Origin of the sequence: Hymenobacter ruricola (genome assembly GCF_015694525.1) — a bacterium.
Taxonomy (GTDB): Bacteria; Bacteroidota; Bacteroidia; order Cytophagales; family Hymenobacteraceae; genus Hymenobacter; species Hymenobacter ruricola.
The window spans coordinates 1-115343 of sequence record NZ_JADQDM010000011.1; the positions used below are offsets into that span (position 1 = coordinate 1).

Here is a 115343-nt window from a genome sequence, read left to right on the forward strand (position 1 = left end):
AAATATACTACTTACTGTTAACACCTCCTAGTAAGCGTGGCACGCGAGATGTCTCGACCAGCTCGACATGACGTTCTTGGTTGTTCCCTGCGTTTCCCTGCGTTGCTTCCGGTCTCTGCGTTGCTTTCGGTCGCCTCAGCCGCCTTCCAGAATATGCCCGTCGCGCATCACAATTTTGCGGTCGGCCATGTCGGCCAGCTGCTCGTTGTGCGTCACGATGACGAAGGTCTGGCCCAACTCTTTGCGCAGCAGAAAGAAAATCTGGTGCAGCTCTTGGGCATTTTTAGTGTCGAGGTTGCCGCTGGGCTCGTCGGCGAAGATGATTTCGGGCGAGTTGATGAGGGCACGGGCCACCGACACGCGCTGCTGCTCGCCGCCGCTCATCTCGCTGGGCTTGTGCTCGGCGCGGCCTTCCAGGTTGAGCATGCCGAGGAGCTCGCGGGCCCGCACGCGCACTTCTTTTTCGGAGCGGCCGGCCAGGTAGGCGGGCAGGCACACGTTTTCGAGGGCCGTGAACTCGGGCAGCAGGTTGTGAAACTGGAAAATGAACCCGATGTGCCGGTTGCGAAACCGGGCCAAATCGTTGCGCCCCAAGGAGCTAACCGATTCACCGTCGAAGAGGACTTCGCCCGAGTCGGGGCTGTCCAGCGTGCCCAGAATGTGGAGCAGCGTGCTCTTGCCCGCGCCCGAGGAACCCACGATGCTGACGATTTCCGACTTTTCAATCGTTAAATCGATGCCTTTGAGGACGTTCAGAGCGTTGTAGCTCTTGTGAATGTTGATAGCTTGCAGCAACGGAGCCGGCGATAGACGTGAACGGAATGCGGTAGTGGCAAAGCTACGCACAATCCGGGCGCAGCCGAGCCGGGCCTTATACGCCGCCAACGGTTTGGCGTAGCTATCTTTTCGTGGATGACCGAATTTTCGTTGCGAATGCCTTCTCTTTTTCTAACGCGCCGCTGGCTACTGGTTACCGGGCTGTTGCTGGGAATAAGCGGGGCCGCCTGGTGGGTGAAAAACACTGTTTTTCAACGAAGAAACGCGGCCGCCAGTCAAGCCAGCGAAGATTTTAACCGCTCGCTCATCCTGGCGCCCGCAATGCCCGCCGCGGCCTTCGACAGCGCCCGGCTGCGCGGCGTGAGCTGGGTGGGCGGCGACTCCATCACCGACGCCGAGCTGGCGCCGCTGCTGCGCGACCACGTGACCTGGATAGCCCAGATGCCCTTCGGCTGGCAGGCCGATGCCGCCGCGCCCACCATTCGCCTGAACACGGCCCGGCCCACGGGGCGCCGCGGCCTGTGGGGCGAAAGCGACGCCGGGCTGACCTACACGGCCCGGCTGGCCCGGCAGCACGGCATTCGCACGCTGCTCAAGCCGCACTTGTGGGTGCGGGGCCACGGCGCCTGGCCCGGCGACGTGAACATGGCCAGCCCCGCCGATTGGGACGCGTGGTTTGCCAGTTACTCGGCCTTTCTGTTGCACTACGCGCAGTTAGCCGAAACCGCGCATTTCGACGCGCTTTGCATTGGTACCGAGCTGCTGCATGCCACCGAGCCGGCCCACGACAAGGCCTGGCGCGGGCTCATCCGGCAGGTGCGGCGGGTGTACCACGGCCCGCTGACCTACGCGGCCAACTGGAGGGGCGAGTACCGCCAAATCCGGTTCTGGGACGCGCTGGACTACGTGGGCATTCAGGCTTATTTCCCGCTGAGCCCAGCCGCCGGCCCGTCCTTGGAAACCCTGGTGGCCGGCTGGCAACCTCATCTGCAGGAGCTAAGTGCCTGGCAGAAAAAAATCAAAAAGCCCATCGTTTTCACCGAAGTGGGCTACAAAACCACGCCCGACGCCGCCGCCCGCCCCTGGGAATGGCCCGAGCACCTGGCCACCACCCCGCCCGACGAGGCCACCCAGGCCCGCTGCTACGAGGCCCTGTTTCGGACCTGCTGGGCCCAGCCGTGGCTGAAAGGCCTGTTTATCTGGAAATGGTACCCGGGGCTGACGGCCGACGGCCCGGCCCGCCGCCACGCCGATTTTACGCCCCAGCACAAGCCCGCCGAAACGGTATTGGCGCGCTGGTACGGGCCGTAAGGATGTAGCGTGGACTCTGCGAGTCCGCGCAGGAAAGAATCAAGTTTAAACCAATCCAAGCGCGGACTCGCAGAGTCCATGCTACAATGCTTGCCGTCTGGTTGCGACAATCAATTCCGGCGGGCGTACTTTCGCGTCCGCAACCGCAGGGCTGCAAGGCACAACCCACCCCTTACCCGTTTTTATGAACATTCACGAATATCAGGGCAAAGAAATCCTGAAAAAGTACGGCGTCCGCGTGCAGGAAGGCATCACCGCCGACACCCCCGACGAGGCCGTAGCCGCCGCCGAGAAGCTGACCGCCGAAACCGGCACCAGCTGGTACGTCATCAAGGCGCAAATCCACGCCGGGGGCCGCGGCAAAGGGGGCGGGGTGAAGCTCGCCAAGGGCATCGACAAGGTGAAGGACATCGCCAGCGAAATCATCGGCATGCAGCTCGTGACCAAGCAAACCGGCGCCGAAGGCCGCAAGGTGCACAAGGTGCTGGTGGCCCAGGACGTGTACTACCCCGGCCCGAGCGAAACCAAGGAATACTACATGAGCGTGCTGCTGGACCGCACGCTGGGCAAAAACGTCATCATCTACACCACCGAGGGCGGCATGGACATCGAGGAAGTGGCCGAGGCGCACCCCGAGAAAATCCACCGCGAGCACGTGGACCCCGCCGTGGGCCTGCAAGGCTTCCAGGCCCGCAAAATTGCGTTCAACCTGGGCCTGGAAGGCGACGCGCAGAAGGAAATGGTGAAGTTCGTGTCGGCTTTATACAAGGCCTACGACGAAACCGATTCCAGCATGTTCGAAATCAACCCGGTGCTGAAAACGTCGGACAACAAGATTTTGGCCGTTGACGCCAAGGTAACACTGGACGAAAACGCCCTCTACCGCCACAAGGATTTCGTGGCCTTGCGCGACCTCAACGAGGAAGACCCGCTGGAAGTGGAGGCCTCCAACAACAACCTGAACTACGTGAAGCTCGACGGCAACGTGGGCTGCATGGTGAACGGCGCCGGCCTGGCCATGGCCACCATGGACATCATCAAGCTGAGCGGCGGCGAGCCCGCCAACTTCCTCGACGTGGGCGGCGGAGCCAACGCCCAGACCGTGGAAGCGGGCTTCCGCATCATCCTGAAGGACCCAAACGTGAAAGCCATCCTGATTAACATCTTCGGCGGCATCGTGCGCTGCGACCGGGTGGCCAACGGCGTGGTGGAAGCCTACAAAGCCATCGGCGACATCCGCGTGCCCATCATCGTGCGCCTGCAGGGCACCAACGCCGAAGAAGGCGCCCGCATCATCGACGAAAGCGGCCTGAAAGTGTCGTCGGCCGTGCTGCTGAAAGACGCCGCCGCCCGCGTGAAAGAAGTGCTGGCTACGGCGTAGAGCCCGGCCGCTGCTAGTCTGGTTGCAATTAAAAAAGCTCGTCTGGTAACCCAGGCGGGCTTTTTTGGTTACTAACGCTCATCTTTCTCCTTTCCCCGCTATGGAATTCACTCGTTTAGGCAACACCGGGTTGCAAGTTTCCCGAATCTGCCTCGGCACCATGACCTACGGCACGCCCACCGAACGCTGGCCCTGGGCCCTCGATGAAGAAGCCAGCCGTCCCTTCATTCAGCAAGCCCTGGAACTGGGCATCAACTTTTTCGACACCGCCGACGTGTATAGCAACGGGGCCAGCGAAGAAGTGGTGGGCCGCGCCCTGCGCGACTTTGCCAAGCGCGACGAGGTGGTGCTGGCCACCAAAGTATTCAACCCGATGGGGCCCGGCCCTAACGACAAAGGTCTGTCGCGCAAGCACATCTTGAGTGCCATCGACGCCAGCCTGCGGCGCCTGGGCACCGACTACGTGGACCTGTACCAGATTCACCGCTGGGACTACCACACGCCCATTGAAGAAACGCTGGAAGCCCTGCACGACGTGGTGAAGGCCGGCAAGGCCCGCTACATCGGGGCGTCGTCAATGTTTGCCTGGCAGTTTGCCCAAGCCTTGTACCTGGCCGAAAAGCACAACTGGACGCGCTTTGTGAGCATGCAGCCGCACTACAACTTGGTGTACCGCGAGGAGGAGCGCGAAATGCTGCCGCTGTGCCGGGACCAGAAAATCGGCGTCATTCCGTGGTCGCCGCTGGCGCGGGGCCTGCTCACGGGCGGGCGCGGCAAGGAGCGCAACGAAACCGAGCGCGCCAAAACCGATGCCTTCGGCAAAAGCCTCTACGGCCGCGACGACGATTTTGCCGTGGCCGACCGCGTGGCCGACATTGCCCGGGAGCGCGGCCTGCCCAGTGCCCAGATTGCCCTGGCTTGGCAGTTGGCCCAGCCCGTCGTTACGGCGCCCATCGTGGGCGCGAGCAAGCCCGGCCACCTGCAGGACGCCGTGGCGGCCGTGGACGTGAAGCTGTCGGCCGACGAGATTAAACGCCTGGAAGAACTGTACCAGCCGCACCCGGTGCTGGGCTTTAGCTAAATCCAGCCACGCCGCGAAAGCAAAAAAGGCCCGCCTGATTCGTCAGGCGGGCCTTTTTTAACTCTTAACATCTAACTCTTAACTTTTTTCAGCCACGCCGGCATTTTCTTCGGCTTGCACGGGAATGGTTTTGCCCTGCACGCGGAGCTCCACTTCCATGTTGCCGCGGGTGCCCACCGAGTAGGGGCAGATTTTGTGGGCCTGGCGCACCATCTCAATGGTTTTGGCTTCGTCAAACTTTTTCAGGTCGACGTCGAGGATGGCGCTCAGGCCGTAGCCTTCGCCTTCCTGAAACAGCGTGACGGAGCATTGCACCGAGCTTTCCTTGTCGAGGGTATCGCCGGCGCGCTGGGCCGTGACGAGCAGGGCCTGCTGGAAGCACGAGGCGTAGCCGGCGGCGAACAGCTCTTCGGGGTTGGTAGCGCCTTTTTTGCCACCCAGGCCCTCGGGTACCGACATTTCCATGTCGATGACGCCGGTGGCGGAGCGGACGTGGCCGCTGCGGCCACCTACGGCCGACGCGTCGGCCGTGTACAGATTCTTCTTCATAAAAAGAGAGTGGGGTGATGAATAGACAATGGGCTGGTGCTTGGCTTAACTGGATTTTGGCCCCCGGGGTTTTGCCGCAAGGCGGCCCGCCAGCAGGAATTTGCCCGCATATTTGGTGGCCTTGGCATTTGCGGCTACTTTTGCAGTCCTATTCCAGACCCGGCCGCGTCGTACAACGGATAGTATGAGAGTTTCCGAAGCTCTTGATTTAGGTTCGATTCCTAACGCGGCCACGAAAAAGCCTTCAGCATTGCGCTGAAGGCTTTTTTTATTTTCGGCTTGCGCAGAACCAGTGCACGGTGGCCCGCTCCGGCCCCAAGCCGCAAGTGCCCGCGGCCCGGCGCCCGCCCCGGTAAGCTCGGCACTGCAAACCCTGGACGGCAAAAGGCGGTAACAGATGCACCACCCCGGCGGCCGGCCCGGAATCCGGCCTGCTCCGAAACGGGGGTGACGCTTCGGGCAAGCGCCTTTTATCAGGAAATCAACCCATCACCCTTTCAAATAAACCTAGCGGACATTATGAATCAGGAAAAACAACTCAGCCGACGCGAAGTCCTTGGCGGCCTCGGAGCCAGCCTGGCGGTGGCGGCAGTGGCGCCGGTGCTGTCGGCCGACGCGGCCGAAAATCCCGCCGAGGCGGCCCCCGTGGCCCTCGAAAACCCCAACGAGAAATACCCCAAGCCGCCGTTCAAAAGCCAGTCGCAGCCCTGGCCCGGCCTGGCCAGCCAGATGGAGCCCAAGCCCGACCACGGCGAAAAAAGCTACAAGGGCTCCGGCCGCTTGAAGGGCCGCAAGGCCCTGATTACGGGCGGCGACTCGGGCATGGGCCGCGCCGCCGCCATTGCCTACGCCCGCGAAGGCGCCGACGTGGCCATCAACTACCTGCCCGCTGAGGAAGCGGACGCCAAGGAAGTCATTGCCTTGATAAAAGCCGAGGGCCGCAAGGCCGTGGCTATTCCCGGCGACCTGCGCGACGAAGCCTTTTGCCAGCGCCTGGTGGCCGAGGCCGTGCGTCAGCTCGGCGGGCTCGACATTCTGGTGAGCAACGCGGCCCGGCAGCAAACCCGCAAGTCCATTCTCGACGTGACGAGCGAGGATTTTGACGCCACGATGAAAACCAACATCTACGCGCCGTTCTGGATTATCAAAGCGGCTTTGCCGCACATGCCGCCCGGCTCGGCCATCATTGGTACCACTTCCGAGCAGGCCATGGACCCCTCGGCCGACTTGTACGACTACGCCCAGACCAAGGCCGCGACCACCAACTACGTGCGCTCCTTAGCCAAGCAACTAGCCCCGAAGGGCATTCGGGTGAACGGCGTGGCGCCCGGCCCCATCTGGACGCCGCTGCAGGTGAGCGGCGGCGCCACCCAGGAAAAGCTGGTGAAATTCGGCGGCGACACGCCCATGAAGCGGCCCGGGCAACCGGTGGAGCTGGCGTCCATCTACGTGCAGCTGGCCGACCCGCAGGCCAGCTACGCCACCGGCCAGGTGTACGGCGCCATGGGCGGCAACGGCCAGCCGTAAGGCTGATTACGAACCAATGAACCACATGACAACGGCCGGCAAAGGCACGCTGAAAAGCGCCTTTGCCGGCCGTTGTCATGTGGCGCGAGCCGGGCGGCGCTACAGCACCTCGCGCAGGTGCTTGTAGTTGCTTTTAATGGTGTCGAGCACCTCGTCCATGCGGCCGCTGAGCATGAGCTTGCTCATGGAAAGCGCAAAGCCGGCCACCTGCTCCATTTCTATCTTGGGTGGCATGGCCAGGGCGTTGGGGTCGGTGAGCACGTTCACGAGCACCGGGCCGGGGTGGACGAAGGCGTCTTGCAGGGCCTGCTCCACCTGGCCGGGTTCGTGCACCGTGACGCCCCGGATGCCCACGGCCTGGGCAATGGCGGCGAAGTCGGTATTCGGCATATCGGTTTGCCAGTCGGGCAGGCCGGCCACTTCCATTTCCAGCTTCACCATGCCCAGGGCGCGGTTGTTGAAGACGATGATTTTAATGGGCAGCTCGTACTGCACAATGGTCGACAAATCACCGAGCAGCATGGTCAGGCCGCCGTCGCCGCACAGGGCGATGACCTGCTGCCCCGGCCGGGCCAGCGCCGCCCCAATGGCCTGCGGCATGGCGTTGGCCATCGAGCCGTGGTTCCAGGAGCCCATCATCACGCGCCGGCCGGTGGCCCGGATGTAGCGGGCGCCCCACACGCAGCTCATGCCCGTGTCGACGGTGAAAATGGCGTCGTCGGCCGCCAGCTTGTCAACCAGCACGCTCACGTACTCGGGGTGAATGGCGTCGTGCTGGCCCGCGTCCTCCACGTAGGCCCGCATGTGCTCCTGCACGTGCCGGTAAAAATCCAGCTGCGCCCGCAGGAAGCTGTCGTCGGTTTTCTGCCGAACCTGGGGCATGAGGGCCTGCAGCGTGTCGCGGATGTTGCCGCAGAGGCCCAGGCTCACCTTGGCGCGGCGGCCCAGGCGCTCGGGCCGCACGTCGATTTGCACAATGGTGGGCTTCACGGGCATGAAAGCGGTGTAGGGAAAATCGGTGCCCAGCAGCACCAGCAGGTCCGACTCGTGCATGCTGTGGTAGGCCGAGGGCATGCCCAACAGGCCCGTCATGCCCACCTCATACGGGTTTTCGTACTGAATTTCGAGCTTGCCCCGAAACGTGTAGCCGATGGGCGAGTGCAGCCGCCCGGCCAGCTCCAGCAACTCGGCGTGGGCTTCGGCCGCCCCAATGCCGCAGTAGAGCGTGATTTTCTGGTGCGCGTTCAGCAAATCGGCCAGTTGCAGCAGCTCGTGGTCGGAGGGGCGGATGATGGGGTGCGTGGGGTAAACCTGGCTGGCCGTCATGCTTTCCTCGGCGGGGGCGGCGGCCACGTCGCCGGGCAGGCCCACCACGGCCACGCCCTTGCGGCTGATGGCGTGCTGAATGCCGGCCTGAAACATGCGCGCAAACTGCTGGGGCGTGCTCGCAATCTGGTTGTAGCAACTGCAATCGTCGAACAGCTTGATGGTGTTCGTCTCCTGAAAATGCTCGGTGCCAAATTCAAAGCTGGCCTCGGTGGAAGCAATGGCGATGACCGGGGCGCCGGAGCGGTGCGCGTCGTACAGCCCGTTGATGAGGTGCACGTGGCCCGGGCCGCTGCTGCCTGCGCAGCAAGCCAGCCCGTTAAGCTGGGCCTCGGCGCCGGCCGCGAAAGCGCCCGCTTCTTCGTGCCGCACGTGTATCCACTGCAGCTTGCCGTCGCTGCGCCGCACGGCGTCGTTCACTTCGTTGAGACTGTCGCCGGTCACGGCGTAGATGCGCTTGACGCCGGCGGCGGCCAGCATGTCGACGAGTTGTTCTGCTACTTTTTGGGCCATCTGGGAAAGGGGAGGAGGGGGTTGGGGGCGGTCCTCTCGGGGCTATACGCCGGGGCGGGAAAGTGGGTAGGGGAAAGATAGATTTCGCCCGCGCCGGGGGCGCCGAGCGGCTTGCCCTGGCCTATCGTTGAGAAACGGTTGTTGAAAATAACCGGATGAAAGGCCCGCAGGCAATGCCGTACTTCGATTCAACCCACGGCGTCCAAACCGCGGGTTGGCATCTTTGGCGTCAAAAGTCGCCATCCAAACCGCGGGATGGCGTCTTTCGCGCCAAAACCTGCCATCCAAACCGCGGGTCGGCATCTTTAGCGCCAAATCCGGCCATCCAAACGCCGGGAAGGCAATGTTTGGCGCCAAAGATGCCGACCCGCGGTTTGGAAGTCGTGCTTCAGACTTAAAACAGGCGTTACCAGCGTAGGTAAGGCAAGGTTTAGGGCCAAAGATGCCGTTACGCCAGTTGGCAACGGCCTCTTTCAGCAGGCAGCTTCCCTTCCGCACAGAGGGCTACCGCGCCACGGTTTCAAAAGGAAGACTCGTTCTGGATGAGCGGCATACCAGGCGTTGCCGGTTCGGGCGGGTATCCAAAGGGTTGGGTAGTGCGTATAGACGAGCCACACCATCTCTCACCCCACTCTCAAAACCCATGAACACCAAGCTTCTCTTCGCTGCCCTCACGCTAAGCGCCGCCCTCGCGGCCCCCGCCTTTGCCCAGAACGGCAAAACCAAAAGCGACAGCGAAAAAACCAAAACCACCGCCGACGGCATGACCACCAAAACCAAAATGGCGGACGACGGCAAAATGAAAGTCAAAGGCAAGTCGGACGCCGGCGACAAAATGAAGGCCAAGACCATGCCCCGCAAAGGCGACGCCGGCGCTTCCACGGCCGGCGTGCTGGTGGGCGGAGCCATGATGACGCCCGACAAGGACATCGTGGACAACGCCGTGGGCAGCGCCGACCACACCACGCTGGTGTCCGCCGTGAAAGCCGCCGGCCTGGTTGAAACCCTGAAAAGCGCCGGCCCCTTCACCGTGTTTGCGCCGGCCAACTCGGCTTTCGACAAGCTGCCGGCCGGCACCGTGACCACGCTGGTGGCGCCCGAAAACAAAGCCACCCTCACCAAAATCCTGACCTACCACGTGGTGCCCGGCCGCCTCACCGCCGACCAGCTCACCAACGGCCAGGTGCTGACCACCGTGGAAGGCGAACAACTGACCGTGATGAAAAGCGGCAGCAGCGTGATGCTGAAAGACGCCAAAGGCGGCATGGCCACCGTCACCATCCCGAACGTGATTTCCAGCAACGGCGTCACCCACGTCATCGACACGGTGCTGATGCCCGCGAAATAGCCGGGCGCTAGCTTCCGCAAAAAAGCCCCGTCGTGTTTGCACAACGGGGCTTTTTTGTGTGGGTTAACCAAGCTTAAGCCACCTAATACTATTTGGCTATTCCAGCAGGAGGCGGCGGCCCACCGTGCGGCCATCGGCCAGGGTGAGACGCACCGTATACACGCCCGGCGGCAGCGTGGGCAACGGCAGCGTGGGCTGTCCGGCCTGGGCGGCGGGCTGCTCCCACACGGTACGGCCCAGGGCGTCGAGCACCGCGGCGCGGGCGAAGCCGGGCCCGTCGATGCGCACCGTGCCGCGGGCGGGGTTGGGGTAGAGGCTGTAGGCCGCCGTTTCGCGGGCCGACGCCGAGGCCGTGGTCACGTTGTTCGTCATCACGGGCCGCATCATGAAGGCGCCGCGCCGCTGATACAGCTGGACCGAGTCCCAAACCCCCACGTTGCTGCGGTACCAGTAATGGCCCGCCGGGATGGAGCTGTTGATATCGAAGCCGTATTTCAGGTCGCGGTTGTTGGAAGGCTGCGAAAAACCTACGAAGAATACGCCCGAAACCGGCACCGGCTGGTCAAACAGGATGTCGACGAACGCCCCGCCCGCGCCCGGACCAACGCCCGGCAAAGTGACCGATTTGGCGGCCAGGGGCGTGGCGGCCGGCTTGCCGTTGTCGTTGGGCCACACGCTGATGGTGACGGGCCGGGGGTTAATGTCGCCGGGGGTATACACGGGAAACAGGCGCAGGCCGCCCACGTGGTCGGGCTGGTTGAGGTCGATGCGGTAGGCATACGCCCCCTGCTGGCCGCTGGGAAAAGACGGGATGCCGTAGTACCGCTCGGCGGTGCCGTCGTCGTAGGCGTAGTAGTTGCTCAGTTCCAGGTCGCGCGAAATCGTGTCGTTGGGCAGCGCCCGCGGAATGTCGCGCGGGTTCGGGCCATTGAGGAGCGCGAGGGTGTAACGCAGGCGTTTCGGCGTCGTGGTGCTGGTCGGAATCGTCACGTTGCCAGCCGGCTGAGCCACCGGAAACTGGCGCGTGTAGAAGTCGATGGGCGTCTGGACTTGCAGCCACGTGCCCAGCGGGGCGTTGGTGCTCAGGTCCGTCACGGTGCCGCGCACGTCAATGGGGCGCGGCAGGTTGTTTTCGAGGTTGGTGAAGTTCACCCCCAGTTGCGGGTTCAACTCGTCGCTCTGCGTGGTGGCCGCGTTGAACTGCCACACCGGCATGGACGTGAACCGCCGCAGCGGGCTGCGCAGGCCCCCCGAGGGGTTGCCGCCCACCAGCCCGGCGCCGGCGGCCACGTCCACAAACGTGGTATCAACCTGGAGGTTGCCCGTGCGCCCGCGGTCCAGCAGCACGTAGTCGATGCTCCAGGCGTCTCGGTTTTCCGACGTGCTGCCGGTGGCCACGAACATGAACTGAAAGGTGCCGTGCAGGTACTGGGCCTGGTTGATGGCGATGAGCTGCTGGCGGAAGCCGGTGCGCACGTTCTGGCTGTTGTAGCTCCAGGCCCGCACCCAGCTGTTGCTCGCGGTTTTCAGAAACAAGTCCAGGTGCACGGGCGTGGCACTGCCGTTCCGCGCGGGCGCCAGGTCGACGACGCCGGCCTGCCAGGCAAAGCTCAGGTACACGCCGCTGTTCGCGCTGAGGCTGCTCAGGTCGATGGGCTGGGATTTCAGCGAGTCGATGGTGCCGTAGCTCACGGTCGTGCCGCCGCTGTAGCTCTGGCCGTTGGCCTTGAGGCCGTCCAGCGTGGCCGCGCCGCGGGTGGGGGGCGCCACGGCCAGGCGGTTGCTCACGTAGGCGCCGCCCCGGGCTTCCCAGTGCGATTCCCGGGGCCGGCCTTCGAGAGGCGAAGTGAAATCATCGAAAAAAGGCAGGGCCAGGGGTGCCGTGCGCTGGAGTGCCGCCGGGTTAGTCTTGGGGATAAACGCCGCCCGGCCTGGGTCGCTCGACAGCGGCCCGGGCGACATCGGCACCTGGCCGTGGGCCGCCCCGGCTGCCAACAAAAACGCCGGCAAAAGCAGGCGGCAATACATGCGGAAGCGTGTCGTCATATCAAGAACAAAAAGTGAGTTTTAAGCCCAACGCCCGGGTGCCCGGAAAAAGTGCGTGGCCGCCGGTTATTTCGCCACCCAGATGTCCACAATCTGGCCCGTGCGAATGGTGGCGTCGGGGCCGGGCACGGGGCGCTGGCGCACCACGGTGCCGGCCGTCTGGCCTTCTTCGGCGGGCTGCTCAAACACTTCGCCTTTCTGCAGGCCCTGGCCGTTGAGCAGCGTGAGGGCTTCGTCGACGGGCATGTTGATGAGGTTGGGCACGGCGAAGGTCTGGTTGCCCTGGCCGTCGCCCACCACCAGGTCCACCTGCGTGCCTTTGGCCACGGGGGCGCCCGGCTTGATTTCCTTGCCGTTCACCAGCTGCTTCAGCACCTGGCCCGGGGCCAGGTCGGGCACCAGCTGAATCTGGCCGGCCACCAGGTCGTAGCTTTTCAGGATGAGCATGGCCGTTTTCGAGGAGATGCCGACGAGGGTGGGCATCTTAATCACCGGCGGGTTTTTCATGCTCACCTGCAGGTAGATTTTGCGGCCTTCCTTCACTTTTTCGCCCGGCAGCGGGTCCTGCACCAGCACGGTGAAGGGGCGCACGTTGGCGTTGTAGCTGGAATCATCCACAAAATAGGCCAGGTTGCGCTCGTCGAGGTACTTCTCCAGGTCGGCCACGTTCATGCCCGTCACCTTGGGCACCGTGATGGTTTCGCCGTGGTGCGTGCTCATGGGCAGGTACACGTAGAAAAAGCCCAGCACGAGCAGGATGCCCACCACGGCAATCAGCACCAAGTGCTTCACGACGTCGAGCGGGGAGTCAGCAGAAAAAAAAGACATGGGAAACGGGTAAAACGGTATTTAAAACCAAAGAACGTCATGCTGAGCTTGTCGAGGCATCTCGCGTGCAAGAGTATTCCTTTTTGATTGGATTACTTCAGCACGCGAGATGCTTCGACAAGCTCAGCATGACGTTCTTTTCTAACTGGCGGCAGAAACGGCCTTTTCAGCCCGCGCCTTGCCAAATTCCAGAATGCGGTCGATGAACTCGTAGGGCGTGTAGCCAGCCAGCGCCGTTTGGTGGAAGATGCAGGTGGCGGGCGTCATGCCGGGCAGGGAGTTGACTTCGATGATGAGCACCTCCACTTCGCCGGCTGGGCGCACCCGCACGAAGGCGTCGATGCGCGCATAGCCCTGAATGTCCAGCACTTCGGCCACGCGGCGCAGCACGGCCTTCACCTCGTTGGAGATGCGCTGGCGCTCGGCGGGGTCGGCGTCGTAGCGGGCCGGGGTGATGTTCTGGCCTTCGCCGGCCAGGAATTTCTCCTCCAGGCTCAGCACCTCGCCGGTGGCCAGGGCCTCGCTGGCCTCGAATACTTCGATGTCGAGCTGCCCGTCTTCGTCATAGGAAGTGAGCAGGCCGCCGGTGATTTCCAGGAAGTGCGCGGCCCCGTCGCGGCCGATGAGGGTTTCGACCAGGAAGGCATCTTTGCGCGGAAATTCTTCCTTGAAGCCCAGGCTTAGCACCCCGGCCGGGCCGGGCAGCAGGTCTTCTTCAGTGCGGAAAATGAGCTGGCAGAAGGCTTCCAGCTCCGCGCGGTTCTTGATTTTCTTCACCGCCGAGGAGCAGCCGTCGTCGGCCGGTTTGGCAATGAAGGGGTAGGGAAACTGCGTTTCGAGGCCGCGGTAGAAGCTTTCGGCGTCGGCCTGCCATTCCAGCTTGTGGGCCATGCGGTGCTCGGCCACCCGCAGGCCGGCTTCGCGCAGGCGCTGGTTGGTTTCAAACTTGTTGATGGTGACGCTGCTGCTGGCCACGCCCGAGCCGTTGTAGGGCAGCCCGAATTTTTCCAGCTCCTGCTGCAGGGCGCCGTCCTCGCCGGGCCGGCCGTGCAGGGCAATGAATACCTCGTCGGCCAGCTGGGCCAGCTCCTCGAACGAGATGCGGCGCGGCTGGGCCAGCGCCTGCCCGGCGTAGGTGCTGGTGATGGCGCCCGCCTCGCGCCGGATGCGCTCCAGGATGGGGTGCGGCGTTTCGCCGGCCTCGGCGTGCTCGATTTTCTCGCGGATGTCGTCGGCGTTGTCCTTTAGCATCACGTTCACGGGCAGCACGTAGAGCTTGTGCTCATCAGCAGAGCCGGTGAGGAATACCGGCACCGGCGCGTACTTGGCCGAGGAGCTGAGCTTCTCGTAAATGTTGCGCCCACTTTCCACCGAAATGTGCCGCTCCGAGGAATAGCCGCCCATGATGACGGCCACGCGGATGCGCTCGGTGTCGGCTGTGTGGCGGCCGGTCACGGCGGTATCGAGCCGGGCCAGCAACTGCGCCAGCTTCACCGGGCGCAGGCCGGCGCGGCGCCGGGCCGCCAGCGAAGTGCGGATGAGGTAGGTGAGGAACTGCGATGGGTTGAGCCCGATTTCGGCCGCCTGGTGGAAGAAAAACGAGGCCGGCAGCATGCCCGACGTGGTGTTCGGGTCGTTGAGAAACAGGCGGCCGTCGTGCGCCACGAAGCCATCTAAGCGCGCGTACACCTGAAAGCCAAACGTGCGGAACATCTCCTCGCAGGCCTCGCGAATTTCCTGGATTTTCTCCTCCGGCAAGTCGATGGGCGTGATTTTGCGGGCCAGACCGGGCAGGTACTTCGAGCGGTAGTCGAACAGCTCTTCGCCCTTCACAATCTCGGTGGGCGGCAAAGCCAGCGGCTGGCCGTTCGGGTCTTCCACCACAATGCAGCTGAACTCGCGGCCGGCCACGAAGCTTTCCACCAGCACCTGGGTTTCGCCGTCGAGGTTGGTCAGGCGCACGCTTTCGGCCGTTTCCAAGCGCTCGGTTAGCGTGTGCAACAGTGCTTCGGGGTGGTAAACGGGCACGGTTTCGTCGTCGAGCACCACGGGCAGGCCGATGCCTTCGCGGATGTCCGTCAGGTGCTGCACCCAGGCCAGCCGGCCCTGCTCGCCCAGGCGCTGCCAGTCGGCGCGGGTCAGGGTTTTGCGGAACAGGCTCTTGTCGATGGCCGCCTCAAATTTGGCCAGGTCGTCGGTTTTCAGAATGCTCACGCCGATGCTGGAGCCCTGGCGCGGCGCCTTCAGCACCAGCGGCAGGCCCAGCTCGCGCACTAAGTAGGCGAGGGTGGCGGCGTGGTCGGTGCGGTCCCACTCCTCAGCGGTGATGACGCGGAAGTTCGGCGTGGGCCGGCCCAGGGCGTGCAGCAGGTTTTTCTGCGCAATTTTATCGATGCCAAACGCCGACGGCAAGATGCCCGAGCCCGAGTAGGGAATGCCCAGCCACTCCAGCAGGCCCTGAATGGCGCCGTCCTCGCCGCCCGGGCCGTGCAGGGCCAGGAAGGCAAAATCCATTAGCTGGGGCAGTTCCTGGGCTTTCACTTCCCGGCCCACTTTGGCAATGGCGTGAAACCGCGCCTCGTGGTCGAGCTCGCCCAGGCTTTCGATGTAGACCTGCAAGTGGTGCAGCGACGGCGGCTGCGAGCTCACCGGCGGGTAAAAGTCCCGAATGGTGCCTTTGTAGATGTACTGCCAATCGAGCAGAATGAACTGCCCGAGGCTGTCCACAAAAATGGGCACGGGCTGAAACAGCGCCTTGTCCAGGTTATCAAATACGGTGCGGCCGCCGGCGAAAGAAATTTCCCGCTCGCGCGAAGTGCCCCCGAAAAAAATGCCGATTTTCATAAGTACTGCAAAGGTAAGAACCCCGTAGCGCGAACTTTGTAGTTCGCGTGCCAGAACGACTCGTTGCAATGGCGCGCAGGGGAACGTTCGGCTACGCGAACTACAAAGTTCGCGCTACTGTAGCCGCGCGGCCAGCTCCGCCACCAAAGCCGCATCCGTCTCAAAACGTTCGGTCTGAAACAGCCCCGCTGCCGGGTCGGCCGGCACCAGCCGCTTGGCACTGGCGTGGAATTCCTGGGCCCCGGTGTGGGCTGCCAGGGCCTGCACGTTGGCGGCCGAAATGCCCGAACCGGGCATGATGGAAATGCGGCCCGCCGCCTGTTTTACCAAGGCCGCCAGCTGCTGCTGCCCGGCCTCGGCCGTGGGCTGGCCACCGGAGGTGAGCGCGCGCTGGCATCCCAGCGCGATGACGTCTTCCAGCGCTTGAGCTTGGTCCGGGCAGGCGTCGAAAGCGCGGTGGAAAGTGACTTGCATGGGGCCGACCGGGTTAATCAGGGCGCGGCACGCGGCCATATCCACGCGGCCAGCGGCATTCAGCGCGCCCAGCACCACGCCGGCGCAGCCCAGCTCCAGGCACATAGCAATGTCGGCCCGCATGATGGCCAGCTCATCGGCCGAGTACACAAAGCCGCCGGGCCGGGGCCGGATGAGCACAAACACCGGAATGCTCAGCTGCGCCAGCGTCTCCCGAATGAGGCCGTAGGAGGGCGTGATGCCGCCCTGTTCCAGGTTCTGGCACAGCTCGATGCGGTGCGCGCCGCCCGCCTGCGCCGCCCGCGCCGAGGCCAGCGAGGCCGCACAGATTTCCAGTTGCCGCCTCACTTCAGCAAAAACTCGCTGTCGCGCAGCACCGGCGTGTCAGTGGTGCTCACGGTGAAATTAAAGCCCGTTTGCAGCGCATACGCACCGGTTTGGCCTTTCATGTTCAGCGCAATAAACGCCACCTGAATGTCTTTGGCCTTGGCGCCTTTGATGGCGGCAATGCGCTCGATGGCTTCTTTGCAGGCGGCCTGTGGCGTGCGGCCCTGGCGCATGAGCTCTACAATGAGGTGGGCGCCGGCAATGCGCACCACGTCCTCGCCCTGCCCGGTGGCCGCGGCGGCGCCCACGGCGGGGTCCACAAACAGGCCCGAGCCGATGAGGGGCGAGTCGCCCACCCGGCCGCGCATCTTGAAGGCCATGCCGCTGGTGGTGCAGCTGCCGCAGATGCGGCCCTGCGCATCGAGGGCCAGCATGGCGATGGTGTCGTGGTTTTGGGGGCCACCCACGGGGCCGGTGGGCTTGCGGCCGCTGTTTTCGATGTTGACGACGGGCTTGTACTGGCTGGTTTTGAGCCACTGGGCGTAGGCTTTTTCGGCGTCGGCGCTCAGCTTTTGCGGCTCCAGCGGAAAGCCCTGGGCCACGGCAAACTGCTGCGCGCCTTCGCCCACCAGCAGCACGTGCGGGGTGCGCTCCATCACGCGGCGGGCCACGCCGATGGGGTGCTTGATGCGCTCGAGCCCGGCCACGCCGCCGCAGTTGAACTTCTCGTCCATGATGCAGGCGTCGAGGGTCACGATGCCGTCGCGGTCGGGGTTGCCGCCCAGGCCCACGCAGCAGCCTTGTTCGCTTTCGGTCACCATCACGCCGGCCTCCACGGCGTCGAGGGCGTAGCCGCCGGGGCCGAGGATGCGCCAAGCGCCCTTGTTGGCGTTCACGCCCGCGTCCCAGGTCGAAATCACGATGGGCTTGCCCGCCGCGAGGGGCGCTGGGGGCAGGGCCGCGGCCGCGAGGGGCGCCGTGGCCAGGCCGGCCAGGCCGGCAGCAGAGGATTGCAGAAATTTCCGGCGAGAGGACATGCGGCTGAGCGGTGAAGTACCTGCGAAAGATAAGGCCCGCCGCCAACTCCCGCGTACTTTCGCAGCCCTATGAAACTCCTCGCCGACAGCGGCTCCACTACCTGCAGCTGGTGCCTGCTGGGACCGGGTCCGCCCCAACATTTCAGCACCGAAGGCTACAACCCTTATTTCTGGGACACGGCCGCCATTGCCGCTTCGCTGGCGCGCAGCGTGCCGGCCAACGTGCGCGCGGCGCCCATCAGCGCCATTCACTATTACGGGTCCGGGGTGCTCTCGCCCGCCAAGGCCGAAGTGGTGGCCGCGGCCCTGCGGCAGGTGTTTCCGCAGGCCCGGCAAGTGGAAGTGGCGGAGGATTTGCTGGCCGCCGCCCGCGCCTTGCTGGGCCGCGAGGCGGGCTTTGCCGCCATTCTGGGCACGGGCACCAACTCCTGTCTGTATGATGGCCAGCGCATTACGCAGGTCATTGAGTCGCTGGGCTATTCCTTGGGCGATGAGGGCTCGGGCACGTCCATCGGCCGGCAGGTGCTGCGCGACTACCTGCGCGGCCGGTTGCCCGCCGGGCTCGCGGCCGAGCTGCAGGCCACGTATCAGCTGGGGGAAGTGAGCGAGGTGCTCGACCGGCTCTACAACCAGCCTTCGCCCAACCGCTTCCTGGCCAGTTTTGCTCGCTTTGCGGGCCAGCACTACCAAGAGCCGTATTGCCAGCAGGTGGTGGAGCGGGCGTTTGAGGCGTTTTTCGAGCAAATTGTGACGCACTACCCCGATTATCAGCGCTATCCGTTCAACTGCGTGGGCTCTATTGCCTATCACTTTCGTGAAAAGCTGGCCGAAGTGGCCGCCCGCCACGGCATGGCAGTGGGCCAGATTCTGCAAACGTCGATAGCAGCCCTGGTGCGCTACCACGAAGATTCTGCCAGCGTGTAGCGCCGCGACCCTTCGCGTCTTCTCGTTGAACGACGATGCCGGGACAAAACCCGAGCGGCGCGGACGCCGGGACGCGAGGGGTCGCGGCGCTACAATTCGGCCAGCAACTAATAATCTGCAAAAGCGCCGCACTTTTGCACCACTGAAAACTCACACCCTCCCACCGTTTCACCCCCTTTCATGAACACCCTCGATTCCTACAACTTCGCCGGCAAGCGCGCCGTGATGCGCGTCGATTTCAACGTGCCCCTCGACAAGGACCTGCAGATTACCGACGACACCCGCATCCGCATGGCCACCCGCTCGGTGATGAAAATCCTCAACGACGGCGGCTCGGTGGTGCTGCTCTCGCACCTGGGCCGGCCCAAGGGCGGCTACGAAAAGAAGTTTTCGCTGGAAAGTTTGGTGGCGCGCTTGTCGCAGGAATACGGCCGCGAGGTGCAGTTCGGCGGCGACGTGCTGGGCGAGGAGGCCGCCCAAAAAGCGGCGGCCCTGCAGCCGGGCCAGGTGCTGCTGCTCGACAACGTGCGCTTTTACAAGGAAGAAGAAGCCGGCGACCAGGACTTTGCCGCCAAGCTGGCCAAGCTGGGAAATGTATATGTAAATGACGCCTTTGGCACCGCGCACCGCGCCCATGCCTCCACGGCCGTGATGGCCAACTCGTTTGCCCCGCAGGACCGGGTGGGCGGTTACCTGCTGCAGTCCGAAATCGACAACGCCAAAAAGGTGCTGGAGCAGGCCGAGCGGCCCTTCACCGCCATCATGGGCGGGGCCAAGATTTCCGACAAAATCCTCATTATCGAAAAGCTGCTCGATAAGGTCGACAACCTACTCATTGGCGGGGGCATGGCCTACACCTTCGCCGTGGCCGAGGGCGGCCAGGTGGGCAGCTCGCTGCTCGAAGCCGACAAGGTGGACCTGGCCCGCGAGCTCATCCAGAAAGCCAAGGACAAGGGCGTGAACCTGGTGCTGCCCACCGACTCGCTCATCGCCGACAAGTTCGCCAACGACGCCACCGTGAAAGTGGCCACCAACCACGACATTCCCGCCGGCTGGATGGGCCTCGACCTGGGCCCGGAAAGCCGCGAAGCCTTCGCCGCCATCATCCGCGCGAGCAAAACCATCCTCTGGAACGGGCCGATGGGCGTGTTCGAGATGTCCAACTTCGCCCAAGGCACCGAAGGCGTGGCCCAGGCCATTGCCGAGGCCACGGCGGCCGGCGCCTACTCGCTCATCGGCGGCGGCGACTCGGCCGCGGCGGTGCAGCAGCTGGGTTTCGGCGAGCAGGTGAGCTACATCTCGACCGGCGGCGGCGCGCTGCTGGAATACATGGAAGGCAAGGAACTGCCCGGCGTAGCGGCTTTGGGATAGGCCTGAACCCGCAAGGACGAAAAGGCCCGGCTGCACGCGCAGTCGGGCCTTTTTTTATTGACTCGTATTTTTATTGATTCGTAGTTATTCCCGCAACCAGCGTGTCAGTTTCGGAAAGGCGTCGGTAGTGGTGAGGCCCATCCAGACCAGCAGGGGCAGGCCCACGTAGGCGCCCGCACGGTAGTTGGTGAGTATCCAATCGTTCTGGCCTTTGTAGCCGTGAGGGTGAAACACGACTTCGGCGGGCAGGCCCAACTCCTGGCAGGCGGCGTAAGACCAGAGCATGGCCGCGAGCTCTTCGCCTTCCTTCTCTGGGTTGTTTTCGGTAATGTTGCCGTGCAGCAACGTCCGCTCGGCGGCGGCGGTCACGGCCAGGTGCCCGGCTTCGTGCAGCACGTCGCCGGGGTACAGCAGCCGCGCCGGGTCGATGAGCAACTGGCCGCGGTCAATCAGCAGCCCCGGCAGAAAGGTGTCTTCGGCGAGGGTAGTTTCCCGCGTTTCAATCCCGATTTCGGTCAGGAAACGGCGCATGGCGGGCAGCAGTGAGGTGTCGGATGGAGGCGAAGGCAGAACAGCATTCATTGGGATGGTATGACCGGAGGTGAATAAGTCGCGAACCTGCGTCTCCGTTCGCCCCACAAGCTACGGCCACGGGCACCAATGCTGGCCGGTGCCCATTGCGCCGCGCACCGCCGCCCGGGTTCGCGGCAAACAATGGAAGCGGCGCTTAATCGCATCTTCACGAGGGTAAACGGTAAATTTAGTGCCCGTTTAGCAAGTCGGTATGCTTGTGCTGTACCTTCACCGAAAATTTCAATCGACCGTAGATTTCAGGCTATGATGACAACTACTACTCGGGTTGCTGCTCCCGCTGAAAACCTGCCGGCGCAGCCCCGGCTGGCGTCGCGCCGGAGCTGGCTGAAAGGCCTGGGTGCACTGTTCGGCACGGGCATGCTGGCGGCGCCCACCGCCGTGCTGGCTGCCCCGGCCGCGCCCGCCGCGCCGCTGCCGGCCTCGGCGCTGGTGGGGGGCGATGAGTACATCGGCCTGGTGAAGATTCTGGCGGGCACCGAGGTGCCCCAGGGCTGGATGCCCTGCGACGGGCGCACGCTGCCCGTGGCCCAATACCGGGCCCTGTTTGCGGTGGTGGGCGACACCTACGGCGGCGACGGTCGCAGCACCTTCGCCCTGCCCGACCTGCGCGAGGTGATGCCCCTGCCGGCGCCCACGGATGCCGCGCCGGACTTTGTGCCCGCGCCGGGCGGCCCGCTGCCCCGCAACCTCATCGCCATCAAAGCGGTGAATGCCCCGGCCACCACCACCGGCTTGGCCGAGCTGTACCTAAAGCACCTGCGGCCCCAGGCCCGCCGCCAGGCGTAAGGCTGGCCGCGGCCCCGCTGCTGGTGCTCACCGGCTTGTTTCTGATTTCTGACTGCTGCGGCCCTGACCGCCAGCACTATCACCCATCTTACTACGCTAGCTTGTTATGGAGCCTTTCCTTGGAGAAATTCGCTTATTCCCCCTCAACTTCTCGCCAGGCGGGTGGACTCCTTGCGACGGCAGATTGCTGCCCATCGCCCAAAATACGGCCCTGTTCTCGTTGCTGGGCGTCATGTATGGCGGTGATGGCCGCAGCACCTTCGCCCTGCCCGACCTGCGCGGCCGCACCCCCGTGGGCATGGGTCAGGGGGCGGGTACCTCCTATTATCCGCAGGGCCAAATGACGGGCACGGAAACCGTGACGCTAAACAGCAACCAGATGCCCCAGCACATCCACCCGCTCAGCAGTGCGGCGGTGCCGGTGAGCACGGCGGCCGGCACCAGCAACTCGCCGGTCGGGGGGTACTTCGCCCCGGCCACCGACCAGTACGGCGACTCGGCCGGCGGCGGCAACCTCGCGGCGGGAATGCTCAACGGCAACAGCGCCCCGACCGGGGGCAGCCAGCCCCACGAAAACCGCATGCCGTTTCAGGTGCTCAACTACTGCATTGCTACCGACCTAGGCGCTAGCGTCTTCCCACCGCGGCAATAAGGGCCCCTGGTTTCGTTCTTTCCTATTTAACAGCGCATAAACGAATATTTTATGTCATCTCCCTACATAGGCGAAATTCGCACCGTCGGCTTCAACTTCACGCCCCGAGACTGGGTAAGGTGCGACGGGCAGCTCCTGTCCATCAACGACTACGATGTCCTCTTCAATCTGATAGGCACAACCTACGGGGGCGACGGCCAGACCACCTTTGCGGTGCCCAACCTGAACGGTCGGGTGGTGGTCGGAGCCAACGGGTCACAGGGCCCGGGCCGAAGTAGATACTCGCTGGGTGACCAGGCGGGGGCTGAAAACGTGACGCTGATTAACTCCCAAATGCCGGCGCACGGGCACCCTGTGGCATTGCCGCTGCTGGCCGCGGCCAGCGGCACCGCCAGCCCCGGTGCGGTGGGCCAATACCCGGCCCCCAGCCCCAACGGCAAGCCCTACGCGGCCGCGCCCACGGCCGGGGCCACGCTAAAGCCCCAGGCCGTGACGGGCACCCTGGGGGGGGCCGGAGGCAGCCAACCCCACAGCAACGTGCAGCCGGTGCTGGCGCTCAACTTCATCATGTGCGCGAACGGCATCTACCCGTCCCCGAGCTAAGGCATTCTTCTTTCCTGTACCCAGTCATTTTTAGCCCACAGCCCTTTTTCTTTTCAGCACCATGGGTGACCCCATACTCGGCGAGCTTCGCCAGATATCCTTTAACTACGCTCCCCGCGGGTGGGCCTTCTGCAACGGCCAGCTGCTGCCCATCGCCCAGAACCAGGCCCTCTTTGCCCTGCTGGGCACCATGTACGGCGGCGACGGCCGCACCACCTTTGCCCTGCCCGACCTGCGCGGCCGCGTGCCGGTGAGCCAGGGGCAGCTGCCGGGCGGCTCAAGCTACACGCTGGGCCAGACGGGCGGGCTCGACGCGGTGACCTTAATCACCACGGAACTGCCGGCCCACACGCACCCCGTCACGGGTACCCTGCAAACGGCGGCGTTCGGCGACCCCAGCTCGCCCCAGGGCAACTATCTGGCTTCCGATGCCAACGCCCAGTTTGGGGCCGGCCCGGCCAGCGCCACCATGGGCGGCACTGCGCAGGGCACTTCGGACAACGCCGGCGGCAGCCAGCCCCACGAGAACCGCCAGCCCGTGCTGGCCCTCAACTACGTCATCGCGTTGCAGGGCGCTTTCCCCACGCGCAACTAATTGCCGCTGCCCGGCCCCCGGCCGGCACGGCGTTTCCCTTTTCATTTGATAAGTTATGCGCGTTGCCGTCATCATTAGTAGCCTGCTGGGCTGGCCCCTGCTGCAAGACCTGCTGAGCCAGGGCGCGGTGGCCGGCGTGGCCATGCCCGCCAGCACCCGCGAGGAAGACGGCCAATTGGCCGGGCTGCTGGCCCAGGCCGGCGTGGTGCCGCGCACCCTGGCGCGGGCCGGGCTGGGTTCCGCGCTGGCCGAGTGGGTGGCCGCTACCCGGGCCGACGCCGTGCTGGTGCTCACGTTTCCGTGGCGCATCCCAGCCGCCGTGCTGGGGCTGCCGCCGCAGGGCTTCATCAATTTTCATTTTGCGGCCCTGCCCGGCTACCGCGGCCCCGAGCCCACTTTCTGGCAGATTCGCAACGGCGAGCCGGCCGGCGCCGTGACCGCCCACCGCATGGCCGAGGGCTTCGACACCGGGCCGGTGCTGCTGGCCACGCCCGTGCCCATAAGCCCCGGCGACACGCACGGCCTGCACCGCGGCCAGCTGGCCCTGGCGGCCATCGGTACCGGGCGCCAACTGCTAGCCGGTCTGCGGGGCGAAATTCCCCTGCCCGAGCAGCCTCAGGATGAAACCGCCGCCCGCTACTGGCCCCGCGCCGGCCTGGCCGATGTGTGCATCGCCTGGCAGGCGTCGGCCGAGGACATTGGCCGGCTGGTGCGCGCCGCCAACCCCTGGAACCGGGGCGCGCTGGCCACCCTGCGCGGCCAAGCGCTGCGGGTGCTGGTGGCCACGCCGCGCCCCGAAACCGTGGCCGCCGCGCCCGGTACCGTGGTGCTGGCCGCGCCCGGCCAGGCCCTGCTGGTGGCCTGCGGCGAAAGCCAAGTGGTGCAGCTCGACGTGCTGGCTCTGGACGAAGGCTACTTCACGGGCGGCCAGCTGGCCGGTATGGGCGTGCAGGTAGGGGAGGTGCTGGGCGAGATGCCCACATCGGTTCTGGCCGCGCCTGACGTGCCGATGTTGGCTTAATCATTTGATTTTTAGACAATTATTTTTCTCTCCCTTTTGATTTTAAGGAACAGTACTATGAAACAAAAGCTACCGCTGCTTCTGCTGTTGCTACTGGCAGTCTGGGGGGCGCGTGCGCAGGCCCCGACCTGGCAAAGCGCCCTCAGCTCGACTGCCGTTGACGTGCGGGCCGTGGCCACCAATGCGGCCGGCGACGTGTTCGTGACCGGTTCTTTCACGGGCACGGTCACGTTCGGGCCCAACACCCTGAACAGCAGCAGTCCCGATGCCGATATGTTCGTGGCCAAGTGGGCGGCCGGTGCCAGTACCTGGGCCTGGGCTGCCAGCGGCGGCGGCGGCACGCCCGGCGATGCCGGCGATGCCAACGACATGGGCAACGCCATTGCCGTGAACGGCAACCGGGTGTACGTGGCGGGGCAATTCCGGTCGGCGACGGCCTTCTTTGGCTCCACCTCGCTCACCAACGGGGGCCTCAACGACATGTTTGTGGCCCGCTTCACCGACAACACCACCTCTGTGACTACCGTGGGGGCGCGGGGCAGCAGCAACGCCGCGGCCTCCGACCTTGCCTACGGCCTGGCCGTGAACCCGACCAACGGCAACGTGTACGTGACGGGCTATTTCGGTGGTTCGGCGTCGCTGACAGCCACCATCAGCGGCAGCGCGCTCACGAGCGCAGGCTCAGCCGATGTGTACGTGGCCAAGTACCTCGACAACGGCAGCGGGCTGACCAACGGGGGCGCCACGCGCGCCGGTGGCACCAGCAGCGAAGTAGCCACCTGCCTGGCCTTGAACGGCAACACTCTCTACGTGGGCGGCCGCTTCAACAGCGGCACGGCCGTTTTCGGCTCCAGCTCGCTGACGAATGTTGTAACCACCAACCTGTTCGTGGCTCGCTTCACCGACACAACTCCGACGGCGACGGGCGGCGTGACGGCTAACAACGCCGTCAGCGGCGGCGGCAACGACGGCACCGAAGGCGTTCAGGGCATTGCCGTGAGCGGCAGCAGCGTGTACGTGACGGGGCGCATGGCCAGCACCACGGCCGGCATCGCGGGCAGCACCCTGACGAATGCGGCAGCACTGGCCTTCGACCATTTTGTGGCCAAATACACCGACAACGGCACGGCCCTGACCAACGGCTACGCCGTGCGCGACGGCGGCACCGGCAATGAAAACAACTCTCCTTTCGGCAACGCTGGCATTTCAGTAAGCGGCACCAGCGTGTACGTGGCGAGCGATTTTGATGCCACGGCCACCATTGCCGGCACGGGGCTGACCAACCTGGGCGGCACCGATGTGTATGTGGCCAAGTATACCGATACCGGCTCGACGTTGTCAGGCAGCGGCGCCCTGCGCGGCGGCGGCACCGGCAACGACGCCAGCTACGGCCTTGCGGTCAACGGTACTCAGGGCGTGGTGGGCGGTACGACAACTACACCTTCCAATTTTGGCACAGCGCTGGCCACCGGCTCCTCTTTCGCTGCCCGGCTGAGCTTCGGCCTGCCGCCCACGGTGACGACGAATGCCGCTGGCAGTATCGCCACGACCAGCGCCGTATTGGGCGGCAACGTAACGGCCGACGGCGGGGCGACGGTGACGGACCGCGGAGTGGTGTATAGCAGCAGCGCCACCACGCCCGCTATTGGCGGGACTGGCGTGACGCAGGCGCCCAACGGCGCGGGCACGGGCACGTTTTCGGCCACTATTTCGGGCTTGGCGCCCAGCACTACCTACTACGTGCGGGCCTACGCCACCAACAGCGCGGGCACCAGCTACGGCAGCGTGCAAACTTTCACTACCCAGGCGATAGCCGTGGCCACGGCGCAGAACGTAACGGTGCAGCTGGCGGCCAACGGCACGGCCACGCTTAATGCCAGCAGCGTGAACAACGGCAGCACGGGTTCGGGCACCCTCACCTACACCATCCAGAAAATTGCGTTTGGCAAGGTGAATGAGAACAGCACCCTGACCCTGACTACGCCTAACGGGGCCAACTTCACGGCCATTCGCTTCGCCAGCTACGGCACGCCCCTCGAATACAGCAACGGCAACTACGGCCTGGGCTCCTGTAACGCGGCCAACAGCGTGGCCACGGCAACGAATGCCTACGTGGGCCGCAGCAGCGGCAGCATGTATGCCAGCAACACGGACACCCGTAACAACCCGGTGCTCAACGACCCTTGCGGGGGAACGCCCAAGTTCCTGGCCGTGCAGGCCGCCTACTCAGCCGACGCCGCCAGCCTGAGCTATGACTGCACCGAGGCCAGCAAAATCCAGTATGTGCTGCTGACCGTGACCGATGGCAACGGCAGCACCAGCACGTCGGTGGCCCAGGTGACGGTGAACCCGCCCCCCACGGCCAGCTTCACGCTCAACACCTCCACGGGCACGGTTGGTACCAATGTGACGGCCACCGGCACCAACCTGAGCGGCGCCACGGGCCTGACGGTGAACGGCACGGCTGCCACCATCAGCAACCTCACGGCCACCGGCTTCACCTTCGTGGTGCCCACCGGCGCGACGTCGGGCAACGTGGTGCTGACGCTGCCCTGCGGCCAAACCCCCGGTGTGGCTTTCACCGTGCAGACGGTGGCTCCGGTGCTGACCACGCCAGCCAACAACAGCTTGGTTAACACGACCACGCCGACCTTCTCGGGCACGGCCCCGGCCGGCAGCACGGTGGCAGTGTACGTGGACGGCAACGCCACGCCCATCGGCACGACCGTGGCTACGGGCGGCACCTGGAGCCTGGCCCAGCCCACGGCCCTCACCCAAGGCTCGCACACGGTGCGCGCCACGGCCCAGGCCACTGGCCAAGCCGTGAGTGCCGTCTCGAACACCAATACCTTCACCGTCGACTCGGTGCTGCCCACCGTGACGCTGAGCAGCGCCACGGTGAGCAACAATGGCGCTACCACGACTTCGCCCGTTACGTTCACGGCTCAGTTCTCGGAGAGCGTGGGCGCTACGTTTACCAGCGCCGATATCGCGCTTAGCGCAGGAAGCAGCATTGCCAGCTTTACGGCGAATAGCTCGCCGGCCAATTCCTACACATTCACTGTGACGCCGGCCGTGGGCTCGGTGTCGGTCAACATTGCGGCGGGCGTGGCCCAGGATGCGGCCGGGAACGGCAACAGCGCCGCAACGCCCAACCCGTACACTTTCACCTACAGCCTGCCGAGCGTGGCGGTGCAGTCGGTAACCGGCCTCACGCCCTCGCCCACGGCCACGGCCCAGGTGAACTACCGGGTGGTTTTCTCAAATTCCGTTTCGGGCCTGAGCCCGGGCAACTTTAACGTGACGACAACGGGCAGTGTGAGCGGGGCTTCGGTGGCCAGCGTGTCGGGTTCGGGCACGACCTACACCGTGACGGTAAACACCGGCACCGGCGACGGCACTCTGCGCCTGGACGTGAACAACGGCGCGGGCGTGACGCCCGGCCCGAGCAACGTGCCCTACACCAGCGGCACCACCTACACCATCACCAAGAGCTTCCCGGCGGCCCCGACGCTGGCCATTGTGGGCACGGGCGGCACGGGCACCGATGCGACGGCTTTCGTAGACGTGGTGCAGGTGCTCAGCGGTGGCACGGCCTTCGCCAACGGCTTGCAGAACTCCAGCTTCGAAACTCACGGTCCCTACAACAACGGCAGCAATACGTTCAGCTACGGTACAAGCGGCGCGGTGTGGGCATTCAACGCCCGAGCCGGCATCTCGGACCAAGGCAGCGCCTTCACCCCGGTGACGCCCATTCCCAACGGCATTGCCGTGGCCTTCGTGCAAAGCAACAGCGGCGGCAATGGCCAGCTCCAGCAGAATCTGGCCGTGCCCACGGGCAGCAACTACCAGGTCAGCTTCCAGGCCGCCCAGCGCCTGTGCTGCACCACGCTCGACCAAGCGCTGAACGTGTTCCTCAACGGCGTGTTCCTCGGCAACATCCAGCCACGGGACAACGGGCTTTACCAGACCTTCACCTCGGCTTCCTTTAACGTGACGGCCCCGGCGCTGACGGCCAGCATTAGCTCCTCGGCTGGCGCCAGCGGTAGCACCACGGGCACCTCGCCGATTCCGTTCACGGTGACTTTCTCGCAGGCCGTTACGGGCTTCGACGCTTCGGACGTGACGGTGACCAACGGCACCGTCACCGGTGGCACGGTGAGCGGTTCGGGCGCGACGTACACGTTTAGCGTTACGCCAACGGCCAACGGCCTGGTGACGGTGAACGTGCCGGCCAGCGCCGCCGTGGATGCCAACAACACCGGCAACTCCTCAGCCCCGCAGTTCAGCATCACCTACGCCCAGCCGGTGACGGCGGCACCGGTGGTGACCGCACCAGCCAACGGCAGCCTGACCAACAACGCCACCCCAACCTACCTGGGCACGGCCCCGGCTGGCAGCACGGTGGCCGTGTACGTGGACGGCAACGCCACGCCTATCGGCACGACCCCGGCCGACGGCGCGGGCGCCTGGAGCCTGGCCCAGCCTACGGACCTCACGCAGGGTTCGCACACGGTGCGGGCCACGGCCCAGAGCCCCGGCGCGGCCGTGAGCGCCAGCAGCGCCACCATCACTTTCACCGTCGACTCGGTGCCGCCCACGGTAGACATCAGCTCGGCGGCCGGTCCCTCGGGCAGCAGCACGGGCACCACGCCGATTCCCTTCACGGTGCGCTTCTTGGAAAACGTAACTGGCTTTGTGGCCGGGGATGTAACGGTAATTAACGGCACGATTACCGGCGGCATCGTCAACGGCACCAGCCCCGGCTCCGTTTTCACCTTCACCGTGACGCCCACCACGCCCGGCACCCCCACCACCGTGAACGTGCCCGCCAACGTGGCCCAGGACGCGGCCGGCAACGGCAACACCGCGGCCACCGCTCCTTACTCGCTCACGTACATCGTGCCGGTGACGGCCGTGATTTGGAACGGCAGCCAGAGCACCGACTGGTACACGGCCGCCAACTGGACGCCCAACACGGTGCCCACCATCAGCCTCGACGCGACTATTCCCGCCAGCACCCCGAACCAGCCGTTCATTGGTGCGGGTACTGCTTTCGCCCGCAACCTGACCCTGAACACGGGCGCCACGCTCACCCAAACCGGCGGCACGCTCGATGTGCGCGCTGACCTGACCAATAACGGCACCTTCCGGCCCACGGGCGGCACGGTGGTGCTGGGCACCACCTTCCAAACCAACGGCCCCAACCTGCTGGGCTCTGGCGCCGTGCGCTTCTGGGACCTGACCGTGAACCCCAACGGCGTGCTGCTGAGCACCTCGGCCGGTGCTTCGGTGCAGCACTTGCTGACCATGAACGGCGCCTTTGTGACGCAGGGCAATACCTTCACGCTGGAAAGCAATGCCATGAGCACGGCGCTGGTGGTGAACAACCCCGGCGGCTTCGTCTTCGGTACGGCCACGGTGCAGCGCTACCTCGACCCCAACCCGAACTTCGGCCTGGGCTACCGCCACTACAGCTCGCCGGTGGTAAGCACCACGGTGGCCGACCTGGCCACCAGCACCTTCACGCCGGTGGTGAACCAGCAATACAACACGGTGGGCAACACCGTGACGACCTTCCCCACGGTGTTCGGCTACGACGAAAGCCGCGTGAATGGCACCAACGCCACCACCCAGGGCTTCGACCAGGGCTTTTTCTCGCCCGCTACGCTGGGCGACCAGCTGACCGTGGGCCGCGGCTACACGGTAAACATCGACGCGGCCAGCAAGGTTGACCTGACCGGCGCGCTCAACAACGGCACCGTGGGCGTGGGCGCCCTCTCACGCGGCACGGAGGCCAATTCCGGCTGGCACCTGCTGGGCAACCCCTACCCGGCGCCGCTGGATTGGAGCGTGGCCCGCACGAGCCTGCCCGCCGGCGTGATTGACGCCGTATACGTGTTCAAATCCAGCAGCCAGTACGCCGGCATCTACCAGTTCTACCAGAACGGTTTCGGCACGCTGCCGAATGGCCTGATTGGTTCGATGCAGGGCTTCTTCGTGCGGGTGAGCCAGACGGTGCCCACATTCAATTTCCTGAACGCCTGGCGCTCGACCACCTACCAAAACCCGGCCTTTAACCGCACCGCCACCGACCTGCGGCCGAGCGTGCAGCTGGAGCTGGTGAGCGCCCAGGGCGCCCGCGATGCCGCCTTCGTGTACTTCGAGCAAGGTGCCACCGCCGGCCTCGACGACCACTACGACGCCGCCAAGCTGCTCAACACCACCGGCCTGAACCTGGCCTCGGTGGTGGCCGTGGGCCAGAACCTGGCGGTGAACGGCCTGCCCCCGATGGGCACTTCGTCCTTGACCGTGCCACTCTCCATCGGCCTGCCCGCCACGGGCACCTACACGCTGCACGCGGCGCAGCTGCTCAACTTTGGCAGCGGCGAGCAGCCGTTCCTGCGCGACTTGCAGCTGGGCACCCTCACCGACCTGAGCCTGCACCCCGACTACGCCTTCACCATGAACGCAGCCAACCACACCCCACGCTTCGAGCTGGTGTTTGGCCCGGCGCAGGTGCTCGGCACGGCCGCGGCCGCGCTGGCCGCCCAGGTGGCCGTGTTCCCCAACCCGGCTTCCAAAGCCGTGTTTGTGGAGCTGCCCGCCGCAATGAACCGCAAAGCCGTGACGGCCGCCTTGCTCGATGCCCTGGGCCGCGTGGTGACGCAGCAGGTGCTGCCCGCCGGCCTGGCCACGCACACCCTGCCGCTCACCGGCCTGGCCACGGGCGTGTACTCGCTGCGCCTGCAAACCGAAGCCGGCGTGGTGGTGAAGAAGCTGGTGGTGGAATAAGCCACCCACAACACGAAAAAAGCCCCGGCCGTGAAAACGGTCGGGGCTTTTTGCTGGAATTAACTTGGCCTACTTGGCCTCCTTTTCCAAGAGCTGCAGTAGCTCGTCGGCGGCTTTTTCAATGTCCTTGTAGCCTTGCTGGGCGGCGCGCTCCTTAGCGGCAATCAGGCCGTCGCGGTGCACGGTTTTGAAGTCGCCGTAGGGAAAGTGGTAGCGGCCTTTGGTGTCGGCGCCCTTGCTGCTGTCGAGGCCCAGGTGCCAGTTGGCGTACTCTTCCATCTCGTGCTTTTCGAGGAAGGTGTTTTCCTTGGACGCATCGGGGTTGTGCTGGCCCCAGTGGCCTTCGTCGTTTTTGAGTTTGCCGTCCTGGATGAGGCGGCGGGCGTAGGCCACGGCCTGCGGGTTGAGGGAAATGCTCATGGCTGGAAAGAAGGAATTGGTGGAATTCCTGCCTACGCGGCCCAATGACCCGGGTTTCCAGCGTTCAGCTTTTCCGATGGAACAAGTATTTGGTCTGGTTGAAGCTGTAGCCCACCGACAGCACCATGCGGCCGGCGCTGGCCGGGTGGTCCGTCTCGGCGGTGTACACGGGCAGCTGGAAGCTGGTGTTCAGCGACAGGTTTTTGTAGTACACGTCCAGCCCCGGGCCCAGCAGGGCGTTGTTCATGGCGTGCTCGCCGGTGAGCCGGCCGTCGAGCATTTCGCCGTCGGTTTTCTCGTAAAATAGCTGCGCCGACGGGTACACCTGCCAGCTTTCGCCCAGCGGAATGCGGTAGAACAGGTTGGCGAACGTGGCCGTGCTCGGCGCGAGGCTATTCTGAAACCGGTTTTCGTTCGAGAGGCGGTAGCTGCTGTTCACGCTCAGCCCAAAGCTGCGGAAACCGGCAATGTAGTTGGCGTACACGAAGCCGTCGGTGGTGCCGGTGCCCACTTGGTTGAGCAGGGCGTAGCGGCGGCCCTTGTCGTTCTGGCGGTTGTAGTCGCCGGTGGGCAGCTTCACGCCGCCGCCCACGATGAGCCGGCTCTGCAGGCCCGCCGTTTCGATGGCCCGGATGAGGTGGTAGCCCGCAAACACGGTCACGTCGCCCAGCCCCGAGGCGTTCAGCTGGCGGCCGTTTATCTGCGAGGTGTTCATCACGTAGGGCACGAAAGCATTAAGCTCCACGCGCTGCGAGAGGAAGTATTTGCCGCGCAGCTCTACCACCCGGAAGGCCTCAAAATCGGTGGGGTCGCCGCTGTGGTTGTGGGCGTAGCCGTTGTCGCCGTTGAGAGGCGACGGGAAAAACGGGCGCGCGCCAGCCGGAAAGAACCGCGGCGACTGCCCGTAGTCGTGGTAGCCGTTGAAGATGCGGTAGCGGTGCATCAAGCTCAGGCCGCTCTGGTTGTCGTAGGGCGTGATGCCCATGAAGCAGCCGCAAATGTCGCAGGCGCGGCCAACGGTGGGCGCCTGCAGCGCGGCGCCCACCAAAAGCAAAAAAAGCCGTTTCATGCCGCGCTTAGTTGGCGTGGATGTGGCCCACCGAAAACACGCTGGTCTGAATGTTGTCGGCCAAACGAGAAGCCGGAATGCCGCTCATGATGGTGTAGGTGGTGGCGAAGTTGATGGGGGGCACGGGGTTGGTCGGCGGGTTCAGCGGCTTGCCAAACAGGTTGGCCACTTCCACCTGCATGTGCACCTCGGGCGTGTGGTCGCGGGCAATGATGAGCTTGGACGTGGTGAACGGCACCGTCACCGTGCGAATGGTGTTGGTGGTGGAGTGGAGGTAGCCGGCCACGTGAAACACGATGCTTCCCGAAGGGTTGGTACCAGTTATGGCCTGCGGCGATTTGCCTTCCAGCTTGAAGTTGATGAACTCGGGGGCGCCGTTCATGTCCCACAGCATGCCGTTGCTGGCGTTGAGCACGCCCCCGCCAAAATTGCCGGCTTTGGAGCGGATGCTGTCCACGCCCACCACAAACGAAACGCTGCTGTACTCGCCTTCCGGCACGTCGGTCATGGTCAGGTCCTGCGAGTCCGGTTTGGAGTGGTCCACCAGGAAGTAGGTGTTGGGCACGGCGTAGCTGCTGCCGTCGGCCTTGTTCAGCTTCACGTTGGAAATGTAGTACTTGAGGGTGCTCACGGTGAAGTCGTCGCCGTTGGCATTCTTGTACGTGCCCGAGCCGAGCACCAGGGAAGTGAATTTAGGCGTGGTGCTGCCCGCCACCGGCATGGTCACGCCGTTGTCCATGTGCAGCGTAAACTCCGTGGCGGAAGAAGCCACGGGCTCGTCCTTTTTGCAGCCCGTGAGGCTGATGGTGGCCAAAGCGAAGGCGCCGGAAAGCACCGAAAAAGCGGAGAATTTCATCGAAGTAAAAGCTATAACTGACTCTGATTTAAGGAAGGTGCGCCAACGCGCACCGGTTCGCCGGGGGCCCGGCGAAACCCAGCACAAGCCCGGCTTTCGGCGCTAGCGAAAAGCCCTGGGCTTGCAAATCAGGCCAGTGAGAGCGGCGGACGAAACACGTCCGCGAGGGGGCCGGCGGCGCAACGCGCCGCCCGGGCCGCCGGGTAAGGCACCGCTGGCAGCGGCCACCGCCGGGGCGGGAGCAGGGCCAGCGCCGCCGTGGGCAGCACCTCGTATTTTACTTTGGCCACGGCCCCGGCCGGCGCTTTTTTGTCGGCGCCGTCGGCTTTGCGCAGCTGCTGGGCCAGGTGGCACTTGCCGTTGCAGTGCAGCTGCGGCCGCGCCTTGTTCACGCAATAAAGTTCGGTGATGCGGGCTTTGTTCAGCTGGTAGTTCACCACCAACACCTCCGGCCCCAGGGTTTGGAGCAGCATGAGGGCAGCGAGAAAACAGGCCAGCAAACGGTTCATAAGCGAAACAACGCAGCAAATATTACACCAAAGGTAGCTCCCCGCGGCCCGAAAAACCGGCCCGCGGACCCACCCAAATGCTAATTAAGATACGGCGGCTCCAATTCCTGGCCCATGCCCTGGAGCGGGGCGGTGCTGCGCCGGCCGGTGAGGCGCGTGCTGAGGGCCTGCGCCTCGCGGGCACTGAGCACGTTCAGCTCGTGCAGCCAGGCCACCCGGCGCAGCTGCGGCTCGATGAAGCCCAGCGGGTTCACCTGGCCGTATTCGGTGCGCAGGTAGGTTTTGGTGCGACGCTCCAGCTCCGTCACCAGCGCCCGGAACTGCCGGCGCTGCCAGGGCCGGCCGGCCAGCGTGAGGGCCAGGTGCGCCGTCTGGAGGCGAAACGTGAACCACTGCTGCTCAAACCGCAGCCACAGCGACAGCGCGTTGACGCCCGCCACCAGCCACCACACCGCCAGCGACAGCCCCGCCTCGCCCGTGGCCAGCCACGCACGCCACGGCCCGTAACCGATGAACACCAGCAGCAGGCCCGTGAGCAGCAGCTGGTTGGTGGGCACGTAGCGGTGCTCGCCCGCTTTCACGGGCAGAATTTCCTCGTAGGGAACTTCGGTTTCGAGGGTGGCCACGCCTTGCGGGTTGCGCTTGCACACGTACAGGCTCTCGGCCCGCAGGGCAATGTGGGTGGAGCCCAGAAAAAGTTGTTTTTGGGTGAAAATCATTCCGGAAATGCGGTAGAAGGCCGACGCAGCGGCAAAAGTCGGAAAGTGAAAACGCGTGCTTATTGAAACGGGCTCGGCGTGAAGCACAGCACAAAAATAGCCACCAGCACCCAGCCCAGCACCTTGCGGCCGAGGCCCAACGGCCGCTCGTCGGGCGCGGGCGGATGGTAAATGCCGGTGAAGCGCCCCAGCAGCAGCCCAAACACCAGCCAGCCCGGGTTGCCCACCGCGCCCGGAAACGCCGTCGCCCAGCCCAGCTGCGCCGCCCAGATGCCGGCCGCCAGCAGCAGCCCCTGCCGCGGCGCGGGCAGCACCCGCCAGAAAATCAGCGCCAGGTAGCCGGCGTATACCGGCCCGCCATACAGCCAGGTATGCCAGTCGTCGCGCAGCGAGAACAGCCCCAGCCCGGCGTAAAAAACGAAGCCGATGAACAGGAACACCGCCAGCTTATTAAACCACCGCGGCCCCAGCAAGCCGTAGAGGATGTGGCCGCCGTCGAGCTGGCCCAGGGGCAGCAGGTTGAGGGCCGTGAAAAACAGGCTGAGCGAGCCCGCCAGCAGCAGCGGGTAGTGCATCAGCTGGTTGGCGGGAGGCAGCAAGGCGGGGTCGGCAAAAAGACGGGCCAACAGCCGAAACAGCAGCGGCTGAGCCACTTCAAGCGTTTGCTGGTACACCACCGGCCCTCCCACCACGGGGCTCAGGTGCGTGAACCCGTAAATCAGCAGCGGCACCGCCGCCAAAAAGCCGGCCAGCGGCCCGGCCAGGCCGATGTCAAAAAACTCCCGCCGCGAAAAAATTCGCTCCCGGATGCGAATGACGGCCCCAAACGTGCCCAGCCCCATCGGAAACGGAATGTAATACGGCAGCGAAGTCCGCACCCGGTTGCGCCGCGCCGTGAAATAATGCCCGAACTCGTGCACCGTGAGCACGCCCAAAAAAGGCAGCGCAAACCACAGCCCTCGCTTCAGCTCGGCCCACAGCGGGGCGCCCCGCAGCGCAAATACGTCCATCGGCAGCAGACCCACGTCGCCCCGCGTGAGCTGAATTCCGGCCAGCGTGGTGGTGATGAGCGTGACCACAAACAGCCCCAGGTGCACCGCCGCCGTGCGGGCCGGCGACGGCGCGGGCCGCTCGAAGCGCCGAAACAGCGCCCGCGCCGCCAGCAGCCGCGCCCGCGGGGCCGTGGGAACCGGCGGAGCAGCCACGTCGGCCGGAAAGCCGGCCAGGTCGGGGTCAGGCAGGGGTGGGGGCGTATTCTCGGGGAAAGGCACGGAGGGCTTCGGGCAGGGCGGTGGTAAGGGTGAGCGGCGGGGCCAGGTGCAACACCCGCAGCCCCAGCCGGCGGGCCGTGGCCACGTGTTGCGGGCTGTCTTCGATGAACAACACGTCGGCCGCCCGCCAGTTCATTTCGCGCAGCGCGTGGTGGAATATTTCTTCGCCCGGCTTGCGCAGGCCCACTTCCTGCGAGTAAAACACGCGGTCGAGCACGTCGGCAATGCCGTTTTGGAAGCCGTACTTGGTGGCCAGGCGCTGGTTGATTTCGGCGATGTGCAGGGCGTTGGTGTTGCTGAGCAGGGCCGTTTGGTGGCCCTGCCGGCGCAGCTCGCCGATGAGGGCCAGGCGCTCGGCGGGCACGTCGAGCAGCATGGCGTGCCAAGCGGCGTCGAGCTCGGCGTCGGTGGCGTCGAGGTCGTAGGCCTCGCGCAGTCCCGCCCGAAACTCGGCCGCGGACAGCTGCCCGGTTTCAAACCGGTCGAATAGCTCGGCCTGCTGGGCCTGCGAGAAGGCAATGGTGCCGCCGGCGCGGCTCAGGCGGCGCATGGCCGCCGGAGTGGCGTCGTAGTCGATGTCGATGATGACGCCGCCAAAATCGAAGAGCAGATGAGGTAACATGGAGGAGCTTGGTTTTCCGTCCGCGAAGGTCGTACTTTTGCAGCGTTGGAGGGCCGGCAACGGCACGGGTTGAGGTGAAAGATGACTGCCTCCAGCACCGGGCCTATAGCTCAATCGGTTAGAGCAACTGACTCATAATCAGTAGGTCCTTGGTTCGATTCCAAGTGGGCCCACGAAAAACCCCTTCACATCGCTGTGAGGGGGTTTTTTGTTGTTGGACAACAAGTTGAACAACGATTCAGCTTTTTTGCTTGCTTTCACCATTCTTTTTCTAGTCCGACAGCGAAGGAGACCTGTTAGCAGTCACGCCACGATGGAGGAGCTGCCGAGTGAACAGTTGCTAGGCAGCTTAGTTACTACGTAGCTTAGTAAAAAATTTGCTCCTGCACGACCATGGCCACCGCCCCGAAAATTCACTACGAAGCCGAAGAGCCGGCTGCTGAATTCACCGATACCCTGCCTGAAACCGAAGACCGGCATCTCGAATACGACGAGGTGTTCAGCCAGGACGAGGAAACGGCGCCCGTAGTGGTAGTGAGGCCCACGGCCACCACGTTTGCCTACGAACTGGGCCACCGCGTGCAACCCGCGCCCGAAGCGCCCGCGCGGCAGGTGATTTGGCGCGGCCAACTGCGGGAGCGTCGCCCGGAAACGGGCTTGGTGCATCGCGTGAACGTGTACCGGCTCAACGACGGCTTCTGGGATTGCTACCGCGAAGACGAGCTCCAGGCCGCCTAGTGGGTGAGCACCCGACTGCGGAGCAGCACTTGGTGGCCGACGCCATCCTACGCCACCGGCCCTTTGCGCTGGCCGAGGCCCTGCGCTGGGCGCTGTGGGCCGAAGGGGAGGAGGTGCCGGAAGAAGAGCGGGACCAGTTGCAGGCCTACGCCGATGCCATCAGCATCGACATGGTGCCTGACGGCTACCGCCTGGTGCGCCGCGACGAGTGCCGCTGCTGGGCCTCGGGCCGCTGGAGCTATACGCCGAGCCAGACAATCCGCAGCTGCTCACCCAGTGCGAGGTGTGGTATGGGGCCAAGGCCTGGGCCGAATGGCTGCGCCGGGGTGGGGCGCCGAGTGTGTGGTGGGCATGCGTGCCCTGACTCCCTACGGCCTGACTAGCCCCAAGCCCTGCTTGGCGGCTTTCTACGCCCGCCGGATTCGGGACGGTTGTAATTTGTACGAGTTTCAGCTCGGCTACCGGCCAGGCTTCGCACCCGCGCCGCGCCGCAGCTGGTGGCGGCGTCTGTTTGAGAAGTAGCTAACAATAAGCCCTGATTCCCCAACCGGAGCTTGTTTGTATTGCATTACCTATAGCTATAATTGAAATAGACGAAACTCAAGAATTAGTTATATGTTGGCAGCGAGTAGAAAACTAATATGATGCTACATGTATGAAAGCCTGCTTCCTCTTGTTGTTGATTACGCTACTGCGCGTGTATAACGTTGCAGCTCAGCTTACCTGGCTTCCTGGGAAGTCTTTCGACCCAGATGACGCCCCTGTTATATGGGCTTCTCCGCATTACGTTTCCTATCTGGATTGCACCTACAAACAGCTATTAAAGGATTCCAAACAGCCATTGAAAGATTCGAGCAGAATGTGGACTGCGCCAAAAAATACAATAACCGACTGGGCCTCCATCCCAAAACTCTGTGTGCCCATCATCGGATTCCCGGACGATGAGCGCTGGAACAAGGCCGCGTTAATTCACGATGCCTACTGCGGCGATGACAATGTACACGGTGCTTCTTATCACAAAGCACCGTGGCAGGAGGTGCATCGCATGTTCCGCGACGCTTGTTTGAGCGGTGGCACCCCCAAGACGAAAGCGAACATCATGTTCGCGGCCGTGTATTTGTATGGAACAAGAAATAAATGGGTTTTTGATAATGGCTCACCTCGAACCATCAAGTACGAAGATGGGCAAAAGAGCGGGGCGACGGCCGAAGAGAAGAAGGCAGCCAATTTGGACTTGACCATGATTCCAGAAAGCTCTCAAATACAGCAAATGGCGGAAATAGGTCGCTTTGTAGAAGCAAGAGCACATGCGAGTAAAGGCGTTATTGACGAGCCGTATAAAAAGACGTTAGATTCGGTTGCGCATGAATCGCACGAAAATCGTCTAGTTCCTGCACCTACTATAGCAACGTATTATAGCTTCTTCGCAAAAGAAAAGCCGCAACCGCTTGTTCCTTCCAAGGACTTTTTGAGTTGGAAGGAAAAATACCTATTTGAGGTTGCCCAGTATGAGCATTCTTATGCCAGTTCTTTAAAGCAAGAATATGTAGTTGAGGCACAAAACGAGGACAAAAAATACGATTTATCGACTGCAGAAGGGTTGCAAAAGGCAACAGAGGCACGGAAAAAATTGCGTAAACTCTATGAAATAGGGCCACAGATGCCCGGAAAGCCTGCTCTAAAGGCAGCCATAAAGGCGGACCTGAAAGCAGCCCCCAAAGCAGCAGGTCCTATAAAGCGAAAGAAGGGAAAATAATGTTGGGGAGCGCTTCAACGCGAACAGCCCCGGCCTATTGAGGAAACCGGGGCTGTTACGTTATCGCGGATAAGCCCGGTAATACCTTTTATTTCGTTGCCGTGGCTGGTTGTTGTATTCCACCCAGCGGCGGGCCTGCTCCAGCGTGGGGTGCCGGCGGGCCCGGGGCCGGTCAGGCGCCAGCACGGCGCAACCACCGAGCAGCCAGGCACACGCGACGAAGAAGTACTTGGCCATGGTCAGGAAAGCGAAATGCGCAAAAACCAGGAGGGGATGAATTGCTCCTGGGTCAGGCTCTTTTCGGCCAGGCCGATGTAGAAGGTGCCGCGCAGGAACGCGAAGGCTTTGAGCAGCAGCGCTTGGTGCGGGTGGGCGTTCAGCGCGGCCACGGTGCGCGGGCCCACCACGCCGTCGGCCACCAGCTGGGCGCCGCTGGTCACGTTGACGGCCCGCTGCAGGAAGCCCGCGGCGCGGCCGGTGCCGGCGTTGACGCCGAAATCGTAAGCGGCGTTGGCCACGGCCTGATTGGTCACGCCGTCGAGCTTGAGCACGTTCCGGAAGGCCGTTTTGTAGAGCGCATGGGCCAGCTGTTGGAGCTGCGCGTTGGCGTTGGCCGTGCCCGGGAAGCCGGCGTGCCGCTTCAGCTCGTCCACAATGGGCCAGCCGGCCCACTGCGGGAAGTTCTTGCGCGAGACGCCGAACAGGGTCTCGCCGCCGGCGTCGGCGGGGTTGTGGGCGTAGCCGCCCTCGTTGCGGGTGGTGAGGGCGTGGGCGGTGGCGAAGTCGGCCATGTCAGGACACAGTAGGAGCCGGCGGGGTGGAAGATTGGAAAGTGGCATTGCCGGCCACGTCGACGTCGGCTTTCTGGGCTTGAATGGTGGCCGGGGGCGGGGGCGGGCGCCGGGCGAAGCGCGAGCCGAGCACCTTGACCGTGCCGTAGAGCAGCAGCAACTCGGTGATGGCGTTGAGCTTGACGGCCTCGTCGACGGTGAAGCGGCCCGCAGCCAGCATGCACATGATGGAGCCCGACCACACGGCGGCCAGAATCAGGCGGATGCTGAGCCCGCCCTCGCTCTCCACGATGGTGAGGAAGCGCTTGGGCGTGAGCTCGCCTTTGAGCCAGAGCCAGCCGAACAGGCCCAAGGCAATCCAGAGCAGGGCGCGCACCACGTCGACGGCGGCCGTGGGCGAGAGGTAGGCGGAGAAATCGGGCATGCGGAAAGCGGTTAAAGTTGGGCGCCGGCGCTGAAGTCCGGGGGCGTGGTTTTGAAGGAGCCCTGCAGGGCTTCGCCGTAAATCCACTTGTCCCAGGCCGAGAAGGCCCCCGCAGCAGCGTGGCCAGCTGGCCGCGCAGCAGCTTGGTTTCCTCGCTGTTGGTGTGCAGGGTCGTGGTGAGGGGTTCCACCTGCTGGCTGAGCGCCGTGTTGACGGCCGTCACGCTGGCGTGATTGGCCGCGGCCAGGGCCGCGTCGTTTTGGGCGAGCAGGCGCTTGGCGAAAAAGCCGACGATGCCCACGAGCAGCAGCAGGAGCGCGCTGCAAATGGCGAGAAGGGTTTGGGTGGTCGTGGGGTAGGCAGGGAGCGATTAGAAGGGACGGGGGGCGCACGGCTAGGGCACGGTGGCAAGGGTGGTGCCGGCCGGCAGCACCGCCTCCAATTGCTGGCGCAGCACGCCTTCGAGGAAATCGAAAATGGGCACGGCGTTGGCCTGCTCGGGGGTGGCGGCCTGTTCCACCTGCGCCGGCAGGCCGGCCACGTCCAGCGAGCGGCAGGGCCTGCGCGACGCAGGCGCCCTCGCTGGCGTAGTAGGCGACCCCCAGCGTGATGAGCTTCTTGGCGCGCGAATGGCGCACGTCGTTGATGATGGCGTACACCGCCGCGGCGGGCAGCTGCGTGGAGGTGAGGACCGGGGCCGGGGGCGTGACGAGCAGGGGCATGCTACCAGGGGTTTTGCTCGAGGACTTCGAGCGTGGCCGAATAAGAGGGGTTGGCCGCGCGGTTGTCGAGCTTGTAGGCCGCCTCGGCGTACTGCACCAGCGAGAGGCCTTCGCCTTCGGCCAGGTCGACGGTGGCGGCAATCTGATTTTCAGGTAGTAAGACGTGCCGCCGAAGCCCGGCGAGCTTTCCACGGTGTTCTCCGTTTTGGGGTGGTTGTAGAGGCCGTCGACGGCGGCGAACAAATCCAGCTCCGTGCAGGCGGTGTTCAGGACGTTGGCCGTGCGGGCCAGCACCAGGTAGGGGTTCGCCCGCACGCACTGGAAATAGCTGGGCGTTCCTTTCCCTTGAACCCTTGCTCGGACCCTTGCCAGACCTGGACCTTACCGGGATTCATTGGGTCATTGTTGGCGGCGAGTCTGGCCGTAAGCCCCGGCCGATGAAAGAAGAGTGGGGCGAGGACATCCGCCAGCAGTGCGAAGCAGCTGGCGTAGCATGTTTCTTCAAACAGTGGGGCGGTCGGAATAAAAAGGCAGCGGGCCGCGAGTTGAACGGGCGCACTTACAGCGAAATGCCGGTTGCGCCCAGTTTGCGGCGTGAAATTGTGCTGGCATAGGCATGGCCGAATTAGTGGAGCGTCGTTATATCTATCGAGGCGACCGGCTTACCGATGAAATGCTTATAGCGGATTCGCAAACGGTTCAACCACTATCGACTGACGGCCGTAGGTGGGAGTATGCATCCGTACTCGCTTGATTTACGCACCCGCGTGGCCGCCGCCTGCCAGCAGCCCGGGGCCAAAAAGGCCGCTGTCGCCCGGCGCTTCGGCGTGAGCCGCTCCTTCGTCAAGGACCTGGTACGCCGCCAGGCTGCCACTGGTTCGCTGGCCCCCAAACCGGCTACGGGCGGGCGCGCCCGCTACCTCGACGCGGCGGCCCAGACCTGGCTGGTGGCTTACGTGCAGCAGCACCCGGACGCCACGCTGGCCGAACTCAACCAGGCCTGGCAGGCCACCGGCGGGCGGCCCGTGGGCCAGACCTGTATTTGGCAGGTGCTGGACGAACACGACCTACGCCGAAAAAAAAAGCCCGCACGCGACCGAGCGTGACACCGAGCGGGTGCGCGCCGCCCGGCACCAGCATGTGGAACAGGTCTGCACCCGGCCCGACGTGGCCCGCTTCCACTTTCTGGACGAAACGGGCCTGCGCTTGACCTATGCCCGCACCCACGGCCGCGCCGTCGGCGGGCAGCGCGTCGGCGGGGCCGTGCCGCTGCGCCGCGGCCCCTCGCGGACGCTCATTGGGGCGTTGTCCGTGCGCGGTCTGGGGGCCGTGCAAGTGCTGAACGGGGCGCTGACCCAGCGCAGCTTCGCCTTGTACGTGGCCCATTGCCTGGCCCCGACCCTGCGCCCGGGCGACGTGCTGGTGCTCGATAACCTAGCCGTGCATAAGATAGGTGGCCTGCGCGAGTGGCTGGCTGCGCGCGGCGTGGACGTCGTTTTTCTACCCCCTTACTCGCCTGACTTTTCGCCCATCGAGCAAGCCTGGAGTAAGCTCAAAACCAAGTTGCGCACGTGCGCGGCCCGCTCCTGCGAAGCCCTGCAGGCCGCCCTGCACGAAGCCGTCGACTGGATTACCGGTCAAGACGCCCGAAACTGGTTTGACCACTGCGGTTACCACACCCAACCCGCCTGAAAAGTGGGCAAACCGTTCGCGAATCCGCTATAGGGGTAGGGACACAGTTGTATTTGAGCCACTTCCGACGCAGTTCCTGAACATATGCCTCATCTTGGGCAGTATCCGTAAACTGTTGTTCCGTATCAACGCACTTATAGCATTGGCTATGAACAGTGAACTCCTGTCCCCGAAACTTAACAGTGTCGCTTACTTCAACGATACGGGTTTCGCCACCCGTGAAGGGGCTGCGGGTTTTCGTCATATTGAGTTCTTAAGAAAGTAGGTAGATGAGTTTGTGGAGGGCGCGGTGAAACGAAATGCAAATTGGGGCGTCGTTATGCTCACCAAACTGAATTTTAACGTATACCTCAACCTTTTTTACTTTGACACCGAAGACCCAAAGAGTTCGACCAGCTGCGGCCTCTTGAGGTTTATCAGATTCCAAGAGTTGGCAAGCATCAGAGGCCTTCAGGTCACGAATCTTTTGCCACCTCTTCTGTGCGGTGATATCTAAATCGGCCAGTGCTTGCCGATTTTCCGGACGGGGCGCAATGAGGATGCCATCAGAAACGCCGCCGGCGTTGGTGTCCATCTTAATGGGAAGACTTTCCAGAAATAACCGGACTTCATCTGGGGTCGGTGGTGGGAGTGGGGATGCCAAAGGTAGACAATTGCTTACATGAAACGCAACGAATTCGTTGCGTTTTTATACAAAGGTTTTAATGTTAGGTATTTTTGACCGGTTCCAACTGTAATGCTTGCTAAGGTGACCGGGAATGATACAAGAGCAATGTTAATCGTCAAAATAGCCTGAAAATCAAAATGAACAATGCTTGCACAGCTCAAGCATTGGCTCAGCGCACTCTATATAGCTCTAAGTGCTGGCTTGTTGAAAGTTCAATAGTTAGCAAAAGATTTAGAATATTACCCCACCCCACCCGGCGGGGCATTTTGCTACCTTGCCCCCATGAAATACCTGCTCCTGCTGGCGGCCTTCCTGAGCCTGCCACTCTACCCTTCCGCCCAATCCACTCACCCCCGCACGACCCATAAAAAGGTGGTGCACCACGCCGGGGCAAAAGTCAAGGCAAAGACCAAAGCCAAAGCCAAAGCCTCCACGGGCCCGAAGGTGTACTACTGCAACAGCGGCAACACGGTCAAGTACCACGCCACGCCCGGCTGCCGGGGCCTGGCCCGGTGCGGCCGTGGTGCCCATCTCCCTGGCGTCGGCCCAACAACGGATGGACCCGTGCAAGTGGTGTTATTAGGCTACCTTGCCGCGCCCGTTGGAGGCGGTGCTCCCGGGGGCGTAGGGTGTCTCGGGAGCAGGGTGGACGGCTAAGCTGGCCGAGCTGTTGCGCCCGTTTCCTACCTTGCCCGCTCAATCTTTTCTACCGCCCCCTTACCCTTCTACCCCATGCTCCACACCGCTCCCCTGAACGTTCGCCGGGAAGGCAATTACGTGCGCCTCGACGACGCGGAAGAAGTCATCGGCTGGTGCCAGGCCTTCGGCTGCACCGCCGCGCAGCTGCGCCAGGCCGTCGCCGCGGTGGGCCCCGCCATCGCCGACGTGTACCGTTACCTGCGGGCGTTGACTTAACTGGCCGCGCCCTAAGCGAAGAAAGGGGAGTAGCCACAACGCCACCCCGGGCCTACCTTTGCCAACACGGCGGGGCGTGCCCCGGCCGCTACGTGTTGTCTGCTTAGGATGAGCCACTTCCTCCCGCTTCGCCGCGCCGCCGCGCCCCTGCTGCTGGCCGCCGCTTCCCTGACCGCGCAGGCCCAATCGACCGGCTTGGGCATTGGCATCGCCACCCCCCGCGCCGGCCTCGACGTGGACCACAACAACGGCGTGCTCTCGACGGGCACCTTCGGCACGGGCACCATTCCCGTGCAGGGGGCCGGCACCCGCCTGCTGTGGTACCCCGCCAAAGGGGCCTTTCGGGCGGGCACTGTGGACAACTTCGCGAACACCTTGGGCTTGCCCGCGCAGACGAACGGCGGCACGGCCAGCACCTGGTGGGACGACGCCAACACCGGCAACTACTCGGCCGCCTTCGGCTACGCCTGCCGCGCCAGCGGCGACTACTCCCTGGCGGCCGGCTACGGCACCTCGGCCGCCCAAACTTCGGCGTTCGCCTATGGCTACGAGTGCACCGCCAGCGGGGCCGCTTCCGTCGCGCTGGGCTACGGGGCCCACACCAACGCCCGTCAGGGCAGCTTCGTCTTTGCCGACCGCTCGTCGACCGGCCTCTTCCGCGCGCCCGTCAATCACTCGGCCAACTGGCGCGTGACGGGCGGCTTCCGCGTCGTGACCGACGGCAGCGGCACCGATTCGTACGCGCCCGCGCGCGGCGTGAGCATCCTGCCGTCTTCGGGCACCGGCGGTCCCACCGACTGGGGGCAATTCGCGAGCACGACGCTGATTGCCACCTCCACCGGGGCGTACCTGAGCAACGGCGGCACCTGGACCAATTCTTCCGACCGCCACAAGAAGCACCGGTTCGAGGCCGTGTCGGGCGAAGACGTCTTGCGCCGCCTGCGCCAGGTGCCCATCACGCGCTGGAGCTACAAGGCCGACGCGCCCTCGGTGCGCCACCTCGGCCCCATGGCCCAGGATTTTCGCAATGCCTTCGGCCTGGGCGCCGACAGCGTGAGCATCGGCACCGTCGATGCCGACGGGGTGGCCCTGGTCGGCGTGCAGGCCCTGGAAGCGCGCACCCGCGCCCAGGCGGCCGAAATCACCGCCCTGCGCGCCCGCCTGGAGGCCCTGGAGCGCCGCGCCGCCACCCCGGCCACGGGTTTCAATGCCCTGGCCCAGCTGCCGCTGGCCGCTGGCCTGCTGGGGGCCGGCTTGGTGCTGGCGTTCCGGCGTCGGCGGAAGGCGGCGTAGCCTTCTCCAACTAGCCCCGCCCCATCCAGCGGGGCTTTTCGCTACCTTGCTGGCCGCCCGGCAGCGAATGCCCCCGCGTCCCCGTGCCCGCACCCCGACCGCACGCCCCTGACGCACCCCGCCGCTTGGTCGCCCCACTGTCCCGCCCCATGCCCTGGCTTCCGCTCCTGCTTTCCCTCGTTCCGGTGCTCTGGGGCGCACAGATGGTCACCGAAATGCGCTTGGCCCACCGCCTGCGCCGGGTAGGGGTGGAGGTGGCCGGGCGCGTCGTGCGCCGGCGCCCGCTGCGCGGCATCGACCACTTCCACTACGCGCCTGTCGTTCGCTTCACCACGCCGGCCGGGCAGGTGGTCACCGCCGAGAGCGCCGGCCACGCCATCGGCCTGCGCTTCCGCACCGGCGACGCCGTGCGCCTGCGCTACGACCCCGCCGAGCCGACGCGCTTTCTGCTGGCGGCCGAGTGGGGCAACGGCAGCCGGTACGCCCGGCTGGGCATTGCCGGCGCGTTGCTGGCCGGCCTGTGGCGGTGGGGGTGAGCCCGCTACCTGCAAGCGGTGAAATAACCGGTTGCGCTGCAAGCAAAGAGCGGACGGCCGCAGCTGCGCCTTACTGGCTGAGTTGGCAGAGCCGGGTAAAGCACAGCCCCTGGCGCGTGGTCAGGCACGGCCCGCTCGGGTCGAGGCGCCACTTCATGGGCTTGGCCGCGTTCGGACTGGTCAGCACCAACTGGTCACCCGCCAAGGCCCAGGTGCCGGCCAGTTCCTGCGGGCGGGCGGCGCCGGAGGGGTTGGCGTAACGGAACGTAAAGTCCGGGCGCAGGGTCAGCGTGGGCAGCGCCGTGGCCGGCCCGGTGGCGTGCACGCCGTACGTGCCCGGAACCAGCGTAGGCGGGTTGTCGGCGCGGGAGGCGGAAAGCGCGCCGAGCAGCAGCAGCAAGGCAGGGAACAGACGTTTCATAACAAAGGGCGAACCGGGGAGGTGCGTTCCTCCGCGAGTCCGTAAGCTACGAAAAAAAGCTTGCCGTCCACCGCGTTTGGCCGTCCGCGCCACGAACGAAAAAAGGGACGCCCCTGTCGCACGCAACCGGAAGAACCGCCCGCCCGTAGCCCAACAGCCCCCTTTTCCTTCCTCCCATGAAAAACGGACCCATCTCCCCCCGGCTGCACGGCCTGCTGGACTACGCCCTGGTGGCCGGCCTGCTCGCGTTGCCCACGGCCTTCGGCTTTTCCAAAAAAGTGCGCCGCCTCTACGCCGCCGAAGGCGCGGCCCTGCTCGTCTACGTGGCCCTGACCGACCAGCCGCTGGCCCTCAAGCCGCTCATTCCCTTCCGCGTGCACGGCAAGATTGACCCCTTCAACGTGGCCAATTTTGCCGTGCATTCCCTGCTCAAGCCCTTCCGCAAAGACCCCCGGGCGCAGGCCTTCAACGCCGTCTTCACGCTGGTGTCGGGGGCCACGGTGGCCCTGACCGATTGGGACGGGCCCACCAAGGCGCATCCCGCGGGACAGTAGCCCCGAACCGATGAAGCCCCGCCCACCCGGCGGGGCTTCCGTTTTTTCGGAAGCATACCAATGAATTATGTGAATTTTATATATTTGCTGCTCGCCCTGCTCGAAAACAAACTGCCCTAATGACGAGTTTATTAGCTCCCGCGACCCGCTATTCGGGCCCGCGCCCGAACCCGGAAATGACCCAGGATTTTACGTTGTGGAAGCACCAGGTGCGCCGGGCCATTGCCGGGCTGTGCGCGTTTGCACCGCCGGCCGGCCCGGGCTTCCACGCCGCGTTGCAGCACCTCTACGCCGAGAGCCACTTCGCCGAGTTCATGGCCTTTCAGGGCTGGCGCCAAGCCGGCCTAACCGAAGAGGCGGGCCGGGCCCTGCGGACCCTGCAAGCCCAGCTGGACGCCTACGACGAGCCCGACACGGACGTGGCCATCCTCGCCGACCCCTGCTGGTGGGCCATCCTCGGGCGGGCCGTTGAGGCCGCGGCCGTGCTGGCCTAGGCGTAGCGTCTCGGCTTCCTATCTTGGGGGCATGAACCTGACCCTGCGCCAGCACCTGGACAAACCCACCAAGGACGGCCGCTGCTACCTGTTTCTGGACGTGACCTGGCCCCCGAGAAACCGGGCCACGCTGCCCACCGGCGTCAAGTGCCTGCCCGAGCATTTCAAGGCCGACAAAGCACGCCCCGTTTCCACCAAAGACCCCGACGCGGCCCGGCTCAACGCCAAGCTCAACACCCTGCGCGCGAACGTGCTGCAAACAGCCGCCAAGGCCGAAGTGGACGGCGTGGTCCTCTCGGTCGAGTTGTTGCGCACCGGCATCGGCCGGGCCAAGCCCGTCGCGGTGAAAGCGGCCGACGCCGTGCCGGTGACGCCCGCCGAGTTCTACGCCCGCTGGCAGGCTGACAACCCCGGCCAGACGCCCAACAGCGCCCGCCGCTACCGGCAAGTGGTGGGCCACCTCGAAGCGTACCAGTCGGGCTGGTCCGTGCTGGAACTCACCCGCAAGGACTTGCTGGAGTACCTGGCCCACCTGGCCACGCTGGGGCTGGTCGACAGCACGGTGAGCAAGCACGTCAAGTTTCTGCGCGTGTGCTTCCGGCTGGCCGGCAAGGCCGCGCCCACTTAGCTCAAGCTGCAGACCCGCTACGGCCGGGCCCCGGCCCTGCGCGCCGAGGAGTTCCGGGCGCTGCTGGCCCTCGACCGGCTGGAGCCGGACCTGGCCCACGAGCGGGACCTGTTCGCGTTGCAGACGCTGTTGCTGTTGCGCGACTCCGACCTGCGCGCCCTGCGGCCCCACCACGTCGAGCCCGTGGCCCTGCCCGGCGGCACCGTGCCGGTGGTCACCTTTCGCCAGGCCAAAACCGGCGACGAGGTGCGCCTGCCCTTGCCCCCGGCGGCGGCGGCCATTTGGCACGCCCACCGGGGCGCCCTGGCCGTGCCCACGCAACAGCAGCGCAACCGCCGCATGAAGCAGCTGGCCCGCGTGGCGCAACTCACCCGACCCTTCGTGCGGGTGCAGTACGTGCGCGGCGAGCCCACGGAGCAGGTGCTGCCCCTCTACCAAGTCGTCACCACCCACACGGCGCGCCACACCGGCGCCGACCTGCTCATGCTCGGCTCGGGCGGGGATTCCAACCTGAGGGAAAAGGCCCTGGGCCACGCCGGCGTCTACGGCCACGACGCGCTGGAGCGCTACGGCCCCGCCCTGCTACAGGCCTGGGCGGCCGTGTTGTCCGAACCGAAAACGGACAACACAAGAGCCGATACCGGGCCCCGTGCTGCACCGAGCCGGGCCTGCGTGGCGGTGCCGGTGCGCACGATTGGGCAGTACAAGCTACCGCAGCTTACCAAATAGCTGACGCCAGTTAGGCCCACAGAAAAGCTTCTCACGTAGCATGGGGGGCTTTTTTATGGCAATACACCCAAAAAGGGGAATGCTGCAAAGAGAAGTAGAAGAACGATGCCCTCGATGGTTCCGTCGGCTTTTGCACGGGCCCGATGTTGCAGTTGGCTCAAAGGGGAGGGCGCTGACAAGAGCCAACAATGTAGGATGCGGCCACCATTCTAAGCAATCAAACGAAGCTTACCACGCGGGTAATCCTTGTTGGTTTCTCCCCAGCGAAATGGCTAGGCCAACCGCCCCGGCATAGAAACCACGCAGCTAAAACGCTAGGGCACCAATGGCAGCTCAGCCAAGGTGCCGCAACAATTCTGACCTGGGCCCTAGGGCCTTTCATGCGGACTATGCCCTGACTATCTGATAATTCAACTTTCCGACTTCGGAAACTAACCGGGGCTTTGCGTCGAAGGAGAAACAGCCCCTAAGCAAACGAAAGCCCGACGGCATCCGTCGGGCTTTCGTTTGCTTAGGGGCTGCGGTGTTCGCCGTTTGGCCAGCAACCGGCGTCGCGCGAGGCCAAGGCCCGCCAGCCGCGGGTGAAGAGAGGGAACCTGTAGCCACGAAAAAGCGCCGGCTTCAGCGGCGTTTGCGGCCACCCAGGATGCTGCGGGTAGGGCGGGCCCCCGCCCGGGCCTGGTTGGCGCGGGGCTGGTCGGCGGCGCTGGTGCCGTGGTCGAGGTCGCGCTCGGGCAAGCCGGTGGGAAAGGTGGGGCTGGTGGTGCCGCCGAGGTGCTTGTCGGTGTAGCCGTTGGGGTAGGCGGGCACAGCCGGCGCCGGCACCGCGCCGGATTGGGCCGGCAAACCCGTCGTCTGGGGCACGGGCGGCGTGGCCGGCTTTCGGGGAGCCTGGGCCACGGCGGGGCCAGCGGCCAGGGCAAGCAGGGAGGCGAGCAGGAGAAGACGCATAAGCAAGGGCTGAAGGCCAGAGCACGTCTGGCCTCCATCTTATACGACAACTCCGCCCAACGGGCCATGTGCCGCCCACCCGGCGGGGCTTTTTGTGGGCGCTAGTCCCTGGGCTCCGTACCTTAACGGGCATGAAGAACCTGCTCCTGGCCGCGTTGCTGCTGCCCGCCGGCGTGGCCGGCGCCCAAACCACCGCGCCCACGCCGCCCGCCGACGAGCTACGCCAACGCATTGCCCGCCTGGATACGGAGATGTTTGCGGCCTTCAATGCCCACGACGTGCCGAAGCTGATGGGCTACTTTGCCCCCGACCTGGAATTTTACCACGACAAAGGCGGCCTGGCGGGGTACGCCCAAACGCAGCAGGGCTTTACCCAGATGAGCAAGCAGTCCCCGGACATCCACCGGGAGCTGGTGCCCGGCAGCCTGGAAGTGTACCCCATCCCCGGCTACGGGGCCATCGAGGTGGGGGCCCACCGCTTCTGCCACACCGAGAACGGCAAGGCCGATTGCGGCACGTTTCAGTTCACCATGCTCTGGCAACAGAAAGACGGGGCGTGGCGGGTGGCCCGCGTGGTGAGCTACGGCCACTAGCTGCGTTTGGTGGAGTGGGGCTTTTTCGGAACGGAAGCGAGAACGCTCCGTCCGAGGTTTTTCCAGGCCGCGCTATTTGCCAAATAAGGAAGCCAGGCAGCGGTGCAGGCCTTCGACGAGGAGGACGTGGTCCACGTCGGCGTGGCCGGCCAGGTACCCGGCGAGCCGCTCGACATAGTCGCGGCAGCCCGCCACCTCGTTTTGCAGGCCCGGCCGTTGGGCTTCGATGTCGTTCAGGTGGGCGGGTAATTCCTGCACCAATTGGCGGAAGGCCGCCGGCGCAAGCGGGGGGTGCAACAGGGTGCGGTGCGTGATGCGCAACCGCTCATAAGTGGTGAGGAGCATGAGGGGAAGGGAAGGATTGGCGGCGGAATTACAATCCCCGTGCCAAGGGAGTAAAACATGCATCCACGCCTTCCTGTGGGCTTTTGGCGTAGCTTGCCGGCATGACGCTCGAACAATTCCTCGCCTTGCCGCCCGACGACCTGCCGCAGCTGGTGCAGGCCTGGGGCCTGTACCTGGGCATGTGCCGCCGCGCAACAACCGCCGTGTTTCTCTACCGCTACCCCGGGCCCGGCCGGGGCTTTTTCGTGGAGCTCCACCAGAACCGTACTACGGCCGCGCCGCCGCGGGTGCGGGCCTTCGCCAGCGAGCTGCCGCTGGAATCGGACTTGTCGCAGTGGGTTCCGGCGGAGGTGGAAAGCGAATGACGCCCACGCCAGGCGTCGCAAGCAGGACTTTTGCTTGCCGGGAGCCGGAGCACCGGCCCTCGTCGTATATCCTGCGCCGCCGGCCGCGGCTGCAGTAGAGGTGCTGCTTGAGGGCAGGTGGTTAGTAGCAAAGCCGTGGGCACTGGCTTCCGCGCGATGCCGCGATGTGTGGCCGCATCCCCGTAGAAATACGCGTTTTGGCAAGCCCCGTACTTCTACGCTGGTGCCGGCGGCTGGCCCCGGCGTCCTTTGCGGTTGCCAATCGCAGCACATTCTACCGCCTCGCGCAGCAATGGGCGTCTGCCCCGCCCAATGATGTCTACCCCATCCCAGTCAACAAAAAGCCCCGGTTGCTACAGCCGGGGCTTTTTTGCGGGCCATTATTCCCACTTAGGTAGTTTGAGAGCACGTTCAAGAGCAGTTGCCGGTTAAAATGTTCGCTGAAGCAAGCCGGCGGGACCGAGCCAGAAAAGCGAAAACTACTTGCCGGACCGTCCGCCTGGGTTAGCGCCCGCCGCTCAGCCCAAGCAGCACCCGGCACACGGCCGCCGCCGGAAGCGCCACGGGAAAAGCGGCGAGCAGCCGGGTCCACGGCGGCAGCTCAATGCCGAGCAAGAGCCGGGCATACAGCGGCGTGGCCTGAAAAAGAAAGCTGATGTCCAGGGTTTTGGCCGTCACGCCCAGCTGCGAGAGCTTGAGGTAGGCCGCAATCACCGGAAGGAACAGCAGCACGCACAGCCAGTACCCAGCGCAGAACTCGCAGCGCGGGCCCAGCCAAGCGGGCCGGTGCGCGGCCCAGGCCCGCCGCCAGCCCCAGCGCTCGAAGCAAAACAGGAGGGAAGTCGCGGTGAGGCCCACCAAAAGCACAAGGGAAAGAAGCTGAGGAAGCATTTTTGCGGGCAGAAAGGAGAAGCAAAGTAAGCCCCCGCCCCGGAACCGTCAGCGGGTGCGACTGGCGGGCGGGGATGGGGTTCGGTTGCCCAGCACCCGCCCCACCTTGGTGGGGTTGACGAAGGGCACAGCGCGGCCCGCCCGGCCGGGCGAGGTGGTGTCCGGCGCGGGGGCCGCGGGGACCGGTGGCGGGGTAGTAGCGGGCGCATCGTGGGCCACCGGCGAGTCGTTGCAGGCGCCGAGCGTGCCGGCAGCTGCGAGCAGCAGGGCCGCAAGGAAGGGGTTCATGGGCAAAGGCATGGGTTTCCCTTTCAACGGGCCGGACGGGCCGGGAGTTAGGAAAAAGCCATTTGATGCTTTTCTGGCGTTGCTTCACCCAGCCGTTCGCACCGTTGCACCGATTTCGCGCTGGCGACCGGGCGGGGCAAGCTCCGTCCCTACGTCATTCCGGCCTTCCGCGCCTTCGCGTGCTACTATTCTACCCGGCGCAGTCCCAGTACACCAATGATAATGAGGCTGGTAAAGAACACGCTCTGCCACGAAAACGGCTGCTTCAAGTACAGGGTGTCGACCAGCTTGATGCCGACCACGGCCAGCGCCATCCAGGCCGAATAGGCCGTGGCGGTGGGAATGTCGCGCATGGCCAGCGACAGAAAATACACGTTGGCCAGCCCGAAGCCCACGTAGGCCAGCAGCGGCAGCACCGGCAGCAGCAGCGCGGGCTGCCCCAGGCTGTGCGCCCAGGCGATTTCCTTGATGCGCTGCATGCTCAGCGCCTTGAGGCTATACGTCCAGCAAACCTCCATGAAAGAGGCCAGAAACAGGGAAAACCAGGGATTGAGCAAGGCTAGCGGGAAAGGGCGGCGGAGGGGGAGGAAGCGGTTTCGGCGGCCGGTGCCGTGGCCGGCGCGGCGCCAAAATTACCGCCCGGGCGCTGCGCTGGGATGGTTTCGGCGTAGGGCTCGGGCACAGGCCAGCCGTGCAGGGGCTTCAGGGCCGGCACGCGGTTCGTCAGCTTGGTGAGCAGGCGCCCGCGGATGCCGTGGTAGGCGCGGAACAGGCGGGAGCGTCGGGCCAATTCTTCTTCGCTGAACCGGGCCACGGAAAAGACGTGCTGGCTGAAATAGTCCTTCGGGAAAACGTAGGGCAGGCCCCACTTCTGCGGCTTGCGGCCATCGGGCAGGTAGGCGGTGCCAAACATCCAGTCCCAGAAGGCAAACTTGGTCGAGAAGTTGGCATAAAACACCTCCTCGTGGTCGGCGTGGTGCCAGAGGTGCATCTCGGGGCCGTTGATGAAGTATTGCAAGCGGCCCGAGCGCACGTCCACGTTGCAGTGAATCCAGATGCCCCACACGGCGTCGATGCAGGCTTTGATGGGCACCACCATGGGGTTGGCGCCGAGCAGAATGATGGGCGCAAACTCAATGGTTTGGTTTATCAGAATCTCGACGGCGTGCGAGCGGGAGCCCGCCAGCCAGTCTACCTGCTTGCCGGAGTGGTGCGCCTCGTGGGTGCGCCAGAAAAACGGGCTGCTGTGCTGAAACCGGTGAAACCAGTAGATGTAGAAGTCGTGGGTAATCACGAAAAACAGCACCTGCACCCAAATGGGCCACCCGGTTACAAAATGCAGCTTCGAGAACCCAAAATGCTGGTCGAGCGGCTGAATGATGTAATCAAAGATGATGATTTTCAACGCGAAGCTCTGCACGAAGGTGTAAAGCACCAGGTCCGTCCAGAAGCCCTCGCGGAAAAACGGCAGGCCCTTCCGGTACGGGATGATGCGCTCCAGCGTAATCACGATGGCCACCCAAATCAGCAGTATGGCCGTGGTGATGAGTTCGACGTGCGGCATAGCGTGAGGGATGGAGTAGTTTTAGCTGTCATCCTGAGCGTAGCGAAGGACCTTATTACGTCTGAACAACTCGTTCGAGCGGGATAAGGACCTTCGCTACGCTCAGGATGACAAACGATTTAAGGGCAGCAGTTCAACCCGAACACGCTATTCCTGGTTCGGCGCCAGCTCGCGGCGCAGGCGGCGGCGGGGCTCCAGCTCGGAGTCGTACACCACCTTCACGCCGTCGCCGAGGGCTTCTTCCACGTCGCGGATGTCGCGCACGAGCTTGGCCAGGCCACCCGGCTCCACGCTGGCGGCGTGGTCGGAGCCCCACATGGCGCGGTCGAGGGTGAAGTGGCGCTCCACGAAGCTGGCGCCCAGGGCCACGGCGGCCACGGTGGTGGCCAGGCCCGTTTCGTGGCCTGAGTAGCCGATGGGCGTGGTCGGGAACATGGCCTGCAGGGCGGGCACCATGCGCAGGTTCAGCTCCTGCGGCGGGCAGGGGTAGGAGGAAGTGGAATGGGCCACCATCAGCTTGTCGAGGCCCACCCACTGCACGGCCTGCGTGATTTCGTTGAGCGTGCTCATGCCGGTGCTCAGCATCAGCGGGCGGCCGGTGGCGCGCACGCGGTCAAGCAGGGGCTTGTCGGTGAGGGAGGCCGAGGCCATTTTATAGAGCACGGGGTTGAATTGCTCCATGAAATCAACCGAGGGCTCGTCCCAGCACGAGGCAAACCAGTCGATGCCCAGGGCCCGGCAATAGTCGTCGATGGCCGTGTATTCGGCCTGCCCAAACTCGGTTTTGCGCTTATAGTCGATGTAGCTCATTGTGCCCCAGGGCGTTTCGCGCTGCTTTTCCCACTGGTCTTTGGGCACGCACAGCTCGGGGGTGCGCTTCTGGAACTTCACGGCGTCGCAGCCGGCCCTGGCGGCCTCGGCGATGAGCTGCTTGGCCAGGTCGAGCGAACCGTTGTGGTTGATGCCGATTTCGGCGATGATGTAGGCGGGGTGGCCGGCGCCAATAAAGCGGTTTTTGCGAATTTCAACAGCTTGCATAGTGCGAAGGGTTGGGTTGTAGCGCAGGTTGCTACCTGTGCCTGGTGAAGGTAGAGGCGCATACTTGCGTCTCGTCGTTGAACGAAATCGTCCAACAATGTGCCCGGCAGATGTTCAACAACGAGACGCAAGTATGCGCCTCTGCATCCGTCGATTGTAAGGATTTAAATAGCGGTCCAGCCGCCGTCCACCACTAGGTTGGCCCCGGTCATGTAGGCCGAGGCGTTGGAGGCGAGGAACACGATGGCGCCCTGGTAGTCGGTGGCGGCGGCCATGCGGCCCAGGGGCGTTTTGGCGCTGTATTGCTTGATGAAAAATTCGTCCTGGCTGTTTTCCACGCCGCCGGGCGAGAGCGTGTTCACGCGCACGCCGTCCTTGCCCCAGTAGGCGGCCAGGTAGCGGGTGAAATTCACCACGGCGCCCTTGGTCATGGGGTAGGAGGGTGATTTGTAGAAGGTTTGCTCGCCGGCTTCGTTGCGGTAGATGCTCTGGTCGGGGCCCACGATGCCGTAGGTGCTGGCCACGTTGATGATGCTGCCGCTGCCCTGCCGCGCCATGGGCGTGCCGAACACCTGAGCCGCCAGAAACACGCCCGTCACGTTCACTTCCAGCACTTGTTGAAACGTGGCCAGCGGGAAGTTCTCGAACTTGCTCAGGTCAGCCGCGAGCGCGGGATTCTCAAACATGTCGTTGATAGCGGCATTGTTCACCAGCACGTCGATGTGGCCAAAGCGGGCCAGAATCTGGTCGCGCGCCGCGGCCAACGACTCCGGGCTGGTTACATCGACGGCCAGGGCCAGATGCTGGGCCGCGCCGCCGGGTAGTTGCTCGGCCAGGGCCTGGCAGGCCGCCAGGTCGCGGTCGGCCAGCACCACGTTGGCGCCGGCCTGGGCCAGGGCCTCGCAGTGGCGCCGCCCGATGAGGCCGTGCGCGCCCGTGACGATGGCCGTTTTGTTGGTGAGGGAGAAGAGGTTCAAGGTGTGTGGAAAGGTTTTTTACTGAAAGTCAGAACATTATGAAATAAGGCCGTCATGTCGAGCTTGTCGAGACATCTCGCGTGCTGAAGTAATTAGTTTTCCGCGGCGAGATGTCTCGGCTGCGCTCGACATGACGGTATTTACCAAGTTGTTCTGGTTACTTCGCCTTCACCGGCGCGGCGTTGGTCACTTTCCGGAACACGGCCTCCACCGGCTCACCCAAGAGGCGCGAGGCCACGTCGCCGGCTTCGATGGCTTCTTTGAGTAGCGGCAGCACCTCGCGGTAGGCGGCCAGGGTGTGGGCCACATCCTCATCGGTGTGCGAGAAGCACATGTTGTGGAAACCGCCCCACATGATGCCCCGCTTGAACAGCTCCTGCTGCATAAAGGCCTTGATTTCCATGGGGCTGCCGGCCGAGGCATCGAAGGTCACGATGGTGCGGCAGTCGTAGCCGTAGCACTTGGTGTATTGCGTGAGGCCCAGTTCGGCGGCAATGTCGTTGTAGCCGTCCTTGAGCTTTTTGCCCTGCTCAGCGAGGCGGGCGGGCACGTTCTTTTCGCGCATTTCGGCGATGGTGGCCACGGCCGCGGCCAGGCTCAGCGCTTCGCCGCCGAATGTGGTGAAGAAGAACACATCCTGCTCAAACAGCTCCATCACATCGCGGCGGCCAGTCAGTAGTGCGATGGGCATGCCGTTGGCAAACGCCTTGGAATACACCGCCAAATCGGGCGTGATGCCGAAGTACTCCTGCGCGCCGCCCACGGCCACGCGGAAGCCGGTCCACATCTCGTCGAAAATCAGCAGCGTGCCGTTTTCCTTGCACAGGCGGGCCACTTCGTGCAGGAAATTGTCCTTGGGCGCGTCGAAGATGAAGGGCTCCAGAATCACGCAGGCCACGTCTTCATCGAGCAGCGCCTTCAGCGAATCGATGTTGTTGTACTCGAAAGCGGCTACTAAGTCTTTGCTTTCCTGCGGGATGCCTTTGTCGCGGCTGGTGGTGCCGATGTACCAGTCGTGCCAGCCGTGGTAGCCGCAGCACAGCACCTTGCTCCGCCCCGTGAAGGCCCGCGACACGCGCACCGCCGCCGAGCACACGTCGGCGCCGGTTTTGCTGATGCGGATGCTCTCAGCGTTGGGAATAACCTCGTGAATCAGCTCCGAGAGCTCAACCTCCAGCTCGTGCATCATAGAAAAGGTGATGCCGTCTTCGAGTTGGGCCCGAATGGCGTTGTCCACCCGCTCGTAGGCGTAGCCCAGCGAAATCGGGCCGATGCCCATCTGGAAGTCGATGTACTCATTGCCGTCCACGTCCCAGATGTGGGAGCCTTTGGCGCGCTTCACGTACTTGGGGCTCACGCCTTTGGTGTACTGACCGGGGCCTTTGGCCAGGGTCTGGGTCACCGGCGTCATGATGCGCTGGGCGCGGGCGTACAGCTCGTCCGACTTCGTGATGTCGGGGTAATTCTCGTTGGAAGAAACGGTGTTGGGCATGGCTATTTTGTCATCCTGAGCGCAGCGAAAGACCTTATCACGTCTGCGCTGCAATGGGTTACTGATTCTGACGAAAGCCGCCGTGATAAGATGCTTCCTTCGTCAGCATGACAGGCGATTAAATTATTCCGCAAACTCGTTTTCGAGCACGGCCGGGCCCTCGGCGATGGCCGCGCCCGACTCGCCCAGGTGCTCCGTGATGCGGCGGGCAATGTGGTGGCCGGTAAAGCCCTCGTACTCCAGCACGGCGCTCAGGCGGCCGGGGCGGTACCAGCGTTCCTCCAGCGCCAGCGGCAACACGCGGGCCGTGAGCTGGTTGCGCAGCAGCACTTCGGCCAGAATGGAATAGAGGCCGCCGGTGACGAAATGGTCCTCCACCGTCACGATGAGCGAGCCGCGGCGCACCACGTCCAGCAATGCGGCTTCGTCAATTGGCTTAAGGCTACGCAGGTTGATGAGGCCCACGGACTTGCCCTGGGCCTGCAGCAGCTCGCGGGCTACGAGCGTCTGTTCGAACAGCATGCCGTAGGTGAGAATGGTCACGTCGGTGCCCTCGGCCACGATTTCGGCCTTGCCGATTTCAAAAGGCGCGTGCTCGTACATGGCCGGGCGGGTGTTGACGCGCACGTAAGCCGGCGCGGGCGAGGCCCAGATGGCGGGCAGCATGGCCAGCATGTCCTGCTCGTCGGCGGGCGCAAAAACCGTCATGCCGGGGATGCCGCGCATCAGGCTCACGTCCTCAATGGCCTGGTGCGTAGGTCCGTTGCCATCGGAAAGGAAGCCGGGCACGAAGCCGCTGAGCTTCACGGGCAATTGGCCGATGCCCACGTCGGTGCGGATGAATTCGAAGGCCCGCAGTGTGAGAAAGGTGGCCAGCGCGTGCAGAATCGGCACGCGGCCGCGCAGGGCCAGGCCGGCCGCGGCGCCGATGAGCGTTTGCTCCGTAATGCCGGTATCGATGAAGCGCGGGCCGAGCACGGCGGGCAGGTTGCGGATGAGGGCGCGGTTTTCGGCCGTCATCACCACTATCCGGTCGTCGGCCAGAGCAGTTTGCTTGATGAGTTCTTCGTAGGTCATGGGAGTTGTATCATCAACATCATCTGTCATCCTGAGCCTTGCGAAGGACCTTATCACGTTAGAACACCGCGTTCAAGGATGAAAAGGTCCTTCGCTGCGCTCAGGATGACAAACAGTATTGAGTTATCGAACAGTTAAAGTTTCACTGGTCAAAGTGGTGGCTACCTGGCTGTGCAGCTCGCGCAGCAGCTCGTCCACTTCCTCGGCCGAGAAGTTGCAGAACCAGCGGTCGGCGCGCGCCTCGATGCTGGGCAGGCCGCGCCCGCGCACCGTGTCGCAGATGATGACCGACGGCTTGGTTTCCGAGAAAGGCAAAGCCGAAAAAGCCGCTTCCAACTGCGCAAAATCGTGCCCGTCAATCCGCCGCACTTCGCAGCCAAAGGCCTCAAACTTGGGCGCCATGGGTTCCAGCGGAATGAGGTCTTCGGTGGCCACATTGGCCTGGAAGTGGTTGCGGTCGACCACCAGCGTGAGGTTGTTGACCTTGTGGGCGCTGGCCACCAGCAGGCTTTCCCACACAGTGCCCTCGTTCAGCTCGCCGTCGCCGGTGATGACGATGACCTTGTTGTCCTGGCCGCGCAGCTTGCAATCCAGGGCCACGCCCAGGGCCACGCTGGGCAGGTGCCCGAGCGAGCCGGAGTGAAACTCCACGCCCGGCACGTGGCGGTTGGGGTGCCAGTAAATGTGGTCGTCGGTGCTTAGGTGCTGGTCGAGGCGGGCTTTGTCGATAAAGCCCAGCTCCACGAAAGTGCCGTAAAGCGCGGGCACGTCGTGGCCTTTGGAGAGGAACAGGTAGTCGCGGGTGGGGTCCGTGAGGTTGTCGGGGCGCACGTTCAGGCAGTCGGCGTAGAGGTACACCAGCAGGTCGGCGCAGCTCAGGGAGGCGCCGGTGAAGCAGCCGCCGTCGGTGCTCAGGCGCACGATGTGCTCGCGCACGCGCAGGGCCAGGGCTTCCAGTTCTTGGCGTTTTTGGTCGGTCATAAAGCAGTGGGAGAAGAGCTAAGCTGTTTGGTTTGCGACGAATCCACGGTTTTGAGCTCGTCGAGGTGGTTGCGGTACCAGTTCACGCCCGCCAGGTGGGCGTTGAGCTGGGCAATGTCGGGCCGGGCCTCGGTCAGCCGCAGCACGTCATCGAGCCCGAAGGCGGGGTTTTGGTTGTACAACGCGTCATAAACGGCCGCGATGAAGGCGTAGTCTTCCGGGTAGTCGATGGTCCAGCGGTGGCTCATCGAGTAGTCGTTGCCGGAATTCCACGCCACGTTGGCGAGCCGGAAACGGGCGGGGTTTTCCCAGAAAAAGGGCGTCGTGTGCTCGCGCTCCAACGGCCGCCGGGCTTCCCGCCAGGCTGTTTGTAGCGCCGAAAAGCGCATGATTTCCACGTCATTCCCATCGGGAAAAGTGGCGGGGTGCAGGTTGCTCACGAAGTCGAAGCTGTCCGGATTGTCCAAGTACACGCCCAGCACCTGGTCAATCACGGCCGGGTCGATGAGCGGGCAGTCCGACGGAATTTTCAGCACCACCTCGGCGCCGTATTCCCGCGCGGCCTGGTAGTGGCGGTCCAGCAAGTCCAGCGCGTCGCCCCGGAAGCAGGGGAGGCCGTGGGCGGCGCACATTTCGGCCAGGGCGTCATCGGCGGGGGCGGTGGTGGTGGCTACTACCACGGCGCCGGCCAGCCGGGCGCGCTGCACCCGCTCCACCATGCGCACCAGCAGTGGCTGGCCAGCCAGCGGCAGCCCCACCTTGCCGGGCAGGCGCGAGGAGCCCATGCGGGCTTGCACTACGGTCAGGACGCGGGAAGGGGCCATCTGGGTACTGGGATATCCGGTAGTCGGCATGCCGATGAAAATACTCTAAAATTTGTGCGGCAAACGAGCGGTTTTTCGATAATTGCCTGTCAGCTATTTCCTTAATTTTTTCCTGGAATAGTGCGAATAACTCCGCCGCTAATGAACGGCCAATGAACTATCAGCCGGCGAAGAATCGGCAAACTCCTCCGCCCGGTACCGCCGCAAAAACGCCGGCCCGCTGCCCTCAAAATGCGCGAAGCCGCGGCAAATGGCCGCAATGCGCCGGGCCGAGGTGCCGCCGTTCTGCCAGGGCAGCTTGCGCCGGAGGTCGTCCACGTCAAAGTAGGAATGCACGGGCTTGCCCAGCGCCAGCCCCACGTACACCACCGTCGAGTATTGGGTGATGAGCTCCACGCAGTTGGCAATCATGTGGTCGGTGTTGCCGTCGGTGAAGATGAGCGTGCCGGGCGGGGCGTGCTCCTTGATTTCGTCCACGGCGCGGGGCAGCTCCTCGTTGGGGTGCAACTTGAAGGCCAGCGGGCGGCCGTTGGCAATGCGGGCACATTCGCGGATGAACTTGGGGCGGTTTTCGGGGGTGAAGGTTTCGCGCAGGTCGGAGGTGGCCACCAGCACGTAGCCGCGGTGCGGGAAATCGTTGTGGCGCACCCGCTCGATGTTGTCGAAGTTGGGAATGCCCGTCACCACGAGCTTGTCGCGGTCGACGCCCACCCGGGCAAAATGCTCGCGGTAGCCCTCCGAGGCCACGCAGTAGACGTCGCAGCAGTTGTTCATGCCGTTCAGCGCCGTGCCGATGGCCAGGATGGGGTAGCGGGTGAAGCGCTTCACCTGCCGCGCCCAGAAGTTGAGCGGGTCGGTCATGCCTTCCTGCACAAACACGGTTTTGGTGGTGCGCACCAGCGGCCAGGGTACCACCACGTCGGAGCAGCACACGATGAGGTCGTAGGTGTTGCCGTACACGCGGGCCTCGAAGTCGTTCTTGAGGCCGTGCTCGGCCAGGTATTTGTCGGCTTTTTCTTTGATTTTGCCGGTGACGATGGTTTTGTTCAGGCCCCCGGTCCAGAGCAGAAACTTGTAGAAGGGGCGTTGCCAGCCGTCGTAGTAGAGCTGGCTGAAGTAGGGCTCAAACTCGTCTTCCAGCAGCTGCGCAATCTGATGCATCTGCGTGGTTTGGTTGGGCGAGCCGATGAGAAACAGGACCTTTTTTCGGGACATGCAGAACGGGGAATGAACAGCTAACGCGGGGACCTGGCCGCCGAATTCAGCCCACAACCGCGGGCCCCGGCCACAAGTTTTCACGGCTCTGGCCCCGGCGGGCAAGACGAACAGGGCGAGGGCAAGGTACAGCACAGGCAGCGAAGTAACGAAGCCCAAAATGCCGCCGACTCGCCGCTTTGTTATGGAATTACTAAGATTTTCACCACCTTAGCCGGCTGTATCGGCACGGCAGAAACCGCGACACCTGAACCCGATTTCGACGTTGCCCTGCCTGTGGGCATAACCAGCAGTGCAGCAGCGTGCTTACGTAAAAGCCGAAAGCAAAATCCGTATAAAACAACTTGCCCGCCGCGCATAGGTCCCGTAACATTATTGCCGCGACCAGCCTCGCGCTCGTCGCGGCCCAGCCACCTAACCCGGGTTATTTACCCTTTTACACCATGCTGCTAAACTCTCTGCCCGACATCGACGGAAGCCGCTGCACCCTCTCCCTGGAACCCGAAGGCTGGCTGCGCGCCACCTGGCGTGGCTTCGTCGACATGAGCGAGGCCCTGCGCGGGGCCGACAACTACCTCAAGACCCTGGCCGAGCTGCGCTGCCCCTACCTGCTCAACGACAACGTGGAGCTGCGCGGCCCCTGGTTCGATTCCATCGAGTGGCTGGAGCGCGTGTGGGTGCCGCAGTCCGTGGGCATGGGCCTGCGCTACGTGGCCCACGTGGTGCAGGCCGACTCGCTGTCCGACACCATTACCACGCATTTCAACGGCTCGCAGGTGGGCGGGCTGGAGCTCCAGATTTTCCAGCGGGTGCCCGAGGCCGAGGCCTGGCTGCTGCACTGCCAAATGGTGGCCGCCGGGGTGGAATAAGGCCCGCCGCGCCCTACTTTTGGGGTCGCCATGAACGACCCGGAAATCCGCGCCCTGCTCTACCCGCTGCTCGCGGGCGGCGTGCACATCAACGAGCTGCCCACCGGCACCACCCGGGCCGACGTGGTGCACATCACCGAGCACTTCATGCACGGCTACGAGGTGAAAGGCGATGGCGACACTCTGCAGCGCGTGGCTAACCAACTGCGCTGCTACGGCGAGGTTTATGATTTCGTCACCTTCGTCGTCACCGAAAAGCACCTGGCCAAGCTGCTGCCCTTGCTGCCCGAGTGGGTGGGCGTGCTGGTGGCCACGGCCGGAGGGCTGCGCGCCCACCGCGCCGCCAGCTACAACGCCACCGTGGCCCTGGCACCGCTGGCCCGGCTGATTTTGCTCGAAGAAGTGAAGCAGTTTCTGTTGGCGCGGGGCCTGGGTGGCGCCAGCACCCTGCGCGGGGCCGAAATCGGCCGGTTTCTGCGCACCACCAACACGGTGCCGCTCTCCGCGCTGGCCCAATATGTGCGCGAGCGCCTCATGGCCCGCCTGCCCGAGCGCCTGCTGTGGCGGGCCGAGCGCAAAGCCGAGCGGGAGCGCCGGCCGCCGCGCCGCAAGCCCAAGCAGAAGAAGCCCGTGGCGCGCAAAAAAGCCGCGAAGGTGTAGAGGCGCAATATGTTGCGTCTCGTCGGCCGCGCAATTACCCTGATAGTTTAGCCGGCATCGTTCAACGACGAGACGCAATATATTGCGTCTCTACAGCACCATGGTCATGATGGAGTGCGCGGCCGAAGTCGTCTTGGCCGCTTGCCCGTTTATCCAGAGCTGAAAATCCAGCGGTTTGTCGGTTTGGTTCATCACCACCACGGCCACCGAGCCGTCGGGGTTGCGGAAGGCGGTGGTTTGCAGGGCGTCGCGGTTTGAGGCGGTGGCCACGCGCTTGGCACCGGGCCGGATGAACTTGGAGAAGTGGCCGATGTAGTAGTAAGCGCTGGTGTAGATGAGCTTGCCGGCCTTGGTATCGCCGATGATGGGGGCGTAGCAGAAGTTGCCCACGTGGTTGGGGCCGCCGGTTTCGTCGAGCAGCACGTTCCAGTCGGTCCAGCCCACGGTGCCGGCGTTGAAGTCGCCAATCATCGACATGCCGTATTTCTCGCCCAGGTCCCAGCGGTCCACTTTGGCCAGGTCGAAGTTTTCGAGGCAGCCTTCGGTGAAAAGCAGGTTTTTGTCGGGGTAGGTTTCGTGCACGCGGCGCACGTTGTCGAACAGCATACCCGAGCCGGTCCACGTCTCGTACCAGTGGTAGCCGATGCCCCACACGTACTTGGCGGCCGCGGGGTCGTCGAGCACGGCGCTGGCGCGCTGGTACACCAGGTCGCGGTTGTGGTCCCAGGCAATGAGCTTTTTGCCGCCCAGCCCGCCCTTGGCCAGCGTAGGCCCCAGGTAGCCTTTGATGAAGTCCCGCTCTTCCTCGCCCGTGAAAATGCACGACTCCCACTTCTGGGTGGCCATGGGCTCGTTCTGCACGCTCAAGCCCCAAATCGGAATGCCCAGTTGCTCGTAGGTTTTGATGAACTTGACGTAATAGTCGGCCCAGGCCTGGCGGTACTGGGGCAGCAGCTTGCCGCCGTGCAGCATGTCGCCGGTGGTTTTCATCCAGCCCGGCGGGCTCCAGGGGCTCACGTACATAGTGAGCTTGCCGCCCGCCGCCGTCAGCACCTGCTTGATGAACGGGATGCGAAACTGCTCGTCGTGCTTCACGCTGAACGTTTTCAGCGCCTCGTCCTTGTCGGCCACGTAGGTGTAGCTGCCGCTCGAAAAGTCGGAGCTGTGAATGCTGGTGCGCCCCAGCGTGTAGCCGATGCCGTCCTTCGGGCTGTAATAGGCCTTCAGCAACTCCTGCTGCTGCGGCTTGGGCAGCTTGGCAAAGGTTTCGGCCGCCGCGTCGGTGAGCGCCCCGCCGATGCCCAGCATGGTCTGGAAGGTATGATTGGGGTCGACGAACACGCTCACCTGGGTTTCCAGGGGCTGCGCGGCGGGCGAAAAAGCCAGCTCGGCGCCGGCGGCCAGCCGCTGCGAGGTGCCCGAAACCGTGGCGTACACGCGGGCTTTTTTGCCGGCCGCCGAATAGGAAGCACTGGTTTTGGGGGAGGTTTGGGCGCTGGCGCTGCCGCCACAAAGGCCGGCCAGCAACGCGAGGGAAAGAAGGGGTTGATTCATCGAGGTCAGAATGTATGCCAGGCGCCGACCGGCGGCTATTGCTTGCTGATTTTGAATTCGGAATTGTAGCCCGGGCCGGCGATGCGGACGACGTAAAGGCCACTTTTCAGGCTCGACAGGTCGAGGGTGTTCTGCGAAACCGGTGTCGGGTGGGTTTCCGTCAGCACCACGCGGCCGGCCGTGTCGAGCACCGTGATGCGGTGCGACGGCACGCTGGCCGGCACCTCATACGCCAGGGTGTTGGCCACGGGGTTGGGGTAAAACGCGCTGCTGGTTTTCTTCGACCCTTTGCCGGCCAGCGGCGCACTCCCGGAAATGCCAAAAGTGAATTTCTCGGTAGCCGAAATGCTGGTGCGCGTGCACGTCATGGGCCCAGTGCCGTTTTCCGACGACAGGTAGGCGCCGTTGTTGCCCCGCAGCGACACGGTGCCGTCCGCATTCAGCACCCAGTCAAAGGCTTCGGCCGCCGACACCGTGGCGTGGTTGACGGTGACGGGCCGCGTGCCGTTTTCCGACGAGACGTAGCCCGTGGTGCTGCGCAGGGCCACTTTGCCGCTGCCGGCGGCCTCCATCGTGAACTGCTCCCAGACCCCGCGCGAGCTGCGCGCGCAGGTCATCGGCTGGAAGCCGCCTTCGCTCGAAACAAACTTGTTGTTGTTGCCCTGCAGCCAGACGATGCGGCCGACCGGGGCCGGCAGCAGGCCGTGGTAATTGCCGCCGTCGGGGTAGTTCACGATGCCGTTCTGATTCGGAGCCAGGGCGTTGAGGGCGGTGTTGGGCACGGCGTTGCCAAACAGAATGTTGTTGAGCACCTGCGGCAGGCCGGCCACGCCGTCCACGATGTAGGGCGGCGGGATGTGGAACAGGGCCGCGTTGTTGCTGCCTTCAAAGCGTTTATACGTCCAGTGGCACCAGCCGATGCCCACCGAGTTGAGGCTCACGGCCGCGTCGTGCATCCAGGTGTCGGTGTTTTCACCGGTTTCGCCCACCCAGATGGGCACGTTCTGCGCGGTCCGGAAGCGCGTCAGGTTGCCGATGGTGCGCAGGTTGTTGGGGCTGCCCAGGTCCACGGAGGCCACGTTATTGTCCAGCAAATAAGTGGCGCCGCTGTAGCGGTGCGAGTTGTACACCAGGTTAGCCGTGTTGGTGAAGGTGCTCTTCTCCATCAGGTTAAAATCGTTGCCGAAGCCGTTGCCTTCCAGCAGCAGCAGGTGGTTGTCGCCCTCGGCCCGCACCGTCGTTATCAGGCGCTGCAGCAGGTTGTGAATCTGCTGGTTGCCCGGCACGTTGTTGGGCTCGTTGATGAGGTCGTACATCGCCACGCGGGCGTCGTTCTTGTAGCGCGCCGCGATGCTGCCCCACAGCCGGGCGGTGATGTCCTGGTAAATGGCCTGGTTCCACAGGTCCAGCGGCTGCAGCGCGTCGGCAATGTTGGTATCGGTGCCCTGCGAGCCGGGCGCGGCGTGCAGGTCCAGCACCACGTACATGTTGTTGGCCGCGCACCAGGCCAATACGTTATCAATCAGGCGCAGGGCTTCCATGTTGGCCGGGTCCGTGAACAGCTGGTTGCTGTTGTACCAGCCCGTGAGCGCGCTCACGTAGGCCGCGTAGGTGGTGGTGCCGCGCAGCACGCTGTTGCGCACGGCGCGCTGGCTGGGCGTCAGAAACAGGTCGTAGTGCAGCGGCAGGCGCACGCAGTTGAAGCCCTTGGAAGCCAGGAAATCAATGTCGGGCCGGGTGATGAAGTTGTTGCGGTAGCTCTGGTAAAACGCCTCCACGTCGGCATCGCTCATGCCCAGGTCGTAGAGGGTTTTCTTCACCGTACCCTGGGTCTGGCGGCCGTTGATACCCTGCCAGCCGGGCTTGACGATGTAGCCTTCCTGCAAGGCCCAGCCGCCCAGGTTCACGCCGTTGAGCAACACTTCCTGGTTATCGGCGTTCACAATCTTGGGCCCCGCCGCGTGCAGAAAGCTCTGCGCGCGGGCCGGAGCCAAAAGGCCCGGTAAGGCCAGTGCCAGCGCTAGCACGCCCATCAGGCGCCAGCCGGCAAAATGGAATGAGAAATAGTTGCGCAACGGGCGGGAATTTGGGGTGGAAAAGGAGGACTGCGGTGAACAAATGTAGAATCCCCGGTTCTCAAAAAATCAAACAAAAAGGCCCATTTGCAGTCCTGAGCGGCTTTGCCGGTTTGGCGTTTACACTTACAGCACACGCGGAAGCGCCGCTAATGCGTGCCACCTTGCCCGTTAGCGCGCATTGCTGGCTTCTCCCAAAACCGTTAAAAAACACGCGAAAAACCCGATGCGCTGCCGCAAAAAATGACGCAACCCGTGCCCTACCACACGTAGGTGCCCACCGCTCCAGCCGGCAGGGTGCTGCGCAGTTGCCGGCCCTGGTGGCGCACGGCGAAGGCCTGCGGGGCCGCCCCGGCATTGAGCACGATGAGCACGTGCTGCCCGGCGGGCGTCCGAAAAGCCACGTTGGGCAGCCCGGCCACCTCACCCGACGCCACCCGCACGCTGCCCGGCCGCACAAACTTGCTGGCGTGGGCGATGATGTAGTACGCCGGGTTGCGCGTCACCGCGTCGCCGGCCAGCGTGAGGGCGCCGAGGCACTGCGTGCAGCCGCCCGGCGTGTGGGGGTTCTGCTGCGGGTCGGCGGCCAGGTTCCACTCCAGCACGGTGCGGGCCCAGTTGCGCGTGGCCCCGACGATGAGCGTTTTGGTGTGCCAGGCCAGGTCTTCGGGGAACTTGCCCGGCGCGCCAATCCACTGCTCGGTGAAGTACACGTTTTTGTCGGGGTGGGCGTCGTGCACCTGGCTCAGCGCCTCGATGGGCCCGGCGTACAGGTGGAAGGCTGAGCCGTCGACGTAGCGCGCCGCCTCCGGGTCGTTGAGAATGGCGAGTGGGTAGTCGGGCCGGTCGGCATTGTGGTCATACACAATGATTTTCGTGTCGAGCCGGGCCGCCCGAAACGCCGGCCCCAGGCTGCGCTTGATGAACTCGGCCTGTTCGGCGGCCGGCATCAGCAGGCTGGGGTTATTGCCGGGATGCAGGGGCTCATTTTGCACGGTAATGGCGTCCAGCCGAATGCCCGCCGCCTTCATTTCCTGAAGGTAGCGCACGAAATACTGCGCATAGGCTCCGTAAAACTCCGGCTTCAGGCTGCCGCCTTTGGTGCTCTCGTTGGTTTTCATCCACGCCGGCGGCGACCACGGCGAGGCCAGCAGCTTCAGCTTTGGGTTGAGGGCCAGGATTTCCTTCAGCACCGGAATCAGGTGCTCGCGGTCGGGCGCCAGGCTGAAATGGGTCAGCGCCGGGTCGGTTTGCCCAGCGGGTAGGTCGTCGTAGGAAAACACGCGCGCATCCAGGTCCGACGCTCCGATGCTGACGCGCAGGTAGCTCACACCAATGTTGGCGCCGTCGGTCGCAAACAGCTCCCGCAGCAGCTTGTGGCGCTCCGCGGCGCCCATGCGGTGCAACAACTCGGCGCTGCCGCCCGTGAGGCAGTACCCAAAGCCGTCGATGGTTTGATAAGTCTGTGCGTCGGTTACCGCAATGACGGGCAGCGGCGCAGCGCTGGCATCTGTGCCAAAAGGCAACCGCAGCCGCTGCTCCGCAAACAGCGCGGTTCGGTCCGGCGTAGTCAGCCACAGCGTGGCACTCGGGGCCTGGGCGGTGGGGGCGGGGCGGGCGTTTTTCTGGGCGTGGGCCGCCAGTGGGAGCAGGGCCGCGGCCAGCAGCCAGCGGTGAAACAGAAGGGGCATAGCGCGCAGGTTCAATTCTGGCCGGGCATTCGGGCCGCGCCGAAAGTAGCAGGCGCGACTCGAATGCCCGGCCATAGCTCCGCCCGGGCACGCTGAAAGCCGACGCTGCTCCAAGCCCCAAAAGCCCCGGTCGTTTCCGACCGGGGCTCGTGCTGTGAAGAGAGGACTCGAACCTCTAATTGTACTAGCGAGATAGGCTAGCGCGTCTGCCAATTCCGCCACCCCACATTGTTATCTGATGCAAATCTACATAATGCCTCAGTTGTTAAACAAATAATTATTTGTATTATTTTTTTGTTAACATTTGCTTAATATGGGCAGTTAGGGCAAAAAGCAGCCTTTATCAAAAAGGTAAAACCCTTCATTCGTGCTGGAAATGCACTTTATGTCCCTTTTCTCCCCGGTTCTGTCTTTGCTGGAATAAAGAGTAAAAATAGGCATTGCGAAAGCGACTCGCAAAAACGGACTTTTTTGAATAAGGATATTTTTTTAACAAAACCCGATTTGAGCTTCGTTTCAAGCACGGTTCGGGACTGGAAGGCCGGTAGAACTAGGGGGCAACGGGCTTGGGCGGGGCTGGTATCTTCGCGGGCCCAAGAAGAAGCCCGCGAATGAACCCCGACACCCCGCGCAAAATCATCCACCTGGACATGGATGCCTTTTATGCTTCGGTGGAGCAGCGCGACCACCCCGAGCTGCGCGGCAAGCCCGTGGCCGTGGGCGGGGCGCGGGAGCGGGGCGTGGTGGCGGCGGCCAGCTACGAGGCGCGGCAGTTCGGGGTGCGGTCGGCTATGCCGTCGGTCACGGCGCTGCGCAAGTGTCCGGCGCTGCTGTTTGTGCCGCCGCGCTTTGCCGTGTACAAGGAAGTGTCGCGGCAGATTCGGGCCATTTTTGCCGAATACACGCCCCTGATTGAGCCGGTGTCGCTGGACGAGGCCTACCTCGACGTGACGCACAACCTCAAGCAACTGGCTTCGGCCACTCAGATTGCGCGCGAAATCCGGGCCAAAATCCTGGCCGAAACCCAGCTCACGGCCTCGGCGGGCATTTCCTATAATAAGTTTCTGGCCAAGCTGGCTTCGGACTACCGCAAGCCCAACGGGCAGTTTGTGGTGCGGCCCGAGCAAGGCCCGGCCTTTGTGGAGGGGCTGGCGGTAGGCCAGTTTCACGGCGTGGGGCCCGTCACGGCGGCCAAGATGAACCAGCTGGGCATTTTCACGGGGGCCGATTTGCGGGCGCAGACCGTTGAGTTTTTGCAACAGCAGTTTGGCAAGGCGGGGCGCTACTACCACGCCATTGCCCGCGCCGAGGACCACCGGCCCGTGGTGGCCGACCGCCTGCGCAAGTCGGTGGGCTCGGAAAACACCTTCGCGCACGACCTCAACGCCTTCGCCGACCTGCTCGACGGCCTGCGCCCGTCCATCGAAGAAGTGTGGGAATATTGCCAGCGCTCGGGCATCCTGGGGCGCACGGTGACGGTGAAAGTGAAGTTTGCCGACTTCCAGCAAATCACGCGCAGCCGCAGTAGCGTGGGGCCCATCCCCAACCAGGGCGTGCTGGAGCGCATTTGCCGGGAGCTGGTGGAGGGGCTTTTCCCGCTGCCCAAGGGCGTGCGGCTGCTGGGCGTCACGCTCTCCAACCTCAACACCGGCCAGCCCGCCGCCGGGCGACAGCTGACACTGAGCTTCTGAATAGGTGGTATAGGTAGGATGTAGTCAAAACGTCATGCAGAGCGTAGCGAAGCATCTTGCCCGTCACCACTAATTTCTTTCAACAATTAGGTCACTACTCCACGCGAGATGCTTCGCTACGCTCTGCATGACGTTCTTTTTATCCGGCCGCCGCTCCAAAATTGACTCAAAAACCCAAAAAAATTGTAGTGAAAAATATAGCCGCGCTTTCTGCGCCCGGCCGTATGCATTTCCGCAACCCAACCGGTTACCTTGCCGCCTTTAGCAAAAGGCCAGGGTAAATTCTGGCAAGGTTCTGGCCATATTGCCCGCGCTGGGCGGCTTTTTCGCCGCTCAGGCAACCGTTCTTGACTTCTCATTATCTTCCTCGCATGAATTTTTCCCGCTTTAAGCTTGGAGTGTATTCCACTTCGGTGCTGGCCCTGCTGGGGCTGGCTTCTTTCTCGGTGTACCAGGGCACGCCCCCGCGCGACCAGGTGGTGCTCGGCGTGATGCTGCAGGGCCTGTCGCAGCTCCATTTCCAGCCCGAAAAGATTGACGACCAGTTCTCGCAGCGCGTGTTCGACCTCTACCTCAAGCGCGTGGACGTGAACAAGCAGTTTCTGCTGGCCCCGGAAGTGGCCGGCCTGCGCCAGTACCAAACCCAGATTGACGACGAGCTGCGCGGCGGCACCCACGAGTTTCTGGACGCCACCAGCCAGCTCATGAGCAAGCGCACCCTCGAAATCCAGGGCCTGTACCGCCAGATTCTGGCCAAGCCGTTCGATTTCGCGGTGCAGGAAACCTGGGAAACCGACCCCGCCAAGGCCACCTACGCCGCCACCGCCGCCGAGCAGCGCGAGCAGTGGCGCAAGCAGCTCAAGTACCAGACCCTGGCCCAGCTCTCGGAGCTGATGGACGACGAGGCCAAAAAGAAAGACAAACCGCTGGCCGCCGCCAAAGCCGGCGCGGCGGCCTCCACCACCTCGGACCGGCCCCGCACCGCCGCCGAGCTCGAAGCCGAGGCCCGCAAGCGCGTGCTGAAGTACTACGACGAGTACTTCGACGACCAGTTGAAATCTGACGCCAACGACCGGCTGGCCCAGTTTGCCAACGTCATTGCCAACACCTACGACCCGCACACCGACTATTTCGCGCCCATCGTGCGCGAAAACTTCGACATCTCGATGTCGGGCCGCCTGGAGGGCACGGGCGCCCAGCTGCAGGAGGACGAAGGCCACCTGAAAGTGACGGACATCGTGCCCGGTTCGGCTTCGGCCCGGCAGGGCGAGCTGAAGGTGGGCGACGTCATCCTGCGCGTGGCCCAGGGCGCCGCCGAGCCGGTGAGCGTGGAAGGCATGAAGTTCGAGAAAGCCGTGAAGCTCATTCGCGGGCCCAAGGGCACGGAGGTGCGCCTCACGGTGCGCAAGCCCGACGGCGCCACGGTGGTCATTCCCATCATCCGCGACGTGGTGGTGATTGCCGATTCCTACGCCCAGTCGGCCGTCATCAAGCAAAATGGCAAGAGCTACGGCTACATCCACCTGCCCACCTTCTACGCCGACTTCAACGACAAGGGCGGCCGCAGCAGCGCCGCCGACGTGAAGGCCGAGCTGGCCAAGCTGACCAAGGAAAACGTGGCCGGCGTGGTGCTGGACCTGCGCTACAACGGCGGCGGCTCCTTGCGCGACGCCGTGGACATGGGCGGCCTGTTTGTGCCCAGCGGCCCCATGGTGCAGGTGAAAACCAGCCGCGGCAAGCCCCAGCCCGTGGCCGATACCGACCCGCAGGTGCAGTACGCCGGCCCGCTGGTGGTGCTGGTGAACAAGTACAGCGCTTCGGCCTCGGAGATTCTGGCGGCGGCCATGCAGGACTACAAGCGCGCCGTGGTGCTGGGCAACACCACCTACGGCAAGGGCACGGTGCAGCAGGTGTTTGACCTGGACAACGCCGTGTCGCCGGAAGTGGCGGCCCTCAAGCCGCTGGGTTCGGTGAAGCTCACCATCCAGAAGTTTTACCGCGTGAACGGGGGGTCGACCCAGTTCAAGGGTGTGACACCCGACATCACCGTGCCGGACGCGCTGACTTCGTACGCCAAGGGCGAGCAGGAGGCCGAGTTCCCCTTGCAGTGGGACGAGATTGCGCCGGCCGCCTACCAGCCCACCAACACGGTGCCCGACCTCGCCAAGCTGAAAGCCGCCAGCGCCGCCCGCGTGGCCGCCAGCCCGGGCTTCCGCCTCATCACCGACGCGGCCCAGCGGGCCACCGAGCGCCGCAAGCAAACCAACCTCTCGCTGAACCTGGCCGCTTACCGCACGGCTCAGCAGCAGGCCCGCGACGCCGGCAAGCTCCAGACCACGGCCCAAAACGCCCTGCCAGCCCTCGACATCGCCCTGCCGACGCCGGACGCCGCGCTGGCCAAAGCCGACTCCGTGGTGGCCAAGCGCACCGCGCGCTTCCTCAAGCCGCTGCGCAAAGACGCCGCCCTGGCCGAAGCCGTGGCCGTGATTGGCGACGAGCTGAAGTAAAGCTGGAAGCGCTGAAAACTGAAAACGCCCCCGTTGCTTCTGAGCAGCGGGGGCGTTTTGCGTGGTTGAGCGAGGTAGAGACGCGTATTCGCGTCTCGGCGTTGAACGATTGGTCGAATGCTTTCCAGACGACGCCAGCGCCGGGACGCGAACACGCGTCTCTGCATTAGACGGAGCACCGCCGGAGCGTTTGCCCCAACTTTGAACGATTGCCGGAGCCGATTCTGCGTATGCAAAGCTGCCTTTTCCCACCCTGTGTACTTTCGTGGTATGCCCGATTCTGCCCTGCCTGCTCTCCCGACCGATTTACAGCCGCTCTTTCCGGTGGCTGACCTGGCGCACGCACTGCTGGATGCGTCGTTGACCGGGGTGGCGCTCTACAAGCCCATTCGGGACGAAGGCGGGCAGGTGGTGGACTTCACCATTGAGCTGCTGAACCCGGCGGCGCAGCGCATTCTGGGGCAGCCCGCCCGGCCCGAAGGCACCTACCTGCAGCACTACCCGCACACGCTGGAAACGGGCGTTTTCGACTTTCACCGCGAGGCGTTTGAGACGGGACGGGCCATGCGGATGGACGTGAACTACCAGGGCGACGGCTTGGACAATTACTTTCTGCTGTCGGCCCGGCGCGTGGGGGAGGGGCTGCTGGTGAGCTTCGACGACACGGGGCAGCACAGCCGCACGGCCGTGGAGCAGGCCCTGCGCGAAAGCCAGGCCCGCGAGCAAGCCCTGCGCGCCGAGGCCGAGCAGCAGCGCCAGCAGCTGCAGCGGCTGTTTACGCAGGCCCCCGCCTGCCTGGCCAGCACCACGGGCCCCGGGCACGTGTTCACGATGACCAACCCGCTGTTTGAGCAGCTATTCGGGCACCGGCCGCTGCTGGGGCGCCCGCTGCGCCAGGCCCTGCCGGAGCTGCCGGACCAGCCGTTCTACGGCTGGCTCGACCAGGTGTACCGCACCGGCGAAACCCACTACGGCACCGAGGAGCTGGTGTACCTTGACTCCACCAATTCCGGCCAGCTCGACGCCATTTATTTCAACTACATTTTCCAGGCCACCCGCGACGCGGCGGGCGCGGTGGCGGGCCTGCTCCTGTTTGCCTACGACGTGACGGCCCACGTGCGGGCCCGCCAGCAGTCGGCCCAAAACGCCCTGCGGGCCAACGTGGCCAACGAAGAGCTGGCCGCCGCCAACGAAGAGCTGCAAGCCGCCAACGAGGAAATCCGGGCCAGCAACGACACCTTGTACAGCACCCAGCTCTCGTTGCACGAGCTGAACCTGGAGCTGGAAGCCCGTGTGGTGGAGCGCACCACCCGCCTGCAAGAGGCCCAGGCCGAAGCCGAGCGCCAGCGCGCCCGCCTGGAGCGGCTGTTCATGCAGGCGCCGGCCGGCATCTGCATCCTCGACGGGCCCGCGTTCGTGTTTGAGCTGGTGAACCCCAGCTACCAGGCGCTGTTCCCGGGGCGGGCGCTGCGGGGCCGCCCCATTTCGGAAGCGCTGCCCGAGCTGGCGGCGCACGAGGCCTACCGCACCGCGCGGCAGGTGTACGAAACCGGCCTCACCCACGAAGAGCACGCCATCCTCATCCCCATTGCCCGGCCCGACGACGGCGCATTGGAAGAGCGGTATTTCAACTACATCCAGCAGGCGCGCTTCGGCGACAACGGCCAGATTGACGGGCTGCTGGTCTTCGCCTTTGAAGTGACGGAGCAGGTGCTGGCCCGCCGCCGCACCGAAGCCCTGCAGGCCGAGGCCCTGCGCAACGCCGAGGCCCTGGTGCGCCAGCGCGAAACCATGTACCAGGTGTTTGAGCAAACGCCGGCCAGCGTGGCCATCCTGCGCGGGCCCGAGCACCGCTTCGAGTACCTCAACCCCGGCTACCAGGCGCTGTTTCCGGGGCGGGCGCTGCTGGGCCGGCCCCTGGCCGAGGCCCTGCCCGAAACGGTGACGTTTGGCTTCGTGGCCCTGCTGGACAAGGTGTACGCCACCGGGGAGCCCTTTTTCGGGGTCGAACTGCCCTTGCAGGTGTACGACGCGGCGGGCCAGCTGCTGCCCGAGGCCTACTACACCTTCACCTACCAGGCCTACCGCGAGGGTGGCGCCACGGTGGGCGTGTCCATCTTCGCCTTCAACGTGACCGAGCAGGTGCGGGCCCGCCGCCACACCGAGGCCCTGCAGGAAGAAGTGCTGCGCCGCGAAAGCCAGCTGCAGGAGCTGTTCGAGCAGTCGCCGGTGGCCATTGCCGTGTTCCGCGGCCCCGAACTTATCATCGAGCTGGCCAACCCCGGCGTGTGCGAAATCTGGGGCCGCGCCCGCCAGGAAGTGGTGGGCAAGCCCTTGCTCGAAGCCCTGCCCGAGGTGGAGGGCCAGGGCTTCCAGCAGGTGCTGGAGGGCGTGCTGCGCACCGGCCTCAGCTACGTGGCGCAGGAGCAGCCCGCCCAGCTGCTGCGCCAGGGCCAGCCCGCCACGGTGCTGCTCAACTACGTGTACCAGCCCCTGCGCGACGCCCAGGGCCGCATCACGGGCGTGGCCGCCGTGGCCACCGACGTGAGCGAGCAGGTGGCCGCCCGCCAGCTCCTGGCCCGCGTGAACGCCGAGCTAACCGCCGCCAACGAGGCCGTGCGCGCCCGCAACGCCGAGCTGGCCGCCGCCAACCAGCAGCTCACCCGCACCAACCAGGACCTCGACAACTTCGTGTACGCGGCCAGCCACGACCTCAAGCAGCCCGTCAACAACCTCGCGGGCCTGTTCACGGAGCTGCGCCACACCACCACCTTCCGCGACGCCGACGAGGAAGACCTGCTCGTGCCCATGGTCGACGAGGCCCTGCACCAGCTCGCCACCACCATCGACGACCTGGCCGCCGTGGGCCAGGCCCAGCGCCTGCCCGAGCTGCCCGCCGAAACCGTGGACCTCGAAGAGCTGACCCAGGAGGTGCTTCAGACGCTGCAGCCGCAGGTGCTGGCCGCCCGCGCCCGCGTCACCACCGACTTTGCGGCCCGGCCCACCATCTCCTACGCCCGCGCCAACCTGCGCACCATCCTGGCCAACCTGCTCAGCAACGCGCTGAAGTACCACGACCCCGCCCGGCCCTGCCGCGTGCACCTCTCGCTCTGGCTCGAAGCCGGCCGCCCTGTGCTGCTGGTGGAAGACAACGGCCTGGGCTTCGACGCGCAGCGCCACCGCGACGAGCTGTTTCACCTCTTCCGCCGCTTCCACGACCACACCGAGGGCACGGGCGTGGGCCTCTACCTCGTCCACCGCATCGTGCACAGCAACGGCGGCCGGGTGGAGGTGGAAAGCGAAGTGGGCGTGGGCACCACGTTCCGGCTGTATTTGTAGGGGGGAGGGGATGAAGTGACGCCAGCCGGGGCGGGCGTCAAGCCTTAGCAGGGCATCACAACGTGCTTTGCGTTGTTTTTAGGCAGTACTGGCCATTTTCAAGCACCATTGGGTATAGGTTTGTGCCTGCTCTGATGATGTACCACGCTAGGTTGGCTGGGTACACGCAACTGTTGAACGCCTCCTGGCCCAGCTTGTGAAAGTCTGGCCAAGCCAGCCAAGCGGCCTCAAATGAGCAGGAAAAACTCAGAATGTCCCAGCCCAAATGCAGAATAACCGGCTGCTGATGGCCGGTGGCGGGCAAATAGTCCCGACCATTACGCAACATTTCCTCCCCGCTCTTGAATTGGAAGGATTTGTGTTCATCGGGCAAAAGGTCCCATAGCTTTCCCACCAAGGCCCGGCTGGCAACGGCTTGTTCAACACGTGTTGCCCGGGCACTCGGGTCCACGGTTGCCAAGGCTTGAACTACCTGCTCAACAAGTCGAGAATAATCGTTCTGGGCTTTTAGCAAGTCAATTTTTAATTGTCGATTGGTCGCCATTAGGGAATAAAATAGGCCGGTGCTGCCCGGACGCTGCACAAGGTAACGGTCCAGCCCCTCCTCGGCCACCCCGTTGCTCCCGAAGCCGAAGCTGCCCCTCGCCAAAAACGGCCGTTTCTTGCCTACTTGGAGTCGGAGTTGGCCAAAAACGGCCGTTTCTGCCGAACTCCGGCTCCGGATGAACCGAAAACGGCTGTTTCCGCTCGCCGGAAGCCGGAGTAGCCCAAAAACGGCCGTTTCTGCTGCACTCCGACTCCGAGTAGGCAAGAAACGGCCGTTTTTGGGTTACTCCGACGGGTTGCGCCCCCCGAAACGCCCCGAAACCAGGCCGCTGACCTAGCGGAAGCAAAGCGTTAAAAATTGCCTGATAATTCGGAAGTTATGGTGTAGGAGATGCGGGGCAAAGCGCCTACCTTGGGGCACACTTACACCCACTCAACCCATCGTTTTATGTCAACGTCTTCTACCGAGCCCTCGGCCACCGGCGCTACCCCCGACCCCAAAAAAACGCCCAAGCGCGACCCCAGCCTCCCCCCGGGCGAGTTCGAACTCGGCACCCTGGGCCTGAAAGCCGCCGACGCCTGGGACGCTTCCCCGCTGCCCGGGCTGCTCTGGTGCAGCAAGGCCCAGTTTCGGGCGGCCGTGCTGGCTTTCCGGGCCAGCATGAGCACCGCCGCCGCGACCGACGACGACCTGAGCCCGGCCGCCCAGCGCCTGCGCGAGCTGGACGAGCAGGCCGAAACCAGCCTGAAATTCGTGAAAAACTACCTCACCGAGCAGCACGGCTCCCGCAAAAAAGGCGAGGCCTACTACGAAACCTTCGGGCTGGTGAAAGAAGGCCGCGACTGGGGCCTGCCCAGCGGCCGCCCCGCCCGCGCCGAAGCCCTGGCCAAGCTCGTGGGCGCCCTCGCCGCCTCCGACTACGCCGCTAGCAAGTACGGCACCGCCTTCTGGAAGCCCATCGCGAAGGAATACGCCCCGCTGGCCGCCACTTCCAGCGACGTCCGCGGCGAAACCGCCAAAGCCTCGGGCACCAAAAACGCCGACGAGGACACCCTGCGCCCCATGCTGCGCGCCCTGCGCCAGCACATCAAAACCAACTTCCCCGAAACCTACAAGGCCGAGTGGCGCGGCTTCGGGTATTTGAAAGAGAGCTACTAGTCAGTTAGGAGTTAGGAGTTAAGAGTTAAGAGTTAAGAGTTAAGAGTTAAGAGCGGCTGTCATCCTGAGCGCAGCGAAGGACCTTTTCACAGCTGCAATTAGCAGGGCCACTGCAAACTGCTCTGGCGTGAGAAGGTCCTTCGCTGCGCTCAGGATGACAGCCGCCCCCAACTCCTAACTCTTACTCCCAACTCCCAACTCTTAACTCTTAACTCCCAACTTTTAACTCCTAACTCCTACCTCAGCCGGCCCCTTGCGCCGCGCCAGCAGGCCGGCCAGCAGCAGCACCGGCACCACGTTCAGGCCCGGCACGAAGGGCACCTCCCGAAACAGCTGCCGGATGTAGTGGTAGCTCACGTAGCTGCCGGGCTCCACGTCCCAGGCCAGCCGGGGCCGCGCGCTGAGCCGGAAGCTGACCAGTGTCTGGTTGTGGTAGGAATAGTCGCCGAGGCCAACGATGGGCACCTGGGCCAGCAGCGTGGCCCACAGCAGCAGGGCCGCCGGCCGGGTGTTGCGGTGGGTGGGGTGGCGCGAGTGGCGGTAGGTGGCCAGCGCCGCGCCGGCCTGCGCCGCAAAAAACACCATGCTGCCCACGTACACCCACGGGTGCTTGTGCAGGTGGCGAAAGTTCAGCGCGGCCGTGACGAAGCCCAGGCCCGCGCCCACCAGCAGCACCAGCAGCACAAAGCGCCGGCGGCTGCGCGTTTCGGGCGTGCTCCGGGTGCGGGCCTGGTAGATGACGTAGCAGAAAAAAACCAGCGCCGTCAGTAAGGTGCCGAGCAGAATGTCTCCCATGGGGTGCGGGGCCCGGCCGGGGCGGCCAGCGGCGAAAGCCGTAAGGTACGTGGCCCGCGAAAAAACGGCCGGGCTGCCGGATGTAGCGCGAACTTTGTCGTTCGCGTCCCCGCGCCGTAAGTCTCGTTCGGGGACGCGAGCTACAAAGTTCGCGTTACTGACCTACGCCATATGAAAGCCTTTATTTTCGACCTCAACGGGACCATGATTCACGACATGGACTACCACACCCGCGCTTGGCGCCACCTCTTCAACCACGACCTCGGCGGCCACTTCACCCACGAAGAAGTGAAGCCCCAGATGTACGGCAAAAACCAGGAAGTGCTGGTGCGCATGTTCGGCCCCGACCGCTTCACGGCCGAGGAAATGGACCGCCTCTCGCTGGAAAAAGAGCGCCGCTACCAGCAGGAATACCGGCCCCAGCTGGCCCTGCTGCCCGGCCTGCCCGCGTTTCTGGAAGCCGCCCAGCAGCGGGGCATTCCCATGGCCATCGGCTCGGCCGCCATCCCGTTCAACATCGATTTCGTGCTCGATAACCTGCGCATCCGGCACTATTTCCGGGCCATCGTGAGCGCCGACGACGTGACGCTGAGCAAGCCCCACCCCGAAACCTTCCTCAAGGCCGCCGCCCAGCTCGGCGTGCCGCCCGCCGATTGCCTCGTGTTCGAGGACGTGCCCAAAGGCGCCGAAGCCGCCCTGAACGCCGACATGCCCGCCGTGGTGCTCACCACCACGCACGAGGTGCCCGAGTTCAACCACCTGCCCAACGTGCTGCACTTCGCTCCGGATTTCAGGGATGAATTTGTGCGCGGGCTGGTGGAGGCCTAGTGAGCAGCCAAGAGCATTGAAAAAGTCTGTCATCCTGAGCGCAGCGAAGGACCTTCTCCCACCTGAACAAGTCGTTCGGGCGTGAGAAGGTCCTTCGCTGCGCTCAGGATGACAGACGGCGCGGTAATGCCGTCGACTACGGTTTCGACTTAGACTTGCCTTTTTCAGCGCGCTTGGCGTCGCGGTGGGCTTTCTTCTCGGCATCGGAGCGGAGGGGTACCGGCGTGCCCGTGCCGGGCGAAAGCCGGTCGCGGTTGTTGGCGATGTTGGAGCCGTCCATGGCCGTGTTCACGCGGGGCTGGTTGTTGGAGGGCGCCGTGGGGTTGGTGTTGTTGTCGACCGGAGCGTTGCTGGCCGGCGTAGTTTGGGCAAAAGCAGCCGTGCTCAGGCCGAGGGCGAGTACCAGGGGAAGGATTTTCATGGAGTGGAAAAGGGAAAGGAATTGATAAAGAAAAGAATTCCCTTCCTACGCGCCACGGCCGGGCTGGGGTTGCGCCGGCGGCCGGGCCGCTACGGCAGCACCGGCACCCGCAGCGCCGACGGATGCGCCGCGTCGTGGTAAATCCGGATGGTGGCTTTCTGAAAATCCTTGGCCTCGGCCGTGGCAATGGACACGAAAGTTTGCGGGTTGCGGTCGACCAGCGGAAACCAGCTGCTTTGCACCTGCACCGCCAGCCGGTGCCCTTTCTGGAAGGTGTGCAGCACGTCGGGCAGCTCGTATTTCACCGGCGTGGGCACGTTGGGCCGGAAGGCTTCCGGCTTGCTGAAGCTGTTGCGGAAGCGGCCGCGCATCACCTCGGCGCGCACCAGGCGCTGGGTGCCATCAGGCAGCTCGTCGATGACTTTCACGATGAAGTCGGCGTCGGTGCCGGAGGTGCTCACCCACAAATCGGCCGTGATGGGTCCGGCCACGGTGAGGTCGTTGGCCAGGGTTTCGGTGCGGAAGCTGAGCACATCGGGCCGCTTGGCGGCGAAGCGCTGGTCTTCTATCATGTACTCGTTGTTGCGGCTGCCGCGCACGCCGGCGGTGTAGGGCACGGGGTTGGCCGGGTCGCTGAGGTATTGAGTAGGAGGAATGATTTTATTGACAACTGGTAGTCGGGTGATGTGAGGATTATGCGATTCCTTAAGCTGCATAGACACTTCATTCTCCGGTCCTGTAATGGCTAAATGGCCATTTTCTTGGAGGAAGATTGAACGGGTTTGGGTTGCTGCCGGCGGCCAGGCCGCATACGTTTTCCACTCATTGGTGCCCGTGTTGAATACCGTGGCTTCGGCCGGATTGAAGCTGCCTTTGTCTTTCAGGTAGAAGTTGAAAAACGGGGTTTCCAGCGTCTGGCGGTAGGTTTCGGCGGTGTTGCTGCCGAAGGTGAGGGGGCCGAAGGTGCTCCAGTCGGGGCGGCCCCAGGCGCCGTGGGTCCAGGGGCCCATCACGAGGCGGTTGGTGGCGCCGGGGTTCTGCTTTTCGATGGCCTTGTAGGTGTTCAGGGCGCCGAACAGGTCTTCGGCGTCGAACCAGCCGCCCACCACCAGCACGGCCGGCTTCACGCCCGTGAGGGCCGGGCGGATGTTGCGGCTTTGCCAGTAGGCGTCGTAGGTTTCGTGCTGCAGGTATTCGTTCCAGATGCGCGCCCGGTTGTTAAAATACTTCGGCCCGTTGGCGTTTTTGAGGGGGCCGAGGTCGAGAAAAAACTTATAAGCGTCCTTGGGCTCGAACTTGAACAGCGGCTGGTATTCGGCCACCGGCTTGGGCCGGGGCACGTCGAAATAGTTGGTGAAGTCGAAGTTGTCGAGCAGGAAAAAAGCGCCCTTGTGCCGCACGTCGTCGCCAATGAACTCATCGGTAACGGGGGCCTGCGGCGACACCGCTTTCAGGGCCGGGTGGGCATTGGGCAGCGCCGCCGACGCGTAGAACCCCGGGTAGCTGATGCCCGACATGCCCACGCGGCCGTTGTGGCCCGGCACGTTCTTCAGCAGCCACTCAATGGTGTCGTAGGTGTCGGTGCTTTCGTCGTGCTGGGCGGTGGCGGCGGTTTTGCCGGCCGGCAGGGCCGGCGTCACTTCCTCAAACTGGCCCTCGCTCATGTAGCGCCCGCGCACGTCCTGGTGCACAAAAATGTACTTCTCCCGCGACAGCTCCCGGCTGGGCCCCGGCCCGCGGGTGGGGTACTTGTCCTCCCCGTAAGGCCCGGCCGAATAGGGCGTGCGCATCATAAAAAACGGGTAGGGCGTGGCCGCCGAGGCATCTTTGGGCACGTAAATGGTGGTGTAGAGCTTCACGCCGTCGCGCATGGGTATCTGCCGGTCGAGCTTGGTGTAGTTCTGCCGCAGGAAGGTCGAGTCCTGGGCGCGGGACTGGGCGCGGGCGGCCGGGGCGCTGGCGCAGAGGGCGGCCAGTAGGGCAAGAGGAAGGAAGGGGCGAAGCATGAAAGGAAAGGGCGAAAGACGAGTTTGGAGGGGAAAGCAACGCAATGAAGAAACGTCATGCAGAGCGCAGCGAAGCATCTTTGCCTCGGAAGTAATCCAATCGAAAGGGTTTACCATCGCAGTAAAGATGCTTCGCTGCGCTCTGCATGACGTTCTTTTTCCCTGCTTATCCCTTGCCAATTCTTCACCGCAGGCGCCGCATGGTGGTATCGAGGCGCTGGGTGACGAGGTAGTCGCGGTATTGCTGGCGCAGGCGGGCCATGGCCGAGCGCTGCTCGTCGCGCTGAAACAGGCGGACTTTGTATTTCTCCTTGGGGGCCGTGCGGCGCAGGTTCACGTAGGTGAGCTTGCCGTTGTCGGACTGGCTGCCCGGCTCGCCGTTTTGGATGCGCTCAATGCGCTTCTTGTTGTCGCCGAACAGGGCCTGCAAGGGCTTGAGGCCGATGAACAGGTTGGTGGCCCCGTCCAGGCCGTAGTGCCCACTGATTTCGAGGTTGCTCAGGTTGCTGTTCAGCCGCAGGCCGGGAATAATGAGCTGGCCTTGGGTGAGCAGAAATTCGCCCGTCACCGGCTCAAAATACAGGTGCCCGGTGCGCTCGGCCTTCATGAATTTCAGCGCCTCCATCAGCACTTCCACGTTTAGCAGCTCCAAGCCTTTGATATCCGTTTTCAGATAGCCATCCGTGGCCGAAAGATTGGGCAGGAACTTCGTTCCCAAATCGGTGCGAATGTCGGCCACGCCCCGCAGGCTGCCCCGGATGTTGTCGCCGCCCAGCACGTTCAGCCCCATGCCGCTGATGGTGGCAAACAAGGCCGGCAACTGCACGTCCTGCAGGCGCATCTGGAGCTGAGTGGGGTGGTGGGCGCGGTTGGCCGAGCTGCGCATGTAGCCGCTCAGGCTGAGGTGGCCGTCCAGCGCATCCACCGAGCAGTTGTCCAGCGTCGCCTCGCCTTCCAGCAAATGCGACACGAGCCGGAAGTTGCTGCCGCTCAGGGCCGCGTAGTGCACCTCGTCGGCTTCCACGCGCAGCACCGCGCTCAGCACGCCGTTCGAGAGCAGCGAGTGGTTTTCGGGGGACTGCAGGCGCAGGGCGCGGCGGGTGGCGCGGCGCTCGCTGCGGGCCCGGCTGCGGGCCGTGGGCACGGTGTCGGTGGGCGTGGTGAGGCTGGCAATAAACTCCAGCAGATGCGTCACGTCCAGGGTGGTGTAGCGCAGGGTCATGTCGGCGTCGGCGGCCACCAGGCGGAAGCCTTCCACTTCGGCCGTGGCCGTGGCTTCGGCGCGCCCGCCCTCCGGCGTGCGGAAGCGCAGGTAGGGCAGGCGCAGCAGCGAGCCAGTTTTTTCCAGCTTCAAACTCACCTGGCCCAGGGTTTCGCTTTCGGACAGTTGCACGCGGTCGATGTCGAGGGTCACGCGGCCGTTGGCGGCCAGCAGCAGGTCGCGCAGGGCGGGCACGGCCGCGCCCGGGGCCTTGCCCTGGCGCTTGGCCAGTCGGGCCGCCCGCGGCTCAGGCCGGGTGAAGCGCGCCACAAACTGCCGGTAGCTGAGGTTGGCAAAATGCACGCCCAGCTGGTACTCCACGGGCGCCACGCGGTTGTCGGGGTCGGTGGGCCAGTGCACGTTGCCGCGCACGTCGCCGCCCCACACCCGGCCGGCCAGGTTGAGGAGCTGCACCTGCTGGCCGTCGTGGCGCACGGTCACGGCCAGGTCGTTGAGGGTGTCGGTGGCCAGCAGCAGGCGCTGGCAGCGCAGGTTGGCATCGAGCAGCAAGCCCGGCGGAATCAGCTCGCTGCCGAGCGTGGCGGCCAGCTGGGCGCGGTCGCGCGGGGCGCGCCGGGGCTTGGGCAGGCTGGTGGGCGCGAAGCCCGGCCCCGCCCCGCGCGGCACGGGCCGCAGCAGCGTGCGCAGGCTGGCCACCCGCAACTCGTCCACCGCAAAGTCGCCCCTGATGCTGGCCGTGGGGTGCTGCCCGGTGAGGTAATCAAGCAAATAAACCGTGGTGGCCGAGGCCCGAAACCGCATCTCGTTCAGCACCCCGGCGGCGTTGGAAAGCTGCCACAGGCTGTCGCGCAGCCCCACGTTCACGTCCAGGTGAGTTAAGTCGGCCCCGCGGGCCGGCAGCAGAAACGAGGCGTCGCGCAGGTTCACGGTGCCCCGCAGCGACATGTTTTTGCGCGGTTCCCGGGCGGGGCGGCCGGGCGGCGGGGGCAGCAGGCCGCGCACCTGCACGTCGAGGTCGGCCACGCCGCCGCGCGCCTGCCAGCGGCCCGGCGATACCACCGCGGCCAGCTCCGGCAGCTCGGTGCGGCCGCGCAAATGCCCGTCCACGAAGGGCCGCTTGAAGTCGCGCAGGGTCATGGCCACGTCGAGGCGGCCGGCCCGGGAATAAATCCGGCAGCGGCGCAGCGTGAGCACCGTGGAGTGTACGTTGTGCCGCGGGCCGTTGTCGTAGGTGCCGGCCAGGTCCCAGCGGGTGATGTGCCGGGCCTTGCCGGGCCACTTTAGGCTAGCTGCCCGCAGGCTGAAGGTCAGCACGTTGTGGGGCGTCACTTTGGGCCCGCTCAGCCCCGTGATGCTGTAGTGAATGTGGGCCTTGCTGGGGCTGCTGGCGCCGGCCAGGTAAGGCTCCAGGCGCGGGGGCAGGGCCGCGTGCAGCACGTCGGTGAGCGGCTGGTTGCCCACGAAACGCAGGTTCATCACGGCGCCCTCGGGGCGGTTGGGGTCCACGGTGTGGGTGCCACTCACCCGAATGGTGTCGCCGTTGAGAGTGGCACGGGTGCGGTAAAGCAGGCCCTGCCGGTCGGCAAACGTGTATTTGTAGTGCACCCAGGCCCGCACCGGCTCGCGCTCAAACAGGGTGCCGGCGCGGGTGCGCAGGTAGCTCAGCTGCCCATCCAGGGTGCCCGCCAGGCGCAGCACGCCGCCCTGCAGCCGGGCCGAAAGCGCCGCCGCGTCCACCTGCGCGCCGAAGGCCGTGCGCAGGTAGTCATTCCGGGAGCTGAAATGGAAATTGTTGACCACCAATTCGTCGAGCTCCACGTTGAGCGCGGGCGGCTTGCCGGTGCCCCGGCGCCGCTTGCCGCGCAGCCCCCAGGAGCGGCCCAGCGAGTCGACCCGTTCCCGAAAATCCACGTCGGTTACGGCCAGCCGCTGCACCTGTACCTGCCCGCGCAGCAGCCGCAGCAGCTCCACGCGCAGGTCGGCACGGGCAATGCGCAGCACCGGCATCCGGCGGCGGTAGGACGTGTCGGTGAGGGCAATGTGCTGAATGGAGGCGGTGAGGTGCGGAAAATCGCGCCACGGCGACAGCTCCACCGCGAACGGCTCCAGCACCAGCTCCGAATCGTGGGTGAGGACCTGGCGCACCTTCTGCGCCACCAGCCGGCGGCCGTAGTCGCTGCCCAGCAGCCACACGGCCGCTATTCCTCCCAGCACAACCAGCAGAAACACTGCCGCAAGCACCCGCCAGAAGGAAAATCTTTTCATAAAAGCCCCAATTGCCACTGCGGCGGCGGAAACCTACCGCGCACGCTGCCGCCAAAGTAGCCCAAATACGTGAAAAGCGGCGCTGCGTCGCGCCGCGGCCTGCCTCCGGGCCCGGAATTATTCCTCCGCCGTCGCCGCTACATCGGCGTGGGTGGTGGCCGGGTATTCGTTGGCGTACTTGAAATCCTCCAGCCAGTTGGCCGAGCCCACCACGTCGAAAACAACGGAACTGGCTGTTTTTTCGGTCTCATTCAGCTGCCAGAGGATGGATTTGGCTTCCACAAATTCGGTTCCGGCCAGCTGGCTGGAAAACAGGCGGTTCAGCAGCGCGTTATCGGGCAGGCCCTGGGCCAGCAGGCGCAGCAGCGGCGCGGCCGGCTCTTCGGCAAATACAGCCAGGTCCTCCGGGTTTTCGGCGGTGCATTTCACCCGAAATTCTACCGCTTTGGTGCTGGGGAATGTGCCGTTGAACGCGTCGTGCAGCAGCTGCGTGCCTTGGTAGAAGCCGCGGTGCAGCGGCATTTCGGGGTTTTCTTCCCAGAGCTTCTCGGTCAGCATCTGGTGGGCCAGGTTCTCTACCTGGCCGGCGGTCAGCTGCTCCGGAAAGAGGTGGCCCAGCACGATTTCAGCGGCTTCGCGCGGCTCCAAATCGGTGAAGGACATCAGGCACATTTCCTTTAGCTCGGCCTCGCTAATGGCGTCGACCCCGTCGAAATTCATCTTGTGAAGCAAGGCCTTATAGTCGGAGTTTTGCCAGGAGTTGGGCAATTCGGTCAGGGAAGAGAAAGACAGGCGCTCAACGGTGAAATTCGACATGGACAAGGCGTGGGGGTAATTAGAAAGTAAGCCGGACGCCCGATAACGGGCCCGCTACGGTCGGGTTTACGCGCGCCCCTCCCAAACAACCGGAACCAGCCAGAACTATTCCTGCGAAAGCCCGGCGGGTAGGTTTCAAGCCAAAAAAATCCTAGCTTACCGCTTCAAAAATGTCGCTTCCGGCACTTCCTCAGTTGGAGGCACAACTAGCTGCTTTTGCTCAGGACGTTCTTGTGCTGGCTTTTTAACCCTTAGACTTTTTTTGTGCGTATTTAAGCCGCCGCTGGCAACGTGAAAAGAAAGCGGCTGCCTTTTTCGGGCTGACTCTCAACCCATAGGGTCCCGCCCTGCGCGTTGATGAATTCGCGGGAGATGCTGAGTCCTAAGCCCGAGCTGCTGCCGTGCGCCGTGCGGCCCGGCACGCCTGCAAACCGCTGAAAAATGCGCTTGTGGTACTCGGCCGGAATGCCGGGGCCGCAGTCTTCCACGCTCACGCGCACCATTTCGCCCCACGGCAGCACCCGGATGACCAGCGGCGCGCCCATTGGCGAATACCGGATGGCGTTGGACAGCAAGTTGATGAGGACCCAAGTGGTTTTCTCCACGTCGCCCTGCACCTCGGGCAGCACGTCGGGCAGCTGAATGTCGAGCTGCAACTGCTTGTCGGCGAGCTGGGGCGCCACGGTTTGGGTGGCGTAGCCGATGACCTCGGCCAGGCGCACGCGCTGCACGTCGAGCTTGATGCCCGCGCCGGCGTCGAGCCGGGCCACGTCGATGAGCTGGCCCACCATGCTGAGCAGGCGCTGGGTTTCCTCGCCGATGCCGGCGGCCAGGCGCTGGCGCTCGGCGGCGGCGGTGCGCTCGTTTTGCAGCAGCATGAGGCTGAGCTTGATGCTGGCCAGCGGCGTTTTCAGCTCGTGCGAGATGGTGGCCAGAAAGGTGGATTTCACTTCGTCCAGCTTCTTGAAGTCGGACACGTTGCGCAGGCAGAAAATGTGGCCACCGGGCGCGGGCTTGCCGGCCGGCCCGTCGGTCATCTCAATGGGGCTGATGCTGAGTTGGTAGTGCGGCGAGTCGCCCTTGTGCGGAAAGGTAAAGACGGGGTCGGGCACGTTGTCGCCGGCCAGGTTGTGGGCGGCCAGCGGGGCCAGCAGCTCGCGCAGCAGCTCGTTGGTGGCGGCCACTTTTTCGGCCGGTTGGCCTTCTAGGTCGGCTTGGCGCAGGCCCAGCAGGTCGCAGGCCACGGGGTTGGCCAAGATGATGGTTTGGTGCTCGTCCAGCAGCAGCAGGCCTTCGTCGAGGCTGCGCACCAAGCTGTCCATGCGGTTGCGCTCGGTGAAGAGCTCGGCCAGGGTGGCGCGGCGCTCGTTCTGGGCCTGGCTGAGTACGCGGTTCACGGCCGTGGCCACGGAGCCCACCTCGTCGCGCCGGCCCACGCCCACGCGGGTGGCGGGGCCGGGGCCGGCCACCTTTTCCACGTCCACGGTGAGGCGGCGCAACGGCCGCACCACCACCCGCGGCAGCCGCACCATCATGGTGACGCCCACCGCCAGCCCGGCCACCAGAAACAGCAGCACCGTGGAGCGGGCTAGGTTAAAATCGGCCTGCTCGATGCCGTGGGCGCCGTGCTCCAGGTAGTTGATGGTGAAAAAGGCGTAGCCGCCCAGCCCCAGCAGGAGCAGGAGCAGCAAAAAGACGCTGAGGCGGATTTTAAGCTTAAGAGACATAAGAAACGAAAGGCGGCGGGGTGGCCCGCTACCAGCTGGGGCGAGTGCAATAAAAGGCTGTGCGCCAGGACGCCGGTCTGGGACCTTCGCCGGGCCGTAGTACTAAACGACATCGGCTGTAAAGATGCGGCGCGGCGCGTGGCTCCGGCTACACTGGGAAGGCAGTGGTATAAGCCATTGATAATTTGGTATTAAAACAATGAATTGTTGAAGCATATGTCCCCAGCGGCGTACTTTGTTGGTCTGCTGCGCCAAGGATTATTCGCCAGCAACTGGATATCATTACTATTGCCGGTGGTCTGGTATGTGTACTTATTGAGCGAATAGCCGCCCGTTATGCAAAACATTCCCGCCCTGTCCGACGCCGAATGGGCCGCGCAGCTCCGCGCGGAGCGGGCGTTGCGCGAACAGGCCGAAGCAGCGCTGGCTGCGGCCGAGGCCCGGGCGGCCGCCCTTGAGCACCAGCTGGCCAGTTCGGCCAGCAGCGTGCAGCGCGGCCTCACCCAACTCACCGCCCTCGTGCAGAACCTGCGCGCCGGCCTGCTTCTGGTGGACCAGTGCGGGGAAATTCAATTCGTGAGCCAGCACTTCTGGGAGTTGTTTGGCTTGCCGCCCGTGGCCGGGCCGGCGGAAGGCGCCCCGCCCATTCCGTACGCGGCCGTGCACATCGACGAGGCATTTGCGGACCCGGCCGCCTTCGGGGCGCGGGCCCGGGCGCTGCACGCCGCCGGCCAGACGGTGCTGCAGGAGCCGTTTACCCTCGCCGACGGCCGCGTGGTGGAGCTGGACTACCTGGTGCTGGACACGGCCGGCGCAGGCCGCCTCATTTGCTACCGCGACGTGACCGAGCGCCACCGCCGCGACGACGAAATCCGGACCTTGTCCTTCATTCCGGCCCAGAATCCCAACCCCATCCTGCGCCTCACCGCCACCGGCGAAGTCGTGTACGCCAACCCCGCCGCGGCCCAGCTGCTGCAGGACCTGGCCCCCGACGCCCGGGCCGCAGCCGCCATGCCGCAGAGCCTGCTGGCGCTGGTGCAGGACGCCCTGCGCACGCCCCGGCAGCACCAGCAGGCCCTGGCGGTGGGCACCCAGCGCTACCTTTCCACGGCGGTGGCCGTGCCGGGGCAGGCCTTCGTGTCGCTCTACCTCACCAACGTGACCGAGCGCTACCTGGCCGAGCAGCGCCTCGTGGAGCAGCGGGCGTTCTACGAGAGCATTCTCGAGCACGTGCCCTCGGCCGTGGCCGTGTTCGACGTGGCCCACCGCTACCTGTTCCTCAACCCCGCCGTGGAGCCCGACCCCGCCCTGCGCGCCTGGATGCTGGGCAAAACCAGCGAAGAAACGGGCGCGTTTCGGGGGCGGCCGGGGGCCATTGTGCACCAGCGGGCCACCGCGTTTGCGCAGGCCGTGCAGTCGCTGGAAGAGCAGTCGTGGGAAGAAATGCGGCCCGGGCCGCACGGGCCCGTGCACATGCTGATGTGGTACCGGCCCATGCGCCTGCCCGACGGCACGCTGCGGGTCGTCAGCTCGGGCATCGACATCACGGAGCGCAAGCAGGCCGAATACCGGCTGCAGCGCCAGCAGGAGTTCTACGAGTCCATCCTCAACCTGCTGCCCTTCGACGTGGCGGTGTTCGATGCCGCGCACCGCTTCCTGTTCGTGAATCCGTCGTCGATTTCGGACCCGGCCGTGCGCCAGCAGGTCATCGGCCTGAGCAGCGAGGAGTACTTTGCCCTGCGCCGCCAGCAGCAGCCGCCGGGCGTGCAGGAGCAGCGGGAGCAGTACTTCGACCTGGCCGTGCGCACCCGTTCCGACGTGACCTGGGAAGAAATGCGCACCGACAAAAACCAGCGCCCGCAGCTGGTGATGCGCCACCTGCGCCCCGTGTTCGGGCCCGACGGCGCCCTGCGCCTGGTGGTGGGCGCGGGCATCGACATCACGGCGCGCTACACCGCCGAGAAGCAGCAGCGCGAAGTGCAGCAGATGCTGCAGGAGCAGCAGGCGTTCGTGCGCCAGATTATCGACGCGCTGCCCAACGCCGTGTACGTGGTTGAACCCGACGAGAGCGTTTCCTTCTCTAACCAGGCCTACGACGCGCTGTTTGCCCACAGCCAGCATTGGCAAACCGTGGGCACCAGCCCCGCCGTGCAGGCCGAAATGCGGGCCGTGCGGGAGCTGAACGCCCTGGTGCGCCGTACCCAAAAGGCCCAGACCCAGGAATTGCCCTTCACCCTGCCCGACGGCACCGTGCTGTATTTCCAGGTGCACAAGCGGCCCCTGCTGCGCGCCGACGGCCAGCTGGGCGTGCTCACCGTGAACACCGACGTGACGGCCGTGAAGCTGGCCCGCCAGGAGCTGGAACGCCGCGAAAAGCAGTACCACGACCTGGTGTACTACTCGCAGGCCCTCATTTGCACCCACGACCTGCAGGGCACCATCCTGTCGGTGAACCCCGCCATTGAGCGCCTCATGGGGCGGCCCGCCGCGCAGCTGGTGGGCACCCAGCTGCGCGAGGCCGTGCCCGCCGGTCACCACGCCGAGCTGCAGGCCTATTTTGCCGGCAAGCCGCCGCAGGAAGGGCAGGAAAACCTGATTACGGTGAAAACCAAGGCCGGCGAGCGGCGCTACCTGCGCTACTACACCTACCGGGTGGCCGAAGCGGGCGCCCCGCCCTACGTGGTGGCCTCGGGCTACGACGTGACCCAGGAAGTGCTCACGCAGCGCGCCCTGGAGCAGGCCAAGCGCGAAGCCGAAGAAAACGCCCTGGCCAAGGAGTCCTTCCTGGCCCGCATGAGCCACGAAATCCGCACGCCCCTCAACGGCGTGCTGGGCATGGCCACGCTGCTGCAACGCACCGACCTCACGGCCGCGCAGCGCGAGTACCTGACCACCATGCAGCACGCCGGCCAGCACCTGTCGGCCCTGCTCAACGACGTGCTGGACATGGCCAAAATCACCACCCGCCACCTGGAGCTCAGCCACGCGCCCTTCGACCTGGGCGTGGCCCTGCAGGGCGCCGGCCAGACGGTGGCGGCCCTGGCCGCTGAAAAAGGCCTGGTGCTGGTGGTGGAGCCCCTGGCCGCCGACGCGGCCCGCGTGCTGGGCGACGCCTACCGCCTGCACCAGGTGCTGCTCAACCTGCTGTCCAACGCCATCAAGTTCACGGAGCAGGGCCGCGTGCGGCTCGGGGCCGAGGTGCTGGACGCCACCCCCGAGGCCCTGACGGTGCAGTTCCGGGTCGAGGACACGGGCATCGGCATTTCGGCGCAGGACCAGGCCCACATTTTCGACGCCTTCAGCCAGGCCAACGCCGAAACCAGCCACCGCTACGGCGGCACGGGGCTGGGCCTGGCCATCAGCCAGCAACTGGTGGAGCAAATGGGCGGCGTGCTGCGCATTGCGAGCGAGCCCGGCCACGGCACCATTTTTTCGTTTCGGCTGGTGCTGCCCCGCGCCCCGGAAGCCCCCGCCGCCCAAGCCCCCGCCCCGCCCGATACTTCCTGCGAGCGCCTGCGCGGCCTGCGCGTGCTGCTGGCCGAAGACAACCTCGTGAACCAGCGCATTGCCGTGGCCGTGCTCGAACACTGGGGCGTGGTGGTCGACGCCGTGGGCAACGGCCTCGACGCCCTGGGCCAGCTGCTGAAATACCCCTTCGACGTGGCCCTGCTCGACATTCGCATGCCCGGCCTGAGCGGCGTGGAAGTCACGCAGGCCATCCGGCGCCACCCCAACGCCGCGCACGCCGCCCTGCCCATCGTGGCCCTCACCGCCAACGCCTTCAAAGCCGACCGCGCTGCCTACCTGGCCGCTGGCATGAACGCCTGCCTCACCAAGCCCTACGAGGAAGCCGCCCTGTGCCAGCTACTGCTGGAGCTGACGAAAGCCGGGCCACCGTAGCACTGGCGCGAGCCGAGTAGCGCGTGATTTGTTCCGGATTTTAAGGCGAGGCTGCGCCCCGGATTAAAACGACGCTACTCGTGTGGTACTGGGTGGCCGCCAGCCCTGCAGAGTAGGCGCAACTTATCCCGATAGCCGGATTTTCTGGTTTCAGAAATCGAATTTGGCGGGCTTTTAGGCAGTTGTCTGTACTTTGCGGCCGGTATTTTTGCTCCACCTAACATGCTTTTTGCGATGCGCCACTCCTTCGTTTTTGTGTTATTATTGCTCGGGTGCGCGGCTTGCAGCAAGAAAGAGCCGGAACCTGCTAAGGAGGAGATTGTGCTGAACCAACCGGTGTTGCAGGGCGATTCGCTGGTGCTCACGTGGTCAAAGCCCGCCAATGGCGACCAGACAAGGTATTGGATAAGCCGAGGCACTACCCCTAATGGGGTCCTTTACGACATTTCGCAAAATGGCGACGGTTACGCTCCCTTAATTACCGCAACCCGATATGTCGATAAAACGGCTGCGTATTGCCCTTATCTCACTTATACAGTGCGCGGAGTGGGGCCTGATGGCTTGGTAACCGTTGTGAGTAATTCGGTGACCTTTGAGCGCCCCGGCCTTAAAACCATTCATGCGCAGCCGTTCGATGTGCAGTTCGATGCGCAGCGTCGGCTGCTGTACTTCTTCGGCAAAACGGGTGTCATCACTCAGTATAGCCTGACCACCAGCGAGGTCACCAAAACAATAGCCACCGCGTCAATCATTGGCTACAGCGACCGGGCCACGTACAATGGAGTGCCAGAACTTTATGTGCCCCGTCAGGACGGCTCGGTTTTCGTGTACAACGCGGAGACCTTGGCCAAAATTGACGAAATCAGCGTTGGGGCCAGTGCCAGCAGCGTGGTGGCTAACCAAGGCTTGCTGTTTGTGTCCGTTGATGACAAAACGGGCCATCCGCTGAAAGTCTATAGCCGGGCCACCAAGCAGCAGGTGGGCGAAGCCAGTGGTAGAAAAATTACCCGGCTCAGGATGCTTCCCAACTCCAACACCAAACTGGTGGCAATCACGGAAGATAACGGTGCCGGAGGGCGGCTCACCACTGACCTGCAATATTTTACCTTCTTGGCAAACGGCCTGCCCACCCCAAATGCGGCCATTCCATACGATGGTTCTCAGGTGCTGAGTACAGGCATTTTCGAGGTGTGCCCGGCCAATAATACCTTTATAACTTCCCGTGAGGGCACTATTTACAAGGAAAACCTGCAGTTTGAAGCAAAACTCCTTCGAGGCAATATCAATTATACGTCGTTTGCTTTTGACCCCACCGGTAGGTTTATCTATGGCGGGGCCGCCACTCGTAGTCCCAGTTGGACGCAAAGCGTGGAAGTTTACGATGCCGCCAGCCATACGCTCAGCCGTATCATTCCTACCAAAGCCTACCCCTTCCGTTTGTTCGCCGACGGCGCCAACGGCATAATCGCGGTTGGCAGTATTACCGTGGTGGCTTACAAGGACAATGGCATGAACCGGGCAGAACCCGTTACCGACCTTGTGGTAGAATATTTAAGGTAAGTACGGGCGTTGGAGCCGAAAGAAAGGAACGCCTAGCAGCCGCTCCGCTGCCGGTAATAAAGATTCAGAAGCTCAGTTAGCCAATCCGTATTCTTCCAGCTTGCGGTACAGCGTCGTCAACCCAATGCCCAGACGCTTGGCTACTTCTGGCTTGTTGCCGTCCAGCTCACGCATCAATTTCTCGATGTGGCGCGCTTCCAAGGCGCGCAGGCTTTCGTCGGCGGCTTCGGAACCGGGGCGGGCGGGGCGGCCCAGGGCGTGGAATTCATCGGGCAGGAAATCGGCGGCCAACGGTTCGCCGTTCGGGGCGAGGATGGCGGCGCGCTCCAGCACGTTTTTCAGCTCGCGCACATTGCCGGGCCAGGGGTAGCGCTGCAAGAGCGCCAGGGCCTCGGGGGCAAGGCCAGGCAGGCGCTTGCTGAGGCGGGCGGCGAAGTAGTGCAGGAAATGCTGGGCCAGCGGGGCCACGTCGGCGGGCCGGTCCTTCAGGGGCGGCACCTGGATGATGAACACCGAGAGGCGGTAGTACAAATCGGGGCGGAAGCGGCCTTCGTCGGCTTCCTGCTTGAGGTTGCGGTTGGTGGCGGCCACCAGGCGCACGTTCACCTTGGTGGGCCTGGTGTCGCCGAGCTTGGTGAAGGTCTGGCTTTCGAGCACGCGCAGGAACTTGGCCTGCACGTTGAGCTCCAACTCGCCGATTTCGTCCAGAAACAGGGTGCCGCCGTTGGCTTCTTCCAGCAGGCCCTTCTTGTCGGTGAGTGCCCCCGTGAAGGCGCCTTTCTTGTAGCCAAACAGCTCCGATTCGAGCAGGTCTTTGGGGAAGGCGCTGCAATTGACGGCCACGAAGGCCTTGCCCCGCCGCGCGCTGGCCTGGTGAATGGCTTGGGCAAACAGCTCCTTGCCGCTGCCCGTGGGCCCTTCCAGCAGCACGGTGCTGTCGGTGGGGGCCACCTGGCGGGCCAGCTGCTGCACCCGCTTCAGCTCGGCCGAGGCGCCTATCATCGACTCGAAATCGTACTGCTGGCCCACGCGGCGCTCCAGCTCGGCCACGCGCTTGCGGAGGCGGGCTTTTTCGGCGGCGCGCTCCACCACCACCACCAGTTGCTGCTCAAAGTCGCCCTTGGTGAGGTAGTCGAAGGCGCCGAGCTTCATGGCCTTCACGCCGTCGGGGATGGTGCCGAAGGCGGTGAGCAGCACCACTTCGGCGTCGGGGGCGGCGGCTTTGTAGCGGGGCAGCAGGTCCACGCCGTGGCCGTCGGGCAGCTTCACGTCGGAGAGCACGAGCAGGACGTCGTCGGCGTGTTGCTGCAGCAGCTCCAGGCCGCGGCGGGCGTCGGGGGCTTGCAGCACGGTGTAGCCTTCCAGCTCCAGCACTTGGGCCAGCAGCTGGCGCAAGCGCGCTTCGTCGTCGATGATGAGCAGGGTACCGGTGGGCATTTATCAGGTAGGTTAAAGTATGTAAAACTACTCTTGATGCCCTACTTTTATTGATATAACTGTCAGTGACGCCATCCTTCAAATCTTGAGCCTTCGGAGTTTGATTGGTAGCTCAAGCGCTGACATAATTAGAAGCTTAAATTTTTCAGGAAATGAAACGGATTATCTCCTATACTATCATATCTCTCGTTTTTACGAGTTGCAGCTATAAAAGCAAGAAAAGTTTTTACACTTCGTTTCCATTGAAGTCTAATAAAGAACTTGTCATCGAACTATATAACGTGGGCCTGCTGAATAATTTGAAGGCTTCGTATTTGACCGATTCTGCGCATTTTAGAACGTATTTAGGCCATTTTGATGATGAGAGTGAAATAATATCGGTGCAAGTAAAAGGGGATAAAATACTTGTAGAAAAAAGTAGTAATGGTCGAAATGATGACTCGTCACCACCTCATTATAATGAGAGTAAAACGTATAGTTTAAATGGGCTAAAGGAAAGTCACATATTTGACTAGTTGTTAAGAATTAACCCCCCCCGAATCTCCTGCTTGATGTGCTCGACGAACTGGGCAAATTCGGGTTCGGCTTCGACGTTTTGGTGCCAGGCGAGGCCCATTTCGGCCAGGTTGTATTGGTGCCGGGGGCTGATGGTGGCGCCCGGCACGAGGGCCCCGGCCGCGTCGTGCTCGTAGCCGAGCAGCCAGAGGCGGTCGGCCAGGGCGGTGGTGGTCACGATGTCGTGCGAGACGATGATGACGGTGTTCAGCTCGTCCAGGGTGGTGACTTCGACGATGATGCGTTTCAGCTCGTCAATCATGGCCACGTCGAGGCCGGAGAAGGGCTCATCGAGCAGGATGAGGTGGTCGGAGCAGAGCAGCTGCTGGGCGATGGCCGCCCGCTGGCGCTGTCCGCCCGAGAGGTGGGCCGGATACTTTTTGCGGTGCGGCGCGAGGCAGAACCGCTCCAGGTAGGTTTCGACGTGCTGGCGGGCCTCAGCGGGGGCGTACTTGCGCCCGGCGGCCACCAGCAGGTTGTCGAGCAGCGTGCGGTGCTCGAACAGCGGGTAGCGCTGCTGCACGAAGCCCACCATGCCGGGCGCCACGGGCTGCTGGGCCTGGCCCACTTCCACGGTGCCGGCGCTGGGGGCGATAAGGCCCGCCATGATGCGGCACAGCACCGACTTGCCGATGCCCGAGCGGCCGTAGAAGCCCACCACCTGGCCCTGGTTCATGCCGGGGCGCGTCACGTCGAGCACCTGGGCGTTGATGTCGCGCAGCACGGGCTCGCCGCGGAAGGACATGGAGATGCCCGAGAGGGTAAGCAGGGGTTCTTTGTAGTTGTAGGGAAGGGCAGTCATGGCGGGTTGTAGCGTGGACTCTGCGAGTCCGCGCATTTGAGAAGGTGAGGGATTGCGCGGTAGGGCGCGGACTCGCAGAGTCCACGCTACATTGCGGGAGTGTCGGACTTGATTAATTATGAGCGGAACCTGCCGCACCGGTTGCCGCCGGGCGAGGTGGTGTTTCTCACGTTCCGGCTGGCGGGCTCACTGCCCCGCACGGCGGTGGAGCAATTGCAGGCCGAAATCGAGTTGGCGCAGCAACGCTTTGAGTCAGAGCCAGCCCAGCTTTATGCGGCGCAGAGACATTATTTCGGCCGCTTCGATGCGCAGCTAAACAAAGGCGAGTACGGGCCCACGTTTTTGCGGCAGGCCGACATTGCGGCGCTGGTGGCGGAGTCGTTGCGCTATTTCGATGGCGCGGGCTACGACTTGCGGTGTTACTGCCTAATGCCGACCACGTGCATGTGGTGGTGCGGATATTGGAAGAAGCCCCGCCGCTGGTGAAAACGCTGCAGCGGTTAAAAAGCTACACCGCTACGCGGGCTAATAAAGTGCTGGGGCGAACGGGGGCTTTCTGGCAAGCCGAGAGCTACGACCATGTTGTGCGGAATGGAGAGTTGGAGCGGGTGTTGGCTTATGTGGTAGAGAATCCGGTGAAAGCGGGATTTGTAGAGGACTGGGAGCAGTGGCCCCACACGTATCTGGCGCCGCAGTAGCGTGGACTCTGCGAGTCCGCGCATCGTTGGGTTTAGGTGGGCGGTAATCGTTCGCGCGGGCGCGGACTCGCAGAGTCCACGCTACAGCTACGCGTGGCCTAATGTCGAATAAGGGAAAAACACCTTCCGCAGCAGCACAAACACGTAGTCCTGCAGCGCCCCGGTGGCTAGAATCACCAGCTGAATAGCCAGCACGCCATCCAAGTGCAGGTAGCGGTTCTGCTTATACAGCAATAGGCCGATGCCGCCCTCGCTCTGGTAGAGCGTTTCCACCAGCGTAATCATGGTCCAGATGATGGCGAAGTTCTGGCGCACCACTTCGAGCATGTCGTCGAGCTTGCCCAGTACCACCACTTCGTAGAAGCTGCGCCACTCGCCCATGCCCAGGGTGCGGGCGTGGTCCATTTCCTCCTGCGTGGTGGTCAGAATCACGCTCGTCATGCCCGTGACCAGGTACACCGTGGCGCCGAAAATCAGCACCGACAGCTTCACCTGGTGGCCGGAGCTCACCAGCAGGGCCATGAAAAAGGTGAGGCCGGTGAGCGTGAGGTAGCGCATCTTGGAGGCCGCGTAGGCAATGGGCCGGAAGAAAGGCAGCGCCGTCAAGTACGATATCAGCAGCGCCAGCACCGTGGCCACCGCCAGGGCCTGCAGGGCCGTGGTCATGCTGGCCCACAGCTCCTGAATGAGGCCCTGCGTGGTGATGAGGTTGCCGAGCGAGCGAAAAACCTCGCCCAGGCTCGGGAACAGCTGCATGGGATAAAACAGCCACAGCAGCAGCAGAATCAGGCCCTGGCCGATGACCATCGAGGTAAACACGAGGCGGGTCGGCTGGGCGTTGGGGGCGAAAAGAGATTTCATGGCGTGTAGCGTGGACTCTGCGAGTCCGCGTCACGAGCGCAGCGAATATCGTCGGCTGCGCTCGTGCTTGGGAAAGGTTTATAGAATTCTGGCGACGATACTCGCTGGCGCTCGTGGCGCGGACTCGCAGAGACCACGCTACTGGTTAATTCCCCAGCACAATTTCCACGCGGCGGTTTCGGGCTTTGCCGTCGGGGGTGGCGTTGCTGGCCACCGGCTCGGTGGCGCCGTGGGCGTACACCTGCACGCGGCCGTCGGGGAAGGCGCTGCGGCTTTTGGCTTCCAGCCAGTGCTCCACGGCCATGGCGCGGTCCTCGCTGAGCTGCTGGTTTTTGGCGGGGTCGCCGGTGTTGTCGGTGTGGCCGTGCACGGCCACTTTCAGGCGGCCGGCCACCACGAGGTCGTTGAAGAGTTGGTTTAGGTCGCGCTCGGCGGCGGGGGTGAAGGTGCTCTGGCCGGAGTTGAAGGCGATGTTCCAGGCCCGCTTGCTCACGCTCTGGCGGATTTCGTCATCAGCGGCAAATTGCTGGGTTTCGGCCGGGGCCACCGTCTTGCCTTTGTACTGGGCCTGCAGTTTCTTGAGGGGCGTCAGGTCCAGCATTTCCGTCAGCGGCACGTAGCTGGGCAGCTCTTTGGGGTAGAGCTTGCTTTGCACGTCGCCGAAGGTTTTGTACACGGCGGCGTAGACGTTGGTGCCGCCTTCATCCAGGCCAAACAAGCTCAGGTTGTCGCTGAAGTTGAAGGCTTTGCTGCCGCCCAGCTCCACCACCTCGCCGTTGCGGTCGGTTTCGCTCACGCCCTTGTAGTACTTCAGCCAGTAGGCGCCGGGCTTGTCCTGGTCGCCGTACACGGTGGCTTCGATGTCGGCGGCGCGGGCCAGGGCTTCGGGGTGGGCCTTCACCTGGTCGCCGGCCACGGCAAAGCCCGTCATCAGGCCCAGCACTTCCTTGGGGTGGGCGTCGTACCAGCGCTTGGTGGTCACCATGATGTTGGGCATCTGGTTCGAATAGTCTTTGGTGCTCACGATGTTGACGAGGCCGCCGCGCTGCTTGGCGATGTTCACGTCGCCGGGCGTCCAGGTGGCCACGGCGTCGGCCACCACGTCCACGCTCACGCCGGTGTTCTTGCCGTTCACCACTTTGGTGCGGGCTTCGGGCTTGCCGAGGATGTATTTCTCGGCGGCCACCAGGAAGTCGGAGGCGGCCATGAAGTTCACGGCTTCGGGGTCGTAGGTGGTTTCGTCGGGGTTCACTTTCAGGCCGTTGTCGGCGCACCACTTCAGGGCAATGTTCTGGTCGCCGTCGCGCAGGTAGCAGGCTATGGTTTTGCCCAGGGCCGTTTTGGGGTTGTCGAGCCATTCTTTCGGGCCCATCAGCTTGTCCTCGCCGAAACTTTTACCCACCGAGTAAGGGATAATCTGCAGCTGGGTGCCGGTCTTTTTCAGCTCGTTCTGCACGGCCGAAAAGCCGGGCAGGCCGTCGCCCATGATGCTTACAATCAGGCCCGGCGTTTCGGGGTTGTTTTGCAGGTCCACGGCGTTTTTCACCAGGTCGGCCTGCATCTTGCTCACGTCGTCCTGGCGCACAATCTGCAGGTCCAGGCCATTGGCCGCCAGCGCCGAGCCCATGGTGGTGCGGGGGCCGCCGTTGGCCAGCATGCCGGCCATCTGGCTGTTCCAGGCCATCACCTCCCACACCAGTTTGGTGCCTTTGTCGGCCGGCGCGGTGCCGGGCATGGGGGCCAGCGGCACCACGACGGTGGCGCGGTTGCCGCCGGTGGCCGCGGGCAGCTCAATGGAGTTGAGCAGCACCGATTCGGTTTCGGCTTTTTTGAATACGGCACCGCTGGCAATCAGCTTGTTGATGCCGAAGTAAAGGGCGGCTACGATGAGCAGGCCGATTACGATTTTACCACGTGTTGTCATTTTAGTGAAGGGGGATTGTAGCGCGGACTTTGTAGTCCGCGCCCGCGCGGTGAAGCGCGGAGGGTTGGCTTAGAATGATTTGGGAATGACCAGCTTCGTGGTCAGGGGGTTGAGCTTGAATGCGGCGCTTTCGGCGCGGGGACGCGGACTACAAAGTCCGCGCTACTGCAGGGCATCTCTGCTGCTTCGTTACAGCAGTATTGAGTACTGCCACACGCGAGATGCCGCGGCTACGCTCGGCATGACGTTCTGTTTGTGTGGCGTGGTGCGCCACCGGCATACCCCGACCCAGCAGATTCACCAGGCCGCAGGCCAGCAAAAAGCTAATCAAGCAGGCTAGAATAGGCATCATCGGAAGCTTTTTTAGTGGCGGCGAAAGATTGTTGGGCTTGCGGCTTTTCGTTGAGCACGGCGTTGAAGTCGCCGTTTTGGTACTTGTTGAGCAGGGCCTGTCCCTTCTCGGACATGACGCCGTTCTGGATGTCCATCTCCTTGACGAACTCCTGCGAGTAGCGCATGGCCTGCTTGATTTGGCCCAGCTGCTGGGCCATGTCCTGGGCCACGCGGTCGGTGGCCAGGTCAAAGAAGTACTTTTTGTCGGGGTCGCCGCGCAGGATATTCATGGCCGCGCGCATGCCCGAGCTCGTGCGCTTCACCAAGGCGTATTCGTCTTTCAAGAGGTTGACCTTGAACTTGCTGCCGTCAATCTGGCGCAGGGCCGCTTTCAGGATTTGGCGCATCACCAAGCTCACGTTGGCCGTCGTGGTGGCCATGGGCTGCAGGCGCTGGTTGTAGTCCTGAATCTGGGCGGCGCGGCTGGCGTAGCTCTCGGCCATGTCCTTTTCGCCCTGCCGGGCGGCCGAACTGGCCAGGGCCAGGTACTCTTTCATCTGGGCGTCGTTGGCGGCGAGCTTGCGCTTGACCAGTTCGTGGGCGCCCTCGATATTGGTGACTTCAGCGTCCATCTTGCGGGCCTCTTTCTCAGTGTTGCGGATGTAGTCTTCCATCACCCCGATGGGGTCGGTGTTGACAAAAATCCCGGCCATGGTGCGCAGCACCCGCTGCCCGGCGTACCAGAGCCCGGCCTGAATGCGCTTGTTGGTGGCCAGCAAAAACAGCACGAACAAGACGCCCAGGCCAATGCCCAGCTTCACGGTGTCGAACACCATGTCGACCAGGAAGGGCAGAATCACGCCCCAGTAGTACACGGCTGTGCCAGCCAGGCCCAGGAGCACCACGCGCCCGGCCATTTTCTCCGGCTTCTGCCATTTGGGGAGGCCGGTGTCGGTATCAGAAGTAGTTGTGAGCAAAGTGTTCATGGCTTTAGGCGTTTGAAGAAGTGGTGGAAGGAGAGGGGTTGAGGAAGTTTTGGGCGGCCTGGCGGTGGGCCTGCAAGTCAGCCGCGGCGGCGGCGTTGGCCAGCTCGTAGGAAGCCAGCGCGGCCTGGGTTTTCTGCTTTTCGGCCTGCCCCTGCTGCTGGATTTCGAGCAGCTGTTGATTTTTCTGGGCGAGCTGCTCGGTGAGCGCGGCTACTTCGGCTTGCAGCTGCGTCTCGCGCTGTTGCAGCAGCGCCAGCGGGCCGGGCGTGGCTTTGGCGGTGGGGCTTTCGCCCATCTTTTCGCGGTGGCGCTGCAGCACCCGGGCGCGGTCTTCGGCCAGCTTGGTGGCCAGCTGCTCGGCCGAGGCCAGCAGCGCCGCCTGGTTCACGCCGGTGAGGGCGGCGAAGGCGTTGAAGGCCGTTTGGTAGAGCAGCGGGCCGGTGAGGCCGCTGCTGGCCATGCTGGTCACCATCTTGGTGTAGGCCCCGAAGTCCTTGCCGTCGCCGGCCAGCAGGCCCGCGATGTGGTCGAGGTGGCGCTGCTCGGCCTGGGCCACGAGCGGCGCCGGGCCGGCCGGCGCGGGCGCGTCGGCCACGGGCTGGGGCGGCAGCGGCCGCGGCGTGGGAGCAGCGACCGGGGCCCTTTCATCTTCTTCGATGAAAAAGCCCTTGGCGGCTTTGGTGAAGTTGTTAAGAATGGCCATGGTAGCGTGCGTTTGGTGACTTGCACCTAATGCCAATACCAGTGCCGTTTCGGAAATAATTTATTGAAAAATTGATTTTATAATTGATATACAGTTGATTAAATAAAAATCCCCGCCCGGCGTGGGGCCGGGCGGGGACTGGTTTTTTCCAAAATGGAAAGACTAATTTTTCATAACAACAAAAGCAGCGCGACCCCACGGCGCCGTTGCCGGCCTCGCCGCCCCGCCTTCTATCGGCTTGCCAAGCCCGGCATTACAGCAAGCCCGTCATATTGTATGCGGGCAGCGGGCGGCCACTCTGTAAAGCCGCAACTCAGCTTTTGAGGGCCTGTGCGCTGGGTTGCGCGTCGGCGCGCGCCACGCGCGCCATTGGTTTGTGACTAACGATACCTTATATGCTGAGCCGGAACAAGTCGCCTTCGCCCTTTAGCGACGACTGGCGGATTTTTAAATCTCCGGAAATTACGAAGGTGCGGGGCTGAAAATTCTCTTTCTGCTGCACTTGCTCCAGAAAAAGCCGGGCCGCCTGCTGGCCGATGCGGTAGGGGTGCAGGTCGACGGTGGTGAGGGCCGGCTCTATCATGGCGGCCATGAACTCATCGCCGTAGCCCACCACGGCCATTTGCTGAGGCACGCGCACGCCGCGTTTTTTCAAGGCGACCAGCAGGTCAAAGGCATTGGTGTAGTTGATGGCAAAAATGGCGTCGGGCGGCTCGGGCAGCGCCAGCCAAGCGTCGAGCGTCGCTTCGGCCTCTTCGGTGCGGAACTCGATGTGAGCCTCGTACTCAGGGCGCAGCGGTAGGTGGTAGCGCTTGAGGGCGTGCTGGTAGCCGGCCAGGCGGTTGCGGCTGATGAGCAGCGACTCGGGCCCGGCCAGGATGGCAATGCGCCGGGCGCCCTGCTGGATGAGGTGTTCGGTGACGTTGTAGGCTCCGTTCCAGTCGTCGAGGATGACCTTGGCGCTTTCCACCTCGTTGCTCACCCGGTCGAAGTGCACCACCGGAATGCCGCGGCAGGCGCTGGGCTTCACGTGGTCGAAGTTCTCGGTTTCGCGCGAGTGGCAGATGAGCAGGCCATCGACCTGGCTGGCCACCAGGGCCTGCACGTTGCTCACCTCGGTGCGGTACGATTCCTTCGACTGGCAAATCATCACCCGGTAGCCGGCCTCGGTGGCCACGGCCTGGATGCCACTCACGGCCGTGGCGAAAAACGGCCGTTCCAGGTCCGGTATCAGCACGCCCAGGGTGTGGGTTTCGCGGCTTTTGAGGCTCTGGGCCAGCAGGTTGGGCTGGTAGTCGAGCAGCCGGGCGGCGTCGAGGATGGCCTGGCGGGTGACGGGGCTGATGTCGGTGTGCCCGTTCAGGGCCCGCGACACCGTGGACGAGGCCACGCCCACGGCCTTGGCCACGTCGCCGATGGTGGTCTGGACGCGGCGCCGGTCCGGCGCCGGGCCGGTTTTTTCTTCCGTGAAATGATAGTCGCACGCCTTGCAGAGGTAGCGCTGCCGGCCCCGCACAAACCCAGCCTTCAATACTGAATCGGGAAGCTTGCATTTGACGCAGGTGGTCATATTAAATTGTATTTAGTTTAGAAAATTGCCTGTGCAACGGCGCTGTGGCAGCCCTGCTGTGAGTACTCACTCAAATATAACGAACAAAAAAAATTTTCAGCCACATTAACAGAAAGTTATCTATCGGCATCGTTTCCGGAAACGATGCCGATAGTTTTGGCGCCAATGCACTGAAATTTGGCCGATTTCGACAGAATCAATTGCTGGTTTCCGGTTCTACATTCGACAGCAGGTTCGCTAAACGACCTATCGGCCGCATTTACGGTTCTTCGGATAGTAAGCCGGTCCCGGTATAACACAAATTGTATTTTACCTTAAGCGCGTCATGCTTCATACCATGCGTTGGTTCGGGCCGCACGACCCGGTTTCGCTCTTCGACCTCCGCCAGGCGGGCTGCGCCGGGGTGGTGACGGCCCTGCACCAGCTGCCGGTGGGTGCGGTGTGGCCGGTGGCGGAGATTGCAGCGCGCCAGCGCCTGATTGAGGCCGATAACGCCACGCACGCCCCCCTGCACTGGGCCGTGGTGGAAAGCCTGCCGGTGCACGAAGACATCAAAAAGGGCCGCCCCGCGCGCAAGCAGTACATCGAGAACTACAAAGCCTCGCTGCGCAACCTGGCCGCCTGCGGCATCCGCACGGTGTGCTACAACTTCATGCCGGTGCTGGACTGGTCGCGCACCAACCTGCGCTACGAAATGCCCGACGGCTCGCGGGCGCTACGCTTTGTGTGGCAGGATTTTGCGGTGTTCGACCTCTGCATTCTGAAGCGGACGGGCGCGGAAACGGATTACGAAGCCTCGGTGGTGGCCGCCGCCCGGCAGCAGTTTGCCGCCATGAGCGCCGCGGAAATCGCCGGCCTCACCAACACGGTGCTGCTGGGCCTGCCCGGTTCGGAAGAGGCCTTTGAGCTGACCAATTTCCAGGGCCTGCTGGACGAGTACGCGGCCATCGACGCCGAGGCACTGCGCGACAACCTGCACCACTTCATCCGGCAGGTGGCCCCGGTGGCTGAGGAACTGGGCATCGGCCTGTGCATTCACCCCGACGACCCGCCGTACCCGCTGCTGGGCCTGCCCCGCGTGGTGAGCACGGCCGACGACCTGGCCCGGCTGTTTGCGGCTTGCGACGTGCCGGCCAACGGCCTCACGTTCTGCACGGGCTCGCTGGGCGTGCGGGCCGATAACGACCTGCCGGCCATTGCCCGGCAGTTTGCCTCGCGCATCCATTTCGTGCACCTGCGCGCCACCAAGCGCGAGGAAAACCCGCGCAACTTCCACGAAGCCGACCACCTGGCCGGCGACGTGGACATGTACGCCGTGGTGCGCGAGCTGGTGCTGGAAGAGCAGCGCCGCGTCGCGAAAGGACTGAGCATCAGTGTACTACCCATGCGCCCCGACCACGGCCACCAGATGCTCGACGACCTTCACAAGAAAACCTACCCTGGCTACTCGGCCATTGGCCGCCTGCGCGGGCTGGCCGAGCTGCGGGGCCTGGAATACGGCATCCGCCGGGGCCTGGCCGCCGAGGCTCCGCCCGCGGTGCGGCACGCCGAAATCGCCCAGCTCGCCTAACCACCCTCTCCCCAAATCCCACCCATGTTGCTCCGGTCTCTTTTGCTACTCCTGGCTATTGTTGCCGCCGCGCCCCGCTGCGTGGCCGACGACGGCTATCGGCTGTGGCTGAAGTATGACCTGGTAGCCGATGCCACGCAGCGGGCGCAGTTCCGGGCCGTCGCGCAGTACATCGCCGCCAGCGGCAATGATGTGGTGCTGAAAACGGCCGCGGCCGAGCTGCAGCGCGGCTTGCAGGGACTGCTGGGCCAGGCGGTGCCGGTGGTGGCAGCTGCGCCGGTCGGCACGCAGCGCGGCGTTGTTTTAACCATAAATCCGACTGCAAACGTTTTTGGTAGCTCGACCAGCCGGGATGCTTACCACATTGCGCCGCAGGGCCGCCACCTGGCCGTGACGGGTAGGAGCGGGGCGGGCGTGCTCTACGGCGTATTTGCGCTGCTGCGGCAGCTGCAAACCGGCCAAGCCATTGCTAATCTGACCCTGACCAGCAGCCCGCGCATTCAGTACCGGCTGCTCAACCATTGGGACAACCCCAACGGGACGGTGGAGCGGGGCTACGCGGGCGCCAGCATCTGGAAATGGAACGAATTGCCCCAGCGCCTCGACCCGCGCTACACTGATTACGCCCGCGCCAATGCATCCATTGGCCTCAATGGCGTGGCCATTAACAACGTGAATGCCAGTGCGCGCTACCTCACGCCCGAATACCTGGAAAAGGTGAAGGCCCTGGCGGGCGTGTTCCGGCCCTACGGCATCCGGGTGTATTTGTCGGTGTTCTGGGCGGCGCCCAAGGTCATTGGCGGGCTGAAAACGGCCGACCCGCTCGACCCGCAGGTGCAGCAGTGGTGGGCCGCGAAAACCGAGGAGATTTACCGGGTCATTCCGGACTTCGGCGGCTTTCTGGTGAAGGCCAACTCCGAGGGCGAGCCCGGCCCGCAGGACTACGGCCGCAACCACGCCGAGGGCGCCAACATGCTGGCCGCGGCCCTGGGCGCGCACGACGGCATTGTGATGTGGCGCGCCTTCGTGTACAAGGCCGGCAGCGACGACCGGTTCAAGCAGGCCTACGAGGAGTTCAAGCCGCTCGATGGCAAGTTTGCGCCCAAAGTGTTGGTGCAGGTGAAAAACGGACCGATTGATTTTCAGGCCCGCGAGCCCTTTCACCCGCTGTTTGGGGCCATGCCGCGCACGCCGCTGGTGCTGGAAGTGCAGCTCACGCAGGAGTATTTGGGCATGGCCACGCACCTGGTGTACCTGGCGCCGCTGTTCAAGGAGTGCCTCAATGCCGACACCCAAACCCAAGGCCCCGGCTCGACGGTGGCCCGGGTGGTGGACGGTAGCCTCGACCAGCACCGCCTCAGCGGCATTGCGGGCGTGGCCAACATCGGCGCCGACCGCAACTGGACCGGCCACCCCCTGGGCCAGGCCAACTGGTACGCCTTCGGCCGCCTGGCCTGGGACCACACGCTGAGCTCGGCCGCCATTGCCACCGAATGGACCAAAATGACGCTGACCCGCGAGCCCCGGGCCGTGGCCAGCATCGTGGACCTGATGGACCGCTCGCGCGACATCTACGTGCGCTACACCACGCCGCTGGGCCTGCACCACATCATGGGCCAGAACATTCACTACGGCCCCGAGCCCTGGCTGGCCCAGGCCGGCCGGCCCGACTGGACCGCCGTGTACTACCACAAAGCCGATTCCGCGGGCCTGGGCTTCAACCGCACCGCCACCGGCTCCAACGCGCTGGCGCTGTACTCCGCCGGCGTGCAGCAGGAGTGGGGCGACCCCCAAACCTGCCCGCTCAACTACCTGCTCTGGTTCCACCACGTGGGCTGGCGGCAGCCGCTGCCCACCGGCCGCAGCCTCTGGCACGAGCTGGTGACGCGCTACTATACCGGCGCCGACTCGGTGACCTGGATGCAGCAGCGCTGGGCCAGCGTGCAGCCCGCCGTGGACGCGGCCCTGCACGCCGACGTGGCGGCCCGGCTCGAAATCCAGCGGCGCGAGGCCCTGTGGTGGCGCGACGCCTGCGTGCTCTACTTCCAAACCTATTCCAAACAACCCATTCCCGCGCCCTTCGCGCCGCCCACCCGCACGCTGGCCGAAGTCAAAAACCTGGTCGACCTCTACCAGCTCAAGTAACCATTCCCTGCAAAACTCCCCGACATGAATAAGCTGTCGCCTGCTCACGGCCTCCATTCCAACGGCCATACTTCTTCTTCCAACGGCGTCGTCACGGCGGCGCAGCAGCGGCACGCCGACGTGTTTTCGCTCGACGGCAAGCTGGCGCTCATCACCGGCGGCGGCACCGGCATCGGGCTCGAAATAGCCCGCTGCATGGCCCAGGCCGGCGCCACGGTGGTCATCACGGGGCGGCGCGAGGCGGTGCTGCAAGAGGCCGTGGCCGACCTGGGCGAATCGGCCGAATACCTGGTGAACGACATCACCGACCTCGGCTCCATCGAAGGGCTGGTGGCCGAGATTGAAGCCACCTACGGCGCGCTCGACATCCTGGTGAACAACGCCGGCATCAACCTCAAAAAGCCCGCGCTGGAGGTAACCGACGAGGAATTTAGCCGCATTCTGCACACCAACCTGCACTCGGTATTTGCGCTCACGCGGGCCTGCGCCACTCGCATGGTGGCCCGCAAAAAGGGCGTCATCCTGATGATTTCCTCGATGGCGGCCTACTACGGCATCGACCGCGTGGTGGCCTACGCGGCCTCCAAGTCGGCGGTGGAGGGCATGGTGAAGGTGCTGGCCTCGGAGTTTTCCTGCCACAACGTGCGCGTGAACGCCATTGCGCCGGGCTTCATCGAAACCGAGATGAGCCGCACGGCCATGAACTCCGACCCCGACCGGCGCGACCGCGCCATGCGCCGCACGCCCATGGGCAGCTTCGGCCAGCCCGAAGACATCGGGCACGCGGCCGTGTTCCTGGCCTCCGACGCCGCCCGCTACATCACCGGCGCCTCGCTGCCCGTGGACGGCGGCAACTCCATCGGCTTCTGACCGGCCTGCTTCAGGCTCTCATTTCACTAAACGCAACACTCATAACCCACCAAAAACCCACTCCATACCATGCAACTACATTTATCAAACTTAGGCGGTGCGCCGCGCCCGGTTCGGCGCTGGGCGCAGCTTGCGGGGGCGGCGGCGCTGCTGCTGGGCGGCATGCTGCCGGCCGAAGCCTGGGCCCAGGCCGGCCGCACGGTGTCGGGCACGGTCACGTCGGACACCGGCGAGCCACTGCCGGGCGTCACGGTCATCGTGAAAGGCACCACCGTGGGCGCCACCACCAACGCGGCCGGCGAGTACTCGCTCACGGTGCCCGACGGCGGCAACACGCTGGTGATTAGTTCGATTGGCTATGAGAAAAAGGAGGTGCCGGTGGCCGCTTCCGGGGCCGTGAACGCCCGGCTGGCCACCGAAGCCCAGTCGCTGAATGAGGTGCAGGTGGTGGGCTACGGTGTGCAGAAGAAAAGCCAGGTAACGGGCGCCATCTCGTCGGTGGACGAGCAGGCCCTGCGCGACGTGCCCGTGTCGAACGTGGGCCAGGCCCTGCAGGGCCGGGCGGCCGGCGTCAACATCTCAAGCGCCAGCTCCTCGCCCGGCCAAAACCCGGTGATTCGTATTCGGGGCAACCGCTCGTTTGCCGGCTCCAACGACCCGCTGCTGGTGGTGGACGGCGTGCCCTACGACGGCAACCTCAACGACCTGAACCCCGACGACCTGGTGGGCGTGGAAGTGCTGAAAGACGCTTCCTCGACGGCCATTTACGGGGCCCGGGGCGCCAACGGCGTGATTCTGATTACGACCCGGCGCGGCAAAGCCGGGGCCCCGCGCGCCACCTACAGCGGCTACTTCGGCGTGAAAAAGCCCTACGGCCTGTTCGACCTGCAAAACGGGCAGGAGTACTACAACTTCCGCTACGAGGCCTACCGCTCGCAAGGCGCCACCGACCCCAACACGGTGTCGGGCTTCCTGACGGCCGACGAGCGCGCCAACCTGGCCGCCGGCAAAACCACCGATTACCAGGACATGCTCATTCGGGACGGCCGCATCCAGAACCACGCCCTGGGCGTGAGCGGCGGCACCGAGCAGACGCAGTACTCGGCCTCGCTGGGCTACTACGACGAAACCGGCATCGTGCCGGTGCAGCGCCTGCAGCGCTACTCGCTGCGCGCCACGCTGGACCAGAAAATCGGCGGGCGCGTGAAAATCGGCCTCAACACGCTGAACAGCTACACCGACCAGGACGACCCCGGTCTGAACATCATCAACAACATCCTGACGGGCAGCCCGCTGGCCTCGGCCTACGGCCCCGACGCGCTGCCGGTGCTTTTCCCCAACACCGACAACGCCCTGGCCAACCCGCTGAACTACTACCAGCCGGACGCCCACCTGGACAAGCGCCGCCGCATCCGCACCTTCAACAGCCTCTACGGGCAGGTGAACATCGTGAAAGGGCTGGACTACCGCCTGAACCTGGGCCTGGACGGGCGCTCGGAAAACAGCGAGTCGTTCTTTGCCTCCAACACGCCGGCCCGCGGGGGCGGGCAAAACGCCGCTTCGCGCAGCCAGAACCTGGCCTTCAACTTGTTGGCCGAGAATATTCTGACGTACAACCACAGCTTTGGCAAGCACGACGTGAACTTCACGGGCCTGTACAGCGCCCAGGAATACCGCACCGACGGTTTCGGGGCCGGCTCGCAAAACCTGCCCGCCAACTACCAGCTGGCCAGCAACCTGGGCGCCGGCACGCCCACCGCGCCCAGCAGCTTCCAGAGCAAGTGGGACATCATTTCCTTCATGGCCCGCATCAACTACGCCTACGACAACCGCTACTCGGCCACCCTGACGGTGCGCCAGGACAAGTCGTCGCGCCTGGCGCCCGGCAACAAGTCCCAGGCTTTCCCTTCGGCGGCCGTGGCCTGGAACATCGCCAACGAAAGCTTCCTGCGGGAGCGGCCCTGGATGAGCGCCCTGAAGCTGCGCGCCAGCCTGGGCCGCACCGGCAGCACCGCCGTGAACCCCTACCAGACGCTGGGCTCGCTGCAAACCGGCCTCGGCAACGGCTACTACAACTTCGGCGGCACGGGCGTGATTGGCGTGGTACCGGCCAACATCGTGAACCCCGACCTGAAGTGGGAGTACACCACCACCACCAACTTCGGCCTGGATTTTGGCTTCTTCAACAACCGCATCACCGGCTCGGTGGAGCTCTACCAGCAGCGCACCAGCAACCTGCTGCTGCCCGACGCCCTGCCCGGTGCCAGCGGCTACACGGCCTTCACCCGCAACATCGGCCAGACCCAGAACCGCGGCCTCGAAATCAGCCTGACCACCGTGAACATCCGCAGCGCCGAGCCCAACGGCTTTGAGTGGAGCACGGACTGGAACTTCACCGTGAACCGCGAGAAAATCCTGGACCTGGGCCTGGGCAACGACGAAAACGGCAACCCCAAGAGCGACATCAGCAACCAGCGCTTCATCGGCCAGCCGCTGTATGTGATTTACGATTACAAGAAAGTGGGCATCTGGCAGCTGGGCGAGGAGGCTGCGGCCGCCAAAGCCGGCAGCAAGGTGGGCCAGATTAAGCTGGACGACCCCAACGGCAACGGCCTGGTGGACCCCGCCGACCGCCAGATTATCGGCTCGCGCCAGCCCAAGTTTGAAGCCGGCATGACCCAGCGCTTCCGCTTCAAGGGCTTCGACCTGACCGCCGTGGGCCTCACCCGCGTGGGCGCCACCATCGTGGACCCGCTGCTGTTCGGCAACTCCTACTTCACCACCTTCGAAGGCCGCCGCAACCAGGTGAACCTCGACTACTGGACGCCCACCAACCCCACCAACGCCTTCCCGCAGCCCCGCCGCGGCAACGGCGACTTCCCGCCCTACAGCCAGACGCTGGCCTACGTGGACGGCACGTTCATCAAAATCCGCAGCATCGACCTGGGCTACACCATTCCGGCGGCCTGGGCCAAGAGCGCCTTTTTGAGCTCGGCCCGCATTTATCTGCAGGTGCAGAACCCGCTCATCTGGTCGCCCAACGCCTTCTACAAGAAGAACAAAGCCATTGACCCGGACGCGCTGTCGTACTCCACGCGCTTTGGCGGCAGCGGCCAGCCCAGCGGCATCGCCTTCGCCGAGGGCGACCTGAACAGCGCCGTGAACGGCACCCTGGCCGGCCGCGGCGTGAACTACCCCGCCACCCGCGCCTTCATCGTGGGCCTGAACCTGGGCTTCTAATCTTCTTCCCACCCAACTTCAACGGGCGTAGCGCTACGCCACTCTTCATATGAAAAAAACCGTTATCAAGGTCGCCGCGCTGGCCGTGCTCATGGCGGCGGCCTCCAGCTGCAGCAAAGACCTGCTGGACGAAAACCCCCGCTCCATTCTGGTGCCGGGCTTCCTGGGCACGCCCGAAGGCGTGCAGGCCGGGCTGGTGGGCGTGTACTCGGGCCTGCGCAACGTGACCGTGGCCAACGAGGAAGCCGCCTACCTCACCGTGCAGGGCACCGACGAGTTCATGCGCGGCATTTCGGCCAACCAGGGCTACGAGGACTACAACCAGGGCCTGCTGAACTCCTCCAACTCGGCCGTGACCAACCAGTGGAACACCCTCTACCGCTACATCAACGACGCCAACGGCGTGATTCAGTACGCGGGCTCGGTGCAGGGCCTCACCGACGCCACCAAAGCCCAGATTGTGGCCGAAACAAAAGTGCTGCGGGCCTACTACTACTTCCTGCTGGTGCAGTATTTCGGCGACGTGCCCCTGAACCTTAAGTTCATCGACACGGCCGTGAAAGACATTTCGCGCGCTCCCAAGGCCGACGTGTACGCCGCCATCATCAACGACCTGACCGATGCGCTGGGCAAGCCCGCTTCGGGCGGCAACCCCGCCGTGCCCAGCATCGCCGATAAGGCCGCGCAGCCCGGCCGCGTGACGCGCGCCACTGCCCTGCACCTGCTGGCCCGGGTGTACCTGACCCGCGCCACGCTCACCTCCGTCACGGCCCCGAGCATGGCCGACTACACGCTGGCCGCGCAGTACGCCAACGAGCTGATTTCGCCCGCCGGGCAAACGCGCTACGGCGTGGGCCTGGAAACCGACGCCGCCGACGTGTTTCGGGAAGGCAACGAGAACGGCAAGGAAATCCTGATGAACGTGCAGTTCAGCGCCGACCCCACCTTCACCGGCATCTCCGACAACGGGGCCGGCGGCGCGGGCCAGAACCAGAGCAACTTCTACTTCCGCGGCCGCTACGATTTTTTCCCCAACGTGGCGCGCAGCATCATCTACGGCCGGCCCTACGCCCGCTTCATTTCCACGCCCTACCTGCTGAATTCTTACATCCTGCCCGGCGTGGAAACCACCGACCGGCAGTGGCGCACCACCGACACGCGCTACAACAAGTGGTTCAGCACGCTGTGGCTCGTGAACTCGAACGGCGCCGGCGCCGCCAACAGCGGCCGCGCCAACGCCGTGATTGGCGACACCGCCGCCTGGTACCCCGGCCGCGAGCTGACCACCGCCGAGCTGGCCCGCATTGCCGCGCGCCCCAACGGCCCCTACGTGGTGGGCACGCCCAGCAAGTACAGCACCCAGTTCTCGCCCTACATCAATAAGTGGGACGACCCCACGCGCCCGGCCACCAACACCAGCTCCGACCGCCCGCTGATTCTCTACCGCCTGGCCGAAACCTACCTCATTGCCGCCGAGGCCAACATGATGACCGGCAACCTGCCAGCGGCTGTGGCCGCCATCAACGCCGTGCGGGAGCGCGCCGGCGCCCCGGGCAAAAAGAACCTGATGGACGTCACGGCCTCGCAACTCAACATCGACTTCATCCTCGACGAGCGCACCCGCGAGCTGTGCGGTGAGCAAGTGCGCTGGTTCGACCTGGTGCGCACCCGCAAGCTCATCGAGCGCGTGCAGAAATCGGTGCCGGCCTACGTGGCCTCGAAACCGGCCGCCGTGGGCACCGACAGCTACGGCTCCGACGCGGCCAAGAACATTGTGGCCGGCCGCACCCCCGACCAGTTCTACCTGCGCCCCATTCCGCAGCAGGACATTGACCGCACCAACGGCAAAATCACCCAGAACCCCGGCTACAACTAACCGCCTCCGTTTCTGGCCCTTTGTAAGCCCCGGTTTCAGCGCGAAACCGGGGCTTATTTATGAGAGGGTACTACTTTTCGGCGGTCAGCTCTCTATCTGCATGAAAAACAGTCTGTTTGCTTTACTAGTATTGCTAAGCGTCGTGGGCACCCGCCCGGCCGCCGCCCAGGTGCGCCTGCCGCGCCTCGTGAGCGACGGCATGGTGCTGCAGCGCGACCAGCCGATGCGCATCTGGGGCTGGGCCAAGTCAGGTGAAGGCATCAGCGTAGTCTTTCAGGGCAAAACTTACCGGGCCACCACCGGCCCCGACGGCCAGTGGCGCGTGACGCTGCCCGCCATGAAAGCGGGCGGTCCTTATGAAATGAGCCTGAAGGCCAGCAACGAGCTCAGCGTGAAAGACATTTTGGTGGGCGACGTGTGGCTGTGCTCGGGCCAGTCGAACATGGAAACGCCCATGAGCCGCCTGCGCGACCGGTTTCCCGACGTCATCGCCCAGGCCGCCAACCCCAACATCCGGCAGTTTGAAGTGCCCCTCACCTACAACTTCCAGCGCCCCCAGCAGGACCTGACCGGCGGCAAGTGGATAGCCGCCGACCCGCAAACGGTGCTGAAGTTTTCGGGCGTGGCCTACTTCTTCGCCAAGGAAATCAACGCCAAATACCAGGTGCCGGTGGGCATCATCAAAGACGCCGTGGGCGGCTCGCCCGCCGAAGCCTGGCTGAGCGCCGAAGGTCTGAAGCAATTCCCCACCTACGAGCAGCAGCTGGCCAAATACAAAGACAGCACCGTGGTGCTCGGCATCCGGCAGCGCGAGAGCGCCGCCGTGGCCAACTGGTACCAAACGCTATACAAAACTGACCAGGGCGAAACCCATGGCCAGCAAAAATGGTTGGCGCCCGACTACGACGCCCGCAACTGGGCCACCATGCCGGTGCCCGGCCACTGGGCCGACCACACCCCGCTGGGCCCCGTGAACGGCGTGGTGTGGTTCCGCAAAGAAGTGGAAGTGCCCACCGCCCTGGTGGGTCAGCCTGCCCGCCTGGAGCTGGGCACGCTGGTCGATGCCGACTCCACCTACATCAACAGCCAGCTGGTGGGCAGCACCGGCTACCAGTACCCGCCCCGCAAATACGAAGTGAAAGCGGGCGTACTCCGGCCCGGCAAGAACGTGGTGGTGGTGCGTCTCATCAGCAACGCGGGCAAGGGCGGCTTCACGCTCGACAAGAAATACGAACTGACCGTCGGCGGCCAGACCATCGACCTGCGCGGGCCCTGGCAGTATAAGCTGGGCGCCACCATGCCGCCCACGCCGGGCACCACCACATTTCAGTACGTGCCCGGCGGTTTGTTTAATGGCATGATTGCGCCGGTGCTGCCCTACGCCATCAAGGGCGTGCTCTGGTACCAGGGCGAGTCGAACGCGGGGCGGACGGGCGACTATCAGGCGTTGTTTAATGGCATGATTAACGATTGGCGCCGGAATTTCCAGCGCCCCGAGCTGCCCTTCCTCTACGCGCAGCTGCCGAATTTCATGGCCGTGAAAAAGGAGCCGTCGGAAAGCGGCTGGGCCGAAGTGCGCGACGTGCAGCGGCGCGGACTGGCCTTGCCGCACACCGGCATGGCCGTGCTGATAGACGCCGGCGAGTGGAACGACATTCACCCGCTCGACAAGCAAACCCCCGGCCACCGCCTGGCCCTGGCCGCCCAAAAGGTGGCCTACGGCGAGAGCAGATTGGTGGCGGCCGGCCCCCTCTACCAAGCCCTGCAAACCGCTGGCAACAAAGTCACGCTGAGCTTCACGAGCATCGGCGGCGGCCTGGTGGCGAAGGGTGGGGGCGAGCTAAAGGCTTTTGCCGTGGCCGGGCCCGATAAGAAGTTTGTGTGGGCCCAGGCCAAAATCGAAGGCAACAAGGTGGTGGTCTGGAACGAGCAAGTGCCCCGCCCCGCCGTGGTGCGCTACGCCTGGGCCGACAACCCTGCCGGCGCCACCCTGTACAACAAAGAAGGCCTGCCGGCTTCCCCTTTCACCACCGAGCCCGCGCTGTCGCCCGCCACCGGCCGCCGCTAAATTCACCCCATGAAATACCTCCTCGGCTACGACATCGGTAGCTCTTCGATAAAAGCCTCCCTGCTGGACATTGACACCGGCAAGTGCGTGGCGGCCGTCACCTCGCCCAGGCAGGAGATGGAAATCAGCGTGCCCCAGGCCAACTGGGCCGAGCAGCGCCCCGAGCGCTGGTGGCAGGAAGTGGTGAACGCCACCGCCGAGCTGAAAGCCGGCTACGGCTTTGATACCTCGCTGGTGGCCGGCATCGGCATCACCTACCAGATGCACGGATTGGTGCTGGTGGATAAGGACGGCAAAGTGCTGCGTCCCGCCATCATTTGGTGCGACAGCCGCGCCGTGGACTTCGGCAACCAGGCCTTTGCGGAGTTGGGCGAAGAATACTGCCTCGAAAACTTCCTGAATTCGCCCGGTAACTTCACCGCGTCCAAGCTGAAGTGGGTGCGCGAAAACGAGCCCGAGGTCTACGCCCGGATTCACAAGATTCAGCTGCCCGGCGACTACATCGCCTTCAAGCTGAGCGGGCAACTGCAAACCACTGTTTCCGGCTTGTCGGAAGGCGTGTTCTGGAATTTCAAGCGGCAGGCCATCGCCCAGGAATTGCTGGACTACTATGGCATCAGCGCCGACCTGTTGCCGGAAGTAGTGGATACCTTCTCGGTGCAGGGCCACCTGAGCGCCGAAGCTGCGCAGGAGCTGGGCCTCACGGCCGGCACCCCCATCAGCTACCGGGCCGGCGACCAGCCCAACAACGCTTTCTCCCTCAACGTGCTGAACCCGGGCGAAGTGGCGGCCACCGGCGGCACCAGCGGCGTGGTCTACGGCATCAACGAAACCAACACACCCGACCCCCGCTCGCGCGTCAACTCCTTCGTGCACGTGAACAGCACGCCCGCCCAGCCCCGCAACGGCGTGCTGATGTGCCTCAACGGCACCGGCA

Annotated in this window: 96 protein-coding genes, 3 tRNA genes and 1 pseudogene (1 of these 100 running past the window's edge); 47 read left to right on the forward strand and 53 right to left on the reverse strand. The window is 64.2% G+C overall.

The window, feature by feature from the left end; genetic code table 11:
- Window positions 1–135 precede the first annotated feature (135 nt).
- A complete protein-coding gene (locus tag I2H31_RS17850; RefSeq protein WP_196294421.1) occupies window positions 136–795 on the reverse strand; it encodes an ABC transporter ATP-binding protein in 660 nt (219 codons plus the stop codon).
- Window positions 796–933: 138 nt separating this feature from the next.
- Here I2H31_RS17850 and I2H31_RS17855 point away from each other — a divergent pair, with 138 nt between their 5' ends.
- The 3 genes from I2H31_RS17855 to I2H31_RS17865 all read left to right on the forward strand — a co-directional run bounded on the left by I2H31_RS17855 (window position 934) and on the right by I2H31_RS17865 (window position 4550).
- Window positions 934–2088, forward strand: a complete 1155-nt coding sequence (locus I2H31_RS17855; protein WP_196294422.1) for a glycoside hydrolase family 113 — start codon at window positions 934–936, stop codon at window positions 2086–2088.
- A gap of 184 nt (window positions 2089–2272) precedes the next feature.
- On the forward strand, window positions 2273–3469 hold the full coding sequence (sucC, locus tag I2H31_RS17860) for an ADP-forming succinate--CoA ligase subunit beta (RefSeq protein ID WP_196294423.1): 1197 nt from the start codon (window positions 2273–2275) through the stop codon (window positions 3467–3469).
- A 100-nt stretch (window positions 3470–3569) separates the two neighbouring features.
- The gene (locus I2H31_RS17865; RefSeq protein ID WP_196294424.1) at window positions 3570–4550 is read left to right on the forward strand and encodes an aldo/keto reductase; all 981 of its coding nucleotides are present in this window, start codon (window positions 3570–3572) and stop codon (window positions 4548–4550) included.
- Between the two features lie 78 nt (window positions 4551–4628).
- Here the strand turns inward: I2H31_RS17865 and I2H31_RS17870 are convergent, their stop codons facing one another.
- On the reverse strand, window positions 4629–5099 hold the full coding sequence (locus I2H31_RS17870) for an Ohr family peroxiredoxin (RefSeq protein WP_196294425.1): 471 nt from the start codon (window positions 5097–5099) through the stop codon (window positions 4629–4631).
- Between the two features lie 161 nt (window positions 5100–5260).
- Between I2H31_RS17870 and I2H31_RS17875 the strand changes: the two genes are divergently transcribed.
- A tRNA-Arg gene (locus tag I2H31_RS17875) sits at window positions 5261–5332 on the forward strand.
- 286 nt (window positions 5333–5618) lie between these two features.
- A complete protein-coding gene (locus I2H31_RS17880; protein ID WP_196294426.1) occupies window positions 5619–6626 on the forward strand; it encodes an SDR family oxidoreductase in 1008 nt (335 codons plus the stop codon).
- Between the two features lie 99 nt (window positions 6627–6725).
- On the opposite strand, the gene I2H31_RS17885 is transcribed toward I2H31_RS17880, so the two are convergent.
- Window positions 6726–8465 carry a thiamine pyrophosphate-dependent enzyme gene (locus I2H31_RS17885; protein ID WP_196294427.1) on the reverse strand — a complete coding sequence of 580 codons (1740 nt, stop codon included), beginning with the start codon at window positions 8463–8465 and terminating at the stop codon, window positions 6726–6728.
- Window positions 8466–9300: 835 nt separating this feature from the next.
- Here I2H31_RS17885 and I2H31_RS17890 point away from each other — a divergent pair.
- Window positions 9301–9813, forward strand: coding sequence for a fasciclin domain-containing protein (locus I2H31_RS17890; protein ID WP_230687918.1), 513 nt, complete (start codon window positions 9301–9303; stop codon window positions 9811–9813).
- 96 nt (window positions 9814–9909) lie between these two features.
- Here I2H31_RS17890 and I2H31_RS17895 read toward each other — a convergent pair whose 3' ends face one another.
- From I2H31_RS17895 to I2H31_RS17915, 5 genes are all read right to left on the reverse strand, one after another.
- On the reverse strand, window positions 9910–11859 hold the full coding sequence (locus tag I2H31_RS17895; protein WP_196294429.1) for a T9SS type A sorting domain-containing protein: 1950 nt from the start codon (window positions 11857–11859) through the stop codon (window positions 9910–9912).
- Between the two features lie 66 nt (window positions 11860–11925).
- Entirely contained in the window at window positions 11926–12687 is a 762-nt protein-coding gene (locus tag I2H31_RS17900) for a PASTA domain-containing protein (protein WP_196294430.1), read from the reverse strand.
- Window positions 12688–12828: 141 nt separating this feature from the next.
- On the reverse strand, window positions 12829–15531 hold the full coding sequence (locus I2H31_RS17905) for a D-alanine--D-alanine ligase family protein (protein WP_196294431.1): 2703 nt from the start codon (window positions 15529–15531) through the stop codon (window positions 12829–12831).
- A 114-nt stretch (window positions 15532–15645) separates the two neighbouring features.
- Entirely contained in the window at window positions 15646–16353 is a 708-nt protein-coding gene (locus tag I2H31_RS17910) for a copper homeostasis protein CutC (RefSeq protein ID WP_196294432.1), read from the reverse strand.
- Complete coding sequence (locus tag I2H31_RS17915; protein WP_196294433.1) at window positions 16350–17369, reverse strand: N(4)-(beta-N-acetylglucosaminyl)-L-asparaginase; 1020 nt, start codon at window positions 17367–17369, stop codon at window positions 16350–16352. The genes I2H31_RS17910 and I2H31_RS17915 overlap by 4 nt, the downstream gene beginning before the upstream one ends.
- Before the next feature lie 69 nt (window positions 17370–17438).
- Here I2H31_RS17915 and I2H31_RS17920 point away from each other — a divergent pair, with 69 nt between their 5' ends.
- Together I2H31_RS17920 and I2H31_RS17925 are read left to right on the forward strand one after the other, a co-directional pair.
- The gene (locus I2H31_RS17920; RefSeq protein ID WP_196294434.1) at window positions 17439–18293 is read left to right on the forward strand and encodes an N-acetylglucosamine kinase; all 855 of its coding nucleotides are present in this window, start codon (window positions 17439–17441) and stop codon (window positions 18291–18293) included.
- A 180-nt stretch (window positions 18294–18473) separates the two neighbouring features.
- Window positions 18474–19664, forward strand: a complete 1191-nt coding sequence (locus I2H31_RS17925) for a phosphoglycerate kinase (RefSeq protein ID WP_196294435.1) — start codon at window positions 18474–18476, stop codon at window positions 19662–19664.
- Between the two features lie 84 nt (window positions 19665–19748).
- Here the strand turns inward: I2H31_RS17925 and I2H31_RS17930 are convergent, their stop codons facing one another.
- Window positions 19749–20195: a hypothetical protein gene (locus I2H31_RS17930; RefSeq protein ID WP_230687913.1), complete on the reverse strand. Its 447-nt coding sequence runs from the start codon at window positions 20193–20195 to the stop codon at window positions 19749–19751.
- Between the two features lie 306 nt (window positions 20196–20501).
- On the opposite strand from I2H31_RS17930, the gene I2H31_RS17935 reads away from it, so the two are divergent.
- From I2H31_RS17935 to I2H31_RS17960, 6 genes are all read left to right on the forward strand, one after another.
- Entirely contained in the window at window positions 20502–21044 is a 543-nt protein-coding gene (locus I2H31_RS17935; protein WP_230687914.1) for a phage tail protein, read from the forward strand.
- Window positions 21045–21150: 106 nt separating this feature from the next.
- Window positions 21151–21696, forward strand: coding sequence for a phage tail protein (locus I2H31_RS17940; protein WP_196294437.1), 546 nt, complete (start codon window positions 21151–21153; stop codon window positions 21694–21696).
- A gap of 51 nt (window positions 21697–21747) precedes the next feature.
- Entirely contained in the window at window positions 21748–22299 is a 552-nt protein-coding gene (locus I2H31_RS17945; RefSeq protein WP_196294438.1) for a phage tail protein, read from the forward strand.
- Window positions 22300–22360: 61 nt separating this feature from the next.
- On the forward strand, window positions 22361–22894 hold the full coding sequence (locus I2H31_RS17950; protein WP_196294439.1) for a phage tail protein: 534 nt from the start codon (window positions 22361–22363) through the stop codon (window positions 22892–22894).
- Between the two features lie 55 nt (window positions 22895–22949).
- Window positions 22950–23915, forward strand: a complete 966-nt coding sequence (locus I2H31_RS17955) for a methionyl-tRNA formyltransferase (protein WP_196294440.1) — start codon at window positions 22950–22952, stop codon at window positions 23913–23915.
- A gap of 57 nt (window positions 23916–23972) precedes the next feature.
- Window positions 23973–30710: an Ig-like domain-containing protein gene (locus tag I2H31_RS17960; protein ID WP_196294441.1), complete on the forward strand. Its 6738-nt coding sequence runs from the start codon at window positions 23973–23975 to the stop codon at window positions 30708–30710.
- A gap of 69 nt (window positions 30711–30779) precedes the next feature.
- Here I2H31_RS17960 and I2H31_RS17965 read toward each other — a convergent pair whose 3' ends face one another.
- From I2H31_RS17965 to I2H31_RS17995, 7 genes are all read right to left on the reverse strand, one after another.
- Window positions 30780–31130, reverse strand: coding sequence for a hypothetical protein (locus tag I2H31_RS17965; RefSeq protein ID WP_196294442.1), 351 nt, complete (start codon window positions 31128–31130; stop codon window positions 30780–30782).
- Window positions 31131–31194: 64 nt separating this feature from the next.
- Entirely contained in the window at window positions 31195–32199 is a 1005-nt protein-coding gene (locus tag I2H31_RS17970; protein WP_196294443.1) for a hypothetical protein, read from the reverse strand.
- 7 nt (window positions 32200–32206) lie between these two features.
- Window positions 32207–33055 (reverse strand): MbnP family protein, encoded by an 849-nt coding sequence (locus I2H31_RS17975; protein ID WP_196294444.1) that lies wholly within the window; start codon window positions 33053–33055, stop codon window positions 32207–32209.
- A gap of 128 nt (window positions 33056–33183) precedes the next feature.
- Window positions 33184–33564, reverse strand: coding sequence for a hypothetical protein (locus tag I2H31_RS17980; RefSeq protein ID WP_196294445.1), 381 nt, complete (start codon window positions 33562–33564; stop codon window positions 33184–33186).
- Window positions 33565–33644: 80 nt separating this feature from the next.
- Entirely contained in the window at window positions 33645–34283 is a 639-nt protein-coding gene (locus I2H31_RS17985; RefSeq protein WP_196294446.1) for a hypothetical protein, read from the reverse strand.
- Window positions 34284–34342: 59 nt separating this feature from the next.
- The gene (locus I2H31_RS17990; RefSeq protein ID WP_317192240.1) at window positions 34343–35554 is read right to left on the reverse strand and encodes a site-2 protease family protein; all 1212 of its coding nucleotides are present in this window, start codon (window positions 35552–35554) and stop codon (window positions 34343–34345) included.
- The gene (locus I2H31_RS17995) at window positions 35517–36176 is read right to left on the reverse strand and encodes an HAD family hydrolase (RefSeq protein ID WP_196294447.1); all 660 of its coding nucleotides are present in this window, start codon (window positions 36174–36176) and stop codon (window positions 35517–35519) included. Before I2H31_RS17995 ends, I2H31_RS17990 begins: the two co-directional genes overlap by 38 nt.
- Window positions 36177–36275: 99 nt before the next feature.
- On the opposite strand from I2H31_RS17995, the gene I2H31_RS18000 reads away from it, so the two are divergent.
- The 3 genes from I2H31_RS18000 (at window position 36276) to I2H31_RS18010 (ending at window position 38670) form a co-directional block, all read left to right on the forward strand.
- Window positions 36276–36349: transfer RNA gene (locus tag I2H31_RS18000), tRNA-Ile, on the forward strand.
- Between the two features lie 220 nt (window positions 36350–36569).
- Window positions 36570–36914 carry a hypothetical protein gene (locus I2H31_RS18005; RefSeq protein WP_196294448.1) on the forward strand — a complete coding sequence of 115 codons (345 nt, stop codon included), beginning with the start codon at window positions 36570–36572 and terminating at the stop codon, window positions 36912–36914.
- Window positions 36915–37569: 655 nt separating this feature from the next.
- Complete coding sequence (locus I2H31_RS18010) at window positions 37570–38670, forward strand: DUF1353 domain-containing protein (RefSeq protein ID WP_196294449.1); 1101 nt, start codon at window positions 37570–37572, stop codon at window positions 38668–38670.
- A 60-nt stretch (window positions 38671–38730) separates the two neighbouring features.
- On the opposite strand, the gene I2H31_RS18015 is transcribed toward I2H31_RS18010, so the two are convergent.
- The 4 genes from I2H31_RS18015 to I2H31_RS18030 form a co-directional block, all read right to left on the reverse strand.
- Window positions 38731–38907, reverse strand: coding sequence for a hypothetical protein (locus I2H31_RS18015; protein WP_196294450.1), 177 nt, complete (start codon window positions 38905–38907; stop codon window positions 38731–38733).
- A 2-nt stretch (window positions 38908–38909) separates the two neighbouring features.
- The gene (locus I2H31_RS18020) at window positions 38910–39461 is read right to left on the reverse strand and encodes a glycoside hydrolase family 108 protein (RefSeq protein ID WP_196294451.1); all 552 of its coding nucleotides are present in this window, start codon (window positions 39459–39461) and stop codon (window positions 38910–38912) included.
- Between the two features lies 1 nt (window position 39462).
- Window positions 39463–39885 carry a hypothetical protein gene (locus tag I2H31_RS18025; protein WP_196294452.1) on the reverse strand — a complete coding sequence of 141 codons (423 nt, stop codon included), beginning with the start codon at window positions 39883–39885 and terminating at the stop codon, window positions 39463–39465.
- 394 nt (window positions 39886–40279) lie between these two features.
- Window positions 40280–40426 carry a hypothetical protein gene (locus I2H31_RS18030; protein ID WP_196294453.1) on the reverse strand — a complete coding sequence of 49 codons (147 nt, stop codon included), beginning with the start codon at window positions 40424–40426 and terminating at the stop codon, window positions 40280–40282.
- A gap of 516 nt (window positions 40427–40942) precedes the next feature.
- On the opposite strand from I2H31_RS18030, the pseudogene I2H31_RS18035 reads away from it, so the two are divergent.
- From I2H31_RS18035 to I2H31_RS18045, 3 genes and pseudogenes are all read left to right on the forward strand, one after another.
- Window positions 40943–41221 (forward strand): annotated as a pseudogene (locus I2H31_RS18035) (DUF5131 family protein); the annotation flags it as partial.
- Window positions 41222–41341: 120 nt separating this feature from the next.
- Window positions 41342–41713 carry a transposase gene (locus I2H31_RS18040; protein ID WP_196294454.1) on the forward strand — a complete coding sequence of 124 codons (372 nt, stop codon included), beginning with the start codon at window positions 41342–41344 and terminating at the stop codon, window positions 41711–41713.
- Window positions 41714–41723: 10 nt separating this feature from the next.
- Entirely contained in the window at window positions 41724–42299 is a 576-nt protein-coding gene (locus tag I2H31_RS18045) for an IS630 family transposase (protein WP_196294455.1), read from the forward strand.
- Between the two features lie 253 nt (window positions 42300–42552).
- On the opposite strand, the gene I2H31_RS18050 is transcribed toward I2H31_RS18045, so the two are convergent.
- A complete protein-coding gene (locus tag I2H31_RS18050; protein WP_196294456.1) occupies window positions 42553–42873 on the reverse strand; it encodes a toxin in 321 nt (106 codons plus the stop codon).
- A 375-nt stretch (window positions 42874–43248) separates the two neighbouring features.
- Here I2H31_RS18050 and I2H31_RS18055 point away from each other — a divergent pair, with 375 nt between their 5' ends.
- The 4 genes from I2H31_RS18055 to I2H31_RS18070 all read left to right on the forward strand — a co-directional run bounded on the left by I2H31_RS18055 (window position 43249) and on the right by I2H31_RS18070 (window position 45710).
- Window positions 43249–43623 (forward strand): hypothetical protein, encoded by a 375-nt coding sequence (locus I2H31_RS18055; RefSeq protein WP_196294457.1) that lies wholly within the window; start codon window positions 43249–43251, stop codon window positions 43621–43623.
- Between the two features lie 75 nt (window positions 43624–43698).
- Entirely contained in the window at window positions 43699–43881 is a 183-nt protein-coding gene (locus I2H31_RS18060; RefSeq protein WP_196294458.1) for a DUF3606 domain-containing protein, read from the forward strand.
- Window positions 43882–43989: 108 nt separating this feature from the next.
- The gene (locus tag I2H31_RS18065) at window positions 43990–45174 is read left to right on the forward strand and encodes a tail fiber domain-containing protein (RefSeq protein WP_196294459.1); all 1185 of its coding nucleotides are present in this window, start codon (window positions 43990–43992) and stop codon (window positions 45172–45174) included.
- 149 nt (window positions 45175–45323) lie between these two features.
- Window positions 45324–45710, forward strand: a complete 387-nt coding sequence (locus I2H31_RS18070) for a DUF3592 domain-containing protein (RefSeq protein WP_196294460.1) — start codon at window positions 45324–45326, stop codon at window positions 45708–45710.
- A gap of 70 nt (window positions 45711–45780) precedes the next feature.
- Here the strand turns inward: I2H31_RS18070 and I2H31_RS18075 are convergent, their stop codons facing one another.
- The gene (locus I2H31_RS18075; protein WP_196294461.1) at window positions 45781–46131 is read right to left on the reverse strand and encodes a hypothetical protein; all 351 of its coding nucleotides are present in this window, start codon (window positions 46129–46131) and stop codon (window positions 45781–45783) included.
- A 176-nt stretch (window positions 46132–46307) separates the two neighbouring features.
- Here I2H31_RS18075 and I2H31_RS18080 point away from each other — a divergent pair, with 176 nt between their 5' ends.
- From I2H31_RS18080 to I2H31_RS18095, 4 genes are all read left to right on the forward strand, one after another.
- Entirely contained in the window at window positions 46308–46685 is a 378-nt protein-coding gene (locus I2H31_RS18080; RefSeq protein ID WP_196294462.1) for a hypothetical protein, read from the forward strand.
- 119 nt (window positions 46686–46804) lie between these two features.
- Complete coding sequence (locus I2H31_RS18085; protein ID WP_196294463.1) at window positions 46805–47179, forward strand: hypothetical protein; 375 nt, start codon at window positions 46805–46807, stop codon at window positions 47177–47179.
- 31 nt (window positions 47180–47210) lie between these two features.
- Window positions 47211–47807, forward strand: a complete 597-nt coding sequence (locus I2H31_RS18090; protein ID WP_196294464.1) for a phage integrase SAM-like domain-containing protein — start codon at window positions 47211–47213, stop codon at window positions 47805–47807.
- A gap of 117 nt (window positions 47808–47924) precedes the next feature.
- Window positions 47925–48536, forward strand: a complete 612-nt coding sequence (locus I2H31_RS18095) for a site-specific integrase (protein WP_196294465.1) — start codon at window positions 47925–47927, stop codon at window positions 48534–48536.
- A 621-nt stretch (window positions 48537–49157) separates the two neighbouring features.
- Here the strand turns inward: I2H31_RS18095 and I2H31_RS18100 are convergent.
- Entirely contained in the window at window positions 49158–49487 is a 330-nt protein-coding gene (locus I2H31_RS18100; RefSeq protein WP_196294466.1) for a hypothetical protein, read from the reverse strand.
- A 131-nt stretch (window positions 49488–49618) separates the two neighbouring features.
- Between I2H31_RS18100 and I2H31_RS18105 the strand changes: the two genes are divergently transcribed.
- Complete coding sequence (locus I2H31_RS18105) at window positions 49619–50080, forward strand: nuclear transport factor 2 family protein (RefSeq protein WP_196294467.1); 462 nt, start codon at window positions 49619–49621, stop codon at window positions 50078–50080.
- A gap of 72 nt (window positions 50081–50152) precedes the next feature.
- Here I2H31_RS18105 and I2H31_RS18110 read toward each other — a convergent pair whose 3' ends face one another.
- A complete protein-coding gene (locus tag I2H31_RS18110; protein WP_196294468.1) occupies window positions 50153–50425 on the reverse strand; it encodes a hypothetical protein in 273 nt (90 codons plus the stop codon).
- Between the two features lie 101 nt (window positions 50426–50526).
- Between I2H31_RS18110 and I2H31_RS18115 the strand changes: the two genes are divergently transcribed.
- On the forward strand, window positions 50527–50790 hold the full coding sequence (locus I2H31_RS18115; RefSeq protein WP_196294469.1) for a hypothetical protein: 264 nt from the start codon (window positions 50527–50529) through the stop codon (window positions 50788–50790).
- Between the two features lie 504 nt (window positions 50791–51294).
- Here the strand turns inward: I2H31_RS18115 and I2H31_RS18120 are convergent.
- The 11 genes from I2H31_RS18120 to I2H31_RS18170 form a co-directional block, all read right to left on the reverse strand.
- Window positions 51295–51681, reverse strand: coding sequence for a hypothetical protein (locus I2H31_RS18120; protein WP_196294470.1), 387 nt, complete (start codon window positions 51679–51681; stop codon window positions 51295–51297).
- A gap of 48 nt (window positions 51682–51729) precedes the next feature.
- Complete coding sequence (locus I2H31_RS18125) at window positions 51730–51969, reverse strand: hypothetical protein (RefSeq protein ID WP_196294471.1); 240 nt, start codon at window positions 51967–51969, stop codon at window positions 51730–51732.
- A gap of 185 nt (window positions 51970–52154) precedes the next feature.
- Window positions 52155–52526 (reverse strand): DMT family transporter, encoded by a 372-nt coding sequence (locus tag I2H31_RS18130; protein ID WP_196294472.1) that lies wholly within the window; start codon window positions 52524–52526, stop codon window positions 52155–52157.
- A 2-nt stretch (window positions 52527–52528) separates the two neighbouring features.
- On the reverse strand, window positions 52529–53533 hold the full coding sequence (locus tag I2H31_RS18135) for a sterol desaturase family protein (protein ID WP_196294473.1): 1005 nt from the start codon (window positions 53531–53533) through the stop codon (window positions 52529–52531).
- A gap of 147 nt (window positions 53534–53680) precedes the next feature.
- The gene (locus I2H31_RS18140) at window positions 53681–54571 is read right to left on the reverse strand and encodes an N-acetylneuraminate synthase family protein (RefSeq protein ID WP_196294474.1); all 891 of its coding nucleotides are present in this window, start codon (window positions 54569–54571) and stop codon (window positions 53681–53683) included.
- Between the two features lie 164 nt (window positions 54572–54735).
- Window positions 54736–55548: an SDR family oxidoreductase gene (locus I2H31_RS18145; protein WP_196294475.1), complete on the reverse strand. Its 813-nt coding sequence runs from the start codon at window positions 55546–55548 to the stop codon at window positions 54736–54738.
- A 157-nt stretch (window positions 55549–55705) separates the two neighbouring features.
- Window positions 55706–57040: an aminotransferase class III-fold pyridoxal phosphate-dependent enzyme gene (locus I2H31_RS18150; RefSeq protein ID WP_196294476.1), complete on the reverse strand. Its 1335-nt coding sequence runs from the start codon at window positions 57038–57040 to the stop codon at window positions 55706–55708.
- Between the two features lie 123 nt (window positions 57041–57163).
- Window positions 57164–58117, reverse strand: a complete 954-nt coding sequence (locus I2H31_RS18155) for a transketolase family protein (RefSeq protein ID WP_196294477.1) — start codon at window positions 58115–58117, stop codon at window positions 57164–57166.
- Window positions 58118–58240: 123 nt separating this feature from the next.
- A complete protein-coding gene (locus I2H31_RS18160; protein WP_196294478.1) occupies window positions 58241–59098 on the reverse strand; it encodes a transketolase in 858 nt (285 codons plus the stop codon).
- Window positions 59095–59922, reverse strand: coding sequence for a cytidylyltransferase domain-containing protein (locus I2H31_RS18165; RefSeq protein WP_196294479.1), 828 nt, complete (start codon window positions 59920–59922; stop codon window positions 59095–59097). The genes I2H31_RS18160 and I2H31_RS18165 overlap by 4 nt, the downstream gene beginning before the upstream one ends.
- A gap of 138 nt (window positions 59923–60060) precedes the next feature.
- Entirely contained in the window at window positions 60061–61137 is a 1077-nt protein-coding gene (locus tag I2H31_RS18170; RefSeq protein WP_196294480.1) for a glycosyltransferase family protein, read from the reverse strand.
- A gap of 443 nt (window positions 61138–61580) precedes the next feature.
- On the opposite strand from I2H31_RS18170, the gene I2H31_RS18175 reads away from it, so the two are divergent.
- Window positions 61581–62006, forward strand: coding sequence for a hypothetical protein (locus I2H31_RS18175; protein ID WP_196294481.1), 426 nt, complete (start codon window positions 61581–61583; stop codon window positions 62004–62006).
- A gap of 30 nt (window positions 62007–62036) precedes the next feature.
- Window positions 62037–62666 carry a sce7726 family protein gene (locus tag I2H31_RS18180; RefSeq protein ID WP_196294482.1) on the forward strand — a complete coding sequence of 210 codons (630 nt, stop codon included), beginning with the start codon at window positions 62037–62039 and terminating at the stop codon, window positions 62664–62666.
- Window positions 62667–62756: 90 nt separating this feature from the next.
- Here the strand turns inward: I2H31_RS18180 and I2H31_RS18185 are convergent, their stop codons facing one another.
- The 4 genes from I2H31_RS18185 to I2H31_RS18200 form a co-directional block, all read right to left on the reverse strand.
- Entirely contained in the window at window positions 62757–64220 is a 1464-nt protein-coding gene (locus I2H31_RS18185; protein ID WP_196294483.1) for a glycoside hydrolase family 30 protein, read from the reverse strand.
- 35 nt (window positions 64221–64255) lie between these two features.
- Window positions 64256–66295 carry a cellulase family glycosylhydrolase gene (locus I2H31_RS18190; protein WP_196294484.1) on the reverse strand — a complete coding sequence of 680 codons (2040 nt, stop codon included), beginning with the start codon at window positions 66293–66295 and terminating at the stop codon, window positions 64256–64258.
- Between the two features lie 260 nt (window positions 66296–66555).
- Window positions 66556–67986 (reverse strand): glycoside hydrolase family 30 protein, encoded by a 1431-nt coding sequence (locus tag I2H31_RS18195; RefSeq protein WP_196294485.1) that lies wholly within the window; start codon window positions 67984–67986, stop codon window positions 66556–66558.
- Between the two features lie 152 nt (window positions 67987–68138).
- Window positions 68139–68214, reverse strand: a tRNA-Asp gene (locus tag I2H31_RS18200).
- A gap of 383 nt (window positions 68215–68597) precedes the next feature.
- Between I2H31_RS18200 and dinB the strand changes: the two genes are divergently transcribed.
- The 3 genes from dinB to I2H31_RS18215 all read left to right on the forward strand — a co-directional run bounded on the left by dinB (window position 68598) and on the right by I2H31_RS18215 (window position 75523).
- The gene (gene dinB / locus I2H31_RS18205) at window positions 68598–69677 is read left to right on the forward strand and encodes a DNA polymerase IV (protein WP_196294486.1); all 1080 of its coding nucleotides are present in this window, start codon (window positions 68598–68600) and stop codon (window positions 69675–69677) included.
- Between the two features lie 371 nt (window positions 69678–70048).
- Window positions 70049–72184: a carboxy terminal-processing peptidase gene (locus tag I2H31_RS18210; protein WP_196294487.1), complete on the forward strand. Its 2136-nt coding sequence runs from the start codon at window positions 70049–70051 to the stop codon at window positions 72182–72184.
- Between the two features lie 270 nt (window positions 72185–72454).
- The gene (locus tag I2H31_RS18215) at window positions 72455–75523 is read left to right on the forward strand and encodes a PAS domain-containing protein (RefSeq protein WP_196294488.1); all 3069 of its coding nucleotides are present in this window, start codon (window positions 72455–72457) and stop codon (window positions 75521–75523) included.
- 55 nt (window positions 75524–75578) lie between these two features.
- Here I2H31_RS18215 and I2H31_RS18220 read toward each other — a convergent pair whose 3' ends face one another.
- Complete coding sequence (locus tag I2H31_RS18220; RefSeq protein WP_196294489.1) at window positions 75579–76067, reverse strand: hypothetical protein; 489 nt, start codon at window positions 76065–76067, stop codon at window positions 75579–75581.
- Between the two features lie 450 nt (window positions 76068–76517).
- Here I2H31_RS18220 and I2H31_RS18225 point away from each other — a divergent pair, with 450 nt between their 5' ends.
- A complete protein-coding gene (locus I2H31_RS18225) occupies window positions 76518–77228 on the forward strand; it encodes a hypothetical protein (RefSeq protein WP_196294490.1) in 711 nt (236 codons plus the stop codon).
- A gap of 222 nt (window positions 77229–77450) precedes the next feature.
- Here the strand turns inward: I2H31_RS18225 and I2H31_RS18230 are convergent, their stop codons facing one another.
- Window positions 77451–78023 carry a hypothetical protein gene (locus I2H31_RS18230; RefSeq protein ID WP_196294491.1) on the reverse strand — a complete coding sequence of 191 codons (573 nt, stop codon included), beginning with the start codon at window positions 78021–78023 and terminating at the stop codon, window positions 77451–77453.
- Between the two features lie 171 nt (window positions 78024–78194).
- Between I2H31_RS18230 and I2H31_RS18235 the strand changes: the two genes are divergently transcribed.
- Entirely contained in the window at window positions 78195–78851 is a 657-nt protein-coding gene (locus I2H31_RS18235) for an HAD family hydrolase (protein ID WP_196294492.1), read from the forward strand.
- Window positions 78852–78987: 136 nt separating this feature from the next.
- On the opposite strand, the gene I2H31_RS18240 is transcribed toward I2H31_RS18235, so the two are convergent.
- The 5 genes from I2H31_RS18240 to I2H31_RS18260 form a co-directional block, all read right to left on the reverse strand.
- Complete coding sequence (locus tag I2H31_RS18240; protein WP_196294493.1) at window positions 78988–79272, reverse strand: hypothetical protein; 285 nt, start codon at window positions 79270–79272, stop codon at window positions 78988–78990.
- Window positions 79273–79361: 89 nt separating this feature from the next.
- Entirely contained in the window at window positions 79362–81278 is a 1917-nt protein-coding gene (locus I2H31_RS18245; protein ID WP_196294494.1) for a CocE/NonD family hydrolase, read from the reverse strand.
- 184 nt (window positions 81279–81462) lie between these two features.
- Window positions 81463–84765: an AsmA-like C-terminal region-containing protein gene (locus tag I2H31_RS18250; RefSeq protein WP_196294495.1), complete on the reverse strand. Its 3303-nt coding sequence runs from the start codon at window positions 84763–84765 to the stop codon at window positions 81463–81465.
- A 117-nt stretch (window positions 84766–84882) separates the two neighbouring features.
- The gene (locus I2H31_RS18255; RefSeq protein ID WP_196294496.1) at window positions 84883–85581 is read right to left on the reverse strand and encodes a hypothetical protein; all 699 of its coding nucleotides are present in this window, start codon (window positions 85579–85581) and stop codon (window positions 84883–84885) included.
- A gap of 272 nt (window positions 85582–85853) precedes the next feature.
- The gene (locus tag I2H31_RS18260; protein ID WP_196294497.1) at window positions 85854–87308 is read right to left on the reverse strand and encodes a sensor histidine kinase; all 1455 of its coding nucleotides are present in this window, start codon (window positions 87306–87308) and stop codon (window positions 85854–85856) included.
- Window positions 87309–87644: 336 nt separating this feature from the next.
- On the opposite strand from I2H31_RS18260, the gene I2H31_RS18265 reads away from it, so the two are divergent.
- Both I2H31_RS18265 and I2H31_RS18270 read left to right on the forward strand, forming a co-directional pair.
- The gene (locus I2H31_RS18265; RefSeq protein ID WP_196294498.1) at window positions 87645–91208 is read left to right on the forward strand and encodes a PAS domain S-box protein; all 3564 of its coding nucleotides are present in this window, start codon (window positions 87645–87647) and stop codon (window positions 91206–91208) included.
- Between the two features lie 234 nt (window positions 91209–91442).
- The gene (locus I2H31_RS18270; RefSeq protein ID WP_196294499.1) at window positions 91443–92768 is read left to right on the forward strand and encodes a hypothetical protein; all 1326 of its coding nucleotides are present in this window, start codon (window positions 91443–91445) and stop codon (window positions 92766–92768) included.
- 72 nt (window positions 92769–92840) lie between these two features.
- On the opposite strand, the gene I2H31_RS18275 is transcribed toward I2H31_RS18270, so the two are convergent.
- Together I2H31_RS18275 and I2H31_RS18280 are read right to left on the reverse strand one after the other, a co-directional pair.
- Window positions 92841–94205 (reverse strand): sigma-54-dependent transcriptional regulator, encoded by a 1365-nt coding sequence (locus tag I2H31_RS18275; protein ID WP_196294500.1) that lies wholly within the window; start codon window positions 94203–94205, stop codon window positions 92841–92843.
- A gap of 511 nt (window positions 94206–94716) precedes the next feature.
- Window positions 94717–95562, reverse strand: a complete 846-nt coding sequence (locus I2H31_RS18280; protein ID WP_196294501.1) for an ATP-binding cassette domain-containing protein — start codon at window positions 95560–95562, stop codon at window positions 94717–94719.
- A 99-nt stretch (window positions 95563–95661) separates the two neighbouring features.
- Here I2H31_RS18280 and I2H31_RS18285 point away from each other — a divergent pair, with 99 nt between their 5' ends.
- Window positions 95662–96048, forward strand: a complete 387-nt coding sequence (locus tag I2H31_RS18285) for a hypothetical protein (RefSeq protein ID WP_196294502.1) — start codon at window positions 95662–95664, stop codon at window positions 96046–96048.
- A 299-nt stretch (window positions 96049–96347) separates the two neighbouring features.
- Here I2H31_RS18285 and I2H31_RS18295 read toward each other — a convergent pair whose 3' ends face one another.
- The 5 genes from I2H31_RS18295 to I2H31_RS18315 all read right to left on the reverse strand — a co-directional run bounded on the left by I2H31_RS18295 (window position 96348) and on the right by I2H31_RS18315 (window position 102637).
- Entirely contained in the window at window positions 96348–97121 is a 774-nt protein-coding gene (locus I2H31_RS18295) for an ABC transporter permease (RefSeq protein ID WP_196294504.1), read from the reverse strand.
- Window positions 97122–97266: 145 nt separating this feature from the next.
- Complete coding sequence (locus tag I2H31_RS18300) at window positions 97267–99045, reverse strand: OmpA family protein (protein WP_196294505.1); 1779 nt, start codon at window positions 99043–99045, stop codon at window positions 97267–97269.
- A gap of 323 nt (window positions 99046–99368) precedes the next feature.
- Window positions 99369–100364, reverse strand: a complete 996-nt coding sequence (locus I2H31_RS18305; protein WP_196294506.1) for a hypothetical protein — start codon at window positions 100362–100364, stop codon at window positions 99369–99371.
- 4 nt (window positions 100365–100368) lie between these two features.
- Complete coding sequence (locus I2H31_RS18310; protein ID WP_196294507.1) at window positions 100369–101067, reverse strand: hypothetical protein; 699 nt, start codon at window positions 101065–101067, stop codon at window positions 100369–100371.
- Between the two features lie 391 nt (window positions 101068–101458).
- Window positions 101459–102637, reverse strand: coding sequence for a substrate-binding domain-containing protein (locus I2H31_RS18315; protein ID WP_196294508.1), 1179 nt, complete (start codon window positions 102635–102637; stop codon window positions 101459–101461).
- 325 nt (window positions 102638–102962) lie between these two features.
- Between I2H31_RS18315 and uxuA the strand changes: the two genes are divergently transcribed.
- From uxuA to I2H31_RS18350, 7 genes are all read left to right on the forward strand, one after another.
- Window positions 102963–104207, forward strand: coding sequence for a mannonate dehydratase (gene uxuA, locus I2H31_RS18320; protein ID WP_230687916.1), 1245 nt, complete (start codon window positions 102963–102965; stop codon window positions 104205–104207).
- 24 nt (window positions 104208–104231) lie between these two features.
- On the forward strand, window positions 104232–106352 hold the full coding sequence (locus I2H31_RS18325; protein WP_196294509.1) for an alpha-glucuronidase family glycosyl hydrolase: 2121 nt from the start codon (window positions 104232–104234) through the stop codon (window positions 106350–106352).
- A 24-nt stretch (window positions 106353–106376) separates the two neighbouring features.
- Complete coding sequence (locus tag I2H31_RS18330) at window positions 106377–107222, forward strand: SDR family NAD(P)-dependent oxidoreductase (RefSeq protein ID WP_196294510.1); 846 nt, start codon at window positions 106377–106379, stop codon at window positions 107220–107222.
- Between the two features lie 69 nt (window positions 107223–107291).
- The gene (locus I2H31_RS18335; RefSeq protein ID WP_196294511.1) at window positions 107292–110462 is read left to right on the forward strand and encodes a SusC/RagA family TonB-linked outer membrane protein; all 3171 of its coding nucleotides are present in this window, start codon (window positions 107292–107294) and stop codon (window positions 110460–110462) included.
- 49 nt (window positions 110463–110511) lie between these two features.
- On the forward strand, window positions 110512–112338 hold the full coding sequence (locus I2H31_RS18340; protein ID WP_196294512.1) for a RagB/SusD family nutrient uptake outer membrane protein: 1827 nt from the start codon (window positions 110512–110514) through the stop codon (window positions 112336–112338).
- 100 nt (window positions 112339–112438) lie between these two features.
- Complete coding sequence (locus tag I2H31_RS18345; protein ID WP_196294513.1) at window positions 112439–114406, forward strand: sialate O-acetylesterase; 1968 nt, start codon at window positions 112439–112441, stop codon at window positions 114404–114406.
- 9 nt (window positions 114407–114415) lie between these two features.
- On the forward strand, window positions 114416–115343 hold the 5' portion of the coding sequence (locus I2H31_RS18350; protein WP_196294514.1) for a xylulokinase. The gene runs 584 nt beyond the window's last position; 928 of the gene's 1512 nt are visible here — the first part of the coding sequence; the start codon lies at window positions 114416–114418; the stop codon falls past the right edge of the window.

Coding starts and splice junctions, on each gene's coding strand:
- I2H31_RS18270 (WP_196294499.1), top strand. CDS start 91,443: ATGCGCCACTCCTTCGTTTTTGTGTTATTATTGCTCGGGTGCGCGGCT.
- uxuA (WP_230687916.1), top strand. CDS start 102,963: ATGCTTCATACCATGCGTTGGTTCGGGCCGCACGACCCGGTTTCGCTC.
- I2H31_RS17880 (WP_196294426.1), top strand. CDS start 5,619: ATGAATCAGGAAAAACAACTCAGCCGACGCGAAGTCCTTGGCGGCCTC.
- I2H31_RS18250 (WP_196294495.1), bottom strand. CDS start 84,765: ATGAAAAGATTTTCCTTCTGGCGGGTGCTTGCGGCAGTGTTTCTGCTG.
- I2H31_RS18315 (WP_196294508.1), bottom strand. CDS start 102,637: ATGACCACCTGCGTCAAATGCAAGCTTCCCGATTCAGTATTGAAGGCT.
- I2H31_RS17925 (WP_196294435.1), top strand. CDS start 18,474: ATGAACACCCTCGATTCCTACAACTTCGCCGGCAAGCGCGCCGTGATG.
- sucC (WP_196294423.1), top strand. CDS start 2,273: ATGAACATTCACGAATATCAGGGCAAAGAAATCCTGAAAAAGTACGGC.
- I2H31_RS18150 (WP_196294476.1), bottom strand. CDS start 57,040: ATGCCCAACACCGTTTCTTCCAACGAGAATTACCCCGACATCACGAAG.
- I2H31_RS18325 (WP_196294509.1), top strand. CDS start 104,232: ATGTTGCTCCGGTCTCTTTTGCTACTCCTGGCTATTGTTGCCGCCGCG.
- I2H31_RS18305 (WP_196294506.1), bottom strand. CDS start 100,364: ATGAACACTTTGCTCACAACTACTTCTGATACCGACACCGGCCTCCCC.
- I2H31_RS18005 (WP_196294448.1), top strand. CDS start 36,570: ATGGCCACCGCCCCGAAAATTCACTACGAAGCCGAAGAGCCGGCTGCT.
- I2H31_RS18180 (WP_196294482.1), top strand. CDS start 62,037: ATGAACGACCCGGAAATCCGCGCCCTGCTCTACCCGCTGCTCGCGGGC.
- I2H31_RS17885 (WP_196294427.1), bottom strand. CDS start 8,465: ATGGCCCAAAAAGTAGCAGAACAACTCGTCGACATGCTGGCCGCCGCC.
- I2H31_RS18280 (WP_196294501.1), bottom strand. CDS start 95,562: ATGACTGCCCTTCCCTACAACTACAAAGAACCCCTGCTTACCCTCTCG.
- I2H31_RS18080 (WP_196294462.1), top strand. CDS start 46,308: ATGAAAAACGGACCCATCTCCCCCCGGCTGCACGGCCTGCTGGACTAC.
- I2H31_RS17960 (WP_196294441.1), top strand. CDS start 23,973: ATGAAACAAAAGCTACCGCTGCTTCTGCTGTTGCTACTGGCAGTCTGG.
- I2H31_RS18215 (WP_196294488.1), top strand. CDS start 72,455: ATGCCCGATTCTGCCCTGCCTGCTCTCCCGACCGATTTACAGCCGCTC.
- I2H31_RS18245 (WP_196294494.1), bottom strand. CDS start 81,278: ATGCTTCGCCCCTTCCTTCCTCTTGCCCTACTGGCCGCCCTCTGCGCC.
- I2H31_RS17855 (WP_196294422.1), top strand. CDS start 934: ATGCCTTCTCTTTTTCTAACGCGCCGCTGGCTACTGGTTACCGGGCTG.
- I2H31_RS17915 (WP_196294433.1), bottom strand. CDS start 17,369: ATGTCCTCTCGCCGGAAATTTCTGCAATCCTCTGCTGCCGGCCTGGCC.
- I2H31_RS18085 (WP_196294463.1), top strand. CDS start 46,805: ATGACGAGTTTATTAGCTCCCGCGACCCGCTATTCGGGCCCGCGCCCG.
- I2H31_RS18075 (WP_196294461.1), bottom strand. CDS start 46,131: ATGAAACGTCTGTTCCCTGCCTTGCTGCTGCTGCTCGGCGCGCTTTCC.
- I2H31_RS18135 (WP_196294473.1), bottom strand. CDS start 53,533: ATGCCGCACGTCGAACTCATCACCACGGCCATACTGCTGATTTGGGTG.
- I2H31_RS18120 (WP_196294470.1), bottom strand. CDS start 51,681: ATGCTTCCTCAGCTTCTTTCCCTTGTGCTTTTGGTGGGCCTCACCGCG.
- I2H31_RS18345 (WP_196294513.1), top strand. CDS start 112,439: ATGAAAAACAGTCTGTTTGCTTTACTAGTATTGCTAAGCGTCGTGGGC.
- I2H31_RS18335 (WP_196294511.1), top strand. CDS start 107,292: ATGCAACTACATTTATCAAACTTAGGCGGTGCGCCGCGCCCGGTTCGG.
- I2H31_RS18065 (WP_196294459.1), top strand. CDS start 43,990: ATGAGCCACTTCCTCCCGCTTCGCCGCGCCGCCGCGCCCCTGCTGCTG.
- I2H31_RS18105 (WP_196294467.1), top strand. CDS start 49,619: ATGAAGAACCTGCTCCTGGCCGCGTTGCTGCTGCCCGCCGGCGTGGCC.
- I2H31_RS17905 (WP_196294431.1), bottom strand. CDS start 15,531: ATGAAAATCGGCATTTTTTTCGGGGGCACTTCGCGCGAGCGGGAAATT.
- I2H31_RS18115 (WP_196294469.1), top strand. CDS start 50,527: ATGACGCTCGAACAATTCCTCGCCTTGCCGCCCGACGACCTGCCGCAG.
- I2H31_RS17940 (WP_196294437.1), top strand. CDS start 21,151: ATGGAGCCTTTCCTTGGAGAAATTCGCTTATTCCCCCTCAACTTCTCG.
- I2H31_RS18185 (WP_196294483.1), bottom strand. CDS start 64,220: ATGAATCAACCCCTTCTTTCCCTCGCGTTGCTGGCCGGCCTTTGTGGC.
- I2H31_RS17895 (WP_196294429.1), bottom strand. CDS start 11,859: ATGACGACACGCTTCCGCATGTATTGCCGCCTGCTTTTGCCGGCGTTT.
- I2H31_RS17995 (WP_196294447.1), bottom strand. CDS start 36,176: ATGTTACCTCATCTGCTCTTCGATTTTGGCGGCGTCATCATCGACATC.
- I2H31_RS18340 (WP_196294512.1), top strand. CDS start 110,512: ATGAAAAAAACCGTTATCAAGGTCGCCGCGCTGGCCGTGCTCATGGCG.
- I2H31_RS18140 (WP_196294474.1), bottom strand. CDS start 54,571: ATGCAAGCTGTTGAAATTCGCAAAAACCGCTTTATTGGCGCCGGCCAC.
- I2H31_RS18175 (WP_196294481.1), top strand. CDS start 61,581: ATGCTGCTAAACTCTCTGCCCGACATCGACGGAAGCCGCTGCACCCTC.
- I2H31_RS17985 (WP_196294446.1), bottom strand. CDS start 34,283: ATGATTTTCACCCAAAAACAACTTTTTCTGGGCTCCACCCACATTGCC.
- I2H31_RS18050 (WP_196294456.1), bottom strand. CDS start 42,873: ATGGACACCAACGCCGGCGGCGTTTCTGATGGCATCCTCATTGCGCCC.
- I2H31_RS18240 (WP_196294493.1), bottom strand. CDS start 79,272: ATGAAAATCCTTCCCCTGGTACTCGCCCTCGGCCTGAGCACGGCTGCT.
- I2H31_RS18125 (WP_196294471.1), bottom strand. CDS start 51,969: ATGAACCCCTTCCTTGCGGCCCTGCTGCTCGCAGCTGCCGGCACGCTC.
- I2H31_RS17945 (WP_196294438.1), top strand. CDS start 21,748: ATGTCATCTCCCTACATAGGCGAAATTCGCACCGTCGGCTTCAACTTC.
- I2H31_RS18055 (WP_196294457.1), top strand. CDS start 43,249: ATGAAATACCTGCTCCTGCTGGCGGCCTTCCTGAGCCTGCCACTCTAC.
- I2H31_RS17890 (WP_230687918.1), top strand. CDS start 9,301: ATGAAGGCCAAGACCATGCCCCGCAAAGGCGACGCCGGCGCTTCCACG.
- I2H31_RS17900 (WP_196294430.1), bottom strand. CDS start 12,687: ATGTCTTTTTTTTCTGCTGACTCCCCGCTCGACGTCGTGAAGCACTTG.
- I2H31_RS17950 (WP_196294439.1), top strand. CDS start 22,361: ATGGGTGACCCCATACTCGGCGAGCTTCGCCAGATATCCTTTAACTAC.
- I2H31_RS17930 (WP_230687913.1), bottom strand. CDS start 20,195: ATGCGCCGTTTCCTGACCGAAATCGGGATTGAAACGCGGGAAACTACC.
- I2H31_RS18330 (WP_196294510.1), top strand. CDS start 106,377: ATGAATAAGCTGTCGCCTGCTCACGGCCTCCATTCCAACGGCCATACT.
- I2H31_RS18060 (WP_196294458.1), top strand. CDS start 43,699: ATGCTCCACACCGCTCCCCTGAACGTTCGCCGGGAAGGCAATTACGTG.
- I2H31_RS18195 (WP_196294485.1), bottom strand. CDS start 67,986: ATGCCCCTTCTGTTTCACCGCTGGCTGCTGGCCGCGGCCCTGCTCCCA.
- I2H31_RS18235 (WP_196294492.1), top strand. CDS start 78,195: ATGAAAGCCTTTATTTTCGACCTCAACGGGACCATGATTCACGACATG.
- I2H31_RS17970 (WP_196294443.1), bottom strand. CDS start 32,199: ATGAAACGGCTTTTTTTGCTTTTGGTGGGCGCCGCGCTGCAGGCGCCC.
- I2H31_RS18260 (WP_196294497.1), bottom strand. CDS start 87,308: ATGTCTCTTAAGCTTAAAATCCGCCTCAGCGTCTTTTTGCTGCTCCTG.
- I2H31_RS18275 (WP_196294500.1), bottom strand. CDS start 94,205: ATGCCCACCGGTACCCTGCTCATCATCGACGACGAAGCGCGCTTGCGC.
- I2H31_RS18010 (WP_196294449.1), top strand. CDS start 37,570: ATGAAAGCCTGCTTCCTCTTGTTGTTGATTACGCTACTGCGCGTGTAT.
- I2H31_RS18110 (WP_196294468.1), bottom strand. CDS start 50,425: ATGCTCCTCACCACTTATGAGCGGTTGCGCATCACGCACCGCACCCTG.
- I2H31_RS18295 (WP_196294504.1), bottom strand. CDS start 97,121: ATGAAATCTCTTTTCGCCCCCAACGCCCAGCCGACCCGCCTCGTGTTT.
- I2H31_RS18155 (WP_196294477.1), bottom strand. CDS start 58,117: ATGACCTACGAAGAACTCATCAAGCAAACTGCTCTGGCCGACGACCGG.
- I2H31_RS18020 (WP_196294451.1), bottom strand. CDS start 39,461: ATGGCCGACTTCGCCACCGCCCACGCCCTCACCACCCGCAACGAGGGC.
- I2H31_RS18230 (WP_196294491.1), bottom strand. CDS start 78,023: ATGGGAGACATTCTGCTCGGCACCTTACTGACGGCGCTGGTTTTTTTC.
- I2H31_RS18165 (WP_196294479.1), bottom strand. CDS start 59,922: ATGGCCCCTTCCCGCGTCCTGACCGTAGTGCAAGCCCGCATGGGCTCC.
- I2H31_RS18090 (WP_196294464.1), top strand. CDS start 47,211: ATGAACCTGACCCTGCGCCAGCACCTGGACAAACCCACCAAGGACGGC.
- I2H31_RS17965 (WP_196294442.1), bottom strand. CDS start 31,130: ATGAGCATTTCCCTCAACCCGCAGGCCGTGGCCTACGCCCGCCGCCTC.
- I2H31_RS18040 (WP_196294454.1), top strand. CDS start 41,342: ATGCATCCGTACTCGCTTGATTTACGCACCCGCGTGGCCGCCGCCTGC.
- I2H31_RS17935 (WP_230687914.1), top strand. CDS start 20,502: ATGATGACAACTACTACTCGGGTTGCTGCTCCCGCTGAAAACCTGCCG.
- I2H31_RS17920 (WP_196294434.1), top strand. CDS start 17,439: ATGAAACTCCTCGCCGACAGCGGCTCCACTACCTGCAGCTGGTGCCTG.
- I2H31_RS18310 (WP_196294507.1), bottom strand. CDS start 101,067: ATGGCCATTCTTAACAACTTCACCAAAGCCGCCAAGGGCTTTTTCATC.
- dinB (WP_196294486.1), top strand. CDS start 68,598: ATGAACCCCGACACCCCGCGCAAAATCATCCACCTGGACATGGATGCC.
- I2H31_RS18100 (WP_196294466.1), bottom strand. CDS start 49,487: ATGCGTCTTCTCCTGCTCGCCTCCCTGCTTGCCCTGGCCGCTGGCCCC.
- I2H31_RS18255 (WP_196294496.1), bottom strand. CDS start 85,581: ATGTCGAATTTCACCGTTGAGCGCCTGTCTTTCTCTTCCCTGACCGAA.
- I2H31_RS18265 (WP_196294498.1), top strand. CDS start 87,645: ATGCAAAACATTCCCGCCCTGTCCGACGCCGAATGGGCCGCGCAGCTC.
- I2H31_RS18025 (WP_196294452.1), bottom strand. CDS start 39,885: ATGCCCGATTTCTCCGCCTACCTCTCGCCCACGGCCGCCGTCGACGTG.
- I2H31_RS18220 (WP_196294489.1), bottom strand. CDS start 76,067: ATGGCGACCAATCGACAATTAAAAATTGACTTGCTAAAAGCCCAGAAC.
- I2H31_RS17980 (WP_196294445.1), bottom strand. CDS start 33,564: ATGAACCGTTTGCTGGCCTGTTTTCTCGCTGCCCTCATGCTGCTCCAA.
- I2H31_RS18170 (WP_196294480.1), bottom strand. CDS start 61,137: ATGTCCCGAAAAAAGGTCCTGTTTCTCATCGGCTCGCCCAACCAAACC.
- I2H31_RS18160 (WP_196294478.1), bottom strand. CDS start 59,098: ATGACCGACCAAAAACGCCAAGAACTGGAAGCCCTGGCCCTGCGCGTG.
- I2H31_RS18225 (WP_196294490.1), top strand. CDS start 76,518: ATGTCAACGTCTTCTACCGAGCCCTCGGCCACCGGCGCTACCCCCGAC.
- I2H31_RS17975 (WP_196294444.1), bottom strand. CDS start 33,055: ATGAAATTCTCCGCTTTTTCGGTGCTTTCCGGCGCCTTCGCTTTGGCC.
- I2H31_RS18300 (WP_196294505.1), bottom strand. CDS start 99,045: ATGACAACACGTGGTAAAATCGTAATCGGCCTGCTCATCGTAGCCGCC.
- I2H31_RS18210 (WP_196294487.1), top strand. CDS start 70,049: ATGAATTTTTCCCGCTTTAAGCTTGGAGTGTATTCCACTTCGGTGCTG.
- I2H31_RS18015 (WP_196294450.1), bottom strand. CDS start 38,907: ATGGCCAAGTACTTCTTCGTCGCGTGTGCCTGGCTGCTCGGTGGTTGC.
- I2H31_RS18070 (WP_196294460.1), top strand. CDS start 45,324: ATGCCCTGGCTTCCGCTCCTGCTTTCCCTCGTTCCGGTGCTCTGGGGC.
- I2H31_RS17870 (WP_196294425.1), bottom strand. CDS start 5,099: ATGAAGAAGAATCTGTACACGGCCGACGCGTCGGCCGTAGGTGGCCGC.
- I2H31_RS17955 (WP_196294440.1), top strand. CDS start 22,950: ATGCGCGTTGCCGTCATCATTAGTAGCCTGCTGGGCTGGCCCCTGCTG.
- I2H31_RS17865 (WP_196294424.1), top strand. CDS start 3,570: ATGGAATTCACTCGTTTAGGCAACACCGGGTTGCAAGTTTCCCGAATC.